87 protein-coding genes and 3 pseudogenes (2 of these 90 only partly in view) are annotated in these 115,343 nt (G+C 67.0%); 40 read left to right on the forward strand and 50 right to left on the reverse strand.

Annotated elements, in window-relative coordinates:
• A protein-coding gene (locus HD841_RS14545; protein WP_179509599.1) for a TonB-dependent receptor crosses the window boundary here: on the reverse strand, window positions 1-2,089 show its 5' portion. It extends 575 nt beyond the left edge of the window; only the first 2,089 of its 2,664 coding nucleotides appear in the window; its start codon is at window positions 2,087-2,089; its stop codon lies beyond the left edge, outside the window.
• Between the two features lie 355 nt (window positions 2,090-2,444).
• Between HD841_RS14545 and HD841_RS14550 the strand changes: the two genes are divergently transcribed.
• On the forward strand, window positions 2,445-2,936 hold the full coding sequence (locus tag HD841_RS14550) for a DUF2939 domain-containing protein (protein ID WP_373563044.1): 492 nt from the start codon (window positions 2,445-2,447) through the stop codon (window positions 2,934-2,936).
• A 216-nt stretch (window positions 2,937-3,152) separates the two neighbouring features.
• Window positions 3,153-5,705: a glycoside hydrolase family 9 protein gene (locus tag HD841_RS14555; protein ID WP_218845570.1), complete on the forward strand. Its 2,553-nt coding sequence runs from the start codon at window positions 3,153-3,155 to the stop codon at window positions 5,703-5,705.
• 63 nt (window positions 5,706-5,768) lie between these two features.
• Here HD841_RS14555 and HD841_RS14560 read toward each other — a convergent pair whose 3' ends face one another.
• Both HD841_RS14560 and HD841_RS14565 read right to left on the reverse strand, forming a co-directional pair.
• A complete protein-coding gene (locus HD841_RS14560; RefSeq protein WP_179509601.1) occupies window positions 5,769-6,032 on the reverse strand; it encodes a hypothetical protein in 264 nt (87 codons plus the stop codon).
• Window positions 6,029-6,496: an SAM-dependent methyltransferase gene (locus HD841_RS14565; RefSeq protein ID WP_179509602.1), complete on the reverse strand. Its 468-nt coding sequence runs from the start codon at window positions 6,494-6,496 to the stop codon at window positions 6,029-6,031. The genes HD841_RS14560 and HD841_RS14565 overlap by 4 nt, the downstream gene beginning before the upstream one ends.
• Before the next feature lie 553 nt (window positions 6,497-7,049).
• On the opposite strand from HD841_RS14565, the gene HD841_RS14570 reads away from it, so the two are divergent.
• The 3 genes from HD841_RS14570 (at window position 7,050) to HD841_RS14580 (ending at window position 10,215) form a co-directional block, all read left to right on the forward strand.
• A complete protein-coding gene (locus HD841_RS14570) occupies window positions 7,050-7,289 on the forward strand; it encodes a hypothetical protein (RefSeq protein ID WP_179509603.1) in 240 nt (79 codons plus the stop codon).
• 340 nt (window positions 7,290-7,629) lie between these two features.
• A complete protein-coding gene (locus HD841_RS14575) occupies window positions 7,630-7,800 on the forward strand; it encodes a hypothetical protein (protein ID WP_179509604.1) in 171 nt (56 codons plus the stop codon).
• An 84-nt stretch (window positions 7,801-7,884) separates the two neighbouring features.
• Window positions 7,885-10,215 carry a TonB-dependent receptor gene (locus HD841_RS14580; RefSeq protein ID WP_179509605.1) on the forward strand — a complete coding sequence of 777 codons (2,331 nt, stop codon included), beginning with the start codon at window positions 7,885-7,887 and terminating at the stop codon, window positions 10,213-10,215.
• 37 nt (window positions 10,216-10,252) lie between these two features.
• Here the strand turns inward: HD841_RS14580 and HD841_RS14585 are convergent, their stop codons facing one another.
• The 8 genes from HD841_RS14585 to HD841_RS14620 form a co-directional block, all read right to left on the reverse strand.
• Window positions 10,253-11,716 carry an amidase family protein gene (locus tag HD841_RS14585; protein WP_179509606.1) on the reverse strand — a complete coding sequence of 488 codons (1,464 nt, stop codon included), beginning with the start codon at window positions 11,714-11,716 and terminating at the stop codon, window positions 10,253-10,255.
• 81 nt (window positions 11,717-11,797) lie between these two features.
• Window positions 11,798-12,259 (reverse strand): DUF2147 domain-containing protein, encoded by a 462-nt coding sequence (locus tag HD841_RS14590; RefSeq protein ID WP_179509607.1) that lies wholly within the window; start codon window positions 12,257-12,259, stop codon window positions 11,798-11,800.
• On the reverse strand, window positions 12,256-13,083 hold the full coding sequence (locus HD841_RS14595) for a sterol desaturase family protein (protein ID WP_179509608.1): 828 nt from the start codon (window positions 13,081-13,083) through the stop codon (window positions 12,256-12,258). Before HD841_RS14595 ends, HD841_RS14590 begins: the two co-directional genes overlap by 4 nt.
• Before the next feature lie 4 nt (window positions 13,084-13,087).
• Entirely contained in the window at window positions 13,088-14,221 is a 1,134-nt protein-coding gene (locus HD841_RS14600; RefSeq protein WP_179509609.1) for a helix-turn-helix domain-containing protein, read from the reverse strand.
• A gap of 10 nt (window positions 14,222-14,231) precedes the next feature.
• A complete protein-coding gene (locus HD841_RS14605) occupies window positions 14,232-16,517 on the reverse strand; it encodes a GH92 family glycosyl hydrolase (RefSeq protein ID WP_179509610.1) in 2,286 nt (761 codons plus the stop codon).
• A 29-nt stretch (window positions 16,518-16,546) separates the two neighbouring features.
• On the reverse strand, window positions 16,547-17,848 hold the full coding sequence (locus HD841_RS14610) for a phosphatidylinositol-specific phospholipase C1-like protein (protein ID WP_218845571.1): 1,302 nt from the start codon (window positions 17,846-17,848) through the stop codon (window positions 16,547-16,549).
• Between the two features lie 130 nt (window positions 17,849-17,978).
• The gene (locus HD841_RS14615) at window positions 17,979-18,635 is read right to left on the reverse strand and encodes a TetR/AcrR family transcriptional regulator (RefSeq protein ID WP_179509611.1); all 657 of its coding nucleotides are present in this window, start codon (window positions 18,633-18,635) and stop codon (window positions 17,979-17,981) included.
• Between the two features lie 204 nt (window positions 18,636-18,839).
• Complete coding sequence (locus HD841_RS14620; RefSeq protein WP_179509612.1) at window positions 18,840-21,392, reverse strand: TonB-dependent receptor; 2,553 nt, start codon at window positions 21,390-21,392, stop codon at window positions 18,840-18,842.
• Window positions 21,393-21,606: 214 nt separating this feature from the next.
• Between HD841_RS14620 and HD841_RS14625 the strand changes: the two genes are divergently transcribed.
• Window positions 21,607-22,041, forward strand: a complete 435-nt coding sequence (locus HD841_RS14625) for an antitoxin Xre/MbcA/ParS toxin-binding domain-containing protein (RefSeq protein WP_179509613.1) — start codon at window positions 21,607-21,609, stop codon at window positions 22,039-22,041.
• Entirely contained in the window at window positions 22,038-22,517 is a 480-nt protein-coding gene (locus tag HD841_RS14630; RefSeq protein ID WP_179509614.1) for an RES family NAD+ phosphorylase, read from the forward strand. Before HD841_RS14625 ends, HD841_RS14630 begins: the two co-directional genes overlap by 4 nt.
• 53 nt (window positions 22,518-22,570) lie before the next feature.
• Here HD841_RS14630 and HD841_RS14635 read toward each other — a convergent pair whose 3' ends face one another.
• From HD841_RS14635 to HD841_RS14650, 4 genes are all read right to left on the reverse strand, one after another.
• Window positions 22,571-23,308, reverse strand: a complete 738-nt coding sequence (locus HD841_RS14635; RefSeq protein ID WP_179509615.1) for a LuxR C-terminal-related transcriptional regulator — start codon at window positions 23,306-23,308, stop codon at window positions 22,571-22,573.
• Between the two features lie 134 nt (window positions 23,309-23,442).
• Entirely contained in the window at window positions 23,443-25,548 is a 2,106-nt protein-coding gene (locus tag HD841_RS14640) for a TonB-dependent siderophore receptor (RefSeq protein WP_257015596.1), read from the reverse strand.
• A gap of 273 nt (window positions 25,549-25,821) precedes the next feature.
• Window positions 25,822-27,075: an aspartyl/asparaginyl beta-hydroxylase domain-containing protein gene (locus HD841_RS14645; protein WP_179509617.1), complete on the reverse strand. Its 1,254-nt coding sequence runs from the start codon at window positions 27,073-27,075 to the stop codon at window positions 25,822-25,824.
• Between the two features lie 90 nt (window positions 27,076-27,165).
• Window positions 27,166-30,180 carry a TonB-dependent receptor plug domain-containing protein gene (locus tag HD841_RS14650; protein ID WP_179509618.1) on the reverse strand — a complete coding sequence of 1,005 codons (3,015 nt, stop codon included), beginning with the start codon at window positions 30,178-30,180 and terminating at the stop codon, window positions 27,166-27,168.
• Window positions 30,181-30,435: 255 nt separating this feature from the next.
• On the opposite strand from HD841_RS14650, the gene HD841_RS14655 reads away from it, so the two are divergent.
• Window positions 30,436-30,903: a hypothetical protein gene (locus HD841_RS14655; RefSeq protein WP_179509619.1), complete on the forward strand. Its 468-nt coding sequence runs from the start codon at window positions 30,436-30,438 to the stop codon at window positions 30,901-30,903.
• A gap of 68 nt (window positions 30,904-30,971) precedes the next feature.
• The gene (locus HD841_RS14660; protein WP_179509620.1) at window positions 30,972-32,612 is read left to right on the forward strand and encodes a M28 family peptidase; all 1,641 of its coding nucleotides are present in this window, start codon (window positions 30,972-30,974) and stop codon (window positions 32,610-32,612) included.
• A gap of 19 nt (window positions 32,613-32,631) precedes the next feature.
• On the opposite strand, the gene HD841_RS14665 is transcribed toward HD841_RS14660, so the two are convergent.
• On the reverse strand, window positions 32,632-34,458 hold the full coding sequence (locus tag HD841_RS14665) for a DUF885 domain-containing protein (protein ID WP_179509621.1): 1,827 nt from the start codon (window positions 34,456-34,458) through the stop codon (window positions 32,632-32,634).
• A gap of 555 nt (window positions 34,459-35,013) precedes the next feature.
• Between HD841_RS14665 and HD841_RS14670 the strand changes: the two genes are divergently transcribed.
• Together HD841_RS14670 and HD841_RS14675 are read left to right on the forward strand one after the other, a co-directional pair.
• Window positions 35,014-35,898 carry a replication initiator protein A gene (locus tag HD841_RS14670; RefSeq protein WP_218845572.1) on the forward strand — a complete coding sequence of 295 codons (885 nt, stop codon included), beginning with the start codon at window positions 35,014-35,016 and terminating at the stop codon, window positions 35,896-35,898.
• A 647-nt stretch (window positions 35,899-36,545) separates the two neighbouring features.
• Complete coding sequence (locus HD841_RS14675) at window positions 36,546-37,328, forward strand: helix-turn-helix domain-containing protein (RefSeq protein ID WP_179509622.1); 783 nt, start codon at window positions 36,546-36,548, stop codon at window positions 37,326-37,328.
• A 505-nt stretch (window positions 37,329-37,833) separates the two neighbouring features.
• Here the strand turns inward: HD841_RS14675 and HD841_RS14680 are convergent.
• The 3 genes from HD841_RS14680 to HD841_RS14690 form a co-directional block, all read right to left on the reverse strand.
• Window positions 37,834-38,892, reverse strand: coding sequence for a substrate-binding domain-containing protein (locus HD841_RS14680; protein WP_179509623.1), 1,059 nt, complete (start codon window positions 38,890-38,892; stop codon window positions 37,834-37,836).
• A gap of 61 nt (window positions 38,893-38,953) precedes the next feature.
• On the reverse strand, window positions 38,954-39,280 hold the full coding sequence (locus HD841_RS14685; protein ID WP_179509624.1) for a SapC family protein: 327 nt from the start codon (window positions 39,278-39,280) through the stop codon (window positions 38,954-38,956).
• A 17-nt stretch (window positions 39,281-39,297) separates the two neighbouring features.
• On the reverse strand, window positions 39,298-42,498 hold the full coding sequence (locus HD841_RS14690) for a TonB-dependent receptor (protein ID WP_179509625.1): 3,201 nt from the start codon (window positions 42,496-42,498) through the stop codon (window positions 39,298-39,300).
• Window positions 42,499-43,724: 1,226 nt separating this feature from the next.
• Between HD841_RS14690 and HD841_RS14695 the strand changes: the two genes are divergently transcribed.
• The 3 genes and pseudogenes from HD841_RS14695 to HD841_RS14705 all read left to right on the forward strand — a co-directional run.
• Entirely contained in the window at window positions 43,725-44,975 is a 1,251-nt protein-coding gene (locus tag HD841_RS14695) for a GTP-binding protein (protein WP_179509626.1), read from the forward strand.
• Window positions 44,972-45,550 (forward strand): DUF1826 domain-containing protein, encoded by a 579-nt coding sequence (locus HD841_RS14700; RefSeq protein WP_179509627.1) that lies wholly within the window; start codon window positions 44,972-44,974, stop codon window positions 45,548-45,550. Before HD841_RS14695 ends, HD841_RS14700 begins: the two co-directional genes overlap by 4 nt.
• Window positions 45,551-45,634: 84 nt before the next feature.
• Window positions 45,635-46,087, forward strand: a pseudogene (locus HD841_RS14705) (IS5/IS1182 family transposase); the annotation flags it as partial.
• A 42-nt stretch (window positions 46,088-46,129) separates the two neighbouring features.
• Here HD841_RS14705 and HD841_RS14710 read toward each other — a convergent pair.
• The 5 genes from HD841_RS14710 to HD841_RS14730 all read right to left on the reverse strand — a co-directional run bounded on the left by HD841_RS14710 (window position 46,130) and on the right by HD841_RS14730 (window position 49,757).
• A complete protein-coding gene (locus tag HD841_RS14710; protein ID WP_218845573.1) occupies window positions 46,130-47,296 on the reverse strand; it encodes an MFS transporter in 1,167 nt (388 codons plus the stop codon).
• A gap of 5 nt (window positions 47,297-47,301) precedes the next feature.
• Entirely contained in the window at window positions 47,302-48,165 is an 864-nt protein-coding gene (locus HD841_RS14715) for an NAD(P)-dependent oxidoreductase (RefSeq protein ID WP_179509628.1), read from the reverse strand.
• Between the two features lie 59 nt (window positions 48,166-48,224).
• Window positions 48,225-48,533, reverse strand: coding sequence for a TetR family transcriptional regulator C-terminal domain-containing protein (locus HD841_RS14720; RefSeq protein ID WP_179509629.1), 309 nt, complete (start codon window positions 48,531-48,533; stop codon window positions 48,225-48,227).
• Between the two features lie 126 nt (window positions 48,534-48,659).
• Entirely contained in the window at window positions 48,660-48,794 is a 135-nt protein-coding gene (locus HD841_RS14725; RefSeq protein ID WP_179509630.1) for a TetR family transcriptional regulator, read from the reverse strand.
• Window positions 48,795-48,851: 57 nt separating this feature from the next.
• Entirely contained in the window at window positions 48,852-49,757 is a 906-nt protein-coding gene (locus tag HD841_RS14730; protein ID WP_179509631.1) for a LysR family transcriptional regulator, read from the reverse strand.
• Window positions 49,758-49,848: 91 nt separating this feature from the next.
• On the opposite strand from HD841_RS14730, the gene HD841_RS14735 reads away from it, so the two are divergent.
• The 3 genes from HD841_RS14735 to HD841_RS14745 all read left to right on the forward strand — a co-directional run bounded on the left by HD841_RS14735 (window position 49,849) and on the right by HD841_RS14745 (window position 53,247).
• A complete protein-coding gene (locus HD841_RS14735; protein WP_179509632.1) occupies window positions 49,849-51,039 on the forward strand; it encodes an MFS transporter in 1,191 nt (396 codons plus the stop codon).
• A complete protein-coding gene (locus HD841_RS14740) occupies window positions 51,011-52,201 on the forward strand; it encodes a serine hydrolase domain-containing protein (RefSeq protein WP_218845574.1) in 1,191 nt (396 codons plus the stop codon). The genes HD841_RS14735 and HD841_RS14740 overlap by 29 nt, the downstream gene beginning before the upstream one ends.
• A 179-nt stretch (window positions 52,202-52,380) precedes the next feature.
• The gene (locus HD841_RS14745) at window positions 52,381-53,247 is read left to right on the forward strand and encodes an SDR family NAD(P)-dependent oxidoreductase (protein WP_179509633.1); all 867 of its coding nucleotides are present in this window, start codon (window positions 52,381-52,383) and stop codon (window positions 53,245-53,247) included.
• A 6-nt stretch (window positions 53,248-53,253) separates the two neighbouring features.
• Here HD841_RS14745 and HD841_RS14750 read toward each other — a convergent pair whose 3' ends face one another.
• Window positions 53,254-53,952: a FadR/GntR family transcriptional regulator gene (locus HD841_RS14750; RefSeq protein ID WP_179509634.1), complete on the reverse strand. Its 699-nt coding sequence runs from the start codon at window positions 53,950-53,952 to the stop codon at window positions 53,254-53,256.
• Window positions 53,953-54,063: 111 nt separating this feature from the next.
• On the opposite strand from HD841_RS14750, the gene HD841_RS14755 reads away from it, so the two are divergent.
• The 6 genes from HD841_RS14755 (at window position 54,064) to HD841_RS14780 (ending at window position 62,694) form a co-directional block, all read left to right on the forward strand.
• Complete coding sequence (locus tag HD841_RS14755) at window positions 54,064-56,037, forward strand: FUSC family protein (protein ID WP_179509635.1); 1,974 nt, start codon at window positions 54,064-54,066, stop codon at window positions 56,035-56,037.
• Window positions 56,031-56,225 carry a DUF1656 domain-containing protein gene (locus HD841_RS14760; RefSeq protein WP_179509636.1) on the forward strand — a complete coding sequence of 65 codons (195 nt, stop codon included), beginning with the start codon at window positions 56,031-56,033 and terminating at the stop codon, window positions 56,223-56,225. The genes HD841_RS14755 and HD841_RS14760 overlap by 7 nt, the downstream gene beginning before the upstream one ends.
• 9 nt (window positions 56,226-56,234) lie before the next feature.
• The gene (locus tag HD841_RS14765; protein ID WP_179509637.1) at window positions 56,235-57,152 is read left to right on the forward strand and encodes an efflux RND transporter periplasmic adaptor subunit; all 918 of its coding nucleotides are present in this window, start codon (window positions 56,235-56,237) and stop codon (window positions 57,150-57,152) included.
• Window positions 57,152-58,573, forward strand: coding sequence for an efflux transporter outer membrane subunit (locus tag HD841_RS14770; RefSeq protein ID WP_179509638.1), 1,422 nt, complete (start codon window positions 57,152-57,154; stop codon window positions 58,571-58,573). The genes HD841_RS14765 and HD841_RS14770 overlap by 1 nt, the downstream gene beginning before the upstream one ends.
• A 3,060-nt stretch (window positions 58,574-61,633) precedes the next feature.
• Window positions 61,634-62,323, forward strand: coding sequence for a ParA family protein (locus tag HD841_RS14775; RefSeq protein ID WP_179509639.1), 690 nt, complete (start codon window positions 61,634-61,636; stop codon window positions 62,321-62,323).
• On the forward strand, window positions 62,323-62,694 hold the full coding sequence (locus HD841_RS14780; protein ID WP_179509640.1) for a stability/partitioning determinant: 372 nt from the start codon (window positions 62,323-62,325) through the stop codon (window positions 62,692-62,694). Before HD841_RS14775 ends, HD841_RS14780 begins: the two co-directional genes overlap by 1 nt.
• Window positions 62,695-64,050: 1,356 nt before the next feature.
• On the opposite strand, the gene HD841_RS14785 is transcribed toward HD841_RS14780, so the two are convergent.
• Window positions 64,051-65,148 (reverse strand): hypothetical protein, encoded by a 1,098-nt coding sequence (locus HD841_RS14785; RefSeq protein WP_179509641.1) that lies wholly within the window; start codon window positions 65,146-65,148, stop codon window positions 64,051-64,053.
• A gap of 166 nt (window positions 65,149-65,314) precedes the next feature.
• On the opposite strand from HD841_RS14785, the gene HD841_RS14790 reads away from it, so the two are divergent.
• Window positions 65,315-66,550, forward strand: a complete 1,236-nt coding sequence (locus tag HD841_RS14790) for an integrase (protein ID WP_179509642.1) — start codon at window positions 65,315-65,317, stop codon at window positions 66,548-66,550.
• Window positions 66,551-66,722: 172 nt separating this feature from the next.
• Here the strand turns inward: HD841_RS14790 and HD841_RS14795 are convergent.
• Window positions 66,723-67,037 (reverse strand): annotated as a pseudogene (locus HD841_RS14795) (IS5 family transposase); the annotation flags it as partial.
• 139 nt (window positions 67,038-67,176) lie between these two features.
• Between HD841_RS14795 and HD841_RS14800 the strand changes: the two are divergent.
• Both HD841_RS14800 and HD841_RS14805 read left to right on the forward strand, forming a co-directional pair.
• Window positions 67,177-68,172 (forward strand): acyltransferase family protein, encoded by a 996-nt coding sequence (locus tag HD841_RS14800; protein WP_179509643.1) that lies wholly within the window; start codon window positions 67,177-67,179, stop codon window positions 68,170-68,172.
• Entirely contained in the window at window positions 68,169-69,551 is a 1,383-nt protein-coding gene (locus HD841_RS14805; RefSeq protein ID WP_179509644.1) for an alpha/beta hydrolase, read from the forward strand. The genes HD841_RS14800 and HD841_RS14805 overlap by 4 nt, the downstream gene beginning before the upstream one ends.
• Window positions 69,552-69,609: 58 nt before the next feature.
• Here HD841_RS14805 and HD841_RS14810 read toward each other — a convergent pair whose 3' ends face one another.
• Window positions 69,610-70,638, reverse strand: a complete 1,029-nt coding sequence (locus HD841_RS14810) for a LacI family DNA-binding transcriptional regulator (RefSeq protein ID WP_179509645.1) — start codon at window positions 70,636-70,638, stop codon at window positions 69,610-69,612.
• A gap of 159 nt (window positions 70,639-70,797) precedes the next feature.
• Here HD841_RS14810 and HD841_RS14815 point away from each other — a divergent pair, with 159 nt between their 5' ends.
• From HD841_RS14815 to HD841_RS14825, 3 genes are all read left to right on the forward strand, one after another.
• Window positions 70,798-71,760 carry a dihydrodipicolinate synthase family protein gene (locus HD841_RS14815; RefSeq protein WP_179509646.1) on the forward strand — a complete coding sequence of 321 codons (963 nt, stop codon included), beginning with the start codon at window positions 70,798-70,800 and terminating at the stop codon, window positions 71,758-71,760.
• Window positions 71,761-71,871: 111 nt separating this feature from the next.
• The gene (locus HD841_RS14820; RefSeq protein WP_218845575.1) at window positions 71,872-73,287 is read left to right on the forward strand and encodes an MFS transporter; all 1,416 of its coding nucleotides are present in this window, start codon (window positions 71,872-71,874) and stop codon (window positions 73,285-73,287) included.
• A gap of 97 nt (window positions 73,288-73,384) precedes the next feature.
• Window positions 73,385-74,848 (forward strand): carbohydrate porin, encoded by a 1,464-nt coding sequence (locus HD841_RS14825; protein ID WP_179509647.1) that lies wholly within the window; start codon window positions 73,385-73,387, stop codon window positions 74,846-74,848.
• Here the strand turns inward: HD841_RS14825 and HD841_RS14830 are convergent.
• A pseudogene (locus HD841_RS14830) lies at window positions 74,845-75,690 on the reverse strand (integrase core domain-containing protein). The gene HD841_RS14825 and the pseudogene HD841_RS14830 overlap by 4 nt on opposite strands.
• Window positions 75,691-76,230: 540 nt before the next feature.
• Between HD841_RS14830 and HD841_RS14835 the strand changes: the two are divergent.
• Window positions 76,231-78,267: a glycoside hydrolase domain-containing protein gene (locus HD841_RS14835; RefSeq protein ID WP_179509751.1), complete on the forward strand. Its 2,037-nt coding sequence runs from the start codon at window positions 76,231-76,233 to the stop codon at window positions 78,265-78,267.
• A gap of 51 nt (window positions 78,268-78,318) precedes the next feature.
• Here the strand turns inward: HD841_RS14835 and HD841_RS14840 are convergent, their stop codons facing one another.
• The 6 genes from HD841_RS14840 to HD841_RS14865 form a co-directional block, all read right to left on the reverse strand.
• Window positions 78,319-79,818: a tryptophan halogenase family protein gene (locus HD841_RS14840; RefSeq protein ID WP_179509648.1), complete on the reverse strand. Its 1,500-nt coding sequence runs from the start codon at window positions 79,816-79,818 to the stop codon at window positions 78,319-78,321.
• The gene (locus HD841_RS14845; RefSeq protein ID WP_179509649.1) at window positions 79,815-80,864 is read right to left on the reverse strand and encodes a cupin-like domain-containing protein; all 1,050 of its coding nucleotides are present in this window, start codon (window positions 80,862-80,864) and stop codon (window positions 79,815-79,817) included. The genes HD841_RS14840 and HD841_RS14845 overlap by 4 nt, the downstream gene beginning before the upstream one ends.
• Window positions 80,861-81,583, reverse strand: coding sequence for a SapC family protein (locus HD841_RS14850; protein ID WP_179509650.1), 723 nt, complete (start codon window positions 81,581-81,583; stop codon window positions 80,861-80,863). The genes HD841_RS14845 and HD841_RS14850 overlap by 4 nt, the downstream gene beginning before the upstream one ends.
• Before the next feature lie 145 nt (window positions 81,584-81,728).
• On the reverse strand, window positions 81,729-84,944 hold the full coding sequence (locus tag HD841_RS14855) for a TonB-dependent receptor (protein WP_179509651.1): 3,216 nt from the start codon (window positions 84,942-84,944) through the stop codon (window positions 81,729-81,731).
• A 207-nt stretch (window positions 84,945-85,151) separates the two neighbouring features.
• Complete coding sequence (locus HD841_RS14860; RefSeq protein ID WP_257015628.1) at window positions 85,152-85,853, reverse strand: DUF6445 family protein; 702 nt, start codon at window positions 85,851-85,853, stop codon at window positions 85,152-85,154.
• A gap of 105 nt (window positions 85,854-85,958) precedes the next feature.
• Window positions 85,959-87,377: a GH1 family beta-glucosidase gene (locus HD841_RS14865; protein ID WP_179509653.1), complete on the reverse strand. Its 1,419-nt coding sequence runs from the start codon at window positions 87,375-87,377 to the stop codon at window positions 85,959-85,961.
• A 147-nt stretch (window positions 87,378-87,524) separates the two neighbouring features.
• On the opposite strand from HD841_RS14865, the gene HD841_RS14870 reads away from it, so the two are divergent.
• Window positions 87,525-88,547, forward strand: coding sequence for a LacI family DNA-binding transcriptional regulator (locus HD841_RS14870; RefSeq protein WP_179509654.1), 1,023 nt, complete (start codon window positions 87,525-87,527; stop codon window positions 88,545-88,547).
• A gap of 25 nt (window positions 88,548-88,572) precedes the next feature.
• Here HD841_RS14870 and HD841_RS14875 read toward each other — a convergent pair whose 3' ends face one another.
• The 4 genes from HD841_RS14875 to HD841_RS14890 form a co-directional block, all read right to left on the reverse strand.
• Window positions 88,573-89,739: an AMP-binding protein gene (locus tag HD841_RS14875; RefSeq protein WP_179509655.1), complete on the reverse strand. Its 1,167-nt coding sequence runs from the start codon at window positions 89,737-89,739 to the stop codon at window positions 88,573-88,575.
• Complete coding sequence (locus HD841_RS14880; protein ID WP_179509656.1) at window positions 89,736-91,025, reverse strand: sensor domain-containing diguanylate cyclase; 1,290 nt, start codon at window positions 91,023-91,025, stop codon at window positions 89,736-89,738. Before HD841_RS14880 ends, HD841_RS14875 begins: the two co-directional genes overlap by 4 nt.
• 10 nt (window positions 91,026-91,035) lie before the next feature.
• A complete protein-coding gene (locus HD841_RS14885) occupies window positions 91,036-91,404 on the reverse strand; it encodes a phosphonate transporter (RefSeq protein WP_373563034.1) in 369 nt (122 codons plus the stop codon).
• A 180-nt stretch (window positions 91,405-91,584) separates the two neighbouring features.
• Complete coding sequence (locus HD841_RS14890; protein ID WP_179509657.1) at window positions 91,585-92,088, reverse strand: YciE/YciF ferroxidase family protein; 504 nt, start codon at window positions 92,086-92,088, stop codon at window positions 91,585-91,587.
• A 322-nt stretch (window positions 92,089-92,410) separates the two neighbouring features.
• On the opposite strand from HD841_RS14890, the gene HD841_RS14895 reads away from it, so the two are divergent.
• A complete protein-coding gene (locus tag HD841_RS14895; protein WP_179509658.1) occupies window positions 92,411-92,572 on the forward strand; it encodes a hypothetical protein in 162 nt (53 codons plus the stop codon).
• Window positions 92,569-94,410, forward strand: coding sequence for a M61 family metallopeptidase (locus HD841_RS14900; protein ID WP_179509659.1), 1,842 nt, complete (start codon window positions 92,569-92,571; stop codon window positions 94,408-94,410). Before HD841_RS14895 ends, HD841_RS14900 begins: the two co-directional genes overlap by 4 nt.
• Before the next feature lie 35 nt (window positions 94,411-94,445).
• Here HD841_RS14900 and HD841_RS14905 read toward each other — a convergent pair whose 3' ends face one another.
• Entirely contained in the window at window positions 94,446-95,306 is an 861-nt protein-coding gene (locus HD841_RS14905; protein ID WP_179509660.1) for an aldo/keto reductase family oxidoreductase, read from the reverse strand.
• A 91-nt stretch (window positions 95,307-95,397) separates the two neighbouring features.
• Here HD841_RS14905 and HD841_RS14910 point away from each other — a divergent pair, with 91 nt between their 5' ends.
• Complete coding sequence (locus HD841_RS14910) at window positions 95,398-96,294, forward strand: LysR family transcriptional regulator (RefSeq protein WP_179509661.1); 897 nt, start codon at window positions 95,398-95,400, stop codon at window positions 96,292-96,294.
• On the opposite strand, the gene HD841_RS14915 is transcribed toward HD841_RS14910, so the two are convergent.
• On the reverse strand, window positions 96,291-97,187 hold the full coding sequence (locus tag HD841_RS14915) for an AraC family transcriptional regulator (protein ID WP_179509662.1): 897 nt from the start codon (window positions 97,185-97,187) through the stop codon (window positions 96,291-96,293). The genes HD841_RS14910 and HD841_RS14915 overlap by 4 nt on opposite strands.
• 150 nt (window positions 97,188-97,337) lie before the next feature.
• On the opposite strand from HD841_RS14915, the gene HD841_RS14920 reads away from it, so the two are divergent.
• A complete protein-coding gene (locus HD841_RS14920; protein WP_179509663.1) occupies window positions 97,338-98,063 on the forward strand; it encodes an SDR family oxidoreductase in 726 nt (241 codons plus the stop codon).
• 23 nt (window positions 98,064-98,086) lie between these two features.
• Here HD841_RS14920 and HD841_RS14925 read toward each other — a convergent pair whose 3' ends face one another.
• On the reverse strand, window positions 98,087-98,455 hold the full coding sequence (locus tag HD841_RS14925; RefSeq protein ID WP_179509664.1) for a response regulator: 369 nt from the start codon (window positions 98,453-98,455) through the stop codon (window positions 98,087-98,089).
• Window positions 98,456-98,601: 146 nt separating this feature from the next.
• Here HD841_RS14925 and HD841_RS14930 point away from each other — a divergent pair, with 146 nt between their 5' ends.
• Window positions 98,602-101,112 carry a hybrid sensor histidine kinase/response regulator gene (locus tag HD841_RS14930; RefSeq protein WP_179509665.1) on the forward strand — a complete coding sequence of 837 codons (2,511 nt, stop codon included), beginning with the start codon at window positions 98,602-98,604 and terminating at the stop codon, window positions 101,110-101,112.
• 166 nt (window positions 101,113-101,278) lie between these two features.
• Window positions 101,279-102,226 carry a sensor histidine kinase gene (locus HD841_RS14935; RefSeq protein ID WP_373563045.1) on the forward strand — a complete coding sequence of 316 codons (948 nt, stop codon included), beginning with the start codon at window positions 101,279-101,281 and terminating at the stop codon, window positions 102,224-102,226.
• Window positions 102,227-102,312: 86 nt separating this feature from the next.
• On the opposite strand, the gene HD841_RS14940 is transcribed toward HD841_RS14935, so the two are convergent.
• Window positions 102,313-103,653 carry a PQQ-dependent sugar dehydrogenase gene (locus HD841_RS14940; RefSeq protein WP_373563035.1) on the reverse strand — a complete coding sequence of 447 codons (1,341 nt, stop codon included), beginning with the start codon at window positions 103,651-103,653 and terminating at the stop codon, window positions 102,313-102,315.
• The gene (locus HD841_RS14945) at window positions 103,650-104,132 is read right to left on the reverse strand and encodes a DUF2231 domain-containing protein (protein ID WP_179509667.1); all 483 of its coding nucleotides are present in this window, start codon (window positions 104,130-104,132) and stop codon (window positions 103,650-103,652) included. Before HD841_RS14945 ends, HD841_RS14940 begins: the two co-directional genes overlap by 4 nt.
• Window positions 104,133-104,298: 166 nt before the next feature.
• Between HD841_RS14945 and HD841_RS14950 the strand changes: the two genes are divergently transcribed.
• Both HD841_RS14950 and HD841_RS14955 read left to right on the forward strand, forming a co-directional pair.
• Window positions 104,299-105,186, forward strand: coding sequence for a hypothetical protein (locus HD841_RS14950; RefSeq protein ID WP_179509668.1), 888 nt, complete (start codon window positions 104,299-104,301; stop codon window positions 105,184-105,186).
• 265 nt (window positions 105,187-105,451) lie between these two features.
• Window positions 105,452-107,005 (forward strand): alpha-N-arabinofuranosidase, encoded by a 1,554-nt coding sequence (locus HD841_RS14955; protein WP_179509669.1) that lies wholly within the window; start codon window positions 105,452-105,454, stop codon window positions 107,003-107,005.
• An 86-nt stretch (window positions 107,006-107,091) separates the two neighbouring features.
• On the opposite strand, the gene HD841_RS14960 is transcribed toward HD841_RS14955, so the two are convergent.
• On the reverse strand, window positions 107,092-107,550 hold the full coding sequence (locus HD841_RS14960) for an Rrf2 family transcriptional regulator (RefSeq protein ID WP_179509670.1): 459 nt from the start codon (window positions 107,548-107,550) through the stop codon (window positions 107,092-107,094).
• A 109-nt stretch (window positions 107,551-107,659) separates the two neighbouring features.
• Here HD841_RS14960 and HD841_RS14965 point away from each other — a divergent pair, with 109 nt between their 5' ends.
• Window positions 107,660-108,559 (forward strand): NAD(P)/FAD-dependent oxidoreductase, encoded by a 900-nt coding sequence (locus HD841_RS14965; protein ID WP_179509671.1) that lies wholly within the window; start codon window positions 107,660-107,662, stop codon window positions 108,557-108,559.
• A gap of 33 nt (window positions 108,560-108,592) precedes the next feature.
• On the opposite strand, the gene HD841_RS14970 is transcribed toward HD841_RS14965, so the two are convergent.
• The 5 genes from HD841_RS14970 to HD841_RS14990 all read right to left on the reverse strand — a co-directional run.
• Window positions 108,593-109,666, reverse strand: coding sequence for a LacI family DNA-binding transcriptional regulator (locus HD841_RS14970; RefSeq protein WP_179509672.1), 1,074 nt, complete (start codon window positions 109,664-109,666; stop codon window positions 108,593-108,595).
• Complete coding sequence (locus tag HD841_RS14975) at window positions 109,666-111,153, reverse strand: tryptophan halogenase family protein (protein WP_179509673.1); 1,488 nt, start codon at window positions 111,151-111,153, stop codon at window positions 109,666-109,668. Before HD841_RS14975 ends, HD841_RS14970 begins: the two co-directional genes overlap by 1 nt.
• Window positions 111,150-112,160, reverse strand: coding sequence for a cupin-like domain-containing protein (locus HD841_RS14980; protein WP_179509674.1), 1,011 nt, complete (start codon window positions 112,158-112,160; stop codon window positions 111,150-111,152). The genes HD841_RS14975 and HD841_RS14980 overlap by 4 nt, the downstream gene beginning before the upstream one ends.
• Entirely contained in the window at window positions 112,153-112,854 is a 702-nt protein-coding gene (locus tag HD841_RS14985) for a SapC family protein (protein WP_179509675.1), read from the reverse strand. The genes HD841_RS14980 and HD841_RS14985 overlap by 8 nt, the downstream gene beginning before the upstream one ends.
• A gap of 134 nt (window positions 112,855-112,988) precedes the next feature.
• On the reverse strand, window positions 112,989-115,343 hold the 3' portion of the coding sequence (locus HD841_RS14990; protein WP_179509676.1) for a TonB-dependent receptor. 669 nt of this gene lie beyond the right edge of the window; the window shows 2,355 of its 3,024 coding nt (coding positions 670-3,024); the start codon falls outside the window, past its right edge; it ends in the stop codon at window positions 112,989-112,991.

Here is a 115,343-nt window from a genome sequence, read left to right on the forward strand (position 1 = left end):
CGAAGCGGCTGGCGAACAGCGTCGCGTCGAGCGACACGCCGCGACCCCGCCACAATAGTCCGAGTTCACCCTGCTCGACGCGCAGCGTCCGGCTCTCGCCGTCGCCGCCCAGCCTGAAGACCCCGGGATCGGGTAGCCGCACCGCGCGCGTGGCCCGTGTGAACAGACTGACCCGGGCGCCAGCCTGCCATTGCAGCGCCAGCGTCGCCGCGATACCGCTGCGCTCAAGACGGCGCGTGAGCCTATCTCCCGAGGGCATCGCCAGTGCATCGTCGGCGAGCGTCGTACGGTCGCCGCCATCGACGATCGCGGCGCGTTCGATACGTCCGTCGAGTGCGCCACGTTCGTGTCGCACGCCCCAATCCACCCGCCAGCGCGGCGCGAGGGCCCATTCATCGGACAGGTAGAGCGCGGTCATCCTCTGGTCGGCCGCGACATGTTCGAACGTCGACCCGCGGCTGAGGAAACCGGCATCGGTCAGCAGGCCGGTCGCCGCGCCACTCCCGTCACGGCCGACGAGATCGAGCAAGGGTGCGCCGCCCCGCGCCTCGGCCAGCACCCGCGCGACCGCCCGGCGGAAATCCCAGTGGTAGCGAGTGGCGTAGCTCCCCAGCGTCACGTCATGCCGCCCGGCCAGATCCAGGTGCAGGGCATAACGCATTTCGGCAATCGTCTCGCGCAGCCGCGTGTCCGCGGCGACCGGATTCAGCGTCTCGACCCACGTCTCATTGCCAACGACGGCGGCGTCGTCGACATGACGTAATGCCGCTGACACGGTCGTCGGGAAGGCGCGCGTCAGCAGCGGCAACGCATTGACGATCGCGTCGCGTGCCGTGACCGGCGGCCCCGAGGATGAGACCGCATAGCGCGCGGTTATCGACCGACGGTGCCGCGCCCGCACGGTTAGCAAGCCGTCGCCGAGCGGCAGCGTCAGCGTACCCGTTCCAGCGGCGAGACGATTGCGGTTGTTGCGCGCGAGCGGTCGCGTGCCCGCGGCGGCAAATCGCACCGAAGCGAGCCCCGGCCCGAACCAGCTGTCGCGACGTGGATCGAACCCCGGCAGCGCCGTCAGCCGCCCGCGTCCCGCCAGCATCGGAAAGGACGAGACGTTGAGCGTATCGTCGTCGAGCAGCCGTATCCCGATCATCAGCCGGCCACGCGCGCCGATGTCACGCGCCGCGTGCAGCCGCGCCTGCCAGCCACCGAGCGTTGCGGCGATACGGCGGACGCTCGGGTCGCGCACCACCATGCCGCTGCCGAGCAGCCGCCATCCGTCACCGACCGGGCCACCGGCATAGGCCTCGATCCGGGCGAGCCCGCGCTCGTCCGTCGTTGCACGGGCGCCGCCTGCAAATCGATCGCCAGCGCTACGCGTACGCAGGTTGAGGATACCGCCGGGCGCGTTGCTGGCGAAGATCGCCGATGGACCGCCACGTACGTAGTCGACCGACTCCAGCGCCAAATCGGGGCGCACGAACTGGTCGACGTCGGTCCAAGGCAGGGTGTCGTGCTGTACCGGCAGACCGTCCTCCTCGATCGCGACCGCTTGATATCCGTCGAGCGGGATGCCGCGCACCCGGACCGTGTTGGCGGCGATGCCCGCCGACCGGTCCGCCCAGACACCCGGCATCGTCGCGAGCAGGTCCGCCAGTGCAGCAGGATGCTGCCGCGCCAGCTCGGGCCCAGCAATGTGAGAGGCGGAATAGCTGCGTTCGAGCTCGCCACGCGTCATCCCGTCGCCGCGCCCGGTGACGATGATGTCGGCCGGTGCAGGGGTGGAGAGACGCGGAAGCGTGGCGGGCACCCGGCGTTGCATCGGGGACGGCTTCACCACGATACCGCCCGCAACCAGCCGACAGGACAACCGGACCGGCGCGCACCATGCCGCGAGTGCCTGCGACAGGCGCATCCGCCCCTTTATAGCACCGCGCCGCGGCCGGGCGAGATCTTCGGGATGTGCGACGAGCGCCCTGTCCGCCTGCCGCGCCAGCCGGTCGAGCCCGGCGCCGATGCTGGGCCCGCGCAGGTCAACCACCACGATGGGATCGCTGGACGAAAGCGCAGCGCCGAGCAGCGCCGCCAAGACCATCAGAGACGCCGCGGGGCGCGAAGGCCCCACGGTTCTGTCGCACTCACCCCCGCGGCCCCCGTTCCACCCGCTAAAATACTATCGTCAGAGGCATAAGGCGGGAATGTTGCAACCACGTGGCGAGGACCGGCCTGCCGATCATGGATCGCCCTCGACCGCCGTTCGCAAGATATAGGAAGAGCGGCAGACCTGCGCCGGCGCAAACACGTAAGATCAAGTAGACTCTGACGCTCGGAGGCGAGAGTTCTGGCCTCATCCGCACAGACTCGGTTGTATTACGCCGATGACAGGATCTACCTAGACATGGCGGTGATCACGGGGGCGGAGAAGCTCGATAAAACGAGGCACATGGCTCATCGTCGGTTCGCCGTTCCGGGCAGCGCGCCAGTTCAAGCAGGCAGCGCTTAGTGCCGACGTCGATCGTATTGAGAAAGCGGTGGATTTCCCTGCGGTGCGCGAGAGCCTCAAGGCCCAGCTGACCCCTGCGTTGACGCAAACGATGCAGTCCGATCCCGACCTGCGCACGAACCCCTTCACCGGACTAGGCTTGATGATGATGCCGGCGATCATCGGCAAGATGGTCGACGCCGTCGTGACGCCGGAAGCAATGTCGGCGATGATGAAGAGCGGCAGGATCGTCAGACGGCAGGCGAAAGCGTCGGCCCATGCCAAAGTCGACTATACGTACGGCTATCGAGACCTCGACCACTTCGCCGTCACGGCACTGGCTGCAGATACCAAAGCGGATGACGCACCGACACTCGTCTTCGAGCGGCGAGGCCTGCTGGCGTGGAAGCTGGTCCGAATTGAGGTTCCCGCCGCGGCGCTGACGCGGTGGCGCAAATAGTCGCTTACGAGGTTCTGCCCGCTCCGCATTGTCAGCGGTCTGAGGACCCACAGCGATGGTGGTATCCGCCATGTGGTCCGTCCACCCCAAGCCGCAACTATCGAAATGATCTAATACTTTCAGCTACTTGACGGGTCGCGCAAGTCACCGCAGGCTGGCTTGCGACGTGGCGGTGACCGGCGCGCATGGGAGGTGGGGATGCCTGGATTGTCGCGCTTGCTGAGGCGCTCAGCCTTCTCCTTGCCGCTGTTGCTCCTGACCGGCGCCGCGGCGGACGATGCCAAGCTGACGCTCAGCCCGAAAGGCTATCTGACCGAGCCGGGGCTCGACGTCATCGTCTTCGATGACATCTATCCCGACGGCCATCAGACCGGCGTCACGATCATCCAGCACGGGACGCGGGTCGCCGCCAATGGCGATCTCCGGCTTGAACCCGAGCCGGGCCAATGGTCGCCGATGCCGACCTCGGCCGGCAAGCGCGTGATCGATGCGGCGACGGGCACCATCACGCAGGCGCTGACCTACCCCGATCCCGCGAAGAACGGGCGCGGATTCAATCCGATCTTCTATCCCGACCTGAAGCTCGATTACCGCGTCCGCGTCACGCCGGCGGGCGGCAACAGCTTCCGCATCTCCGTCGATCTCGATCAGCCGATCCCGCGCGACCGAGTCGGACGGATCGGCTTCAACCTGGAATTGTTCCCCACCCAGCTGTTCGGCAAGGCCTGGACGCTGGACGACCAGGCCGGCATCTTCCCGCGCCAGCCGAACGGCCCGATCGACCCGGCGGCCGACACCCGCCTCCCAGTGCCGCGCAATGCCCAGCCAAACGGTCCGGTACAGTCTCCGAACGGGCAGCCGCTTGCCCGCGCGCTCGCCCGCGGCCGTACGCTTATCGTGGCGCCGGAAGAGGATAGCCAGCGCATCCGGATCGAGAGCAGGAACGGTGAGCTGGAGTTGCGGGATGGGCGGTCGGTGCACAACAACGGTTGGTTTATCGTGCGGCAGGCCGTTGCGGCCGGTGCGACACGCGGCGCGGTCGAGTGGATCGTCACCCCAAACGTGATGTCCCATTGGCGATCGAAACCGGTGATCCAGGTGTCGCAGATCGGCTATGCGCCGGCCCAGCCCAAGCGCGCGGTGATCGAGCTCGATCCCGCCGACCCGACCGACGCCCCGGCGCAGCTGTTCCGCCTCACGCCGGACGGCCGGCGCGAGGTGCTGCGGGCGACTCCGCAGGGCTGGGGCGACTTCCTGCGCTACCGCTACCTGCAATTCGATTTCAGCCGCATCACCCAGCCCGGCATGTACCAGATCGGCTATCGCGGCCAGGTATCGCATCCGTTCCGCATCGACGCCGATGTCTATGCCCGCTACGCTTGGCAGCCCACGCTGGAATATTTCCTGCCGATCCAGATGTGTCACATGTTGGTGCGGGAGAAATACCGCGTCTGGCACGGGCGCGATCATCTCGATGACGCACGGATGGCGCCGATCAACCTCAATCACTTCGATGGTTACGCGCAGGGCCCGTCGACACTGACTACATTCAAGCCCGGCGAGTCCGTGCCGCGGCTGGATGCGGGCGGCTGGCATGATGCGGGCGACGACGACCTGCGCGTCGAATCCCAGATCGGCGAGGTCTGGATCCTGTCCAAGATGGTCGAGGAATTCGGCCTGAACTATGATGCGACGCGCATCGATCAGGCGCGAAAGCTGGTCGAGATTCGCGATCCCGATGGCAAGAACGATGCGCTCCAGCAGATCGAACACGGCCTGCTGACCGTTCTGGGCGGCTATCGCGCGATGGGGCGGCTGTATCGCGGCGTGATCACCCCGTCGCTGCGGCAATATGCCATGCTCGGCGATACCGTGAACGTCACCGACAACGTGCCCGGCAGCGGGGGCAGCGACCTCGGCGTCGATGCGAATGGCGCGCCGGTCGCCGCCGACGATCGCTGGGTCTTCACCGAGGACAATCCCGATCGCGAACTCGATACCGCCGCGGGGCTGGCCGCGTCGGCGCGCGTGCTCCGCGCCAGCAATCCCGCGCTCGCCGCCGAAGCGCTGGCCGCCGCGCGCGACCTGACCGCCAAAGCGGGCGCGAGGGCGAAGCTCGTCCCGCGCGTGTTCGCGCTTGCCGAACTGCTGCAAGCGACCGGCGAGCAGGGCTATGCCGCGCAACTCGCCGCGCTGGAGCCGCAGATCCTCCAGGATATCGGGCGGACCGGCTGGATGCTCCACGCCGTCCAGCGGCGCTTGCCCGGCGGCTTCCGCGAGCGGCTGACCAAGGCGGTCGCGGCCTATCAGGCGAAGGTGGCGGCCGATGCCCGCACCGACTCGCCGTATGGCGTACCCTATAAACCGGAAATCTGGGGCGCCGGCTGGCAGATCCAGGAGCGCGGGGTGCGCCAGTATTTCTTCCACAAGGGCTGGCCGCTGGTGACCAGCACGGACAGTTACGTGAACGCGCTCAACTTCGTGCTCGGCGTCCATCCCGGCGAGAATACCGCGAGCTTCGTGTCGGGCGTCGGCGCGCAATCGGCCACCACCGCCTATGGTCTCAATCGCGCCGACTGGAGCTACGTTCCTGGCGGCGTGATCTCGGCCACCAATCTGATCCGGCCAGACCTGCCCGAACTCAAGGTGTGGCCGTATTTCTGGCAGCAGACGGAATATGTGATGGGCGGTGGCGCGACCAACTACATGTTCCTCGCGCTGGCGGCGGACCAGCTCTACCGCGGCGGTGCCAAACAGGCGGCCTTTTGAGTTGCTCCGGCACTGCGTGTTCCGCCTTTGCGGCCTCACCCGAACCCGGCCGCTGATGTCCGGTCAGAGGGGCGGTTCATCCGATCGCGAGCGATGGCGGCGGCGACGGCGGGCGTGGATCACCTCGGCGGTGTGGACATGACCGCGGCGTTCGGCGCGCAGCACGGTCGCGACCCGCTTGCCGTTGACCAGCAGCGCCAGCCCGAGCAGCGCGGCGGGGAAGAGGACGACCATCAGCGGCGATCCGTCCAGCGCCAGCGAGGCGGCGCACGCACCGCTGCTGATCAGCGCGCCGGCCGCTCGCCAGGCCGCGTCGCGGCGCGTCATGCCGCGCGCCGGAGATGCGGCACGGGGGGCTGCGCGATCAACACGGCGGCCGCGCGCCACAGGGCGCGTTCGGTTGGGCCGTCGCAGGGCCCGCGCCACAGGACGATGTCGGCCGGCATCTCCGCCTCCTCGCGCAGCGAAAGGATGAGGTCCGCCGAGGTGAAGTCCAGCCCGATCGCGGGATCGATCGTGCGCGATGCCGCGGCCCGTGCACGGCCGATCAGTGCGGGCGAACCATCGATGCCCCGCGCCTCGATCGCGGTGAACCCCAGCGTGCGGGCATGCTGCACCGCGCGCAGCAGCAGCGATCCCGCGCCGCAATCGGCGTCGACGATGCGCACGGCATGACGCCGCCGCGCCCGCAGCCGTGCCAAGGCCGCGCAGAGCCTGGGCCAGCGCGGATCGTCCCGCGCCGTCCGCAGGCGCGGCAGCGACGATGCCAGAGACGGCGATGGCGACAGCATGGTGGTCGATCCTCATCAACACGGACCCATAATGATCCGCAGCAGGGACCTACGCAGCGGCGCATAGGGTTTCGAGAGCGAAGCCGGACGACGGCATAGTGCCAGCATAAGGATGGCGCAGCGGTGTTTCCCCGGACGGGTCGGCGGTGTGACGCGGACGGGACCGGCCATGCCAAGCGGTTCCCGCACCCAGGGGGATCGATATTCAAGCTTTGGAGACAGCGCGTGCTCCGGTAGAGCGGTGCTATCGTGTGGACGTTCGCTTGAGTCCGCCGCCTACCAATCCCACCCCGTCACCCCGGACGTGTTCCGGGGTCCACTCTGCGGCGAGGAGAAAGGCTTGATGGGACACCGTTCCCTCGCGGCCCGGTGGACCTCGGAACAAGTCCGGGGTGACGGGTAAGGTTGGCAGGCGACCGGCTCGAACGAACGTTGATATGCGGCAGCCCTGCCCTGGCGGTGACGGAATGGGCTGATGTCGACCCGGCCTCGGCTATTGATCGGGATCACCTTTGCCTGCCAAGGGCCGCATCCGTTTACGAAAAGGGGTACAATGCAGAAGATCGTCCAAGTCGTTTGCGTCGTCGTCATCGCGGCCGCGGTGATGTTCGGCGGCCGCTGGTACATGTACGTGGCGCGTGCGGAGAGTCCGTATGACGAGGTCGGCATCGCGCTGAACGGCTATGCGCCGGCGCCGATGCGTCGCTGGGGCTGTCACACCATGCAGCAGCGCTTCCCCGACAAGCTGCCGCCTTATGGCTGCGCCGCACCCGACGGCCGCAGCTGGATCTGAATACGGGGTCTCGGCGTCGTCGCGGTGCGCGGCGCTCGACCCGATAGCGGCGATCGCTCCTGTCGGCCCGACCGGGCACCACGACGGTGGCCGGTCGGGGAACGTGCGTTGCGTTCGGGGCACCATGGCCGCCGTCTTTGCCGCCGCGGCGGGGCTGACCGGCGCAACGCCGGTCGCCGCAGTCCCGGCGGTCGCAGGAATGGCCCGATACGGCGGCGCCGGCAGCGCCGGACGACGGCGAGGACATCGTCGTGCAGGCGACGCGCACCGGCCGGCGGGTGCAGGACGAACCGATCCGCGTCGAGGTGCTCGACCGTGAGGAGATCGAGGAGAAATCCTCATGACCCCCCCCGGCAACATTGCGATGCTGGTCAACGAGACGTTGGGAGTGCGGGTGCAGGGGCTCAAGGGCCGCTACACGCAGATCCTGGCGCATGGCGTGCCACAATGGCCGCCGCTCGACGGCCGCACGATCATTGACGGAGTGCGCGTCCGCTTCGGTGCGCGCTGATCGACCGTCTTATCCGCGTCATCGAAATGTCGCTTGGTCTTCATGCAGATACCCCATCGCCTGCCGCACAAACGGGGGATCATCATGACAAAGCGCGTTTCGCTCGCCGCCATTCTACTTGCCACGACCACCCTCTCCGCCGCGCCGGCGCTCGCTCAGGTGTCGGTTCAGGACGCGACATCGCCCGCCGCGGAGCAGGACGCGACCGCCGGCGACATCCTCGTCACCGCGCAGAAGATCGAGCAGCGCGCGGTCGACGTGCCGATCACCATTTCGGCGGTCACCGGCGAGCGGATCACCCAGCTGGGCGTCGGCGATCTGGACGAGCTGTCGAGCTATATCCCCGGCCTCAACGTGCAGGAGCAGAGCGCCAACAATCCCGGCATCGTCATCCGCGGCATCACGTCGGATTCCGGCTCGGCTCAGCAGGGGCCGCGCGTCACGCTTTACTATAACGGCGTCGATATCTCGCGCTCGCGCGGCTCGTATCAGGCGATCTACGACCTCGAACGCGTCGAGGTGATCAAGGGGCCGCAGGCGACACTGTTCGGCACCGCATCGGCGGTCGGCGCGATCAGCATGACCTCGGCGCGCCCGCGCAAGGGCTTCTCGGCCGCGCTGACCGGCGGCTACGGCAATTACGACGCGACGATCCTGTCCGGCTTCGTCAATGCCGGCAGCGACACGCTCGCCGGCCGTATCGCCTTCGAATGGAAGACGCGCGACGGCTATGTCGAGAATCTCGCACCGAGCCAGAAGAAGGACCTCTACGCACAGGATCAGCTGGGCGTGCGTACCTCGCTGCGCTGGACGCCGACAGACGCGCTCACCGTCGACCTGATCGGCACGTACGACCGGCAGCGCAACGGCGGCACGCCGTTCATCTCGCGGGCGTTGCCGACCGCGGACGGGCCGGGCAATCCCTTCGGCCGCGCCAATCTGGGCGGATCGCCGTTGTCGCGCGAGGTGTTCGGCAAGGACCAGCTCGGGCTCGACCGCGACGTGTATGACGTCAATCTCACCGCCGCCTATGCGATCACGCCCGATCTTACCTTCACCACCGTCAACGGCTATCGCGAGTTCGACAGCCTCGAGGTGTTCGACGCCGACGGCTCGGCGGCCTGGTACCTCGAGTTCGCCGAACATGCGAAGGGTTGGCAGGCGAGCCACGAGGGCCGGTTCAGCTATGCCGATCCGCATTGGCGCGCCGCATTCGGGTGGAACGCCTTCTTCGAACGCAATCGCCAGACCGTCCCCTTCTCAACCGAGGAGGGCACGTTCATCCAGTGCGCGCGGCGCGTCGTGCCCGGCCTGCCCTGTATCGATGCCGCCGGCGTCGTCCAGGCGGCGCAGGCGACCGCGCTGCTGACGCGCGGCGCCCGGACGCAGATCCCCTACCAGTCCGTATTCGAGAATCAGGGCCGCAACGACAGCTATTCGGTCTTCGCCGACACCACCTGGATCCCCGTGCCCGCGCTGGAACTGACCGCCGGCGTGCGGGCACTGATCGAGCAGCGCCGGTCCGGCTATGTCGCGACGGTGCCGCGCCCGCTGCTCATCCCGACCGCACTCTCGCTCATACCCGGCCAGGTCGACACCGGCGGACGGACGTTCGAGGCGGTGCGCAGCTTCGCCGCAGTGCTGCCCCGCTTCAATGCGCTGTTGCGCCTGTCCGATCGGATCAACGCCTTCGCGACGATCTCCAAGGGCCGGCGCTCGCCGGTCGTCCAGCTGTCCGCGGCGCAGGCCGGCGGTGTCGCGGTGCCGAACCTGCAGCTCGTTCCCGAAGAGCGGGTCTGGAACTATGAAGCAGGGCTCAAGGCCGCGCAGGGCGTGGTGTCCGGGTCGGTCGGCGTCTATTACCAGAAGTACACTGGCTTCCAGGTCAGCGTGGTGGGCGCGGACGGCGTCGCCCGCACGCAGAGCGCGGGCAGCGCGAGCAACCTCGGTTTCGAGGGCGAGCTCAACATCCGGCCGGCGCGCTGGATCAACCTGTTCGGCAACGTCGGCTATATCGATGGCGGCATCGATCGCGACAACAGCTTCGCTCCGGCCTTCTCGGGCGCGCGCTTCCGCCTGCAACCGGAATGGCAGGCGGCGGCGGGCCTGACGCTGGACGTGCCGCTGGGTGGCGGGGTCCGCGCCTTCGCGACGCCGAGCATCACCTACCGCAGCCGCATCTTCTTCGAACTGCCGAACAGCCCCGAAATCTCGCAGGACGCGGTGACGCTGGTCAACGCCCGCGCCGGCGTCAGCGTCGCGGACGGCAGGTACGAGCTTGCCGGCTTCATCCGCAACGCCTTCAACCGCCGCTACCTGCTCGACGCCGGCAACACCGGCGGCGGCTTCGGCATCCCGACCTTCATCCCGGCGGAGCCCCGCTTCTATGGCATTCAGGTCACCGGGCGATTCTGATCGAGGGAGTGGACGCCGCCATCGGCAGGACGGTCGATCACGCCACCCAGACGCCCGGGTGGCGGCTCGCCCAAGGCTGAGCCTCTTCCAGGGCAAAGGCGAGTTCCAGCAGCGTGCGCTCGCCGCCGAGCGGCCCAGCGAACTGCATGCCGACCGGCATCCCGTCAGCGGTCCAGTGCAAAGGCAAGCTGATCGCCGGGCCGCCGGTGGCGTTCTGGATCATGGTGTAATCGGCATAGGCTTTCAGCTTATCCGACAGCGCGAGAATGGGCAGCGCGCCGGTGATCGATCCGATCGGCACCGGTGGCGTCAGCAGAACGGGTGACAGCAGCACGTCGAAATGATCGAACCAGCCGAAATAGCTGCGTGACACGGCGGCCACCCGTGCCATCGCCGCCTCGGTGACCACCGCCGGCACCATCTCTCCTGCGGACGCGATCGCCAGCGATGCCGGTTCGACCAACTCGGGAACGCGGCGGGGATCGACGCCAAGATCGGCGATCAGCCGCTTCTTGATCGCCGCCGCTTCCGCTGCGTAGAGCAAGGAAAAATCATCGAGGAACGCCGGGCCATCGAACGGCCATCGGCTGGGCTCGACGGTGTGGCCCATCGCCTCGAGCCGCGTTGCGCTCGCCGCCAGTCCCGCCGCAACCTCGGGCGAGGGCGACGTGCCGCTCAGGCCCGAGGCGACGAGGCCGATGCGGAGACACCGGTTGCTGGACTGCGTCACGCGCCCCACTGGCGGCAGAACGGCATGCGCTCCACGCCGTTCGGCGATCGCCAGGTAATTGGCCGTGTCGCGCACCGTCCGGGTCAGACACAGCGGCTCGACCAGGTCGAACGCCACTGCCGGTGCATCCTTGACCACCCGTCCCCGCGACGGCTTGAGTCCAACCAGCCCGCAGTTGCTCGCAGGGATGCGGATGGAGCCGGCACCATCGACGGCATGGGCCAAAGGCAAGATGCCCGCCGCGACCGCCGCCGCCGCTCCACCCGACGATCCGCCCGGCGTATGACCGAGGGACCAGGGGTTGCGCGTGGCCCCGTAAGCCATGGTCTCGGTCGTCGGCAGCGCGCCGAATTCGCTCATCGTCGTGCGGGCCACCACATTGAAGCCGGCCCGCTTCACCAGCGCCGCCACTGGCCCGTCGCGATCGGCCACAGGCATCACCCGATCAAGCCGCGATCCGAAGTGGAACCGGTGACCCGCGAGCGGCTCCTCGTCCTTCATCACGATCGGCACGCCCGCGAACGGCGCAGACCGATCGAGCCGCCGCAGCGCCGTGCGCGCTTCGTCCACCATCACTTCGCTGAAACAGTTGAGCTGCGCACCCGCCGCCCGCATCCGGGCAGCAGCGGCGTCAAGCGCCTCGGCGGCACTCAATTTGCCTTGCCGGATCGCCGCCGCGATGCCGGTCGCGTCGAGGTTCGACAGCGCATCGGTCGCGCGCGCCGGCGCGGCGGCGGCCAGCACGGCCGTTGCTGCGGCGCCCTTCAGCACCGCGCGGCGTCCGTATCGGACCGGCTGGTTCTCGCAATTCAGCATCGATAGTTCCTTGCCCACAGAATGTGACGCGATCAGTCATCGCTGGCGATGCCAGCGCTGCACGGTACAGAGGATCGCAGCGAGGCAGGCTTTCACCTCGAGCGTCCCGTCAGCGCGCGGAGTCAGCGTTGCCGCAGGTGCGCTGCGCCCGCTCAACGGATCATAGACAGGACCGGCACGCCACACGCCGCGTTCACTGCGGATGTGGTCCAGCACCACCAATCCCTCGACCCGGCGTTCCCGCAGCACCGGGTCAGCATTATGGGTGTCGCGTTGGTCAGGGTTGGCGCTCAGCCGCCCCCCACCGACGACGCGTCCGCACAGCTCGCGGCCGCAGCGATCGATAGTCACCACCCCGTCGTCCCGGTCGGTCTGCCATCGGCCGGCGACATCCGTCGGACGGTCCGCCTGTGCCATCGCCGGTCCGCAGCACAGTGTCAGCACGACACCCCATGCGAGCGCGATACTCCGCCTCGCCTGAAGATCGACGCGGCTCATATAGGCTCTGCTCGCTGTCGCGTGACGCCAGCATTGGTCGCAAAGCATCGATGATAGTCACGATGCTCGGTGCCCATCCACCGGTCCCACCATGTGAAATACAGGCCGTAGTTACAGGTCACCTTTTGGTGATGCAGATCGTGATGCGTTGCCGTCGTCATCCAGTCGATCAACGGCCGGCCGTCACGACGCGCCGGCGAGATTTCATAGCCGGCATGGCCGATGACGTTGCGGGCGATCTGGTGAAGCATGAATATGCCGATGACTGTCCACGGGGTCGGGACCAGCACCATCCACAGGGGTACGAACGCGGCCATGAGCACCGCCTCGGCGATGTCGAAACTATAGGCGGTGAACGGCGTCGGATTGCGACTGCGATGATGCCGCATATGGCATTTCCGGAACAGGCGCCGGTGGTGGATCAGCCGGTGCACCCAGTAGAAATAGGCGTCGTGCACCAGAATGATGAGCAACAGGCTCGCGGCGAACCAGAATGGTCCCCAACGCGCCGCGATCTGCGGACCGGGGACGTACCCCGCCTTCTCCGCCGCCTCCAGCGCCGCGTAAATTACGGAGAAGACGAACACGGACCGGATGGAGACCAGGATTTCGGTGCGGATCTGCGCCGCGGCGACATCCTTCGCCTGGATCTTCCGTGACTGCATACGCTGCTTCAGCAGTGCGAAGAACAGCCAGACCCCGCAGGAAAAGGCTGCGTAGCGCAGGAATATGGACGTGAAGACATGGAACCAGCGTGCCTCGATTTGGTGGATCAGCACGGCGCGCCCCGCTAGGCCCGCGGTCATTGCCATCGGCGTAAACATCACATCAGATTCCGTCGATTAAACCGGGCGCTCGGCTAGGTCCGGTGCTGGCGGGCGTCTCGCCGGATTTCGAAATCGCCGAGGGTTGGGACAATCGGCCAGTGTTTTCGCGGGCGCAGATGGCGGCATTTGCGTTCGAGCGGCGCCATTGCGTCGGCGTGACGCCGGTCGCCGTCTTGAAGGCGCGGTTGAACGGTCCCAGCGAGCCAAATCCCAGATCGTAGGCGACTGCAGATATCGGCATGCGCTCATGGTCGGGATCGACAAGGATGGCTTTCGCTGCGGCGATCCGTCGCTCGTTGATGAAGGCGGTGAAATTGCGAAACCCCAGTACGCCGTTGACGATCTGGCGCAGACGATGCTCCGGCATACCGGCGGCCTGGGCGAGTGCGCCGATGGTCAGCCCTTCGCGGCGCCAGATTTGATCGACATCCATCAGGTGCAGGACGCGCGCGAGGTGCGCCTCCTCGCCCTCCGCCGATGCGGGCGTGAGGGAGGCGGCCGGCTGACCACGGCCGAAGATGTCGGGTCGCGCATCGAGGAAGATGACGCAGCCGGCGACACCGACGATCGCCAGAGTCGCACCCGCGATCAGCCGCAATCCGCCACCGCCACTGGCGACCCCGCCGACGAGCGCGAGCAGGCACAGGAGCAAGATGTACAATGCGACGGCGGAGAGAAACGGCCCGCGCAGGTTGCGCCGTGTCTCGACCATATCCTCACGCCAGCCGCTCACGACGACGCCAAGCGCATGGCCGGTCAGTCCCGTTTCCAAGAGCGCGCGAACAGGAACCAGCGCCGGCATGTCCTGCGCCGCGATGCCGAGGGAGGTCAGGGTGGCGTAGGGCAGGAAGCGCAACCAGGAGAGGCGGCGGTCATCAAACAGGACCACGGCGAACAGCCAGAACAGGCCGGGCGCCCCCAGACCGAGCAGACGCAATGCGGGTCCAAACGGCCCGAATGCCGCGAGCAGCATCGGCGCCGCCGCGATCGTATAGGCCGCTGCGCTCACCACGAAGAGCAAGGCGGCGTAGCGCGCGGACGCCAGGCCGTCCGCCTTCCACGCCCCGGCGCCGAGCGCGCATAAGGCGCCGACCGCGATGCCGCGCGCCAGCACCTCGAGCAGCAGCGCGTGCATAGCGGCGGGCCTAGCGTGCGACCGCAGCTGGCGCGCAGGTGGCGAGCTGCGGGGACGACGGATCGGACTGGGACGGCGGCGGCGTGTCGCGTCCCCAGTCGGTCGGCGCGGATGCCATGGTGAGCGCGAGCACCCCGCCCGCCGCGATGTCGCGATGGCGGAACCAGGCGCGGGTCAGCGGCCGTCCATTCAGCGTCGCGGCAACGACATAGCGGTTGAGGCCTTGCGGGTCGAAGTTGGGGGCCACGATCTGCAGGCTGCGGCCACCCCCGAGCATCAGGGTCGCTTCGGCGAAACCCGGGGTGCCGATCAGATACACGTCCTGCCCGGCGACCGGAAAGATGCCGAGCGCCTGGAACGCGAACCAGCTCGACATCGCACCTGAATCGTCCGGCCCCGGCAGCCCGGCGCGGCCGTCGCCAAAGCGGCTTTCCAGCAGTTCCGCGATACGATCGGCGGACCGGTCCGGCCGCCCCGCCCAATGGTACAGCATCGGGATCAGGAAACCCGGTTCGTTGCTCATATCGAAATGACCGCGATCGAACAGGGTGTCGAGTCGGCGGACGAACGCCGCCGCGCCCCCCGCCAGCGCCACCAGGCCACGTCCATCATGCGGCACGTAGAGCGAATAGGTCCAGGTATCCGCCTCGTAGAGGAACGACGACCACTCCCCGCCGCGCGCGAAGTCGGCCGCCGCCCAGCTGCCGTCCGGATTACGCGGCCTCAGGAACCCGTGGACGCCCTGTACGGCGAGATCCCGATCCCACAAATTGCGCCAGTTGCCGGCGCGGCTCGCCGCTGCGCGCGCGGCGTCGATCTGGCCAAGACCGCAGGCGAGACCGGCGATAGCATAATCGTCATAGGCGTATTCTACCGTCCGCGATCCCGACCGCGGATAGGCGAGGCTGACATACCCCTTTTCGAGATAGTCGGGCAGGCCGCCGCGCCCCTCCTTCTCATCGTCCGCCGGTGCGACCTCGGCATCCTTTCGCATCGCCGCGAGGGCCGTGCGATAGTCGATGCCCTTCAAACCTTTGACAAAGGCGTCGGTGATCAGGACGTCGGCGTTGCTGCCCCCCTGCGTACGCCCGTTGCTGTTGCCGCTCCGCCCGTCGGGTAGATACCCCGTGTGGCGGTAGATATCGATCAGGGCCCGCAGCATGTCACGCTGACGCTCCGGCGCGATCAGCGTAAGCAGCGGGCCGCTGGTACGGAACGTGTCCCAGATCGTGTAGAAATCGTCGTAATAGGGCTCGTCGGACTGCCAGTCGGGATTTTCTCCGGTGCGGTCAGACGGCATCAGCATGGTGTGGTACAGCGCCGTATAGAATTGCCGCCGTCTGGATGCTCCGCCACCGGCGACGCGGACGCGATCGAGCATCCTATGCCAGGCCGCCCGCGCCTGAGCACGCACCCCGTCGAAATGCCAGCCCGGCGTTTCCTGATCGATCGTCCGCCGGGCCTGGTCGGCGCCGATGAAGGACACGCCCAGTTTCGCCTGCAGCACCCCCTTCGGGAGCGCCGCGAAGTCGAGCGCCACGCCGAATGGCATGTCGTGATCGACCGTAGCGGCGGACACGGCCTGCATCTCCTGCCCGCGCCACATGCGCGTCGCAGCCGCCGGAACGTCCGTGACGAGCGCAAAATAGACCCGATATTCCCCGCCGTTGTTCCACCCGCCGGCATATCGGCCATAGCCACGCCATTCGGATCGCGACACCCGCGTGATCTCGCCGCCCAGGAAGCGCTGCCGCTCGTCGCCGACCCCCTTGGTCAGGATATGGTCGAGCCGGAGCGTCAGATGTGCGGGCGCGCCGGCCGGAAAGCGATACCGGTGGAAGCCGACCCGACGCGAGGACGTCAGTTCGGCGTGCACGCCATACCGGGTCAGCGTTGCGGCGTAATAGCCGGGGCTGTTCACCTCCTGCTCGCGGGGCGAGCGGATCGCGTCCGGCCGTACCACCCCCGCCACCGGCATCATCAGCAGATTGCCGTATTTCCCCGCTGCGCCGCTGAGATGCAGATGACTGAAGCCGAGGATGTTGCCCGACGTCCGGTAGCCGGCCTTGTAAGGCACCGTCGCATCGAACGGCATGACGTCCGGCCCCAGCCGCACCACCGCGAACGGGCGAGCGGCGCCGACGAAGACTTGCCCGCCACCATCCGTCCCGATGAACGGGTCGACCGCCTCGACCGGATCATGCATCGCCGGGCGGCCGACGCCGGTCGCCGGACCGCCGGCCAGCGCCACCGCCAGCAGCGTCGACACGCGCCATCGAATGGGATGGAGAACCATCGGACCTACTTCTTGGCCAAGGCAGCCGCTCAGGGCCGCGTGCCGCTGTTCGCTTCGGCCTGGAGTTGCGGCACATCGGCCAAGGTCCGACGCACCGTCGCCGGATCGACGTGCTGGGACCGGAGCGGCGGGCTGTGCAGCGCCTCGCCATCGGCGGCGCCGGCGTCGATCGCGGCGACCGTCTCGATCGGCACGCCGCCGCATTTCGTCGCCGCGCGGACCGGGTTGCACCGCGCCGCGTCATGATCGGGCAGACGCACCTGATACCCACCGGTGAACCGCGCATCCGGCCACAGATAATCGGTCGACACCCATTGGGCGCCCGAACGCAACGCGACATCGCGGCGTGCGACATCGTTGGCGCGCGCTTCCAGCGTGTCCGAATCCGCCCGCGTCCGTACGATCAGGCCGGCCCGTACATCGGCGGCGATCTGTGCCGCCTCACCGACCGGATCGTTGCGCGTTACATAGGCCGCGGACGGCAATGTCACGTCGCTCGTGTTGGTGAACATCACCCGCTGCTCCAGCGATTCATGCCCGCCGCGATACAGCGCGGTCTTCGCCGGCGTCTCATCGAGCGCGACGAGGAACTTCCCTCGTACCTGCCCCAGGCGCGGCCAGCCGTCGTGCAGGACCGCGTCGCGTAACGTCGCGCGGGTGCCGCGCACATCGTCGGGCACGATGAGACGCGTACCCAGCCCTTCGCGCAATGCGGCGTCGAGATCGTCATACGCCGATCGCGTGAAGGGCAGCAGCCGGGTGCCACCCGGAACGCTCCAGCCATCCTTGGCATTGATCAGGATCAGAATGGGCACATGGTCGGGATGCCGTTCCGACCAGGCGGTGATTTCCCCCAGACAGGCTTTGAGCGTGAAACAGCTCGACCAGAAGTCGGCATCGGCGACGTGCAACACCTTGAAGCCGGGCTGCGCCATCGTTTCCGCCCAACCGGCGGGCATCGCCGTCGCACTGAACTTCAGCACCAGCGGATGGGCGAAGACGCCGCCGCGTGGGTCATAGACCACGTCGAGTTCGAGCTGCCGTGCGCCTGCGTTGAGTTGTGCGGTCAGGGATTTGTGCGCGAAATCCAGCGCCGGCACGAGGTTCGGGATCTGCGAGGCGATCAACGTATAATCCGGCTCGGGAATAGCCTGTTTATAGCTGTTGTGCGTACCGACCGTCAGCAGATCATTGAGGCGCAGATTCTCGTCCATCCACGCCCGCGCGCAGTCCGTGCCGGCGGCAGCAGCGTCCGCCGCCCGAAGGTTGCACGCGCCCTTGGCGTTCGCCGCCGTCACGCCGCATACCGACACCAGCCCCGCCAGGGCCACCCCGCCATCACCCGCCGCGCGGCATTGCGCATCCCGAGACCCATCTTCGATACCCCGTCACTATCCTCGTCGGAGCACCGCTTTAAGATAGTTATTGCTATCCTTTTATGACAACTATGGAGGGACTGCGCTATCGCTGCGCGGGATCGGGGGCCGGCCCGGCCGAATATTGAGAATATTCAGGGAAATAGAGCATCGACTTGAGAATGAAGTGAACGTCGTCGACGATCTGTTCGGGCGCGATATTTTCTTCCTGGATCATTTCCTCGATCGAATAGGTGATCTCCACCGCCAGCCGCACGCGGCGACGGATCAGCTCGCGCTCGGTGTCCGGCGCGTGGCGGTGGAACATCATGGTTAATATCTCCGCCGCATAGTTATGGGCAGCGAGGCGGAGCGGCGCCATGGACGGGATCGCGCGCAGCGCGCGCTGGATCCACATCGCCCCTGGCTGTTCGCTGATGATGTGGATGAGGGTGCGCAGCAGATTGCCGATATCTGCAAAGATCGTTTCCGTGTCGGACAGCGCGTGCCGGGTCACCCATTCGTGCAGCGCCGCCTGCTGCCGCTCGGTCATTCGCTCGGCAAGCGCGCGAATGACGGCGTATTTGTCGTCGAAGTAGCGGTAGATCGTCGGCGGCGTGACCTTCGCCCGCTCGCAGATCAGATTGGTGGAGATCCGTTCGATCCCGACCTCGCCCAGCAAGATACCGGCAGCGTCCAGCAAGGCTTCATAGGTGCGTATGCTGCGCGCTTGCTTGGGCTTGCGGTAGGCCGATTGGGTCATTCCGCGGGCACCCGGTCGACGGGCCGGCTGCCGCCACTGCCTCGAGGCGGCGTCACCCGCTTGGCGACCGGACCCGCCCGCCGATTACCTGTAAGATGAACAGCCATTATCCATCAGATATGCACGTGACCACCGCGCCGGGCAACACGCCGCCGCCCATCGTGATACGATCGACGGCGGCGCGCTGCACGGGTGGCAATTGGATCAATAGCGATAGGTAAGCGCCAGACGGGCGCTGCGACGATACATGGGCGCACCGATCATCAGGCTCTGCCCGGCCTCGATATTCTGAAGACGGCCCGCGCGCGGGTTGCCGGACACCATGCGTCGCACATTCGTCAGGTTGTCGACGATCAGGTTGAAGTCCAGTTTGTCGGTCGGCGAATAGAGCATGTTCAGGCTCGCCGTGGTCATACCGCTGATCCTGATCTGGTTCGCCGCGTCATAGTAAAACGGCCCAGTGTACCGGATGTCGCTCTGGATGCGTAACCGGTCATCCAGCAGATTGAGACCGGGCGTGATCATGACGATATCCGCCTTCATATCGTCGAGCTTATGACCGGAATAGTCGATCTTTTTGCCGGACGCATCGCCGATCTGCAAATCGCTGAAATGCGCATCCTGGTGCGTCCATTGCCCGCGCAGATCGAACCAATCGACCGGCCGCCATTTTGCCTCCAGCTCCAGGCCGATCGTATAGGTATTGGCGAACACACGGAACGGAGTCGGCCATCCCTTGACGAGCCGGAAATCCTTCACCTCGTAATTGTTGTATACGGTACGGAACCCCGTGAGGTTGATATCGATCTTCGGCCGGAAATATTTGATCCCCGCCTCCGTCAAATTCAGCGTTCTGGTGACTGGGTCGGCGCCAGCCTGGTCGATATAGTCACTGATGTTCGGCAGCCTGATTGCCTTGGTGTACCGGATGTAGCTGCCGAAGTGCGGCTGGAACTGGTAATTCGCGGCGGTTGTCCACGCGACCTTGGCGAAGTGATGCGATCCGGAACAGTCGTCGCAATCCGCGACGGCGGTGGGATTATGGATGGCAATCCCTTCCCAACGCAGGCCTCCTTCGAACCGCAGCTTGTCCGTGAAATGCCACTCGTCGCTCACGTACACCGCGCGCGTCGCCGAATCCCCCTCGTCATGCTCCAGCGACGGATAGGGAAACCGCAACACACCTTGATCATTAGTCATCGCTGACCCTGGCATAAATTCTCCGGTGCTCTTCTTGCGAACCTTGAAGAGCAAGACCGAGGCATTGTTCTTATAGTCGGTCAGCAGACCGGCGTTGATGCGATCGTAGATCTCGTTGACGCGCGCAAAGTAGAAACCGATCGCGACGTCATGACGGCCATGAAGCGAGAAGCTGCCGTTGAGCCGCGTATCGGAAAGGAATTCGTTGAGCGGCAGGGTATAGGATCGGGCGAGATCCAGCAGGACGACGCCGTTGCCGTTCTGATTGCGCGGCGCAAAGGGAATGCCGGTGTCGCGATAGAGCAGCACCGGCTCGGTCTCCTCGGTCGTCTCACCCTTCAGGTAATCGTTGGCCGAGTAAGCATGGTACGGCCAGATCCCGTTGCGGCTGACGATGCTGTCGCGATAACGCGCCCGTTCCGTGATCGACCAGTCCCTGCCGAAATCGTACCGGCCCTCTGCGCTGACCTGGGTCAGCTTGACGTTCGTGCCACGTCCGGCATCGAAGTGGAACACGCCGTCGTCGGTCGGTAGGTCGAACCGGCGACTCTCCGGGCCGGCGACGGTATCGCGCAACGAGTCGAAGCCGGGCAGATCGACCGGGTTGCCATGGGCGTCGTTGGTGAAGACGACCTGTCGCGGATCGCTGATCTTCTCGTCGATCCGCTTGATCCCGAACGCCAGCGCGCCCTTGGCGAACGCGCGCGACACATTGGCCCTGAACTGACCGCCACGATCGACATTATAGCCGGCATAGCGCTGCGCATCCGATGTCCGCCAATAGCCGCCGGCGAAGTAGCGCCAGCCCCCCTTGCCGAGCGGTCCGCTGATCCAGCTATCCACCCGATGCATGTTATAGTCGCCATATTCGTAGCGCAGCTGCGATTTGAAGGTCTCGGTGCCCGGTCGCGTGATGAAGTTGATCGCGGCGCCCGGCGCGTTGGAATAGAGGATCGTCGACGGACCGCCGCGCACCACCTCGATCCGGCCGACGGTCTGATCGATCCGCAACGATTCGTCGCCGTTCAGCCAGCCGAGCCCCGGATCGGCCTGCATCGGTAGTCCATCTTCAAGCAGCGCGACGGTGCCATAGCCGGCTCCGCCGATCGGCGGGATGCCCCGCACTTGAACGCCGCCGCTCGCCTCGCCGCTGCTGCCCGCGTCGAACCCGGGGATCTGCTGCAGCGCCGCCGCCACGCCGATCGGTGCCCGCATCTGCAGGTCCTTGCTGGTGATCGTGGACATAGCGTAGCTCGTCTGCGCCAGCGTGCGGGCCTGCAAACTGGCCCTGCCGGTCACGACGATATCGTTGCTGTCATCCTCCCTGCGTACCTCCTGCGACGCCGCCCGGGCACGGGCGACAAGCCAATCGGGCGGTGTGATGCCCTGCTGGCGCAGCTTCGCCAGCACGGCCTGCGCCTCTTTCGGCGACAGCGCGTCTGGCCGGCCGAGCATGTCGAGGACGCTCGTCGACCCCGCCGGTGGCGTCGGAGCCGTTTGAGCCCAGGCCGCCGCGCTGCCTGCTCCCCCCATCATCATCATGGACGCTGCCATCATCCGCGTAATCCGAACTCGTGACATAATAACCCCCGCTAGAATGCGGGGCCCGGATACTAGCGATCAGTAGCATTTTTGTGACATCGTTTGCGAAACGGTGGCGCGGCGGCGGTCGCGCGATCGACGGGCGGCGGAGTGGCGATCGAACCGGCTGGATCGCTTGCCTCTTCCTCACATGGCGCCTACATCGGCCTCACCTGATCTGGAGTGAGTCATGGCAACGCAGCCCGCATCGATAGAGACATTGCTCGGCGTGAACGCCGGCAGGCAGGCGTCGCGGCTCGCGCTGGCCGACTCGATCGAGAGCGGCCTGCCGGTGTCGGCACTCGATCGGCTCGCCGATGTCGTCGCGCCCGATGATGTCCGGTTCAAATACCGGCTGATCTCGAAGGCGACGCTGGAGCGGCGACGGAAGTCGCCGACCAAGCGGCTGACCAGCGAGGAAGGCGACCGCCTTGCCCGTCTCGCCAAGGTGTTCAGCTTCGCGCTGCAGATCTACAAGGCGCCGGAGACCGCGCGCGATTTCCTCAGCCGGCCGCATCCGATGCTCGACGGCAAGGCTCCGCTCGATGTCGCGCTCGCCACGGGTCCGGGTGCCGATCTGGTGATCAACCTGCTCGGGCGGGCGGCCTATGGTGGCGGGGCGTGAGGGGCAGCAGGACCGATCGCGTCCTCACGGCCTTCCGCATCGGTGATCCCGACGGCGCGCATCCGATCTACGACAGCGAAGGCGCGCGCCTGTACCCGGGCCGATGGAACACCGCCTCCAGTCCGGTCATCTATACGTCCGAACATTATTCGACCGCGGTGCTCGAAAAGCTGGTCCATGCGAACAGCGTGCTGCCGCCGAACCAGCATTTCATCCGCATCACCATCCCCAGCGGCACAAGCTACGAAGTGTTCCAGACCGCCGCGCATCCCGGCTGGGACGGCAAGGACGAAGGCATCTGCAAGGCGTTCGGCGAAGCCTGGTTCGAGGAGAAGCGGACCGCGCTGCTGCTCGTACCATCGATCCCTGCGCGCCTGGAGCGCAACGTGATCATCCATCCCCTGCACGAGGACGCGGCGCGCATCACCTATGACCTGCCCAAGCCGATCTGGTGGGATGAGCGACTCTACGGATGAGCCGGCGTGCGTGAGGGCAGATACCTTTGCGCAGGCTATTGCCACCATGGTTGCTATCGGCTGCGGGCCGGTGCTCGGCCCGTCTGGAAAAACAGGCCGAACGGAAGCGCCGGCACACCGGCGCGATCCGTGAAATTCATATACGGCGGACTGTTGAACCACAGTTCGTACCGACGGCCGAGCTGCACCTCGCATCGCAACGTGAAGGTCCGCCCATCGGCAGACTGCACCGGCTGGTTCGATCCGCAGTCCGGAAAGGTCTGCGCACTTTTTTGGACGAAGGAATAGCTCCCAGGCCGCATCGGCCGGTCGAAGGTGACGCTCAGCGTCAGCGGCCCCGGCGCGACGGTCGCGCCCTGCGCAGGGACAGTCCTGACGACCTTCGGAGCGACGGACTGAGGCATGTCGCCGACGGTGCTACGAACCCCCGCGATCATCGCGGCGGCTGCCAATATGGTTATCATCGTTGCAAGTCCCCATTGGCTCGGCAAACGGGAGCCGTCCGTGGCCCCAGGCCGGGGCGGGCATGACTGCTCCGATGCCGCAGCGCCTCCGCCTACCCGCATTTCCTTGGGTACAAATTCCTGGGGCCCTTCCCGATCGGCTAAAAGGCGTGCCGCGCCTCTGCTGCTGCTCGCCCCCGTCTTGGCGCGTGCTGCCCGCAGGCGCTCGTTCACCGTATGCACCGACACGTTCAGTGCGGCGGCAGCGCTCTTTGCGTCATGTCCTCGTGCCAGCAGGCGCAGCACCTCCCGCTCCCTGTCGCTCAGGCCGAACGGCGCGTCTGACATGTCGATCCCCTCGGTCGCCGGATTGGATAGTGATCAAGCTACTGTGCCGCACCGTCGCCTGCCAGTGTCCGATGGGCAGCGCCCGTGTGCCGGCGCGATCTCTGCGTCTTGAGCCGACCAGCGCGTGCCGGCGCTCAGAAGCGCATCGACGCGGTAATCCGGGCGTTGCGCGGCGCGCCGGGTGTCGTCCAGACCGAGGCGTAGGAACTGGCGATGTAATAACGGTCGAACAGGTTATCGACGTCGGCGCGGACGCCGATATGATCGTTGACGGCATAGCCGATGCTGGCACGCGCGATCGTATAGGCCGGCAGCTGATACCCGCTGCCGAACGGGTCGCCGGCGCGGCGCCCGACGTGCGTTATCCCGCCACCAAGCTCCGCCCGCCCGACGCGTTTCTGGACGAACAGGCTGCCCATATGCTGCGGCACGTTGCTGAGCGGCTGGCCGATCAGCGCGGTGTTGACGTCATTCTCCACCGTCGCATCGAGATAGGTGTAGACGCCCGTGGCAAGAATAGTGCCGGGCAGCGCCAGCGTCGCTTCCGCTTCGGCGCCACGCGACCGCTGCCGGCCGATCTGGGTGCGGGAGAACGGATCGGTCGCGTTCGGATTCAGCACGTTGCGCTTCACCATGTCGAAGACCGCGGCCTGTCCGGTGAGGCGGCCGGACAGCAGGGAGAGCTTGACGCCGATCTCGGACGAGCGGCTGCGTTCGGCGTCGAACGTCGTGATCCCGTCGGACGGGTTGAGCCGCAGCGCCTCCCCGTGACTCGCGTAGACAGCCAGCTGAGGCATGGCCTGCCACGTCAGCGCGACGCGTGGCGTGACTCCGGTGTTGCGCGTCTCCAGCCGTCGATTGCCGGACAACCGGTTGACCACGGTCTCTGCGAAGCGGTTCCAACGCGCGCCGAGCAGCAGGGTGACGGCACCGCAGCGCAGCACGTCCTGCGCGTAGACGCTGCTGCTGCGGAAGTGCGAGCGGCGGCTGGCGAACGGCGTCGGAACGGGCAGCGGCTGACGGCCATAGACAGGATCGAACAGGTCGATCGGCAGCAACGGACGGGTCGCCGACCCGCGGATGCGGTCGAGCGCGAAATCCAGTCCATGGCGGACCCGGTCGGCGCCGATGCGCAGGTCATGCTCGATGCCGAGCCATTGCGCCTTGGCGGTCACCTCGCCGCGGAGCGTGAGGTCGTTCCAGTCAAAATCGTGGAAGCGGCGATCCCGCCCGGCGGTCCGGCCGTCCGCCTGCAGCCCGCGCGGTCCGAAATCGACCATCGTCGCATAGCCGCGCAACGACCCGTCGCGCTGACTGGCGCCGAGTTCGAGGGCGACGCCTTCGGCGAGTTGCGCGAAGACGCTCGCCTGCTGCCAAAGGCTGTTCTGGGTGATCGGGCCGTCGCCGGGGTTGCCGACGAAGGTGGTACGCGGCATCGCGCGGGCGTCGCCGCCGATCGCGACGATGCCGCGATCGAGCACCGACGTGTTACGCATATATTCGCCCTGATACAGCAGCCGCAGCCCCGCGGCCGGCGCCCAGGCGATCGAGGGCGCGATCAATCGCCGCGTGCCGTCGACATGATCGCGGAAGCTGCCGCGATCCTCGGCGACGCCGATCAGCCGGACCGACAGCCGCGACGCGAGCGGACCGGTAACGTCGGCGACGGCGCGCCATGTGTCCCAACTGCCATAACCCGCCTGCCCGCTTGCCGCGACATGGTCGCGCGGCGCCTTGGTGACGAGGTTGATCGCACCGCCCGGCTCGCCCCGCCCCGCCAGAGCGGCGGTCGCCCCTTTCAGGACCTCGACCCTCTCAAGCGTGGCGACGTCATAGGGTGCGTTGAAGCCATAGTTGCTGCTGAACCGGTTGACCTGGATATCCGGCCCGGCGTTCTCGTCGCCGGCGAAACCGCGGATCGAGTATTTGTCCCACAGCCCGCCGAAGTCGTTCTGCCGCGCGACGCCCCCGGCGAGATCGAGCAGGTCGCCGAGCCGGGTGGGGTTGAGGGCATCGATCGTGGTGCGATCCAGTATGCGCACCGATTGCGGGTAGACGTGCAACGGCACGTCGCTGCCGATGATGCTCGCGTTCGCAGCGCGGACGGCGACGATGATATCGTCATTCGCGTTATCGGTCGCCGTCGTCGTGTCCGGCTGGACACGATCCTGCGCGACCGCGGCGCCCGCCATCGCGATGGCAACGGCTGCGCCGGCGATGCCCGCGCATCGTGCGATCATGGTCATGTCGTTTGCCCCCCGGCCGATGAATGTCGATCCGCCTGCGACAGCAAAGCGCCGAACCGGACCAATTTGCGCCGCCTGTATCGCTAATGATTATCGAGCGCAAACGGCGGAGGGTAATCGCCTCGGGTTTTGACGGGCGTCGACTGAGACGGCTGTAGACCTGCGTCAGAACGCCGAGTTTTGGCGGCTATGTCTTCTGCATTCTCCTTTCCGATGATGTCTGAATCGGCAATTGCAGCCCCGCTGACCGCCAGCTCTGCCGCCGAGTTACGGTGCCACGCCGCCCTGACCGGTGATGTCGAACACCTGCCGCAGCATCGCCTGCTCCTGCGCGGTCAGATGAGGATTCCACACGTCGAAGATCAGCACGATCCGTGCTTCATCGCTGTCGTTCCATGCCTCGTGCTCGATCGTGTCGTCGAAAGCGAATGCCTCGCCCTCCTGCCACGTCCGTGTCTCACCGCCGACGCGAAAGCGGCAGCGGTCGGGGACGACGAGCGGCAAGTGCATGATCGCGCGGGCGTTGGTGACGCCGGTATGTGGGGGGATGTGGGTTTGGGGGCGGAGGAGGGAGAAAAACGCGGTGGGCGCTTTGCCGGGAATGTCGCTTTGCGGCACTGCGGCGAGCGCTGCGGCGGTCTCCGGACAGCGGGCGCAGACCGCATCGTTGCGCACGCCATATTCCCACAGGAAACAGGCGCTCCAATCGGCATTGCCGTCGAGCCCCGACCAGCGGTTCGCCGGCGTGCCCGCCTCCTGCCGTACATAAGGACGGATCGCGTCGCTGCCGTCGCGGACCATCGCCAGCGCCTCGCGCCGGATCGCCTCGGTCCGGGCTTCCAGCTCGGCGAGCCAGGGGAAGAGCGCGCGCGGGAAGAATTCGTCGGCGGGCAGGAACGGGACATGCACGCCCGCGCATTGGTTCGCGTAGATCGCGCGGCGGCCGAGCATATGGTCGACGCACGCCGCCATCCGCCGCGACCCATGGCCGCCGAGCGCGCCGTCGATCGCACGACCGAGCCGGTCATTATGGTCGGCCAGGAAGGCCTGGCCGCGCGCCAGCGCGTCGGCGATCGCCGGCGGGCGATCCGGCATCGCCGCCGCCATCTGCACGATTCCCGCCCAGCCCTGCGCGGCCAGCACCTCGCGGCCGCAGCGTTGATGCAATTCGGTGATCCGCAATTGCGCGGTAAAGTTGAGTCGGTCGATCGCCAGCGCCGCTTCCAGCGCACGCCGTTCGTCCTCGTCCCGCCCCATCATCCGATAGACGGTCGCCTGGTTGATGCGCAGCACCGGCTCGCCCGGGTCACGCGCCGCCGCGCCGGCAAAGCGGTCCAGCGCCTGCCGCAGATCGCCGTCGGCCATCGCCCGCATCCCGCGGGCGTTGAGCAATTGCGGATGGTCGGGCGCGAGACGGAGCGCCTGATCGAGCAGGCTGCGCTCGGCGGCGGCGTCGCCGCGCTGGCGTGCGGTCATCGCCTCCGCCGCCAGCATCCGTGCACGTTGAGGAAGGTCGGTCATCGAAGCGCACTCGCTGCTTTGCGGGGGTGGTGAGACAAAAAAGGGGCCGCCCGCAGGCCGCCCCTTTCCTTGTCCGATGGCCGGCGGCGCTTAGAAGCGCAGCTTGCCCGACACGGTGAACAGGCGGCCCAGCACGTCGTAGGTCGACGGATAGGTGTTGCCGCTGTTGTAGGCGGTCGAACCGGCGGCCGAACCGACGAGCGGCGGCTTCTTGTCCAACAGGTTACGCACGCCCGCCGTGAAGGTCAGGTGGTCGTTGACCTCGACCTGAGCGGTCAGATCGAAATAGTTGTACGCCTTGATTTCGTTGAAGTTGTAGGTGCCTCCCGCGAGCGGCGACGGGCCGGTGACCACGCCGTTGAACAGCGGGGTGGTGACCTGACGCTGCACCGCGTCGGGCGCCAGCGCCTCGTAGCGAACCTTGCCGATGTGGCGCCACAGCAGCGACAGCGTCGCCGGCCCGAAGGTCAGGCTGGTACGCTGGTTCCACTGGAACTCCGGCTGGATCGACGAACAGCTGGTGCTGAAATAGCCGACGCAGTCACGGTCATAGGCGGTCGGCGAGGCGCGGAAGTAATTGTGCGCCGTCCAGGTACCCTGGAAGCCGAGGTTCAACCCGATGTCACCGAAGTCACGCGCATAATTGGCGTTGAGATCGATGCCGTCGGTCCGCAGGCGGCCGCGGTTGGTGAGCGGCTGCGGCAGGCCAGCCACCGTGGCGCTCGAGCCACTGAGGCTGCCGTCGGTGGCGCTGCGGCGGATACCCGTGCACGCGGCCGATGACGCCTGTGCCGCGGTGATCGCCGACGGCGTGGTGCCGAAACATTGCGACAGAATATCCGCCGCCGTGGCGAAGGTGATCGCGTTCCGCACCTTGATGTTGAAATAGTCGACGGCGATGCTCAGCCCCGGCACGACCCCGCGCGGCTGTACCACGACGCCGAGCGTATAGGTGTCCGCCTTTTCGGGAAGGATGTTGGGGTTGCCGCCACCGGTGACGTTCGGCTGACCTGCCGAAGGCTCGGGGATGGTGCCGATCGCCGACACCGGCGCGCCCTGCGCGACGCAGGCGGCCGCGAGGTTGGCGCTGGCGAGCGGACGCGCACCGACGCAGGGGTCGAGGCCCGGCGACAGGTTGTCGAGCCCGGTGGCCACCGGCGAGAACAGCTCGCTGATGTTCGGCGCGCGTACCGCGCGCTGGTAGACGCCGCGGAACTTGATTTCCTTGACCGGCTCGAAGCTGCCGCCCGCCTTGTAGGTGGTGGCGGTGAAGCTCGGGTTGTTCGCCGCCTGCACCTTATAGTCGGAATAGCGGACACCCGCTTCCAGCGTCAGCGAGTGGAAGAACGGCTTGTCGGCGACGAGCGGCGCGATCAGCTCGCCGAAGACTTCGCGCACGTCATAGCTGCCGGAGAACGGCAGCACCGCGCCACCCGAACCACCCAGTTCGCCCGGCGACAGCGCGTAACTGTCCGGCTGGCGCCGGTAGCTGTACTTGCGGTATTCCGCGCCCGCGGCGAAAGCGATCGGCTCGTTGGCGAACGGCGAGGTCGTGCCGAAGTCGCCGTTGAACACGGCCTTGGCCTGCGACAAGGCGGTGTGGATCTGGATGGTGCTCTGCCCGTTCAGGAAGTTCGCCTGATCGGACGTGATCGACCCCTGCGGACCGAAGAGGTTGAGCGGCACGCAGCTGTTGGTGGTGACCAGGCAGGACGTCGTGTTGTTGGCGTTCAGCGCCTGCTGGACGCGGCTGCGCAGGACGTAACCGGACTGCGTCTGGTTGATGTCGCTCTCGCCATAGGCGCCGAACACGTCGAGCTTCATATGGTCGGAGAAGCGCAGGCGCAGGCCGGCCTTATAGTCGAACATCGTCGTCGTGTAGGTCGAGCTGCGCGGACCCAGCTCGGTCGAGCGACGGTATACCGCGGGCAGCGCGAGGGCGGCGTTGGTGTTGCAGGCGGCGCCGAGCGCGACATTGTTGGCGAGGCACAGCTGGTCGCGCAGGGCCGCTGGCAGATACGGGTTGTTCCCCGGCACCGTCAGCGCTTCGCCGAACACGCCAGACGGCGCGATGATCGACTGCACCGTATTCTTCGAGAACAGGCCACGGGTGTAAACTTCGAGATTGTCGTTAATCTCGTAATTTGCCTGGGCGAACATGTTGTAACGCTTAAACGGCGTCGCGAAGATGTTGTACGGGCTGAAGTTGAATCCGCTGTAGAACGGCACCAGCGCGGTACCGGCAGGATTGACCTGGACGGTGCCGGTCGACAGGCCGGCGCGGGCGGCCTGCGCATTGGTGAAGCTGATCGTGGTCGGAACGCTGGTGCGCGACGATCCGGCAGCGACGCCGCTGCCCGAGTCGATGCTGTACACGCCGATGTCGCGCGCGCCCTGATAGAGAGGGTCGGCCTCCTGATAGCCCAGGCTCAACACCGCATTGCCGCGGCCGTCGTCGAAATTCGCACCGACGGTCAGATCGGCACGGAAATAGTTGGAATCCCCGCGCTCGGTGATCTGCTGGCTGGCCGAAGCCTCCATGCCGGCGAAGTTCTTCTTGGTGATGAAGTTGATCACGCCGGCGACCGCGTCGGCGCCATAGGTCGTCGATGCACCACCGGTCAGCACGTCGAGGCGCTGCACGAGTGCGGTCGGGATGTTGTTGAGGTCGACCGCGCCACCTTCGGCGGCCGGAACGATCCGGTCGCCGTCAAGCAGCACCAGATTGCGCTGCGACCCGAGGTTGCGGACGTTGGCGGTGAAGAAGCCACCCGTGCCATTGTTGACCGACGAACCGATCGACGGCGTCAGGCCGGGCAGTTCGCGCAGGATCTGTTCGACGTTGTTGACGTTGCGCAGCGTCAGTTCGTTCTCGGACACCGTATTTACCGGCGTCGACGATACGAGGTTCGGGTTGCTGATCAGCGTACCCGTGACGACGATGTCCTGCCCTTCCGCGGCGGGCGGCGGTGCGTTGGGATCGTCGGACGTCTGCTGGGTTTCCTGCGTCAAAGGCGCGGTCTGCGCCAACGCCGGCGTGCCGATCAATGCGGCACCGACGATCAGGGTCGTGTTCAGAAGATGAGAACGAAGGCTTAGCGTCATGAGAACCCCTTATTGTCGCCGCCCTGCCGGGAGGCGGACCAGCGCGCCGGCATTTTTTGCCTAGTCGCGGGCAAATTTGTTGCAGTGCGATGACATGCAGACAATGCCGAATCTCAGCCGCTATATGATTGTAAAATCGTAGTGATATTTCCGTCACAATCGGTGCGGCAGTGGTACTGCCGCGTTTTCCGGCGCTGAGCGGAAACACTATTACCGCGATTATAGTGAAAGAGGTACGTCATGCTGTCCTATCTATTGCTGGCGAGCGCGCTGGCCGCCCCGGCCGGTCCAGATGTGTTGCAAACATTCACGCAATGCCGGTCGATCGCCGACAATGATGCGCGTCTTGCCTGCTATGATCGCGCCGCCCGGACGATGGACGATGCGCGGCGCAACAAAGACATCGTCGTGCTCGATCGGCAGGAGGTCCAGAAAGCGAAGCGGTCGATGTTCGGTTTCTCGCTGCCGTCGATCAAATTGTTCGGTGATGGCGATGATGACGCGCAACTGAAACAATTGGTGGGGACGCTGCGCTCTTCGACCGGACTGCCCGGCGGGCTGATGCGGTTCACGCTGGACGACGGCGGCATGTGGGAAACCACGGAGCAGGCGATGGTGCGGCTGCGCGAGGGCGATGTGGTGACCATCAAGGCGGGGCCGCTGGGCAGCTACATCGCCAATGCGCCCGGGCGGCGCGCGGTCCGGGTGCGGCGGCTGCGCTGACGACGACGCTGGCACTGCTCGACTCCGGCTGCCATACCATCCGCAACCCACTTCAGGATCGGCCTTTCATGACCCGTCGCACCCTCGCTGTCGCTTTCGCCTCCCTGCCGCTGCTCGCCGCGACGTCGGCGCCGGTGCAGATTCCGGCCGAGCGCCTGTCGGCGGACGTGAAGGTCCTCGCGTCCGACGCGTTCGAGGGGCGCGCACCGGGTACGCCGGGGGAAGCCAAAACGGTCGCGTGGCTGATCGCGCAGTTCAAGGCGGCCGGGCTGGAGCCGGGTGGACCGGCGGGCAGCTGGACCCAGCCGGTGCCGCTGATCCGGACGCAGCTGGGGAACGGCGCGGTCACCGCGAACGGCACCGCCTGGACGATGGGACGCGACGTCTATCTGTCGACTGTCCGTCCCGACGCGCGCGCCGTGGTCAGCAAGGCGCCGCTGGTCTTCGTCGGCTATGGCGTGGCCGCACCCGAACGGCGGTGGGACGATTTCAAGGGCGTCGATCTCAAGGGCAAGGTCGCGGTCTTCCTGATCAACGATCCCGATTTCGAAGCCGCCGCCGGCGACGATGCCGCCGGACGCTTCGGCGACCGCCGGATGACCTATTACGGCCGCTGGACCTACAAGTTCGAAGAGGCGGCACGGCGCGGTGCGGTGGCTGCGCTGATCGTCCATGACACGCCGGGCGCCGGCTATGGCTGGGCGACCGTCACCGCGCCCGGTGGCGAGAATTACGATGTCGCCGCGCCGGCGATGCCCCGCGTCGGCCTGCAGGGCTGGATCGAGGGCGGCGCGGCGACGCGGCTGTTCGCGCAGGCCGACCTCGATCTCGGCGCGTTGCGCAAGGCGGCGCGGCGCTCCGATTTCCGTCCGGTCGCGCTGAAGGGCGCGGGCCTGTCGGTCGATCTGCCGGTCGCCGTCACCCGCGCGGAAAGCCGTAACGTCCTCGCCAAGCGGACCGGGGCCAGCCGGCCCGACGAGACGATCCTCTATGGCGCGCATTGGGACGCTTATGGTCTCGGCACGCCCGACGCCGCGGGCCGGCGCGTCCGGCCCGGCGCCAACGACGATGCGCTGGGCACCGCCGGCGTGCTCGCCATCGCCCGCGCGGCCGCCACCGCGCCTCGCGCGGCGCGGACGCAGGTGTTCGCGCTGTGGACCGGCGAGGAGCGCGGGCTGCTCGGGTCGGAAACCTATGCCGCGCATCCCGTCTACCCCGTTGCCAAGACGGTCGCCAACCTGACGCTCGACATCCTCCAGACCGCGGGCCCGGCGCGCGACGTGCTGCTCGTCGGCGAGGGACAGAATGCACTGGAGGACCAACTGGCCGCCGCGGCACGCGCGCAGGGGCGCAGCGTCACGCCCGAGGCGCTGCCGGAGCGCGGCCTGTTCTACCGCGCCGACCATTTCTCGCTGGCGCGGCGGGGCGTGCCGACGCTGCTGCTGATGGCGATCAGCGGTGCGCCCGACCTGGTCGAAGGCGGGCGTGCCGCGGGTCAGCGATGGCTCGATGGCTATATGCGCTGCTACCACCAGACCTGCGATGCCTGGTCGCCCGACTGGCGGCTCGAGGGTGCCGCCGCCGACGTCGACCTGCTGCGTCGCATCGGCTTCGACCTCGCCAACGGCAGCGCCTGGCCGGCCTGGCGCGCGGGATCGGAGTTCAAGGCGATCCGCGACGACAGCGCGGCGCAACGCGGGGGCCGCTGAGCCCCCGCCGCGCACGCGATCAGACCGCCCGCGCGCGCTCCTCGACGATCCGCTCCAGCATCGACAGCGGCATCGCGCCGGCCTCCAGCACGTCGTGGAAATGCTTGAGGTCGAAGCGGTCGCCCGCGATCTTCCGTGCGGTGTCCCGCGCGCGCAGCCAGGCGGCATGGCCGATCTTGTAGCTGCACGCCTGGCCGGGCGAGACGCAATAGCGCTCGACCTCGCGCTGCGAGCGGCCCGGCGCGAACCCGACCGTGTCGACGAGGTAGCGCGTCGCCTGATCGTGGGTCCAGCGCTTGGTGTGGATCCCGGTGTCGACCACCAGCCGCGCCGCGCGGAACAGGAAGGATTGCAGATAGCCCGCCCGCTCGACCGGCGAGGCATAGCCGCCCAGTTCGTCGGCCAGCTGCTCGGCATAGAGCGCCCAGCCTTCCAGATAGGCGTTGAAGAAGGCGATCTTGCGCAGCGTGTGGGTCGGCGCGCGCTGCGCCGTCGAGATCTGCAGATGGTGGCCGGGAACGCCCTCGTGATAGGTCAGGCTGGGCAGCGTGTATTTCGGCCAGTCCTGCACAGACTTGAGATTGATCCAGTAGATCGCCGCGCGCGAACCATCGAGCGGCGCGCGGAAATAATAGCCGTTCGGCGCGCCGTCCTGGATCTCGGGTGCGACGCGGCGGATCTCCAGCGGCGCGTTCGGCGGATTGCTGAACGCCTGCGGCAGCCGGGCCTGCATGCCGCGGACCCCGGCGTTGAGGCTGGCGAGCAGGGCGGCGCGGCCGGCGTCGGTGTTGGCGAACAGCTGCTCGGGCTGGTGATTGAGCTGGTCGAGGCGCACGCCGACGCTGCCCTGGGTCAGGCCCTGCCCGCGCAGGATCGTGTCGAGCTGCGCGGTGAGCTCCGCCACCTGTTGCAGGCCCATGCGGTGCACCTCGGCGGGCGACAGCGTCGTCGTCGTCGCCTGTGCCAGCGCCGCGGCATAGATCGCCTCGCCCTCCGGGATCGCCCAGATGCCCGCGGCGTCGCGCGCCGAGGGGCGCAGCCGGCGCATCAGCGCCATCTGGCGATCGAGCGCCGGATAGACCTGCGTCTCGACGATCCGCGTCGCACGCACCTGCCAGTCGCCGGCGATCCCGGCGGCGGTCGCGCGCCGCACCAGCGACTGGACGAGCTGGCTGTCCGCCGCGGCGGGCGCGCGCAGCTTGGCCATCTGACCGAGCGCGAGATCGAGCGAGAAGTCGGGGGCCAGCCGCCCCTTGGCCGCCTCGCGACGCTGCACCTCGCTCTCGTTGTCGAGCTGCCGGCCCATCAGCGCGAGCCGGTCCAGATAGGCCTGCGCATCGTCCGCGGTCTTCACGGGATGGGTAGAATCGAGGAAGTCGGGCAGCGAGAAGTACACGCCGTCCTGCTGCGAGATCGGATAGGGCCCCTGCGGCGAGAACAGGCCGAAGCGCTGCGGTCCGACCATGTTCGAATCGATGTTGTAGAGCACCACCTCGCGATCGATCCGCGCCTGCGCGGACAAGGAGGCGGGATCGACCGCGGCCACCAGCGCGCGGGCGCGGCGATTGCGAGCCAGGTCGTCGGCGATCGCTCGATAGCTGTTGTCACCGAGCTGATGGCGCAACGCGGCATTGGCGCCGGTGTCGAGGCCGAGCGAGGTGGCGAATTCGGGCGCCGCGCGGACCGTCTCGGCCAGCACCTGGTCGAACGCCGCGGTGAGGCGCGCATCGCCCGCCGCCGCGGGAGCGGGCGCCGGGGACGCGACCTGCGCGAAGACCGATCGTCCGGGCACGAGACCCAGCCCGGCGGCCGCGACAGTGGATGTGAGAAAAACGCGACGATCCATGCCGATAGCCCTTAAAACCGGAGAAGTGGCCGAGGCTAGGCGACGATCGCGCCGCGACGCAAGCGTGCGTTCCGATGCCCGCCGGTGCCGTCCGTCAAAGCGGAGGTGGTCGGCGGTCGGCCCGCGATCTTGAGAATCCGCGACACCCGGCGATCGGCACGACGTCGGCGCTGGTCCGCCTCGCGCGGCGGCGTGGCCGAGGTTTACCGTGCGTAAGTACGGTCGCCGGCCGAACCGGCGGCAGCACGCGATGCCCCCTCCCCGCCCGCCTCGCACGGCGGAGTTTTCCGTGTCAAAGCACGAATGGCGGGAGCCTCGCCGGGATGCCCGCCCACCGGCAGGGGCGGTTTTCCGCGTAAAAGTCAGTGCCTCCCGGCACCACGGACCCGCGAGCCATCGGTGTCAGCGGCTTTTGCCCGCCAAAGCGGCAACCCGCCGCCGGACCCCCGTCAAATGCTCGTGCTTTGACGCGGAAAACCCGGCTTGCCGGGGCCGGCCGGTGGACATCGCAACCCGCTGCAACCATGATCGGCGCGATCAAGGAAAAGCTGGGTCATGGGCGAAATATCACTGAAGCAAGGCGACCTGTTTCAACTGGATAGTCCGCTGTACGGCGACGTCCAGGGTGAGCGGACCGTCGCCGAATTCCCCTTCTTCGCTTTGTCGAAGAAGGCGCACATGACGCCGATGATCTTCGAGAACGGCGACGCGCGGATCGAGATCAACCCCAGCAAGACCGGCGTCGCGACGATCTATGACAAGGAAATCCTGCTCTATATCGCCAGCCTGATGGCCGAGCGCATGGAACAGGGCGAAACCGTCGACCGCGTGATGAGCTTCACCGCCAACGACCTTTTCCGCGTGACGAGCACCAACGCTTCGGCACGCTCCTATACTTCGCTCAAGGCGTCGCTGAACCGCCTGCAAGGCACGCAGATCATCACCAATATCGAAACCGGCGGCGAGGGATCGGACAGCGCCTTCTCCTGGCTGCTGAAGGCCGACATCAAATATTCGAAGCTGCCGACCGGCGAGCGTCGCGTGAAGCGGATCGAGGTGATGGTCTGCGACTGGCTGCATCGCGCAATCCTCACCGACCGGCGAATCGCCGCCTATCACCTCGACTTCTTCAAACTGGGGCCGATCGAGCGGCGCCTGTACGAACTGGCCAAGTTCAACTGCATCGGCGAGGAGGGTTTCGAGGTCGACATGGAGGCGCTGGCGGCGCGCGTCGGCTGCGCCTCCGACAAGCGCGGGCTCGAATATTTCAAGAAGCAGCTGCGCGAAGTGGCCGAACAACAATCGTTGCCCGAATATGCCGTCACGCTGACCGAGCAGAAGCAACCTTCGCCGCGCGGCGGCCGGCCGCGGATCAAGACGCTGGTCGGCTTCCGCGTGCGCCAGACCGCCCGGGTCGCGCTGCCGCCGTCCGACGAATAAGACGAGGAAAACGGCAGGCGTGATCATGCCGCGCCCGGCTGAACTCCCGCTTCCGTAATTTACGATCCGATCGGCCACGCGCGCGCGGGCTGGGCCGCTGCACCGTGCGGCGCGCCCGGTGCAGCGGCGCATATCCAACCATCGCTCGCCCCAGGCGCAACGCAGCGGCCGGGAGGCACAGGTTTGCCTGATACGGGCAAACGGCAGGATTCAGCTATCGGACCTGCACCCCCAAGGCGCTTCTCGCTGGTCCGCGCGCCATTCTCCGCGTGAAAGCACGAATCTTCGGCCGGTTTGCCGCGTGAAAGCACGATTCGGCCGCCTTGGGTCGGGATGGGGCAGCGGCGATGGTGATGTGCGCGATTCTCTTGCTGCCCGAATCATCGAATCGGGCGCGAGCGGGATCCGTGGTCGACCGGCGATGCCGACGATCGAACGGAACAAGGGGATCACCATGAGCGGATAAAGGAAACCCGGCACGAAGGCCGGGCATCCAGTTAGGTTCTCATCTGGCACACGCCGGCAAGCGTGCACGATCGGTCAGAACGGTCTGCCAGATAGTCGATCTCGACATCGACCGCAAGGATGCGCGTTTCGCGCCACGCCTTTCCTTTGCCTGCGCATGGCCCCGCTCAGGGGAATGTACGATGGCGACGATGACGGTTGGAGCGGCCTCGCTCCAGGCGATAGGAGGCTTTTGCCTGCGCCGGCCAAGGCGATCGGGTATGTCGGCCGCAACCGGTCCTGCGATGCTGCGCGACAGCGTCGAGGCAGGGACGTTCGAGGCGGCGTTCTTCGCGGCCCCGGCGAAGGGCGAGACCGACCGCATCCTGCGCGCCGCGCGCAAAGCCTTCGACGCCGGCCGGCGGCTGCGCCGCGATGCGCGGGCCGACGGGCGCCAGCTGACGCGCACCGAAGCGGCCTTGGCGTCGCTGACCCATGGCGCCGTGCGCGTGCTGGAAGAGCTGCTGACCCTGGCGCGCCTGAACCAGGGCCGCGTCTATCCGACCTATGACTATCTCGCCGAGGCGACGAGCCTGGGGCGGGTGACCGTGGCACGGGCGCTGCATATCCTGGAACGCGTCGGCTTCATCGTCCGCCAGCGCCGCTTCAAGCGGGTGGCGGGGAGCGGCCCCGGCCCACGCTATGCGCAGACATCGAACGTTTACCGTGCTTTGCTGCCCAAGGCGGTGCTCGCCTATCTGCCCCGCTGGATGCGGCCGGCCCCCCTTCCCGTCGATGATGTGCAGCGTCGCACCGAGGATCGCGCCGATCATGCCGCGATGCTATCCCAACTCGACTGCCGTGAGCTGGGCTTTGCGTCCGTACTCGACGGCGCTCTCGCGAAGGTTCTGGCCAAGCTCGGCGGCGCGATCGATGCGCGCGAGCGTGAGTTTCAACATGGTCCGCAATCGTTCCTAGAATCTTAACGAACAGGCGGAGCGGAATCAGCAATGGATGTAGATAGACAGAGCTGGAGAGACACGAACAACCGTAGCCGCAAACCCAGCGTGCGGGAGTGCCGGCTACGCCGTCACCATGCTGCCTGGAGGGAGCAAGCGGCCACCGGTGCGGCTCCCAAAGTCGGTCCAGTCGCAAGACGATGTGTAGGACTATCACACGCAAATATCTGACTTTGCTGGACGCGATCTCGGCTACCGCTTAAAGAGTCGCCCACTCTCGGTCGACCGGGTTTTCCGCGCGAAAGCACGAGTCGGAGATCGAGCATCGGGCTTGGCCCACCACATCTATCGCGCCTCACAGCGGGCAGCTCGAGGATGGCTCCGCCGACATGGTCAATCCCGTCGTCCTAAAGCCTTGGATCGTCGCTCAGGCGCAAGTGTCAAAATAACGCACGGGAAACCGTCAATGCCGGGTGAATGGATTGCGCCGCTTGTAGAAAGTTCGCGGCGGGGACGAAGACGGCTCGCATTGTCATGGCATAGTGCAGTGATTGAACAGACGCGGCGCGGCATCGGACTGGCGACGGACAATGCGGTAATGCAGCGCGGTCTGGGCCGATGGGATGCCTGCTGTCCCGCGACGCGCACGTCGCACCAGCAGCGAGACCGTCTGGCGCGTCAATTCCGCGACTGGCGGGCATGACGTCGTCAATCGCGGCCATATCGCCCGCGCGATCGCGGAGTCGCCGAACCCGCAGACCGTGAGATCGGCAGGAACGTCGAGCCCGCGGCCATGAGCGGTTGCGACGACCGCAGCGGCGATCTCGTCGCTGCTGGCGAAGATGGCGGTTGGCGGTGTTGGCCGCGCAAGCAACTCTGCCGCCGCGTCCAGACCGGTGCGGTAATCGCCATGGCCCATCAGCACAGACGCCGCGGCGCTCAATCCCGCCGAGGCCATTGCCGCGCGATAACCGGCAAGGCAGCTATGGCTGGCAGCCTCTGCCAGATCGCCGCCGATGAAGGCGATGCGGCGATGGCCGAGGCGCAGGAGATGCTCGGTCATCGCGCGCGCCGCGGCCTGGTTGTCGACCGTGAGATCGCCGGTGCCGCGGCCGGGCGCGAGCGCGGCGCAGGGCAGAGCCGTAGCGGCGATCACGTCGCGTACCGCCGGCACGTCGCAAAACGGCCAGCAGAGCAGCACCGCATCGACACCGCTCGTCGTCATCCGTGCTGCCGCCAGTGCGGCATCCTCGTCGTCATCGAAATCGATAACAACGAGCTGCACGCCGCTCTCGCTGCTCTGCTTCAGCGCGGCGGCGAGGATCTCGCCGAGATAGGGCGTCCGTGCCGTGCTATGGCACAATGCGACACGGCGGCGCCGTGCGGTGGCAAGCGCGCGCGCCTCGGTATTGGGTACGTAGTTGAGCCGCCGGATCGCCTCGCCGACCCGTTCGCGCGTTGCGCGACGGACGTTCGGACAGTCATTGGCTACCCGGGACACGGTCATCATCGATACGCCGGCCAGCCGCGCGACATCGGCCAGCGTCGGGCCACGCGACAGCGTTCCGGTCTCGGCAGGATGCGCGGCCATGGCCCAGTTCACCGCGGCAGCAGCTTGCTGCCGGTGATGCGGACAATTGAGCGTACCGGCATCAACAGCCCCGGCGCCTCGCCGCCCTGCGGCAGGAACGGCGACGGGCCATCGGCGGCGCCGACGCGCGGATCATCGAGCGCGATACGATCTTTGGAACGTCGTGGTCCCCCGCCTCGTCGCCGCGGTCGAACCCGAGCAGCGCGACCGCTCCCCATCCCGTCTCGCCATCGTGGCGGAAGAGAATGGGATGATCACGCTGTGCGTCGAGAGACGCGGTCGGCACCAGCAGCATCTGGTTGACAGCATCCCCGAACGCCGCACCCTGCCCGATCGCGACGCGCAAACCGCCGTGATCGACATTGTTGAGCAGCGCCGTTCGGGTCATGCTCATCATGGCCGCGCCTAGAACCGGGTCCGTACGCCGATCAGGAAGCGGCGGTCGAGTTCCTGGGCATAAGCAAGGTTCGTCTTCGAGCGGTTGTAGGTCCGGACGCTTTCCTCGGTGAGGTTTATCGCCTCGAACGAGACCGACCATTTGGGCGAAAGGTCATAGCTGACGTTCATATCGAGCTGGCCGAACGGGGCGACGAACAGCGGGTTGCGGTCGCCGCCCTGGTTGGTCGCCTGCAGGAAACGATCGCGCCAATTGTACGCGAGCCGCGCCGAAATGCCGTGCTTGTCATAGATCAGCGTCGCATTGGCGGTGTCGCTGAGCCCCAGCAGCGCGAACTGGTCGACGCTCGGATCGGCGCCGACATCGACGCCGACGTCGCCGCGGACATAGGTATAGGCCGCGGCAATACCGATACCACTATCACCGAAGAAATGCTGGAAGGCCGCCTCGATCCCGTGGATCTTGCCTTCGCGGTTGTTGATCGGGCGCGTGACCGAGAATTGATACAGCGGATCGCTGCCATTGGCGATGATGTCCACTGCCTGCAACGTCTTGTCGATGAACGCCTGGGTCAGCGCGCCATTGACGCGATTGGCCTGGAACTGCTGGACGGCGGCGTTGATATTGCCGGTCTGCTGGAGCAGCGCGGTCATCGTGAACAGATTGACGTCGCTGATATCGGCACCGATGCCCTGCAACGCCGTCTTGGCCGTGCCGGAGCGCGTGCCCGCCGCGCCGCTCGCCGGATCGCGCAGTCCGAAGAGGTTCTGGCTGGTTTGGCCGGTACCCACGAAATTCTGGACGCGCTTGTCGAAGATCCCGAACGAGACGAAGCTCGACGGCTTGTAATACCATTCCAGCGAGGCATCGATATTGTCGGAGATCAGCGGCGACAGATTGGCATTGCCTGTCGATCCGGGCGCGAAGCCACCGACCGCGGTCGCGCGGCCCGGGATGCCGACCGAGCTGGCCGAGAACAGATTGCCGAAATCCGGGCGCGCGATCGTGCGGCTGAACGACAGGCGACCGATCAGATTCCGCGCCACCTCGACCTGGAAATCCATCGACGGCAGCAGGTTTTCATAAGAGCCCGTCTGCGTGACCAGTTGCTGCTGGTTGGACACGGTCAGCGTGAAGTCGTTGTCCGCAGTCCACAGGATCGCCGCGGGCACCGCGACGACCGACGAGGAGAATACCGTCGTCTTCTCGTAGCGCAGGCCGGCGACGAGCGTCGCCGGGCGATTGGCGATATCCGCCTTCCATGTGACCTGACCATAAGCGGCGGCGATCTTCTCGCGGACGCGGTTGTTCTGCTGGCCGGTCGAGAAGATCGGATTGCCCGCCGCGGCATAGACCGGCGACATCGCATTGATCAGCGCGGTTGCCGGCGCACGGAAGGCGACCAGCGACGCGCCCGTCGCGCCGGCATCGAAATGGCGGAACTGGCAGGTCAGGCAGAATTGCTGGAGCAGCCCCGGCGCGGTGTTCTGGATATCGCCGGGATTGCCGACGCCCCAGTCGCCCAGCACCTGCTGGCTGAAGTCGGCGAGCTGCGTCACCTTCTGGTTGCGCAGGTCGCCGCCGAAGTCGAGCCGGCTGCCGGCATCGTCGATCTGCCAGCCGAGATCGGCGCGGATCTCCTTCAGCGACTGGGTCTGTGACGAGCGGATGAAGCGCGACATCTGCGTGCCGACGTCGCCCAGATCGAGCACGCCATTGTTGTTGCCGCGCAGCGCGTCGTTGAGCGTGATGCTCTGTACGGGAATATAGCCGCCGTAATTGGCGGTCTGTGCCGCCACCACCGGCGCGGCGATCGTCGTGATGTTGGAACTGTTGCCGTTGGGATTGTCGGGCAGGCTTTCCGCCTTGCCGTAATGGCCGTCGACCGACAGCGTCACCCGGTCCGTCAGCTCCCATTTCAGATTGCCGCCGTAATCCTGCAACCGGTTCTTGAGCGCGCGATCCTGCTGGGCGAAGCCTGCGTCCTTCACGCCGGAGATGGTTTCCTGGAGGAACTCGGTGCTCGCGACGACCGGATTCCCGTCGAACGTCACCTGCGCGAACGGGCGGTTGAACCAATTGCCCTGGTTCGTCCGGACATCGCGCTGCCGGTTCTGCGCGAACATCGCGTCGGCGGTGAGCGTCACATTGTCCATCGGCTTGAACTGAAGCGTGGCCGCGGCATTGATCCGCTCGCGCTTGCCTTCCGAATAGAAATAGCTGCTGTCGTTGGGAACCGCGACGAGCTGGCTGCCGCTCGCCGGCGGATTGGTGATCGTCGTCTGCGGGTTGATGAAGCCGTTGCCAGGATCGCGGAACTGGTCGAAACTGCGGATGTTCCAATAGGCGACGGTGGCGCCGCGGGTGGTGAAATTGCGCTTCTGATAGCTGCCGAACAGCGAGACGCCGACGGTGCGATCCTCGTTCGACCAGCTGGTCAGGCCCGACACCTCGGGGGTGACGTGCGCGGCCTTGTCGAGCCGCAGATCGGCACTGGTATCATACAGCGCCTTGGCGCCGATCGTGCCGCTGAAGCCGGTTTCGCGGCTGTCGAGCGGACGGCGGGTGATGACGTTGATCGCCGCGCCGATACCGCCCGACGGCACCGCCGCACGCCCGGTTTTGTAGACTTCGAGCGTGTTGACGCCCTCCGAAGCGAGATTGGAGAAGTCGAACGAACGCGACGTGCCCGTCGCGAAATCGGCACCGTCGCCCGCACCGATCGCGCCGACGCTCGCCGACGGCAGGGTGCGGCCGTTGAGCGTGACGAGGTTGAAGCCGGGGCCGAAGCCACGCACCGTCACCTGCGACCCTTCGCCGTTGACGCGGTCGATCGACACACCGGTGACGCGCTGCAACGATTCGGCGAGATTGGTGTCGGGGAATTTGCCGATATCCTCGGCAGAGATCGCATCCACCACACCCGTCGAGTTGCGCTTGATGCTGATCGCGCGATCGAGGCTGGCGCGCACGCCGGTGACGACGATGTCCTGCCCGGGGTCCGGCGCGGCATCAGCCGCGGCCTGCGCCGGCGTGGCAACGGCCGGTTGCGCATTGTCCGCCTGCGCCGCTCCGGCCGACGTGCTGTCGACCTGCCCGGTCGCCTGTTCCGTCGCAACGGTCTGTGCCGCCGCCGTACCGATCCCCATGGCGGCAACCGCCAATAGCGACGTCGAGCAGCCGAATGCCAATCCTACGCGCGTACGCATCTTGATCCCCCCCCATAGCGAACGACTGTTTCGCCGTTATCTCGTTACCGGTAACACATGTGAGTAGATGAGGCAAGGCGATTGCGCAGATCAAGCCTCAGGCGCAACATATTGAGCCGAGGCGGTCTCCGGGCGATATCGCCGCGATGAAGGGCAGTTCACGCAGGTAAAGGAGCAGTCGTACGCGATAGCGGAGAATCGCCACTGTCAACCATGTCACGAGCGCCGCGGACACCTAAAGAATGACGTCTATCCTGAGGTGTTAGCGCGCCGTGGAGCGTCAAGGGCGACGCCCGCGAGCGGGTGCTGCGGACCATCGGCGATCTGCACCATGTGCCAAGTTGCGCGGCGCGGATGTTGTTGGGCGCATACAAGCTCCGTTTCACCTGCTCCACAATGTGCGATGCAGCTCCTACACCATCGACGTCCTGATGAGTGCGCTCGACCAGGCTTCGCTGGCGAGTCGGAGCGCCGAGATACTGCGGGTAGATGGCATGCTGCAGATCGGCATATGGGGGCTCGGCATCGACAGACGCCCGAGGCCCCTGCCCGCCGCATGACGAACTTCCGCTTGCCGAGATCGCCCGCTCGAAAGCGGATAAGTTGCTTTCCACCTCTTTCAGGCGTTCAAGAGCGCGAGGCTGACGTTGAAAGCGGCCGGGCCGCTCACGCCCAGAGCCAGACATCGCGGGGCCAATCTGATACCCCGGATATCAGCCATCGCTGGGGCCGTAGCGCTGGGGCAACCCGCCGGCGTGCGTGCGTGCCCGCACCTCCTGATCAAAAGCCACCGGCACGTCATCACACGGCGATGTGACTCAGGCCGGATCGACATTCACGCTGCGGGGAAAACGCCTCCCCTCTAGGGGGAGGACTATCGCCTATGGCTCCGGTGATGAGGTTCGTGTCGGCGTCCTCCTTGCATCCGTCACCCCGGACTCGTTCCTGGGTCCACCGGGCCACAAGAGAACGGTGTCCCATCAAGCCTTTCTCCTCGCCGCAGAGTGGACTCCGGAACACGTCCGGGGTGACGGGGTGGGATCGGGAGGCGGTGGACCCAAGCGAACGTCCACACGATAGCCTTGCCCTCCCGGGGCCGGCGTTATCTCCAAAGCTTGAATGTCGATCCCGCCTAGAACGAGTGGTCGCCGTAGCCGAAGGCGACTGGACATCGGTTCATGTCGTCGCATAATGATATGTTGTATCATACCTAAAGGACGACGATCATGACGATACCATCGCACACCGGTCCACACCGTCCGGACCACCGCCTGCCCGTCACCGTTCTTTCCGGCTTCCTCGGCGCGGGCAAGACGACATTGCTCAACCATATCCTCGCCAACCGCGAGGGCCGCCGCGTTGCGGTGATCGTCAACGATATGTCGGAGGTGAATATCGACGCCGACCTCGTCCGCGGCGGCGAGGCGGCCCTGTCGCGATCGGAGGAGGCGCTGGTCGAAATGACCAACGGCTGCATCTGCTGCACGCTGCGCGACGACCTGCTCGCCGAGGTGCGTGCGCTCGCCGAAGCCGGGCGGTTCGACTATCTGGTGATCGAGAGCACCGGCATCTCCGAGCCCCTGCCCGTCGCCACCACCTTCTCGTTCCGCGACGAGGACGGCGTCTCGCTGGGCGACGTCGCGCGGCTCGACACGATGGTGACGGTGGTCGACGCACTCAACCTGCTCGCCGATTATTCCAGCCAGGATTTCCTCGCCGATCGCGGTGAGACATTGGGAGAGGACGACAGGCGCAGCCTGGTCGGCCTGCTCGTCGAGCAGATCGAATTCGCCGATGTGGTCGTGGTCAACAAGGCATCGTCCGTGTCGGCCGAACAGCTTGCCACGGTCAAGAAGCTCGTCGCCAGCCTCAACGCCGATGCGGTGATCGTGCCGTGCGACCATGGCCGCGTCGATCTCGATCTGGTGCTCGCCACCGGGCTGTTCGACGAGGAGAAAGCGGCACGTCATCCGCTCTGGGCGAAGGAGCTGTACGGCTATGCGCATCACCAGCCCGAGACGGAGGAATATGGCATCGAAAGCTTCGTCTATCGCGCGCGTGCGCCGTTCGATCCGGCAAAATTCCATGCCTTTCTAACGGGTGGCGGGCTCGACCATGTCGTGCGCGCGAAGGGCCATTTCTGGCTGGCGACCCGGCCCGACTGGGTCGGCGAACTGGCGGTGGCGGGCAGCCAGACGATGACCTCGCGCATGGGCCGCTGGTGGGCGTCGATCCCCAAGTCGCAATGGCCCGATGATGGCCGGTTCGAGCAGTTCGTCGCGCGGCATTGGGATCCGGTATGGGGCGACCGGCGGCAGGAGCTGGTGTTCATCGGGATCGACATGGACGAGGCCAGTATCCGTCGGGCGCTCGATGCCTGCCTGATATCGGCGAGCGCCTTCACGCCCGGGCTGTGGCGCGACCTGCGCGACCCCTTCCCCGCCTGGGGCGAGCGGCAGCTCGAAGCGGCCGAATGAGCGTCGCCACGATCGACCGCGGGGTGACGGTCGCCACCACGGCGGATGGCCTGGCGGGGATAGCGGATCCCGCGACGGCGCTGGCGATCTGGGATCGCCCGCTTCCGCCTCTGTTGCGCGACGCGCTGGCCGGGCTCGATTGCGACAGGGTCGACGATATCGCGCTGGATGCGGTCGACGCCCCGCTCGACGCCGTCCTGCGCGCCGCGGGGTATCCCGAGGCGATCGTCACACCGCTGGCTGCCGATATCGGCCTTTTGCTCGATCGCCACGCCGAGTTGACCAACAGCAACCGACCGGCATTGCGGCTGGAGGTGGTGGAGACCGACGCCTGCCGCCGCTTCCATGCCGATTATGTGACGCTGCGGCTGCTCTGCGCCTATGTCGGCCCCGGCACCCAATGGCACCGTATCGCAACGCCCGACGCGATCGAGCAGGTGCCAACGGGCGCTGTCGCACTGTTCAAGGGACGGCTGCTGCTCGATCCGCCGCTGCTGCTCCACCGCTCGCCGCCGATCGAGGCGACGGGCCGCCGCCGGCTGATGCTCGTCATCGACACTGGGCATGATCCCTGATGCGATAGGCGCGATCCGACGCAGGCGCCGTGAGGAGACCGTAGATGAGCAACCTGTCATCCGCGACGGACCGCGCGCTGCGCATACGGTCCGTACAAGACGCTATACAACCGGTGAAAGCGGTGGGGCGAACGAGGTATTATCCTGCGGATGATGGAGGGGCTAGGGCGGCAGATCGGCCGTACCAAGGGCTGCATGAGCACCAAATTGTACGCCGTCAGCGATGCAGACGGGCGGCCTTGCGCTTCTTCATAACCGCCGGGCGGGTCAGCGGCTACACCAGTGCGGCAGCCTTGCTTGGCGATCTGCCGAGGGCACAATGGCTGATCGGCAGCCGCGGCTAGGATGCCAGCTGGTTCAGGGTTGCCGTGGAAGCCAAGGATATCTAGCCCTGCATCTCGGGCGCAGGTCGCGCAACGCGTCGGTCAGATACGACAAGCGCCGCTACCGGCGCCGCGCCGCCACGCGCTACGAGCGATGCCCTACGTCTGCCTCTCAGCCATCGCCCTCGCGGCCACCGTCATCTTCCTGCTATGATCAATCAATCCTGAGCCTAGCACCATCCTGCCGGCCCATTCGTCATTGCTCATGCCCTTTTCTCCACTGTCGGATCGTTCGAGCGGCCGCCAGGGCGGCGACCGCGAGCACCAGGACCGCCCATGGCAACCAAAGCGGTTGGCCATGATCGACCAGCAGCCCGCCGACGATCCCGCCCGCCGCGACCGCCAGGTTGAACACCGTGACCAGAATGGATTGCGCGACGTCGGCGTGCTCGCCCGCCGCCTCGGCCAGCGCCGTCTGGAGCAAGGTCGGCGCGCCGCCAAAGGTCAGCCCCCATGCGACCACGCCCGCGAGAACCAGCAGCGATGACGGTGCCGCCACCGCCAGTATCAGCGCCGACGCGGCGAAGCCGGTCAGGCTGACGAGCAGCGTCACGCGCAGCTGGCGGTCGACCAGCAGCCCGACGCCCCAGATGCCCCCGCACGCCGCCAGCCCGAACAGCAGCAGCACCACATCGACCCGCACGTTTGGCGCGGCAATCGCAAGAAAAGGCGCGATATAGGTGTAGAGGATGTTGTGTCCGGTGATCCACAGCAACAGCACGATCAGCACCGGCGCGATCCCCGGCAGGGCGGCGACGCGCGTTACCGGCAGCCGCGCCGCCCGGCCCTGCCCCGGATGATCGGGAATGCCGAAGCGGATCCACGCGAGCAACAGCAACGCCACCGCCGACATGATCCAGAACACCGCGCGCCAGTCGAACAATGCCCCCAGCCACGCCCCGAGCGGCACGCCCAGCGCCAGCGCGATCGGCTGGCCGATCCCGGCGATCGCCAGCGCGCGCCCCTGCAGATGCGCCGGCGCCAGCCGCCGCGCATAGCCGGCGAGCAACCCCCAGACGACGCCCGCCGCCATCCCTGCGACGAAGCGCGCGGCGAGCGTCACCGCGACCTGCGTGGACAATGCCGTGACGCTGTTGAAGACGAACAGCCCGCCGATCGCCAGCAACAGCAGCAGCCGGCGATTCCAGCTCCGCGTCGCGGCGATCACCGGGATCGCCGCGACGACCGAACCGATCGCATAGAGCGTCAACATCTGCCCGGCGAGCGCCTCGCCGATCCCCAGCCCATGGCCGATCTGCGGCAGCAGCCCCGCCGGCATCGTCTCGGTCATGATCGCGAGGAAGCCGGCGGTCGTGAAGGCGAGCAAGCGGCCGACCGGCAGCGCTTGGGCGCGCGTCGCCACGCGCGTCACGCCAGGAAGGAGGCGGCGATATCCGCGTCGCCATGCCCGGCCGCGATTACCCGACGGAAGCGTTCGAGCCCCGCTGCGGCGAGATCGACCTGTACCCCGGCCGCCGTCGCCGCATCGACGACGAGCTGCGCATCCTTGGCGCCATTCTCGACCGAGAAGCTCGGCGTAAAATCGCCCGCGAGCATCGCCTTGCCCTTGGCGTGGAGATAACCGCAGTCGAGCGGTCCGCCCGCCACCGCCTCGAACAGCAAGGCCGGGTCGACGCCGAGTGCCCGCACCAGTGACAGGCTTTCCGCCGCGCCGTGCGTCAGCAGCAGCACCCAGGCGTTAAGCGCCAGCTTGAGCCGACTGCTCGCGCCGGCCCGGTCGGCGGTCCAGATCGTCTTCCTGCCGATCGCGTCGAAGATCGGCTGTACGACGCCGCGCTGGTCGATCGGCCCGGCCCCGAGGATGACCAGCTGTCCCTGTTCGGCCGGCTGTCGCGTACCGAGCACCGGCGCGTCGTAGAAGACCAGCCCCGCCTGTTCCGCATAGCCCGCCAGGGAGTCGATCGCCCCGACCCCGACGGTGCTGAGCTGGAGCCAGATCGCACCTGGCGCGATCTCAGGCGCGGCGGCGTCGATCGCGTCCTGAACCGCCGGTCCGTCCTTGAGGATCGTGACGATCACGCCCGCGCCGCGCACTGCCTCGGCGGGGCTCGCCGCGACCGTCACGCCATCGGCCGCCAGCGCGTCCGCCTTGGCCGCGGTGCGGTTCCACACGCGCACGGTGTAGCCGGCACGGGCAAGGTTGCGCGAGACCGGCGCGCCGATGATCCCGGCACCGAATACCGCGATCGTGGGAAGATGGTCGTTCGTCATGCACCTATCCTTTGCTTCTGGTATGTTTGTTCCATAATCGGGTTAAAGCCGGGTCCGGATCAGGTCAGTAACGTCAGCGCCTGATGGACGACCTTGTGCAGGTCGGACCGCGCGGCGGGGGGCGTCGTCCGCCCGAGGACGCGCAGCCCCTGCATCGTCGTCAGAACGCCCAGCGCCAGCGTCTCGGCCTCGCTGTCGTCCCGGATTTCGCCCAGCGTCTGCCCGCGGGTGATCGCGGCCGCGATCCCGGCGGTCAGGATCCGGAAGCTCTCCGCGACCAGCGCCGCCACTTGCGAGTCGCGATGCGCCATCTCGATCGCGCTGTTGGTGGCGAAGCAGCCATGATCGTCGGCATCGACGATCCGCACCAGCAGGTCCCGCAGGCCCGCCAGCGGCGACGCGAAGCCCGCCAGCCGCTCGACATTCGCCCGTGATCGTTGCCAGTAGCGGCGCAGCGCCTGCGCGAAGAGCCCGTCCTTGTTGACATAGGCGGCTTAGAGGCTGCCGCGGCCAAGCCCAGTCGCATCGACAAGATGCTGCGCCGAAGTGCCGTCAAAGCCGCGCTGCCAGAACGTCTCCATCACCGCGTCGAGCACGCGATCCTCGTTGAACTGCCGGGGACGTCCCATCGCCTGTCGCCACATTGTTGAACGATCGTACCAAAACGCCGTCAGGCCAACGGTCAATCAGCCCCGTTCAGGGATGGTCTCACGCAGCAGATTGTCGGCCATGAAGGACACGAATGCTGCCACCTTCGGCGACGGATGGCGGCTCGCGGGCCAGAGGATGTGGAATGCACCGATCGCGCGCAGATGGTCCTCCAGCACGCTGACCAACGTACCGCGGCGCAACTGTCCCTGCACCGCGAAGGACGGCACGCACACCAGCCCGAAGCCCTTCTCCGCCAGGCAGATCTGCGGCTCCAGCGTGCTCGCGACCGACGCGACCGGCAGGTCAAAATCGCAGTCCTTGCCGTCCTGCACCAGCGGCCAGCGTTCAAGCCGCCCGCTCGAGGGATAGCGGTGATGGTGGCAGGCATGGCCGAGCAGATCCCCGGGCCGCTGCGGTGTTCCCCGGGTGGCGAGATAGGCGGGCGACGCGACGATCCGGTGCGCGAAGCCGCCGGCGCGGCGCATCATCAGCCGCGAATCGTGCGCCTCGCCGGTACGGATGACCGCATCGAACCCCTCGTCGATCACGTCGACCAGTCGGTCGGTGAAATCGAGGTCGAGCACGATCTCGGGATAGGCGCGCATGAATGCCATCACCGGCGGCATCATCAGCATCGCAATCAGCGGCATGCTGACGCGCAGCCGCCCGCGCGGCGCCTGCCGCGTCTGCGACAATTCGAGTTCCGCCGCCTCAATCTCGCAGAAGATGCGGCGGCAGCGGTCCAGGAACAGCGCGCCCTCGGCGGTCGGGGTCAGCGACCGGGTCGAGCGATGGAACAGTCGCACCGCCAGCCGCGCCTCAAGCCGCGCCACCGCCTTGCCGACCGCCGATGGCGACACGCCCAGCTTGGCGGCGGCACCGGCAAAGCTGCCGGCATCAGCGGTCTGGACGAAGGCGTTAAGCGCGCCGAGATGTTCCATGAGACCGGCTCCGATTATGGACACAAGCGTCCGGGAAGACCGGAACTGTAGCGACCTTCTTCCGCAGCGGCGAGCCGGATAGGATCGGGGCATGACTGCGAAGCCCCCCCTGCCGCCCTCCGCCGCCCGCCTGCCGCTCTCCGGATTGCTCGCGCTGGCGATGGCGGGGTTCGTCACCATCCTGACCGAAGCGCTGCCCGCCGGGGTGCTGCCGCAGATCGGTCGCGGGCTCGGCGTGTCCGATGCGCTCGCCGGCCAGACCGTCACCATCTATGCGATCGGCTCGCTGCTTGCCGCGATGCCACTGACCACGGCGACGCAAGGGATGCGGCGGCGGCCGCTGCTGCTCGCGGCGATCGCCGGCTTCGCGATCGCCAATGGCATGACAGCCGTTTCCCCTGTCTACTGGCTGACGATCGCCGCGCGGTTCGGCGCTGGCGTGTCGGCAGGACTGCTCTGGGCGCTGCTCGCTGGCTATGCCGCAAGGATGGTGCCCGCAGCGCTGAAGGGCCGCGCGATTGCGGTGGCGATGGTCGGTACGCCGCTGGCCCTGTCGCTGGGCATTCCGGCGGGGACGTTCCTTGGCTCCATCATCGGCTGGCGCTGGTGCTTCGGGTTGATGTCGCTGCTCACGCTGGTGCTCATCATCTGGATAGTGGCGCGGGTGCCAGATTTCGCCGGACAGGCGCTGGGCCGGCGCCACACGCTGCGCGCGGTCCTGCTGCGCCCGGGTGTGCGACCGGTGCTGCTCGTCACGCTCGGCTTCGTGCTCCCGCACAATATCCTCTACACCTATGTGGCGCCGTTGCTCGTCGCAGCCGGCATGACCGCGCAGACCGGGCTGGTGCTGCTGGTCTTCGGCGGCACTGCCCTTGCCGGCATCTGGATCGTCGGCGTGCTCATCGACCGCCATCTGCGCAGTCTGACGCTCGTCAGTATCGCGCTATTCGGCGCGGCGGCGCTGCTGCTCACGATCGCGGGCGAGACGCCCGCCATCGTCTGGGTCGCGGTGGCGATCTGGGGCTTCTCCTTCGGCGGCGTTGCGACCCTGTTTCAGACCGCGCTCTCCGACGCAGCAGGCGACGCCGCCGACATGGCGCAATCGATGCTCGTCACCGCCTGGAACCTGGCCATTGCCGGCGGCGGTATCGTCGGCGGCGTGATCCTGCAGGAGGGTGGCGTCGGTGGTTTTGCGCCGGCGGTGCTCGCCTTGCTCGTCCCCACCTTCGCGTTGGCGGTCGCCGCCCGCCGCCATGGCTTTCCTCCTGCTTTCCACGACTGACATCCAGGATCCGATCATGCCGCTATCCCTCGCCGCCCGCATCGACGCCGTGATCGACGGCGCCATAGCCGCCGAACGCATCGTCGGTGCGATCGTACTCGTCGCGCTGGATGGCGAGATGATCCATAGCCGCGCCGCTGGGCTCGCTGACCGCGAAACCGGCATGGCGATGCAGACCGGCTCGATCTTCCGGCTCGCCTCCGTCTCGAAGCTGTTCACTGCCGCGGCGGCAATGGTGCTGGTCGCGGATGGGCAGTTGGGGCTCGACCGGCCGATTACCGACTGGCTGCCCGACTTCACGCCCACCTTCGCGGGTGAGCCGGTGACGATCACTCTACGTCAGTTGCTCAGCCATAGCGCAGGGCTTGGCTATGGTTTCACCGAAGCCGAAGACGGTCCGTTGCACCGCATGGGCGTTTCGGATGGCATGGATCGGTCGGGGTTGACTCTGGCCGAAAATATCCGACGGCTTGCCGGCGTCCCGCTGAGCTTCGCGCCGGGACAGGGTTTCCGGTATTCGCTGGCAAGCGACGTGGTCGGTGCTGCAATCGCGGCGGCAACGGGACTACCCCTGCCGGAGGCGATACGCGCGCTCGTCATCAATCCGCTTTGTCTGCACGACACCGGCTTTACGGTCGTCGATCGCGCCCGGCTCACTGCCGCCTATGCCGACGACACGCCCCGGCCGCGCCGGATGCGCGAACCCGACGCGCTACCGTTCCTGCCCGGGCTGGCGAGCGTGGTGATGGACCCGGCGCGGGCGCTTGACGATACCGCCTTTCCCTCCGGCGGCGCGGGCATGGTCGGTACGGCGGGCGAAGTACTGCGTCTCCTGGAAACGTTGCGGCGCGGCGGGAACCCGCTGATCCCAAGGGACCTGGCAGCGGAAATGGGTCGAGACCAGATCGCGGCGATCGATATCGAAGGCATGCCCGGCTGGGGCTATGGTCTTGGCTTCTCGATCCTGCGCGATGCCGGGGTTGCCGGTGTGACGGAGACAGCCGGCACTTGGCGGTGGGGTGGCGCATATGGTCATAGCTGGTTCGTCGACCCCAGCCGCACGCTCAGCGTCGTGGCGATGACCAACACGGCTCTTGAGGGGATGTCGAACGGCGGCCGCTTCTCCACCGATATCAGCCGCGCCATCTATGCGGCATTGTAGGAAATGGACTCCATCGCGCCGCATGCCCGTTCGGGTAGGATGATTGCCGCACTTCGCAAGGCACACCTATCGCCGCAGCGCGACAGACGCGCTCGGCCGCCGCGGGCCGGCTCGGAGCGGCGCAGCGGACCGCAGGACGGGGATAATCCCTGCCATCGTCGCGATTACAGGATTGTAGCATGATCAACTTCTACGGTCGGGTCATTCTCATCACCGGTGCGGCGCGAGGACTCGGTTTCGCCTATGCGCGCTGCCTTGCCGAAGCGGGGGCGACCGTGCTGCTACAGGACGTCGGTGCCGATCGGGACGGACGCGGCGAAGATCCCCGGATCGTCGCGGAGGCGGCACGTACACTGCGCAACGACGGATTTGATGCGGAAGCGCTTTGCGGCGGGATCGCATCGCGTGATGCCTGTCGGGCGCTGGTCGACGCGGCGCTGGCGGTCCGTGGCCGACTCGACGGCGTGATCCACAATGCCGGGTGGGTTGCCTATGAAACGATCATGAATGTCCGCGAGGACTCGTTCGACCGGATGATAGGAGTCGCGGTCAAGGCGCCACTCTGGCTGGCTCAGGCGGCGTGGCCGGTGATGCAGGCGGCGCGCTATGGCCGGATCGTGCTGACCACCTCCGACCGCGCCCTGTATCCCGAATATGTCCAGACAGGGCTGGCGAGCTATGCGGCGGCCAAACTGGCGGCGGTCGGACTGGTCAACGTGTTGGCAAAGGAAGGCGCGCCAGACGGGATCGTCGTGAATGCGATCTCGCCGGTCGCGCGCACACGGATGTGGGGCGAAACGGGCGAGCCGGATGATTTGCGTCCGCGCGACGTGGCGCCGGGTGCCGCCTTCCTCGTATCGGACGCCTGCACACAAGGCGGCTGGGTGCTGCGTGCTGGCAACGGGCAGTTTCATGCGACGCGATCCTGCGAGGCCGCAGGGGTCGACTATCCGCGCGATCTGCACGGCGTCGCCGCCGCGACTGTCGCGGAGGTCGCGGCGCAATGGCCGAGGATTGCGGTGCCTGCGGTCGAGCCCCGCGCCTGAGCGCCGTTACGCACCGTCGATGGGCCCGAGCGTGGCGATCACCGGCCCGACGAGCGCGTGGGCGGCCTGTGCCGCCGCCTCACCGTCGCCGGCGCGGATCGCATCGAGCACGCGGCGGTGTGCGATGAAGCCGGGTTCGGGCAGGTCGATATTGCCGAACACCGCCGCGATGTTCTGGCGCACCGACACCGCAAAGAAGCGATAGAGTTCGGCGAGCGCGACATTGTGCGTCGCCTGTGCGATCGCGAGGTGGAAGGCGGCATCGCGCTCGACGAACCCGCCGACGTCGCCATCCACCGGCACGTCGCCGCGCCGGTCGAGCAGGTCGGCAAGGCGGATGATATCCTCGTCGGTGCGACGCAGGGCCGCCATCCGTGCCGCCTCGGTCTCGAGCATCGCGCGAAGCTCGAAATGGTCGCGCAACCCGGCATGCGTTACGCGCCGCATGACCTCGGCCGGATCGACGCTCAGCCGGACATAGGTGCCGTCACCCTGCCGCACGTCGAGCACGCGCGCATGGGACAGGACGCGCACCGCCTCGCGCACCGTGTTGCGGCCGACCTTCAGCATCTCGGCAAGCTCGGCTTCCTTGGGGATGCGCTCGCCGACCTGCCAGCGGCCCTCTTCAATCTGCGTGCGCATCAGCTCGATGGTCGTGTCGACCAGCGAACGACGGGGTGCGGAGGGAAGCGACGAGGAAGGCATGGCACCGTCCTTAGCAAGGGAAAGCCATTCATCCCATCTTTGTTGAGACCAGACTTGACCGACCATTTAATACATAGGATGATACGACCTATAGCAGCAAGGTCGATCGCTATGTCTCAGACTGCCTACGCCCGCACGCTCGCGCCGCTCTGGCGAAACCTCGCAGCCCTCGACATCACCACAACACGCTGGCAGTTCATCGCCCGGTCGGCACTTGCCACCGGCCTCGCCCTCAGCATCGCCTTTGCTCTGCAGGTCGAAGCCCCCTTCTCCACCGCCTCGACCGTGCTGCTGGTGACCAACCCCAATCAGGGTGCGGTGCTGGCCAAGGGCGGCTGGCGGCTGATGGGGACGCTGATCGGCGGAGTCGCCGCGACGATGCTGATGGCGGTCTTCATCCAGACGCCGGCGCTGTTCCTGCTCGGCTTCGGCCTGTGGCTGGGCGTGTGCGCGGGGGCAGCGACGGTGCTGCGTCACTTCCGCGCCTCGGGCGCGGCGGTGGCGGGCTATACGGTCGGTCTTGCCACCTATGGCGCGCTCGAACGACCCGAGCGCGCGCTCGACGCCGTACTCGGGCGCACCGCCACGGTGGCGCTGGGCGTGGTATGCCTCGGCGTCGTCACCGCGCTGCTGAGCGGACGCGCGACGCGCGCGAAGCTGGAGGCAGCCTTGGCTGCGCAGATCGCAAAGGTCGGCCGATTGCTGGCGAGCGCCGTCGCGGGCGACCAGTCAGCGGCTGGTGCGGCGCCCGATCTCGCCGCCGGTATGTTCGCGATCGACGATCTGCTCGAACTGAGCCGCACCGAATCGCCTGACGTCGCGATCCGGGCCGGAGCAGTGCGTGAGGGGCTGGCGGCGCTGTTCGGCGCGTTGCTCGGCGCGGCGGAGTGGTCAGCGCGGCAGGCGGACGATCCGGCACTGGCGCCGGCCTGCGCCGATATTGCCCGGAGGCTACCGGTCGTCATCACGGCGGTCGAGTGCGGCGCGCTGGAGGTGGCGCGCGTGGAACTGGCAGCGCTGCGCCACGGCTTGCGCACCACGACAAACGCCGCCGAAGCGGATCACGGCCCCGCCACGCTGATCGCCTTCGACCGCCTGCTGGAAGCGATCGAGGATTTCGAGGCCGCGTTGCTCGGATTGATGCGGCTGCACGCCCGGACCGTGCATCACGGCCGCCCCTTCCGTTATCATCGCGACTGGGGCGGCGCATGGCGCAACGGATTGCGTGCGCTGCTTGCCATCCTGGCGGGCGGCGCGATCGGTACCGCCACCGGCTGGAGCGAATGGTCACTGCTCCCTTTGATCCTCGCGCCGTACGTGGTGCTGCTGGCGATGACCGGCAATCCCGAGGCGGGCGCGATCGCCTTCGTCAAAGGCACGGTGCTGGCGGTGCCGGCGGCGTGGCTGTGCGGCTTCGTGCTGCTGCCGACGGTGACCGGCCTGCCGCTGCTGCTCGCGTCGATCGCGCCGTTCTGGATCGCGGGCCTCTATACGCTCACCGTCCCGAAGCTGGCGCCGGCGGGGCTCGCCTATCTCGTCGCATTCAACACGTTAGTCGGCGCCACCAACCCGATGACGTGGAACGCGGCGGCATTTCTCAACCAGGCGTTCGGCTGGGTCTTCGCGGTGCTGATGACGTGGATCGTCTTCCGGGTGATCCCGCATCAGCCGCACCGGCAGGCGCAGCGGATCGCCGAAACGCTGTGGCGGGATGTGGGCGCCGCGATCCGTGCGGAGGTGCGGACGGGCCGCAGCACGTGGGAGCATCTTCAGCACCACCGGCTGGTGCGGATCGCGCAGAGCCTTGCGGGTGACCCGGCGACACGGAGGCGGGTGCTGGCGCAGGGGCTCGACGACGTCCATCTCGGCCGGGCGGCGCTGCGGCTGCACGCGGCGCTTGGCGGTTCGCAGACGGACGAGAGCATCCACACGGCACTGGTCATGGCGGCAACCATGCCGGACAGCGCCGCCCCTGCCCTGCGCGACGCCGCGCAAGCCGGTGGCCTGCCCCACCGTATCGCCGCCGAACTCACCGACATCGCCGATCTGCTCGACCGGCGCAGCGCGAGGGCGGCGTCATGCTGAGTGAAGTGTCGATCGCCGGCATCTACCTGCCGCCGTTGCTGCTCTACCTCGCCGCCGCGCTGCCGCTCTTCGCGGCCACGCGTGCGCTGCTCGCCCGCGCCGGCGTGCTGCGCTTCGTCTGGCATCCGGCGCTGTTCGAGTTCGCCCTCCTGCTCGCGCTCGTCGCGCTCCTCCTCCTCTTCGCCTGAGGACCATCCATGCCGATACCACCCAAGATCCGCGCCGTGCTCCGCCCTGCCCTCACGCTCGCGGTGACGAGTGGGACGATCCTGCTGATCGTCGCGGTATGGCGCGCCTATATGCTCGCACCCTGGACGCGCGACGGGCGGGTCGGCGCGGATGTCGTGCAGGTCATGCCCGACGTCTCCGGCCGCGTGGCCGAGGTGCACGTCGTCGACAACCAGCGCGTCCGCCGCGGCGACATCCTCTACGTCATCGACCCTGCCCGCTTCCGGCTGGCGGTCGCCGCTGCCGAGGCCGAGCTGCGTGCGCGCCGCGCCGACCTCGCGCTGAAGACCGCGACCGCGCGTCGCCGCGACCGGCTCGGCGCGGAGATCGTCGCGGCGGAGACGATCGATCATGCCGACGGCGAGGCGCGGATGGCGCAGGCCGCCTATGACGCTGCGGCGGTCGCGCTCGCCACCGCACGGCTCAACCTCGCCCGTGCGACGGTGACCGCGCCGGTCGACGGCTATGCGACCAACCTGCGGCTTCGCCCCGGCGACTATGCGACCGCCGGCGCGACGCGGGTGGCGATCGTCGACGCGCACCGCCTCTGGGTCACCGGCTATTTCGAGGAGACCAAGCTTGCGCGGATCGCCCCCGGCGCGCGCGTCGAGGTGAAGCTGATGGGCTATGACACCCCCCTCCCCGGTCACGTCGAGAGCATCGGCCGCGGTATCGCCGACCCCAATGACAGCCCCGACGGACGCGGCCTGCCGAGCGTCGACCCGGTCTTCACCTGGGTGCGGCTGGCGCAGCGCATCCCGGTGCGCGTCCGGATCGACCGGATGCCACCGGGGGTGACGCTCGCCGCGGGAATGACGTGCAGCGTCGCGATTGGCAACGGCATCGCGCACGGCCGGCTGCTCGCCGCGACCCGGGCGCTGCTGTGATGCGGGTCCGGTCACCGACGCTGTTCGCGCTGCTGCTGGCCGGCTGTGCGACGCCGCACATAGTGCCTTATACCAAGCCCGCGCCGGTGCTGCCGCCGCACTGGACCGAGCCGCATCCTGCCGCGACCGCAGGGTCCGTCGACCTGCGCCGCTGGTGGACCGGTTTTCATGATCCCGCGCTCGATCGATTGGTCGAGTGCGCGATCGCCGGCAATCTCGACCTGCGCATCGCCGCACAGCGCCTGCTCGCCGCCCGCGCCGAACGCGACGCGGTGGCGGCGGCTCGCCATCCGCTGATCGGCGCCAGCGGCGGCGCCTCGGTGCAGCGATCGAGCACGCGGCTTGACTATCCGCCGGGGATCGGCCGTTCGGACACGCTGTCGGCGGGGCTCGAGGCGAGCTGGGAGCCCGATCTGTTCGGCCGGCTCAGCCAATCGGTCGAGGCTGCCGAGGCGGAGGCCGGCATCGTCGAGGAAGACCGCCGTGCGATCCTCGTCAGCCTGATCGCTGAAATAGCGCTCGATTATATCGACCTGCGCTCGGCCCAGGAACGCCACGCCATCGCCACGCGCGACATCGACCGGTTGAAGACGACGCTCGACGCCACCGAACGTCTCCACCGTGCCGGTCTCGCCACGGGTGCCAGCGTTGCCGAAGCGCGCGCCGAATGGCGGCTGGCGCAGGCGCGCCTCCCCGGCTTTGCCGAACGGATCGCACGCGATCGTCACGCCATCGCGACTCTGACCGGCGGCTTTCCGGGCGACATGCTCACGGATCTCGGCGACACCGCCCCGCTTCCCGCCGTACCAGAGCTGCCGCCATCCGTGCCGTCGCAACTGCTCCGCGACCGGCCCGACATCCGCGCCGCCGAGCGCCGCCTCGCCGCCGCCACCGCCCGCGCCAATGTCGCGGCCGCCGATCTCCTGCCGCGCTTCCGCATCCCGCTGACGCTCGGCATCGCGGCGAGCGGTGTCGCCGGCCTGCTGTCGCCCGGTGCGATCGTCTGGAGCCTTGCCGCCAGCGGCTCGCAGACGCTCTATGACAAGGGGCAGCGCGCCGCCCGGCTGCGTGCCGCACAGGCGCTGACCGAAGCGCAGCGGCTTGACTATGAGCGCAGCATCCGCGCCGCGATGCGCGATGTCGAGGATGTGCTTGCCAGCCGCCACGAGGAAGCGATCCGTTACGAGGCCCTGACCGCGGCGCTGGCGGCGAGCCGTACCGCCGTCTCCCGCGCTACCCGCGAACGCCGCGCCGGCACGATCGGCACGCTCGACCTGCTGACCACCCAGCGCTCGCTTTATGCGATCGAGGACGGGCTCGCCGTCAGCCGCGCCGACCGGCTGCGCCAGATCGTGACGCTCGCCAAGACGCTTGGTGGAGGCTGGCAAGACGACTTTCCAGAAGCTCATCCAACAGGCTGATGCTCCCGCGGACGAAGGGTGGAGCGGTGAAGTCAGAACCTGCCCGCCTCTCCACGCACGCTTGTCGTCGCGCCAGGGTCATGTCCGGCTCCCCCTGGTTGCAATGGTGGTCGGTTCGTTCGTGCGCGCTGCCGCCTCGCAACGTCCGTCCGATATCGACGCCACTTGCGGTATCGGCGTCTCCCCTGCCGGTGTCTTTCCGCACCGACTGAATGTCCACCGATCTGCTCGCGCGATCCGATCGCACGTCGCGACCTTCGGGGGCACCTCATGGTCCATGATAATGCGTCGGCGATGCTCCCGACGGCTACCTTCGTACTGCTACTGTGCCGCTACACCATCGCTTTCGTAGTACTCGGCGCGATCGCCGTCAGTAGAGGCAGGTTTTGCCCGTGGGCGGACGCGGCGGCGCAGGGCGCTGACCGAGCTGTTGATTTCCAGATGCTATACCGTCTTCTATTCGCTCGCGCTGCACAATTACGTGACGCACGGAGCCCTGACGGCGCTGCTCGGCATCCAGCCATCCCCGCGTCGTTCCTGGTCGAACGGTGCTTGACCGCGGTCCGGTCGACCCCACCGGCCCGGGCGCTCACCGGGTTGAGGGAGGCGTTGCCGAAGGGCTCGTCGCGATGTGTTTCGCCGTCGCGGGATTCGCTTGTGCCGGCTTTGCGCCCCTCGGGTTTCGGCCGGCGCGATGCTGCGGAAGCGGGAGATACAGACCCCCTTAGGTCTCGCTACAACTGTAACATGCGGTCGCACAGGCTGTCACCGGCGCGGCGGCTTGGTTTGAGGCAGTCCTCGGGTCGTGGGAGGTGGGCTTCGTGCTGGTGGTGCTGCAAATCGCGCCGTGCGGTCTCGATCGGTGCGACCTCCCTCATCTTCCGGCTGATGGGACGCGGTAATCCCATGGACGCGACCAGCCTGTTCTATCGCGCTCCAGACGTCGCGCGGCGTTGACCTTCGCGATCGGCCATTGCATGCAGGCACCGTTGCCGGGCGGTCTTGCGCTGGCCGTCGCTGCGGTATTGTTTTTGCGCGATGACGTGACGGGGCGCGCACGACCCCCGGTCGCTGGACCGGCGCATGATACCCTATCGCTCCCTTTGTGTGACGAGTGGCAGGATCGCGCCCAGCGGTTCCGCCTTTTCCACCGCAGCGTCGGTGCATTCATGGCGTCCGCGCAGATCAATCGGGTGGAGATGGGACAACGGTGCATCCAAGCGCGCTGGTAGTCGCATTATCCGGACGCGACCGGCCGGTCGTTGCTAGTCCGATGGAACGGCGGAGTGCCGCCCTGCCCCCGCCTCACGTTGGTGCGTTTCCAGTGGAGCGGATGTAATTATCGGCGCTTAGTCCAGACCACGTCTCGCACCGGCCGAAATTGCGGTTGCCCGAGGGTGGACGTCAGCGAGGATCAACAGGGCCGGGCCACGGCTACGTAGCTGGTAGCTATGAGGTAGCGTCTTCGCACACTGGCATTCATTCCGTCCGTCTTAATGCTTTTTTTGATAGGTCTTTAGCGGTTAGCTATCGGAGAGCGGGTGTTAGATCAGTTGCTCATTCTGGTAGGCGCGGCTTACCGCCCCTCGATGCGAGGTAGCTACTGACCGTCGGATAGCTATCAGCTTTTAGATTGGTAGCGCATGACGGTCGCGAGCGGCCCTGGCCGTCGATGAGAGGCGGTAGTAGGAAGCTTTGAGGAATGGGATAGCTATCAACTACTCCTGCCACGGTGGTTGGGCACGCTTTCGTGTGCGGCCTTGGCCACGCGGCGGGTGCCTGCCCCCGGCTAACCTACCGCGAAAGTTGGGTTCCTAAGCCGAGCCCGGCCCGATCGGACGACGTCGGATGCTCACCCGAGATCGCTGGTCGCCAATTCCCTGAACGAGTATCATCTAGCTAGCAGGTGCCAGGAAGCTATCGGCTAGGCCCGTGCAACGCAATTCGGAAGTTAGGTCGAGTAGCTACGAGCTATACAATGCGGCGAGTAGCTACTAGGTACGTAGCCCTCAAATCATTACCCAAGGGTGCCAGGCTTGCAAAATGCAGAACAGGATACAGCATCCTGATGATGTACGGCCTTGACCGGACAGGTATCAGTGGCAGGCCGGACTATGCCCTCCGCCATATGTTTCCATGTGCATATACATGACAGCGTCCTGGGCGCACGGCATGCAGGTAGCGGACGATAGCCAACCGTAACCAGATAGCTACTAGTTGCATGCTGACGGTGTTTTCCGATCGTTCTCGCCTGACAGCCTTGAGTGGAAAGCGCGCACGAAACACGGGTGGAAATGTGCGAGATAGCTATCGGGTAGGAGGGTGGTAGCCGATAGCTATCCCTAAGACCCGGCGTTCTAGTAGCTACTAGATATTGACGCAGCAGCACGTTGGAAACAACGTTTAACCGCCATAGCATATAAGTTTGATGCTTACGGGAGGGGGTGCCCCATCGCCTTACGGACGTACTTGGCTGTGACTGCAAGACTGGTCGCGGCGGGTGCGATCATATCTGTACAAGCATCAAGATACACAGGGCGAATTGACAGCGACAGTGAACAGTCACCCTACGCCAGCAATCGGTTGCCTCCCGAAGCTACCTAGTAGCTATCCTTGTATAGCAGCTTGCGAGGCTGCTCTGTTCGAAGTGGCGATCAGGGCGCAGGCGTAGGATCTCTGAGTATTTCGGCCACGTGCCTATCAGCCTTAGGGTGGGGGCAATTACGGTGCGAACCGTTGCACTTCGACCAGCGCCGGCGCGCTCGCGCGTACTTTTAGCCCAAGGTATCTACGACGGTCTGGTGGGCTGGTCTGCCCCGGGGATCACGTTGCTACGACCGAAAGAGGGTGATGATCGATGCCGATGGGGATGCCACCGCGCAACGGGCACGTCTCGCGTTTCAGCCGCCGTGCACAGAGCACACCAACCTGCGTAAAGCCACGATAGCTACCCGGTAGCACAACCTACCGCCTAGCTTTCAGCTATCTTATATCTCCTAGCTATCCGATACGCGGCATGCTATCAGCCGCCAGATAGCTAGTGGATATCGTGAGGCCCCAATGCCGACCATTGTTCTCGTCAGTCCAAAGGGCGGCGTCGGAAAGACGACCGCGGCGATGATCCTCGCCAACCAGTTGAGCCAGGGCGCGCCGGTGACCGTAATCGATGCCGATCCGAACCGGCCCTTCCAGTCCTGGGCGGCGGGCGGTAACGTCCCGGATAACCTCAAGATCGTGACGGACGCGGACGAGGAAAACATCATCGACAAGATCGAGGAGGCTGCCGCGGCGACCCCGTTCGTCATCGTCGATCTGGAAGGCACCGCCGCGAAGATCGTCGTCCTGGCCGTCAGTCAGGCGGATCTCGTGATCGTTCCGACACAGGGGTCGCAGCTCGACGCCGAACAGGCGGGGAGGGCGCTCCGCGTGATCCGGCAGCAGGAGAAGATGACGCGGCGGCCTGTCGAATATGGGGTGCTGTTGACCAGAACCAGCCCCGCCATCCGCACCCGGACCACGACCCACATCATGCAAGGCCTCGCCGAGGCCGGCATCAACGTCTTCGATACGCACATCAACGAGCGAGAGGCCTTCCGTGCGATGTTCTCGTTCCGTCAAACGCTTGAGGGGCTGAGGAACGAGGAGGTCAACAATCTGGACAAGGCGATCAACAACGCCAACGCGTTCACCAAAGAGGTGGTCGATCGTCTGCGTGCGATCCAGTACGCGCAGCAGGAGGAGGTCGCCTGATGTCCGCGCGCGTATCGCCATTCGGCGACCTTGATGATTTCCAGCCGCGTTCGCCCGCGAGCCGAACCGACGACGGCATCATCGACAAGATCGCCGAGGCCAGCAACTTCCCGAGCCGCGCGCCGCGCGCCGAACGTGTCGAGGTCGTGCCCGAGCAGGGGCCGGCTGAAGTTCCTGCCGCATCTTCTATCCGCTCGCAGCGGCGATATCGGACCGGACGCAATCAACAGCTGAACATCAAGGCGTCGAAGGAAACGGTCGACCAATTCTACGCCTTGGCAGATGCATTCGGTGAACCATTGGGCGTGGTGTTTGAGCGAGCCGTGAAGGCGCTCCGTGATGAGCGTCGCGACGAGGCGAAGCCTCGCTGAACCAGCCCGGGGCGGGTGAGGGGGGGCTGCCTTGCTGCCCCGCCCCGCTGCGAATGGGACGTGTGCTGATGTGCCCAGTGCGAGTCGAAAGTGGCGTCTACGTCCGCCGCTGTCGCTTTTCGGCTCGGGCAATCTTCGGGTTTCATGTTCGTAGCGACCTTCAGCTGCCTTGCTCGATGACAGCAGAGGGTGACCATTGGTGGGGCTGAGGGTGGCGACTGGGGTTAACCGCGACGGGCAGCACAACGATCTACCCGGAATGTAGTTGGGGCAGGAAGCGCTCTCTTGCCGTCGGTTGGCCTGGATCGGCATGTTTGCAGGTAGGCGCTCGCGATCGGACGAAACGAGCTTAGCAGCCGCGCCCGCGATGACGTAAGCGTCGGCCAGCAGTGGTTGTCGGCGGATACGCTGCGCGTCCCCAGGGGCGGATGCTCCGTCACACCACCTTTAAAGCGACTCACTGGTCTTGACGGGTGTTATCGTGCGCAGCCTTCCTGACGGTCGGCAAGGTGAAAGCCCTTCGTAGTCCTTCCCATATTCTGGATGTGCCGAGGGCCAAACCCGGAAAGCAATAATCTTCAAATCTGTCCGGCAAACTCTTGCAGGTGGGGCGGCAATGATGGGCGCCGTGCAGGCGGGTCTTGGGCGAAGCATTGGTCGGTGCATGATGCTAGGCGGGATCGACATTCAGTGTCGTAGCGAAGTTCCTCCCCCCGCTTGGGGACGAATCTTGTCCAAACTCCGATGTCAAATCCTCCGTTGCCAGGGGAGGTGGCATGCCGAAGGCATGACGGAGGGGGAGGGCACGCCACCGAAGACATCGCTTACCCCCCTCCGTCACGGCTGCGCCGCGCCACCTCCCCCTGGCGGGGGAGGAATTCTCTCGAAGTCCGAATGTCGATCGGCGCTAATACACACTCGCGTGTGATTACCGAGGGTGCCTGTGCCTGCGTACACAGAGGTCTGGCGTCGGGTAAAGCGCCGGCCGGTTGTTCGCTGGAACATTGGTGACACGCTTGTCTGCGCCGGATGCCGGACCCGTCCTCGCTCACATGCAAGACGTTTTGCAGACGAGTCAAAGGGGCGGGCGATCTCCGAACGACGGAAGCGATCTGACTTGGGTCCTCCATTAGCCCTCGGTGTTCATCGCAGCCTGAACCGCCACCCGACCGTAGGAATCCCCATGCCAACTCCTTCGTGCAAGGATGAAGCGGGTGCCGATAGCTACCGGATAGCCACCGCAAACTATGTGGCCAGTCTGGCAATGGCGTGGATGACGGTACCTCGACCTCGCGCTAGACCTCCATAGCTCCGTTCGCCACGTCTGGCGGCTCGGCTAGGGCGGACCGTCTGCCGTCACCGGACTGGCGCCGCCGCGGTGCGGGCCAGCAGACGATCGATCGCGGCGAGGCTCGCGTCGACGTCGGCGCGCGCCTGCCCGAGCGGCCCGTCGTCGAGCGCGTCCGCCACCGGCATCGGCCGATGCGGGGCAGGCTGGATGCGACCGCCCGGCACAAGGCTGACCAGTCCGGCCTCGGCAAGGGCATGCGCCTGGATATCGGCGCCGGCGCGCGACAGACGCAGGGCGCGCGCTACGTGAATGCGGCGCACGGTACCGAGGCCGACGATCAACCCCCAGGCGTCGCGCGCGCGCGCATTGCGCGAGCGGCCGGCAAGCGCCGCCAGCCCGCGCGCGTAACGGCGATCGATCCGATGCAGGCGCTCGAGGGATGCCTGTGCCGTGCGCGTCCAATGGGCGACGAGCGCGCTCGCGCGTTCCTCGGTCGTTACATCCAGCCGAAATGCAGCGCGAGGAACGCAGCCGGGCAACAGCGGCGCGCTGCCGCCAGGGCCACAGAGCATGGCGAGGTTGAGCGCCCAGCATCCCGATGGTGCTGCGGCGACATAGTGGGGGAGGGGGCCGCCCGGCAGATCGAGCAGCGCGTCGTGGCCAAGGGCTTCGGCAAAGGCAGGATCGGCGAGCAGCGCGTCGATGGCGCCGATGACGGGCCGCGTCATCCGTAGCGGGTGCTCCACAGGCATCGTGTCCAGCTCCAGCACGAAGGCGAGCGCCCCGGGGCCGGGGGGGCGCGCCAGCGCTGCCTGCGCCGCGTCGAGCAAGGCCAGCGCATCGGGTGCGAAGGGCCGCCTTGCGTCGACCATTTTGGCCAGCGTCGCCGCGGCTGCGGCGATCGCCGGGGATGCATGGTCGGCGAGCCACAGCAGCACGGCGTCACGGCGGGGGTCGTGGGTGAGCAGCACCGCGTCATCATCGAACGTAGCGGCATGTGCCACGCCGGTCTCCCCTGCGCCGGCGTCGCGCCGATACGCGCGCCACGCTTCGGCAACGATGGCCAGCGCGTCGATCGCGCGATGTTCCGGATCGGAGAAGCGCATTGCGCTGTCGCACTGTCCGAGCGCGTAGGCGAGGGAGAGAAGATCAAGCGCAGCCATGGTTTACGCCATTGGCCTACAAATACTAAAATTACGAGGCAGCAGATTCAGCGCTGGAATACCACTTTGCATAATCACACATTATGGTAACGATAATGCACTATTGAGAGGGTATGATGACGACAATCAGGCCGACTGCGGCTGGCGGGGCCCGGGTGCCGCGTGCATGAGTGAGATCATCCTCCACCGTACCGAGGGTGCCAGCCTGCCGACGCGTGCCGCGCGGCGCACGCCGGAGCCGGCCGAGGTCCGGCTGACGCGCATCATCACCGCCTTGCTGCCGCGGGGCGCGGTGCCGATCAGCGAACTCGGCTTCACCACGCAACTCGCCGCGATGGCGGAGGCGAGCAAGGCGGCGCTGGCGGCCGATCTCGCCTGCTATGCCGCCTGGTGCGCCGACGAGCGGCGCCAACCGTTGCCCGCGGACCCCGAGACGATCGTCTTTTACCTCGCGATGCTCGAAGCGCGTGGCGCCAAGCCCGCAACGCTGGCGCGCCGGGTCGCGAGCCTCGCCGGCGTCCATCACCTCTGCGGCCTGACGGAGGGCGCCCAGCCGCCGACCAGCCATGCGATGGTCCGCTCCGCGCTGAAGGCGGTGCGCCGGCGTCGAGGGGCGGCGCAGTCCCAGGCCGCTCCGTTGCGCTTCGGCGCGGCGCTCGACCCCCATAGCAAGGGCTTCACGCTGAGCGCGCTGCTGGCCGCCTGTGGTGGCGACCTCCAGGGACTGCGCGACGCGGCCTTGCTATCGCTCGGCTATGACGCGGGCCTGCGCGTCAGCGAGCTTGTCGGCGTTGAGGAGGCGCAGATCGAGCCGCAGGGGGACGGATCCGCGCTGCTGTTCATCCCGACGTCCAAGACCGATCAGGAAGGGCAGGGGGCCTGGGCGTGGCTGTCGCCGGATACCATGCGCCGGGTCGGTGCCTGGCTGGAGGCGAGCGCGATCCAGTCCGGGCCGATCTTCCGAAGGGTCGGGATCGACCGGCGCCGCGCGCGGGCGGCCGTGCCGCCGATGGCCTATGACGCTATTCCCGGCAATACGCGCCACTGGCAGGCGCGCCTGCGCGGCACGCCGGCGCAGGCCGCGCGCACTGTCTATACGGTGGGTACCACGGCGCTGACCCGGCAGGGGGTCAATACGATCTACCGGCGGCTGGCGCTGAGCGCCTATGATCAGGGGCTCGTCGCCATGCCGGCAGCCGAAGTCGGGGCGGCGGTACGGGCGATATCGACGCATTCGCTGCGCGTGGGCCTGACGCAGGATCTGTTTGCCGCCGGGGAGGATGGTGTCGGCATCGCGCAGGCGCTGCGCTGGTCGTCGCCGTCCACCGCGCTCCGCTACGGCCGCAAACTCGCCGCGCACAGCAACGTGGCGGCGCGCGTGCTGTCGCGCGTGCGGGGGTGAGATCCTCGTCGCCGTCGCTTCTCGATCGCGCATGAGCTGGGCCACTGGCAGCATCATTGCGGCCGGTCGTCGGTCTGCCGGGCGAGTGAGATCGGGAGCTTCAGCCAAAGCGGTGTCGGCATTGGACGGCAAGCCGATAATTGTGCCCCCGAACGTCGCATGCAAGGATCGGCAGATCCCCCTTTTTGCCCGCAGCCCCATGCTGGTGGACGCGGACGCAGGAACTGTCGATCATCACGATGCCGCCGTCATAGGCGCGGTTCACGGCCTCCAGCAGCCGGTCCCAGACACCAGCGGCGCGCCAGCGCGTGAAGCGATTGTACAGCGTGGTGCGCGGGCCGTAGCGCTCGGGGACATCCCGCCAGGACGAGCCGGTCCGGAACCGCCAGAGGATGCCGTTGATCACCCGGCGGTCGTCCACGCGCTGCACGCCGCAGCTGTTGCGCGGCAACAGCGGCTCGATCACCGACCATTTGTGATCCGTCAGTCGTCGAGCGGCAGCAGCGTGTGACGGCAAACTGGTCGGCTCGACGCCAATGACGCGCAAACCCAATCGTGCGAATTTGTCATTAACCTCCATATCTTATGCCCAACTGGCAAGAAGCCAGGGGGCAGTGATAATGCGGATGCGCGGGGAAGTGCCGGCCGGCCGGCGGAACCAGGCAATCGACAGTCTGCGTGGTTTGCTCGTGCTGGCCGTCATCGCCGGCCATTATTACGAGCTGAGCGACCGATATGGGTTCCTGGCATGGCTCGGCGCCGGCGTCCGGATGCCGCTGTTCATCGGTCTTGCCGGCTATCTGTTCAATCTCGAGAGTGCCCGCACCCGGCCGCTGGCGATCACGCTGCGCAAATACGGGCAGCGGCTGATCATCCCCTGGGCGGTCGCGTGCGCGGTGTATCTGACCAGCGCAACGCAGCTCACGCCGCTGTCGCTGCTGACCGTACCGTTGCGGCCGCCGTTCCACTTCTGGTTCGTGCCGGTGATGATGACCTTCATCCTCATAGCCGCGCTGAGCCGGCGCTCGCCGCTCTCCATGCTCGGCGTCGCGATCCCGGTCAGTATCGCCGCCATGTACCTGCTCGGTGTCCAGCACGTCATCCAGCAGGGCTATGCAGCCTGGCTGCCCGATCGCCGCTTCTTCATCTATCCCATCTATTTCTTCTACGGCCTGTGGGTCGCCCAGCGCCGGCTCGATCGCACGAAGCTGTATGCGGCGCTGGCGTTGGCGCCGATCGGCCTGTTGTGGTGGTGCACGCTGTACGTCCACCCCTCGATCCCCGGTGAAGTGGCTGCCAGCCTCATCACCTCTTTGTCGCTGATCTGCCTGCTGCCCGGCATCCGCAGTGCGTCGCTGGTCCTTCCTCTGATCGGCGGCATCGGACGGCAAAGCCTGTTCTTCTATCTGTGGCACCCGATGGTTTTCGCGCTCTGGTCGAGTTCGGGCGTGATCGGCATGCCGATGCTGCTGCTCTCGATCGCGACCTTGTTCGCCGGCTGCGCCTTGCTCGCGCGCAGCGACGCCGCCACCCGCGTCTTCGGCATCACCCGCCGCCCGCCCCGGCCCTCGTCCGAGGTCATCGCGGTGGACCCAATGCCCTTGCGGGAACGCAGCGCATGACATCAGCAAAGGTCCTGGCGCGCACCGGCGTGCTCACCCTAGCCTGGCTCGCGGTCCTGCCGATCTTCACGATGCTGCTCGGCGCGATGGTGCCGATCGTGCCATGGTTGCGCGTCTTCGCCAGCGATATCGTGCCCAATTGGGTGTCCTGGTTCCTGTTGGGGGCGCTGATCATCGGTGCGCTGGGCGTCCTGGCGCATCGTGCGCACGCGACGCGGGTCACGCTCGGGCTGATCGCAGCCGCGGCCGGAACGGCGCTGGCGGCTGGGATCGTCATGCTCCATCTGCTGCAAGTGGCCTGGGCCAATGGCGCCCGGATAGACCTGCTCAGCACCCTGTCGGTGCGCCAATTCAGCGAGGCCGCCAGTCCCGACCGGAGCCTCGTCTATGCGCGACGGCAAGGCGAGGCGCTGTGGCTCGACGTCTATCAGCCGGCCGACGTGCAGGCCGGCCCGCATCGTCCTGTCCTGGTCGTCGTTCATGGCGGTGGTTTCATCGAAGGCAGCCGGCGGGTCGGCGCCGCCAACATGCGCCGCTACGCCGATAGCGGCTGGATCGTGGTGAGCATCGACTATCGCTTGGCGCGACCCGACCGGCCGACCTGGAACCTCGCCACGCACGACGTCCGTTGCGCCCTGCGTTGGGTCGCTGCGCATTCGCGCAGGCTCCATGCCGATGCCGACCGGGTTACGCTGTTCGGCGTATCGGCGGGCGGCAATCTGGCGATGGCCGCCGCCTATACGAATGACGATGGTGCGGACGACGCGCGCTGCGGGTCGCGCACGCCATCGATCGCCGCGGTCATCGTCAAGGCGCCGCTGATTTCGCCGCTGGCCTCCTGGCAGCGGAAAGGCGAGTTGCAGGGGCAGCAGCGCCTGTACATGAGCCGCTATATCGGTGGTCCCCCCGAGCGCTACCCCGAACGTTACGCCGCGCTGGACCTGCGGCGGCTCAGCACGCCCGGCAATCCGCCGACGTTGATCCTCGCTGGGAAAAACGATCCGCTGCTGCCGGCAGCCAGCGTCGAGGATTTTGTGCGCCGGTCGCTGGCGGCAGGCAACGCCGTGGATCTGGTCATGCTTCCCTATTCGGGCCACAATTTCAATACGACCTTCAACAGCATCACCAACCAGCTGTCGATCGCGACGATTACGTGGTTTATGAACCGCTATTCGAAGAAGCCTCCGGAGTCTCAATCCACCAAGGCCACGCCGCCCGTGCGCAGCCTGGCGGCTAGCGCCTCGCTGGTTCGGGGGCGCACGACGGTATCATCCGTGCCGTACAGCAGGAACGCAGGCGGATCACCGGCGCCGGCCCACGTCACCGGCGGCGTTTCCACGGGATCGCACACCTGGCCGAAGGCGGCGAGGCCGGCATAGGCGATCCTGCCTGCCCCAACCGGTAACGATGCGGGGCGTCGGGTCGGCATCGGAAATCTCAACCCGCGTCCATCGGCGCGCGCGCTGTTGATCGTCGCGGGATCAGCGTTGGCGCGACCTGTCGTACGCCGGTTGCCTGCGTTTTCCGTCCCGCGATCAACATCTCCAGCGCGATCGTCGCGATCTGGTCGAACGGCACGCGGACGCTGGTAAGCGGTGTCGGCAGGCGCCCGACGATCGGGATGTCGTTGTAGCCGACCAGGGACACGTCCTCGGGCACGCGCAGGCCGAGGTTGACCAGTGCCGACATCGCGCCGATCGCGGTGTTGTCGTTGACCGCGAAAATCGCGGTGGGGCGGGGATCGAGCCGCATCAGGCGCAGTGCGGCGTCGGTGCCGGCGTCGATGCTGAAACTCGATTCGACGATATGATCGTCGCTCGGGGCAAGGCCTTGCTCCGCCATCGCCTGTCGATAGCCGGCCAATCGTCCGCTCGCGCTCGATGCGTAGGACGGCCCCGCGATGATCCCGATCCGCCGATGGCCCAGGTCGATCAGGTGCCGCGTCGCGAGATAGCCGCCGAGCTGATCGTCGCCGATCGCCGAGGAGCTTTCGCCATCGGTGCGCAGCGCGAGCACATAGGCGATGCCGCGCTCGGCGAGCGCGCGGGGCAGTTCGTCGCCGTCGCGCGCGGTCGCCAGGATCAGCCCGTCGACGCCGCGTTGCAATAGCAGCTCGGCAGCGCGCGCTTCCTCCTCGACGCGGTCGCCGGTCGTCGCCACCAGCGCCATCCGGCCGGTGCGCGCGCAGGCGGCGGCGATCGCCTCGTACAGCATCGCCATCACCGTGTCGGTCAGCCGCGGCACGATGACCCCGATCGTCATCGTCTGGCCGCGGCGCAGGCTTGCTGCCGCACTGTCACGAACATAGCCCAGCTCCGCCGCGACCTGACGCACGCGCCGCGCCGTCTCGTTGTCCGCCACCGGCAGCCGCTCGTCGAGGATCCGCGAGACGGTCGACTTGGAGACGCCGGCGGCGGCGGCGACGCTGTGCAACGTCACCCGCGCGGTCCGGATGCCACTTTCCATACTCTTAGCTCCTGCCATCCCCGGTCGTGCGGGCGACAGCCTGCCCGTTTGTCCCGACGAAATGCCCGAAAGCAGCAATTGACACCAGCATCTTTCAGATCGATAACGGGAACGTTCCCGCAAACGATCCAACGTTGCGGTAGAAGCAGGAGAGCGACGATGAGCCTTCACGATCCCGAAACCCGCCCGACGACCCGCCCCGCGCCCGAGAAGGTCATGGACCTGCGCGGCCTCAACCCGGCGCCGGTGACCGTCTTCACCAAGGACGGCCAGGTCGACTACGAACAGAATGCGAAGCTCGCCAAATGGCTGGTCTCGGTCGAAGGCGTGAAGAGCCTCGTCATTCTCGGCCATGCCGGCGAAGGCACGTTCCTGACCCAGGACGAGCAGGTGAAGCTGATCGAATGTCTGGTCGCTGCGGTCGACGTGCCGATCATCGCCGGCATCACCGGCGAGGGCACCGAGGTTGCGGCGCGCGAGGCGCAGCGCGCGGCCGACGCCGGCGCGACCGGCGCGCTCGTCTATCCGAGCCATGGCTGGCTGCGCTTCGGCTATCAGTTCGGCGCGCCGCAGGATCGCTACAAGGCGATCTACGAAGCCTCCGGCCTGCAATGCATCCTGTTCCAATATCCGGACGTCACCAAGGCGACCTACAACCTCCAGACGCAGCTCGAGATCGCGGCGCAGCCCGGCGTGGTCGCGACCAAGAACGGCGTGCGCAACATGAAGCGTTGGGACACCGAAATCCCGGTGCTGCGCAACGCATTCCCCGAGCTGCAGATCCTGACCTGCCACGACGAATATCTGCTGCACACGATGTTCGACGTCGACGGTGCGCTGGTCGGTTATGGCAATGTCGCGCCCGAACTGCTCGTCGAGCTGATCGCGGCGGGCAAGGCCAAGGATTATGCCAAGGCGAGGGCGCTGCACGACCAGCTGCTGCCGGTGACGAAAAACATCTATCATCGCGGCAGCCATATGGAGGGCACCGTCGCGCTGAAGATCGCGCTGCGCGCGCGCGGCATCATCGACAATGCGATCGTCCGATCGCCGCTGCTCGACCTGACGCCCGAGGCCGAGCGCGAGATCGAAGCCGCACTGAAGGAGGCCGCGATCATCTGATCGGCGCTTTTGCCCAGCAACGCTGCCGGACCCGCGGGTCCGGCAGCGTCTTCCCGATAGACAGACGCGTAGCCGATCCACTCGGACATACGCGCAAATGGGAGAGGATTCATGAACGCCACTCTTGTGTCCGGCGCCCGTCTCGCCAAAGGTCACGCCATGGCGAGCGGCAGAGCCGACAGCGCGGAACTGATCGCGCGTCTCGAACGACTGCCGATCACGCGGCCGGTGCTATGGGCGCGCGGCTGCGTCGGCATGGCGACCTTCTTTGACGGTTATACCACGATCGCGCTCGCCTATGCGCTGCCGATCCTGTCACGCGACTGGGGGCTGACGCCGTCCACCGTCGCGGCGATCATCTCGGCGGGCTATCTCGGCCAATTGTTCGGCGCGATCTTCTTCGGCTGGCTGGCCGAGCGGATCGGGCGCCTGCCGGTGCTGGCGATCTGCATCGGCATCTTCGCGGTGATGAGCGCCGCCTGCATCTTCTCGTGGAGCGCGGCATCGCTGATGCTCTTCCGCTTCGTCCAGGGGATCGGCACCGGCGGTGAGGTTCCCGTCGCCAGCGCCTATGTCAACGAACTGTCGGGCGCGAAGAAACGCGGACGGTTCTTCCTGCTCTACGAACTGCTGTTCCTCGTCGGGCTGACCGCAGCGGGCGGGATCGGCTATTTCCTCGTGCCTTCGCTCGGCTGGCAGGCGATGTTCATCGTCGGCATGGTCCCCGTGCTGCTCGTGCTGCCGCTGCGCCTCTTCCTTTCGGAAAGCCCGCGCTGGCTGATCAATCGCGGACGGCTCGATGCGGCGGACACCGTCATCGCGAAACTCGAGGCGAGCGCGCGCAAGCACGGCCAGCCGCTGCCCGAGCCGACCCCGGTGGCGATCGAGGCGGCGACCAAGCCCCAGCCGGCGGGAAGCTGGGGCGAATTGTTCAGCCCGCTCTACGGCCCGCGCACGATCCTGCTGTGGGTCATGTGGTTCGGCGCGTACATGATCAACAACGGGCTGCTCACCTGGCTGCCGACGCTGTACCGCACGGTGTTCGACATGCCGCTCGAACAGGCGATCGGCTATGGTTTCGCGATGACCGGGGTGGCGCTGGTCGCATCCTTCGTCTGCGCGCTCACCATCGACCGGGTCGGACGGCGCAGCTGGTACACCGGTGCGCTGGTCTTCGCGGCGGTGCCGCTGTTCGCGCTCTGGCTGCTCGGCGCATCGAGCCCGTTCATGGTGTTCGCGCTCGCCACGCCCGCCTTTGCCGCGCTGCAGACGGTGACCTATTCGCTCTACCTCTATTCGGGCGAACTCTACCCGACGCGGCTGCGCTCGCTCGGCGCCGGCCTCGGCTCGGCCTGGCTGCGCGCCGGGTCGATCACCGGTCCCTGGGTGATCGGCCTCATCATGAGTGGCGGGTCGGTCGCACCGGTCTTCCTGACCTTCGCGATCGTCGCGGCGGTGACCGGTCTGGTCGTCTTCCGCTGGGCACCCGAGACGAGCGGCCGCGCGCTCGAGGAACTGTCTCCCTGACCCGCGCGACGGGGGCGGCTGCGGCCGCCCCCGTCATTCGCCCTCGCGACCGACGGACCGCCGCCCAAGACGGTGTGCCGACATGGAGAGCAACGTAATGCGTATGACGTTCAGCGGTCCGCCGGTGTGGCTGGGCCTCTTCCTCGCCGCGCCGGTGGCGGCGCAGACCATTCCGCCCGACCGCAGCGCCGCGCCGCCGCGAAGCGGGCCGCAACGCCCGGCGCAGGATGTGCCCGCCAGACCGGCCGGCAATTATCCCAAGCCGCAGGTCCAGGATGTGTTTGCCGCCTCTGCCAGGGCGCAGGGGCCGTTGGTCGGGGTGGGACGGACGCTCGCCGATCGCGGCATCTACCTCCGCCTGCTCGCCGTCGACGAATTCGCCGGCAACGTCACGGGCGGGCAGGGGCGCGGGGTGGGCAATTCCTATGCGCTGCCGTTCGGCTTCGATCTCGATCTCGACCGGCTGGTCGGCTGGAAGGGGGCGGCGATCCACTATAGCATGAACGTCTCGCGCGGTTCGTCGCTCGCGGCGGATCATACCGGCAATGCGATCAGCTTCCAGACGCGGTACAAGGCGTTCCAGAACCTGCGCCTTGCGGCGCTCGCGCTCGAACAGAATCTGTTCGACGGCAAGGTGAACGTCTCGGGCGGGCGGGTCGCGCCGCTCACCTATTTCAACGCATCGACGCTCTATTGCACCTTCCAGAGCAATTCGGTCTGTTTCAATCCCGCGGTGGTGCCGATCCAGGATCGCGCCCTCGGCTTCTTTCCCTACAACACCTGGGGCGCCCGCATCAAAGTCGCACCGACCAAAAGCTTCTACGCGCAGGTCGGCATCTTCGAGGCGAACACCTCGTTGCTCTCGACCAATGGTTTCGACTGGTCGACCAAGGGGGCGACCGGCCACCAGACCGCGGTGGAGATCGGACTGCAATCGGGTTCGCCGCGCGCGGCGCATCCCTACCACCTGCGGATCGGCGCCTATGGCAACACCTCGGACGTCACGGATCCGATCCTCAATACGCGCGGTCTGCCGCGGATCGGCCCGGGCGGCGCCGGCGGCGCGCCGCTCGTTCATAAGGGCCAGTCAGGCTGGTATGTCATGGGCGATGTGGTGCCGACGACGATAAGCGGCGACCGCAAGCGCCCGGTGACGGTGTTCGGCGGCGTGATCGGTTCGACCGCCGATTACGTGCCCTTCAAGGGGCAGGCGATCGCCGGCGTGATCGTCACAGGACCGTTCGCGGCCCGACCGCAAGATACTCTGGGGCTGGTCGGCAGCTATATCCGCCTTGGCAGCCGCCAGCGCGCTTTGCTCCAGGCGTCCCGCGCGCTGGCCGGTGGCACCGACCGGGTGTTTCCCGACGAAGGCGTGTTCGAGCTGAACTACGGCATCGCGGCTGCGCGCGGCGTGCGGATCAGTCCCAACGTCCAATATATCGTCAGCCCCGACAATTTCACTCAGCCGCGTGCCGTCCGCCGCTCGGGGGATATTCTGGCGTTCGGACTGCGCCTTTCAGTCGACGGCGCCGCGTTGCTTGGTCTGCCCGCGCAGCGTTAGCTGTTTAGTTTCGGCATCTGGCGGATCGGATTGACGATGAACCGATCTGGCTCTGACGTTCAGATTTTGGCGATGTATTCGTAGGGGGTGAGGCCGCTGAGCGTCTTGAGGCGGCGGGCAAAGTTGTAGGCGGCCATGAAGTCGGCGAGAGGCGTCCAAAGCTGGTCGTGGCTTTCGTAGTGGAAGCGTTTGACGGTCGCCTCCCTGATGGTGCGGTTCATCCGCTCGACCTGGCCGTTCGTTCAGGGATGGTTCGGTTTGGTGAGCCGGTGTTCGATGGCGTTCGCCTCGCAGATCATGTCGAAGCGCATATGGCGCGACAAGGCGGTGTTCCGGTTGCGGGGCTGTTCCAACCGGGTGACCGCGAACTTGCTGGTGCGGTCGATGCCAACGAACAGGTACAGCTTGCCCTGGGCGGTCTGCACTTGGCGATGTCCATATAGAAAAGTGATGGGGTAGCGCTTGAAGCGCTGCCGCTTCGGCTTGTCGCCCTCGATATCTGGTAGCCGTGAGATGCCGTGCCGCTGGAGGCATCGGTGCAGCGCTGAGCGCGTCAAGTGCGGGATCGACGGCTGCAGGGCGTAGAGGCGGTCGTCGGGCGGCAGCAGCGTGTGCCGCCGAACGCCACAACCATCGCCTCTTCGGCCTTGGACCAGGTCGTTGAATGAGGAGACTTTGGCCGGTCTTCCAATCCTTGACTGCGCCCGTTTCCGCCACTTCGCGACTGTCTTCGACTTGATCCCCAGCTCCCGGCTCAGCGCCGCGAGCGAAGCTTGCGATCGCTGTATTGCTGCTCGGATAGCGTGCGTGGTCGTGGCGCCCCCGTGACGTACTGGTCCCATACGGCTTTCTTCCATTCAAACGAAAGAATCGCGCCATCAGACCGTGGGATGAAACACCTAAGTTTCAATCGCGCTGATCGAACGCTTACCCGGTGTACGGCTCATGATCGACGAGCGCGAACCTGGTCTACTTCCCTTCACCGCGCCCCGCTACGGCCGCAAACTTGCCGCGCACAGCAACGTTGCGGCGCGGGTGCTGTCGCGCATGCGTGGGTGAACGCGGGGAATTAGCTCGGGCAGAGGCGCGTGCTCCGCGGAGCAACGTCGGCGTATCGAGTGGCTGGTCGGCGTGACCGGCCGATCGGAAATCACGCGACGCAGCAGGCCAATTATGTCTCGCCTGCCGACGCATGTGATTGTACCGGGGCCGCGACGATCACGACCTGGGCAGCATCGACGCCGAAGCGGGAGCGGGCCGCTCCTCCGTCTACGATGTCGGTGACGCCCGTCACCCGCATGGGGAAATGCGATGCATTGCGAAGGAACGGCCTTCTACCGCTGCGTGACAGCGGCCGGCGATCGGATGGGGATGACCGCGTGATGCGGCGCTGCCTGTTCGCGATACTGGCCGCGTTGTCGGTGCCGGCCTCCGCCTGGGCGCGATCGCCCGCGGAGGTGGTGGAACCGTTCATGGGCACCGCCGGTGATCGCGGTCAGCTGTCGCCCGCCGCGGCCGCGCCGTTCGGCATGATCCAGCTCGCGCCCGATACCGATCCGGCCAATCACATCGGCTATGAGCGGGGCGCCGGAGCGCTGAAAGGCTTTTCGCAGACGCGGGCGCAGGGCGTCGGCTGCGGCGGGGGTGGGGGCGATCTGCTGACCAGCGTGACCTATCAGGGCGAGGGCGGCGGGGCGCCGATCGACCGGAGCAGCGAACGCGCCGGCGCCGGCTGGTATCACGTCCGCTACGGCCGCACGCCGATCGTCGCCGATCTGGCGGCGGGGCAGTCGGTGTCGATCAGCCGCTTCACCGCGTCGCGCGCGGGCATTGTGGCGGTCGCGCTGGACCCGACGCACAGCTACGCAGGACACATCGGGCATGACTGGCGGTCGCGCGACGCGGGCGACCTGCGGCTCACGCTGGCGAACGCGACGGTGTGCGGGAAGGGTGTGTATCACCTGTCGGTGGCGGCCCGTTTGCTGGTCGGCGGCCGGCCGGTGTCGTCGCCGGGCGTGCTCGCGCCCGACGGCGTGCTGCGGTTCGCCGTGCCGGTGCGCGCCGGCGACCGCGTCGAGCTGCGGCTGGCGCTGTCCACCGTCGATCCGGAGTCAGCGGCGGCGACGCTGCGTCGCGAGTTGGGGACGCGCAGCCTGACGCAGTTGATCGGGCAGACGCGGCGCGACTGGAACCGCCTGCTGGCGCGGATCGACTTCGATGCGGCGCCCGACCGGCGCGGATTGTTCTACACCGCGCTGTTCCGGGTGCTGCAGATGCCCGCGCGCGTCGATGACAGCACCGGCCGGTTCCGTGGCGCCGACGGTCAGGTCCGGCAGGCTCCCGTAGGGCACCATCGCTATTCGGGCTGGTCGCTCTGGGACAATTACCGCACCCAGGTGCCGCTGGTCGCGCTGGTCGCCCCCGACGTGGCGGCTGACATCGCCGATTCGCTGGTCGGACTGTTCGGCGCGGGCAAGGCGCAATGGGCGAGTGCGACCGAACCCTTTCTGAGCGTGCGGACCGAACATGCCGGCGTCGCCTTGCTCGATCTGTATCGCAAGGGATTGGGGACGATCGATCCTGCGCTCGCCCTGGCGGCGATGGCGGAGGAAACCGACCATCTGCCGCACGCGACGCCGGACGAGCGGCTGGAACAGGCCTATGATCAATGGGCGGTGGCCGAACTGGCGGCGGATCGGGGACGCACGGACCTCGCCCGCGATTTCCGTGCGCGCGCGTTGCGCTATCGTCCGATGTGGCTGGAGGTGTTCCGCGATCTGGGCGCGGATGCCGACGTCGTGAAGGCTCGTGGCCTGTATCAGGGCACGTTGTGGCAATATCGCTGGGCGCCGGTGTTCGACCTGCCGTGGCTGCGGCAACAGGCGCTCGGCCCGGCGCGCTTCGATGCGGAACTGTCGGCGTTCTTCGACCGCGGCCTGTTCAACATGACCAACGAACCGGACATCCACGCGCCGTTCCTGTTCGCGCGCACCGACCATCCCGGCCGGGCGGATGCGCTGGTGGCCCGGCTGCGCGACCAGCCGATCGATCACTGGTACGAGAACCAGCGCAAATATCCCACGCCGATCCATCAGCCGAGCTTCTCGCCGCAGGGGTTCGCGGAGGGAATGGACGATGATGGCGGTGCGATGTCCGCCTGGTATGTCTGGGCGTCGATCGGCCTCTATCCGCTGGTGCCCGGTCAGCCGGATTACGTGCTGACCCGGCCCGCGTCGCCGCGCGTCGTCCTGCACCTCGCGTCCGGACGCCGCCTGACGATAGCGGCACGGGGCGCAGCCGGCGACGGGTGCACCTTCACGCACAACGGACGTCCGGTGGCGGCGCGCACGGTGCGCCATCGCGACCTGCTTGACGGCGGAGTCCTGACCTATGGAGCGCCGTGCCGCGAAGTGGACTGACCGCTGTTCGACTGGGGCAACGTGCACAGGTCCGGCCCGGCATCGTCGCGGCTATGCCGGCTGACTGACCCGCTCGCGGCAGTAATCGTCCAGGAAGGTCTGATGATCCGGCAGGTGGCGGACGGCTGCGGCGATATTGTCGCGCATGGTCTTGAGGGCCGTCCCCAGTTGCTCCGGCGGCATCAGTTGCACCAGCGGGTGGTGGCTCGCCGGCTGGAGCCGCTGACCAAGCATCACCTGCAGCCATGACGCGACGCGGAACAGTTCGTGACTCTCCTGATAGGCATTGGCGCTGTCGCGGAACAGCGCGATCCGCTCCGCGAGGCTGTCGGGGATGCTCATGGCGCGCCGGTCGCGCCAGAACGGTTCGTCGCGTTCGTTCAGATGATAGTGGAGGATGATGAAGTCGCGCACGCCCTCGATCTCGCGCGCTGCCTGTTCGTTGAAGCGGGCGATCGCGGCGGCGCTGGGGCGCCCCGAGGGTACAAGCTGGAGGAAGCGAGTCAGCGCGATCATGATGAGGTGGATGCTCGTCGATTCCAGCGGCTCGACGAACCCGCTGGCGAGGCTGAGCGCGATGCAGTTGCGGTGCCAGGCCGCGTGTCGCCGACCGGTCCTGAATCGGATGAGCCGCGGCTCGATCAGATGCTCGCCCTCGACGGCGGCGAGCAGCCGTTCGCGCGCCGCGTCGTCGTCGAGATAGTCGGAACAATAGACCAGGCCGTTGCCGACCCGGTGCTGCAACGGGATCTTCCAGCGCCACCCTGCATCGTGCGCGATCGCGCGGGTGTAGGGCACGGCCGGCTCGGTCGCGCTGGTCTGCATCGCGAGCGCCCGGTTGGTCGGCAGCCAATGACCCCAATCCTCGAACCCGATGCCGAGCGTCTCGCCGATGAGCAGGGCGCGAAAGCCGGTGCAATCGAAGAACAGATCGCCCTCGACGCGCATACCGTCGGCCAGGACCAGCGCAGCGATGTCGCCGCTCTCGGCATCCTGCTCGACACGTTCGATCCGGCCCTCGATGCGGCGCAGGCCGATCGCCTCGCACTTCTGCCGGAGATAGCGGGCGTAGCGGCCGGCATCGAAATGGTAGGCGTAGTTCAGCGCCGGACTGCCACCCGCAGCGAAGCGTCCGGCCGCCGCGGCCTCATGTTCCAGGCCGTAGGCGCCGAACGGCTCGGCGAGACCCTTGGCGCGCGCCTCCAGCCAGAAATGCTGGAACTCGCTCATCCATGTCGACTTGCCGACGTCACCAAAGGAGTGGATGTAGCGGTCGCCGTCGCGCGCCCAATTCTCGAAGGAAATCGCGAGCTTGAAGCTGGCGCCGGTCGCCCGCATGAACTCCTGCTCGTCGATGCCGATCAGCGCGTGGAAGGCGCGGACGGTCGGGATCGTCGATTCGCCCACGCCGACCGTGCCGATCTCCTCCGATTCGACGAGCGTCACGTCGGCGAGGGCGCCGAGCTGTCGGGTCAGGATCGCGGCGGCCAGCCAGCCGGCGGTCCCGCCGCCCGCGATCACGATACGCTTGAAGCCAGCCGGTTGGGTCATCGGTTGATCCGTTGCAGGAGCTTGGCACGCAGCTGGCGTGCCGACCTGGCGTCGAGCGGTGCGAGCAGGCCGCGCGCCGCCTCCGGCAGATGCGCAGCGGGGCGAACGGCCGCGCCGAAGACGTAATAATCGAACAGCGCGGCCCAGGCGGCCTTTTCCGCCGCCGGCCGGTCGCGCAGGCTCAGCAAACCGTGCAGCACTGTGTCCATCGGCGAATCCATGAAGGCGGGCGCCTCGTTCCACCAGAAGTTGATCATCATGTTGAAGTCGGACAGCGCCTCGACATGATGCCACCAGAGCGCGGGGTAGATCACCGCGTCGCCGGGGCCGAGTTCGGCGACGCGCGCCGCGGCGCGCGCTTCGGCGAAGGCCGGAAAGCGATCGAGGTCGGGCGCCCGGAAGTCGACCAGCGACACCACCTGTCCGCCCGGCGTCGGTTCCAGCGGCCCCGGATAGAGGTTGGCGATCTGCTCCGGCGGAAAGAGCGTGAACCGGCGCTCGCCGACCGCGACACAGGCGATGTTGTTCGACATGTCGTGATGCGCGGACGCGGTCGTCCGGTTGCCGATCCAGATGCTGCGCAGCAGGTTGGCGAATACGGGACCGTCGAGCGGGAGGTCGTTGCCCGCCGCGGCCAGCCCGGGGAAATATTGGTCGAGGTCGGTCGAGCCGACATAGAAGGACGGCGCGTCGGGGTCGCCGAGATGGGCGAGCATCTCGCCGATATAGGCGTCCAGCCCGACACGCCGCGCCTCGAAGTTCAGGCGCGTCAGGCTCTCGTCGTAGAAATAGCGGCCGCCCGCCTCCGCCGGTGCGGTGTACCCGACGCCGGGGCGGCCATTGTAGAAGGAGAGGAGGTAATCGGCGGCGGCCTGCGCGCCGTCACGCCCGGCCGCCACCAGCGGCCAATCGCGCGCCAGCCCGCGCACGACGACGGGCTCGCCGGCGAGCACCAGCGCGCGGGGATCGATCGGCGTCCCGTGCGCGGCATCGATCTCCGCCACGCGGGTGGTGGTGATCGGTGGGGCGGCCACGCCGATGGTCATACCGCCGCCTGCTGGCGGGTCTTCAGCTCGATCAGCCGCTGGATATTGCCGAGCGAGGCGGCGGCGAGGATCGCCCCCTCGAGCAGGCCAACACGGTGCAGCCGCTCCAGCGTCTCTCCCGACAAAGCGGCGAGCGCCTGCCGATCGACGGTGAACAGGCCGGGAAGGTCGTAGGTCAGGTCGTCGCGCAGGCTGATCTGCAGCGTGATCGGCTGGAGCAGGCCCGCGTCCCGCCACGCGGCGTAGATCGCGGGCGCGGTTTCCAGCCCCTCGTAGATCGTGCGCAGGATATCGGTCATGTGGTTGAGCAGCGGTGCGTTGCCGCCATGCTCCTTGAACACGGGCAGGCCATCCGGCGCGCCGACGCGGGGGTCATCGAGGTCGACGTGCACCATCGGCTCGGTCGGCTCGTCCTGATCGGGTTTGGCGCGAGTGAGGGCGATGGAGAAGGGGCCGCGCCGCTGGAAGGCCGGCACGTAGCCGCTGGTCCAGCGTTCGCCGTCGAGGAACAGATTCTCGTCGCGGTCGAGACCCAGCAGCACATAGGCCTGGAAGCCATCGCCTTCGGGCCGGAACACGATCGGGAAGGACCGCTGCGCCTCCTCGAATTCGGCGGGGAAGATCGGCAGCTGGTTGACGCTGTCGCCGAACGCCGCACCCGCGCGGATGGCGACGCGCAGATCGGCATGATCGACATTGTTGAGCAGGACTCGGTTCATCGACGGGGCATCTCTTTGCTCAAAGCGCAACAGGCGGGATGCTGCACGATTTTTTACGGGTCGGCTAGCGAAGGGCGCGGCTTCCCCGGAGAAAAAAAGGCCGCTCCGAAGAGCGGCCTCAGAGGGGAGGGGACGGATCGAAGGATCAGAAGCGGTAGCGTGCGCCGAGCAGCAGCCGCGGCTTGTTCTCTTGGGCGAAGAAGGTCTGGTTCTTCGACCGGCCGTAGCTTCGCACCGACTCGCTGGTGAGGTTGATGCCTTCCAGCGACACCGCGATTTGCTTGCTGATGTCCCAGCTGACGTTCAGGTCGACCGTGCTGTACGGCGCGAAGAACACCGGGTTGCGATCGGTCGTGCCGCCGCGGCCAATCTCCGACAAGAACTTGTCACGCCAATTGTAGGTCAGGCGTGCAGAAATGCCGTTCTTGTCGTAGATGAGCGAAGCATTCGCGGTGTCGGACAGGCCAAGCAGCGCGAACTGATCTACCGTTGGCGCCGCAAGAACATCGATGCCGACGTTGCCGCGGACCAGGGTGTAAGACGCCGCCACGCCGATTCCGGTTTGGCCGAAAAAGTACTGGCCGGCGAACTCGGCGCCGTAGATTTCCGCGTCGCGGTTGTTGATCGGCGATGCGATCGAGAAGATCGCCAGCGGATCGTTGGCGTCCGGCGTGATGTCGACCGACCGCGACAGGGTGTCGAAATAGCCCTGGTTGACCGAGGTGCCCGAGCTGTTCGCGCGGATGTCGGCATCGGTCTGCCCGACGTTGCCGCCGTTCTGGATCAGCCGCGCCGTGTAGCTGAACAGGTTGATGTCCGAGCGATCGAGGCCGAGCCGGCTCAGCGCCGCCGCCGCGGTGCCCGAGCGCGATCCGGCAGCGCCGGTGGTCGCGTCGCGCAGCCCGAACAGATTGCCGTTCGACAGGCCGGTGCCGACGAAGTTGCGGACCCGCTTGTCGAAGAAGCCGGCGGACAGGTAGCTGGACGACTTGAAGTACCATTCGGCCGACACGTCGAAATTGTCCGAGATCAGCGGTCGCAGGTTCGGATTGCCCGTCGTGCCGTTTGGCTGACCGCCGAACAGCGTGGCGCGGCTGCCCGCCCCCGCCGTCGAGCTGACGAACTGGTCGCCGTAGGACGGCCGCGCGATCGTCCGGCTGAACGACACGCGCGTGATCACGTTGTCGAACGGCGAGATCTGGAAGTCGATCGCGGGCAGCAGGTTGTCGTAGCTGCCGCGGCCGGACAGCGGCGTCGCGGTCGCCGACCCCGGCACGTTGAAGTCGTTGTCCGACGTCCAGACGATCGCCGACGGTCCGTTGACCCGCGAGAAGGCGCGCACCTTGGTAACCTCGTAGCGGGCGCCGACGACCAGCGTCGCATCGGCGCCGGCGATCTGCCCCTTCCAAGTCAGCTGGCCGTAGACCGAGGCGATCTTCTCACGGATGCTGTCGTCATTCGCGGAACCGGCGCTGACCGCGTTGCCGCGATCGGCATAGATCTGCGAGAACAGATTGGTGAGCGCGACGGCATTGCCGCGGAAGGCGTTGAGACCGGGGCCGGTCACCCCCGGCTTGAAATGGTCGAACTTGCAGGTCAGGCAGAAGGTCTTGATCAGATCGGCGGCCTGCGCCTCGACCTCACCGGGGTTGCTGATGCTCCAGTCGCCCAGCGTCTGCGTCGTCTGCGTGCGGGTCGACCGCAGCTTCGAGTCGATGTAGCTGCCGCCGAATTCGGCCTTGCTGCCCTCGCCCAGATCCCAGCCGAGACCGAGCTGCGCCTGGTTGATGGTCTGGATCTGCCGGGCGGTGTTGGTCCGCGCGACCTGGGTGCCGAGATCGCCGACGTCGAGCTGGTTGTTGCAATTGCCGATCACGCGGCCCGGGCCGCTGCTCGTCGGCAGGGCACGGCAATCGTTGATCGTCTCGTTGATCTGCGGGAAGCCGCGCGACCAGTCGATCGTCTGGCCGTTCACCACGTTCGCACCCATCGAGAACAAGGTGGAGCTGGCGCCGTTCGACGCATCCGGCAGCGCCTGCGACTTGGAATGCTGGATGTCGGCGACCAGCTTGAACTTGTCGGTGACGTCCCAGGCGGCGTTCAGGCCATATTCCTCGAGCTTGTCGCGGGTGGCGCGGAACTGCTGCTCGTAGCCGGTGTCTTTCGGGTCCGGCACGGCCTGCGAGATGACGGTCGCGGTCGGCACCGGGCTGTCGTCGAACGTGACGCTGCCGAAGGGGCGGTTGAGCCAGTTGGTCTGGTCCTGCCGCGCCTCGCTCTGCTTGTTCTGCGCCCACAGCACGTCGGCGGTCAGCAGCAGGCTTTCGACCGGGCGATATTGCAGCACGCCCGAGGCGTTGATGCGCTCACGCGTCGATTCGGAGAAATGGTAGCGCGCGTCGTTCGGGAAGGCGATCAGGCTGCCGCTTGGCGGACGGTTCGTGACGACCGTGTTGGCGCCGATGATATCGCCGGGATTGTCGATGGTGCGGATGTTCCACGCGTTCGACGTGGAGCTGGCCGCCGCCGAATTGCGTTTCTGGTAGCTACCAAATAGCGCGACGCCGAAGGTATCGCTATCATTTTTCCAGTTGATGAGGCCGGAGACTTCGGGCGTGATCTTCGCCAGGCCGTCCTCGTCCTTCTCGATGCTGGTGTCGTAGACCGCCTTGGCGCCGACCGAGCCCGAGAAGCCCGCCTGGCGCGAGTCGAGCGGCTTGCGGGTGATGACGTTGATCGTCGCACCGATGCCGCCGGTCGGGATCGCCGCGCGGCCGGTCTTGTAGACCTCCAGCGTGCTGACGCCTTCCGAGGCGAGGTTGCCGAAGTCGAACGAGCGGCCGGTGGCGGTGGCGAAGTCGACGCTCTGGTCGCCGCCGACGCCCTGCAGGTTGGTCGCGGGCAGCTGACGGCCGTTCAGCGTCACGAGGTTGAAGCCGCCGCCGAAGCCGCGCGCCGTCACTTCGGAGCCTTCGCCGTTCACCCGGTTGATCGACACGCCGCTGACGCGTTGCAGCGACTCGGCCAGGTTGGTGTCGGGAAACTTGCCGATGTCTTCGGCCGAGATGGCATCGACGATGCCGTTCGAATTGCGCTTGATGTCGATCGCGCGGTTGAGCGATGCGCGGATACCGGTGACGACGATATCCTCGCCCGTGCCTTCGGTCGCGGCGCCGGTCGTCGCGCCATCCTGCGCGGCGCGCGATGCGTCCTCCGATCCCGGCTGGGCGTTGGTTGCGGGCGCATTCGTATCGTCGCCGCCGCCGACCACCTGCGCGGCCGCGGGCACGGCGATGCACATCGCGATCGCACCGATCGACGTCGTGCGGACGAGCGCACCTATAAGCTTAGGACCCCTCATATTTCCTCCCCATACGGCTAGATTGCCGTTTTTATCGCGGGCGGCCTGTGGCTCGCCCGACGCCGCGAAACTAGCTGCGTGTCCTACGTTGTCAATGGCAATGAAAGTATACAAAACGAGTGTGTTAGCTGTGTCACGCCATAGGTTGGAAAATGCCGTGACGGGCCCGGGAATGACGCCTTTCCGCCGGTCGCGGCGCTGCGTGGTTCAGGCCGGCGTGAGCGTCAGGAAGACGTTGGCGGTCAGTCGGCCCGTGCGCGGGTCGGCGCTGAGCAGGGCGGGCGACGCGACAATCCCCGAATGCAGGACACAGCTGCGATACACGATGATCCGGTTCATCGCGGCCGGCACCCGCGCGGTTTGCTCGAACCAGGGCGCGCCGTCGTCGACATAGCCGTCGGGCGTGCCTTCCGTGGCGCGCCGGGCGGTGTAGGCGGGCAGGCGGCGGTCGTCCAAGACCTCGAAGCCGGTCGCGCGATGGCGATAGAATGCCGTGCCGCCCGCCGCGCCGTCGCAGAGGTAATGCAGGATCGCGAACTGCAACGGTTCGACCGAGTCGACGTGCGGCACGCGTTGCGGTGGCGCCAGTGCGTCGGGCGACAAGGTGACGAGCGAAAAGGCCCCCTGTGCGCTCGCCGGCCGCACCGGCCCGAGCCCGAACGCCTGCGACAGCGGCCCGACGAGCACGTTCACGACGGCCTGGATATAGGCGTTGGGCAGCGCGGCGCGCAGGCCGGGGTAGCCCCCTTCGGGTCCGAAGGCCGGCCGGAAGGCGCTTGCGGCAGCGAGGTCCACCAACCCCGCGGGATCGGCGAGGAACCCGTCCGCGGCCAGCAGCGGTTCCTGCTCCGCGCCAATCAGCGATGCGTTCAGCCGCGCGCCCCGCGCCAGGTCAAAGGATGCCGTCATCGTCACTCGCCTCCCGTCGAGGCGCACCGGCGGCGCGCGCCGGCTGCGCTGTTCCGGCCATGCGGATGATCGGTCGACGGGTGCGGCACGCTGACGTGAGCCCGCTCAGACGATCCGGTTGCGCCGGATGACTTCCTTGTACCAGGCGGCACTCAGCTTCGGCGTCCGCTGCTGCGTCTTGAAGTCGACATAATGGATGCCGAACCGCTTGCCGTAGCCGTCGGCCCATTCGAAATTGTCCATCAGGCTCCACAGGAAATAGCCCTTGAGCGGATAGCCTTCGGCGACGGCGCGGCGGAACTGGCCGACATAGTTGCGCAGGTACATGATCCGGTCCGCGTCATCGATGCGCCCGGCGGTGACGGGATCGTCCGCCGATGCGCCGTTTTCGGAGATGAACAGCGCCTTCGGTCGCCATAGCTCGCTGACCATGCGCACGCCCCAATAGGCGACCTCCGGGCCCACCACGAGCCAGGGCGACGCCATCCGCGGCGACGATGCGATATGCGGGATGACGGCATAGCCCTTCGCTCCGGCATCGGCGCGCACCCATTCGGGCGCGTAGATGTTGAGCGCGACGAAATCGAGCGGACTGCCGATCGCGGCCATGTCGCCATCGCGCACCTTGGGCGCGGCCGCGCCCTGCTCCTCCAGATAGCTGTCGAGATACCGCCCCTCCATGATCGCGGTCAGGAACATCGCGTTCTTCTCGCGCGTCGCGGTCTTCGCCGCGGCGATGTGCTCGGGCGTCTCGATCACCGGGATGTGGAAGCTGGTATTGTCGGCGATGCCGACGCGCGTGCCGGCCCGGCCCGCCGCGCGGATCGCCTGCACGCCCAAGCCATGCGCCAGCACGCCATGATGGCGGACCTGGTTCACACCCGCGGCGGCGAGCGTCAGCCCGGGCGCGTGGATGCCGCGCAGATGGCCGAGGTCGGTGAAGCAGGCGAGTTCGTTGACCGTCATGAAGTCGTGCACGCGATCCGACAGCTTGCCGGCCATGAACCCCGCATAATCGGCGAAGGCGTGCGCGGTGTCCCGGTTCTGCCAGCCGCCGGGCAGCGCCTGCGGCAGGTCCCAGTGGAACATCGTGACATAGGGGCGAATACCGGCGGCGAGCAGCGCGTCGATGACGCGGTTGTAATAGTCCAAGCCCTTGGCATTGGGCTTGCCGCGCCCGTCGGGGAATATCCGCGACCAGGCGATTGACATCCGGTAGCTGTTGACGCCGAGCGCCTGCAACAGGCCGATGTCCTCTTTGTAGCGATGATAGCTGTCGCAGGCGACATCGCCGGTGTCGTTGTTGGCGACCTTGCCCGGCGTATGCGAGAACACGTCCCAGTTGGTCTGGCCGCGGCCGTCCTCCCGCACCGCGCCCTCGATCTGATAGGCGGCGGTCGCGCAGCCCCAGCGGAAATCGGCGGGGAAAGACAGGTCGATCGGATCGGCGCCGGCCCGCTGCGTCGCCGCGGCCAGCCCGGCACCCGCGACGAGTCCATTGCGTAGCATCTCGCGGCGGTTCATCGGCTCTCCCTCATCGTCATCGTGCGTGGCGTCGGTGCCATATCGCGCCGATGTGTCTCACGTTGTCAATCGAGCAGTTCGGCTATTTTTCGTATCCGATCGGGTCGCCGGAGTGGACCGAAAGCGCGTTAGTCCGTACGTCGCGCTATGGTCCAGGATCAGCGCCGCACTACGATCGTCGATGTCGCCCGCCACGCCGGGGTCTCGATCAAGACGGTCTCGCGCGTCTTCAACGGCCAGCCGCACGTCACGCCGGAGGTCACCCGGCGCGTCCGGGAGGCCGCGCTGGCGGTCAATTATCATCCCAACATGCTCGCCCGCGCGCTGGTGCAGCGCCGTTCGCACCTGATCGGGCTCGTCTACGAGAATCCGTCACCCAGCTACGTGGTCGACCTGCAGAAGGGGGTGCTCGAACGCCTGCGCGACGAGCATTACCGGCTCGTCGTGATCCCGATCGCGTCGATCTCGGAGCATGAAGCCGATGTCGTGGGACTGTTGCGCTCGGCGGCGCTCGACGGCGTCGTGCTCGCGCCGCCGGCGTCGGACAGCCCCCGCATCATGGCGGACCTGACCGCGGCCAGCATCCGCTTCGCCCGGATCGCACCGACGCGGCTGATCGAGGCAGGGCCGAGCAACCTGCTCGACGACGTCACCGCGGCGCGCGAGATCGCGGCGCATGTCTTCGCGCTCGGCCATCGCGACGTCGCCATCATCACCGGCGATCCCACCCACGCCTCCGCCGATGCGCGGATGGCGGGCTATCGGGAGGCGTTCGCGGCGGCGGGCGTGGCGATCCGCGCCGATCGCGTGGCGGCGGGGCTGTACACCTACGACAGCGGCTATGCTGCGGCGCGCGCGTTGCTGGACCGGCCGGACCGACCCACCGCGATCCTCGCGCAGAACGACGATATGGCGGTCGGCGCGCTGATCGCCGCGCTCGAGGCGGGGCTGACGGTGCCGGGCGACCTGTCGATCACGGGCTTCGACGATTCCGAAGTCGCGCGCATCGCCTGGCCGGCGATCACGACGGTGCGTCAGCCGGTGTTCGACATGGCGGTCGCGGCCGCCGACATGGTCGTCGCCCAGCTCAACGACACCGCGCCCGAGATGTGCCGCCATCATCGCCACGAGCTGATCATCCGTCAGTCGACGGGGCCGGCGCCGCGCTGACCGCTGCGGCGGCCCGGCAGCGGCATCACGCCCAGTCCTGCAGCTTGCCCATCATGTTGCGAGGCAGGGCGGTGCCGAAGCGCAGGCTCCTGGGCCGTTCGGGCGCGGACAGGCGATCGGCCGCGGCGCGTTCGATGCGGGCGGCGAGCGCGGCGGGATCGCCGCTGCCGTCGGGCACGATGAACGCCTTCAGCCGGCCGTCCGGGCCGAGCCGCACCGCTGCCTCGGCGACGCCCTCGACGGCCTGCAGGAGGTCGGCCACCCGCGCGGGCCAGACCTTGTGGCCGCCGACCTGTACGGCACCGTCGCGCCGGCCGATCGGGCGGAGGCTGCGCGCGCCGATGCGCTCGACATGATCGGGCAGATCCCGGCATGCGCCATGCGCGTCGCCGAGCTGCCAGTCCGACTCGCCATGCGGCACCAGATGCCATCGTGGCAGCAGCTCGTAATGGGTCGCGGGGCAGGTGCGAATGGCGATCCCGCTCGTCTCCGACGATCCGTAGATGTCGAGCAGCCGCGACAGGCCGGACGCCAGCAAATCCGCAACGAGGGCGTCGTCCAGCGGGCCGGCCGAGCTGATCCCGATCACGTCCGGCGGCATGATGCGGGTAAGCCGGCGCAGGGCCGCCCATTGCTCGGGCACGGCGACGACCAGATCGCCGGCGGTGAGATCGAGCGGCCTGCCGATCGTGCGCGCGACGACGGCTATGTCGAGCACCGCCGGCAGCAGCGCCGTCCAGATGATGCCGTAGAGATGATGCGCCGGCACCAAAGCGACGACGCGGCGGCGTCCGGGCACGTGCGTGGCGAGCACCTGCGCCTCCGCCATGAGCTCTGCCGACCCATGGCTGCAGGGCAGCGGGCGTCCCGTCGAGCCGGAGGTCATCACGGTGAGGGTGCCACCCTCCGATCCGTGCCGGTGCATGATCCAGTCGATCCAGTCGCCGACCGACTGCGGCGATTCCTCGGGCAGTGCGGCGTCGTCGAGCCCGAACGTCTCCGCCAGCGCGCCCAGTGCACCGAGCTGTTCGAGCGAATCCAGCCCCAGTCCCTGCTCGCCGATCGGCAGGGCATCCGGCCAGTCGTCAGTCCGCGGCGCCGGCTGACCGGACGCGCGCAAGCGGCGCACCTCCGCCGCCACGATGGCGCATGCGATCCGATGCACCGCGGTCCGCGGCAGGGGCGGGGTCATGCGGCGTGGGATTGCGGGTGGTAGACCTGGTTCCGGCCACCGCGCTTTGCCGCGTAGAGGCGCTCGTCGGCCAAAGCGATCAGCGCGTCGATCGACCCGCCCGCTTCGTCCAGCGTGGCGCAGCCGAGGCTGGCCGTCGCGCGCAGCGGACCGCGCGGGGTTTCGATGCTAAGGCCGGCGATCACCGCCCGCATCTCCTCGGCGAGGCGGAAGGCCTGCTGGTAATCGTAGCGCGGCAGCAGGACGCCGAATTCCTCGCCGCCGAGCCGCGCGAAGATGCCGCGCGGGGGCAGCAGCGCCGCACAGGCCTCCGACACGCGGCGCAGCAGGACGTCGCCGGTCGGATGACCATGCGTGTCGTTGACCGCCTTGAAATGATCGAGGTCGAGGACGATCAGCGACAGCGCATGGCGCAGCTCCAGCCAGTGCGCCTGCTCGCGTTCCATGACCTGGCTGAAATGCCGCCGGTTCGATGCGCCGGTCAGGTGATCGCAGGTCAGCAGGCGGCGCAAATCCTCCGCCGCGGCGTCGCGGCGCGGCACATCGCGCAGCACGACCGAGAAGCCCGACGGCGGCGGCGTGTCGCCCTCCGACCGCGCGACGACGAGACGCTGGCACCAATAGCGGGTCCCATCCGCGCGCCGCTGCCAGCCCTCCTGGAGATGCCATCCATCCCGGCCGGCGATCTCGACCTGTTCGTCCAGCCGCAGGTCGCCGCCCGAGGCGTCGGTGTCGAGCACCTCCGCAAGGTTCTGGCCCAGCACGACGGCATGATCATAGCCGGTCTGGCGGGTGAAGCAGCCATTGACGGAGGTGACCACGCCATCCGCGGTGATGCCGAGCGCCGCATATTCGGTGGCGCCGTCGAGCAGGGTCGCGAACCACGCATCGGCTTGGCGGAGGCGATCCTCCTGCACGACCTGCTGGCTGATGTCGGACAGCGTCACCATCAGGCGGTCGGCGCCCAGCTTGACCATCGTGCAGGCGAGGACCTTGGGCGCCTGGGTGCGGCGCCCCGGACCCAGATCGACGAAGATGCGGTGGCCGTCGCAGATCCGCCCGGTGGCGGGCGCATAGGCCGCGGCGAGGCTGCGCAGCTCGGGGGCATGCTGTTCCAGCGCCGAAAACAGATTGCCGGCATCGCGGGTCCCGGCGAGCGGCAGCAGGTGCTGCATCGCATGCGGGTTCATCAGCGCGATCTCGCCGACCAGATCGCATTCGATCAGCCCCACCGGGCAGGCGTAGAGGAATTCGAGGAGCTGCTCCTCGCTCGACTTCGCGCTCACCGCCGCGCGCTCAGCGTTCGATGAGGATATAGCGGCGGAGCGCGTCCGGCTCCGCCAGCAGCCGCAGCCGCACCTTGGTGGGCCGCATCCGCAGGGTCAGGACATAGGGCACGATGTCGTCGATCTGCGCCTCGTCCTCGAAGCGCTGCGCGACCAGGAAGTTGTTCATGCATTGCGCGACGGCATCGAAGAAGGGCACCCCCACCACCGTCGAGGGATCGAGCCCCGACAGACGCGCCTCGGTCGCATTGTAGGTCTGCACGATCGTGTCGTGCCCCAGGCCGACGACGCCGAAGGGCAGGGCATCTCGCTGTTCGACACGCATCGCCTCGAGCTCGCGCAAGGCGACCGTTTCGAAGCTGGGTTGTTCAATCGACACGATCAGTCACTCCGGTTTGCCGCCGGTATCGCCGATTAGCCTTAAGCATCTGCTAAGGCTGAAATTGTTTGGTGGCCGGGGTCAGCTGTTTTGCGCTCCCGCATAGCCGGCGGGTCGAGAGCGGGGGCCGCGCTCCGCCTGCGCGCCGGTCGGCGGCACAAGCGGAGCGCGGCCGGGAGGTCAGGCGTCCTCGGCCTGCAGGTTGACCGTGCTTTCGGCGAGCTTGGTCATATATTCGTCGCCGCCGTAGATCTCCTTCGTGGCGTCGCGGAGCTTCTTATTGTCGTCCTTGAGGCCGAGCGCCTTGGCATAGGCCGCGGCGGTACCGAAGCCAGCGATGCCGTAATGCGTCATCCGCTGATATTGCGCGATGATGATGACGTCGAGCACGGGCCCCTTCTCAGGACCTTCCTCCAGCACGTGCTTGGTCGCTTCCGCGACGAGCCCTTCCATGCCCTTGCAATGCTCCTTCGAGACCTTCTCGTCCTGTCCGGCGATCAGCTCCTTCAGCACGGCGGTATGCGCCGTGATGCCCTCGTGCGACTTGGACAGCATCTCCTTGAGCTGCGGGTCCGACGCCTTGGTCGTGATCTTCTTGAGCACCTTGAGCATCTGGTCGTTCGCGGACCACAGGTCCTTCAGCTCGTCGACATAGACGTCGTTCAGATCTTCCGGGGTCGACATGGGGAGGCTCCTCGCTGCCCGAGCCTGGCGCTCGCGCTTCGGGGGCTCAGCGTGCGGGATGTCCTGGGGTTCCCCGGCTAAGATGTTGATCAAGCTTCTACAATCCTTGCGCCCGCGCCGACTGATGCCCCCTGGCCGATTGCGTCGAGGCGGCCGATCGGCTCTCGGCGGTACGGGCGCCTGCCGGCAAACATGCTGATCATCATCAATCCGCGGAACTCGCAATCCGCACGGCGATTGATCGTGTATGTGCTTGTACTCGTTAGACTTTATTGATCGTTCGGGACGGCGGCTGCAGCGTCGGGATGTGGAGGCGCCCAATGTGTCCTTCGCGCTCGCGATGGCGAATCGGGAACTGCATAGCCTGCTGCGCAGCGCGGATCGGCGGACGGTCGATTTGAAGGGCCGCGTCGATCTGATGGACGAAGGCGGTGCGCCTGTCGCGCGCATCTACTGCGCCGACGCCCTGATCGCGATGTCGTGAGCCACCTGCCGCCGCAACCCTTGCCCGAGCCGGCGGGCATCCCCGAACCTGCGGACACGCCGTATGACGGCACGCTGCGGCTGCGCGTCGATGCCACCGACGTTCGCCGCGGCATCTTTCGCGTTCGTGAGACCATCCCGGTCGCCGGGCCGGGCGAACTCATCCTGCTCTATCCGAAGTGGCTGCCGGGCTTCCACGCGCCGCAGGCGCCGATCGAGCTGTTCGCGGGGCTGCGCGTTCATGTCGGCGACCTGGACCTGACCTGGCGACGCCATCCATCGACGATCAACGCATTCTACATCGACGTGCCCGATGGCACCGACGCCGTCGAGGCGGAATTCCAGTTCCTGTCGCCGACCGACGCCACGCAGGGGCGTGTCCTGTGCACGCCCGAGATGCTCTGTCTGCCGTGGAACACGGTGTTGCTCTATCCAGCCGGCCACTTCGCCCGACAGATCCCGGTAGCAGCAAGCATCGTACTGCCCGACGGCTGGCAGCAGGCCTGCGCGCTGGCCACGGTGGGTAGCGCGGAGGGCGTCATCCACTTCGAACAGACGACGGTCGACGTGCTGGTCGATTCCCCTCTCCTCGCCGGGCGGCACTTTCATCGCGAGGCGCTCGACGATCACGTCCACCTCACGATGGCCGCCGATCAGCCACATCAACTCGGCGCGACTCCGGCGCAGATCGCGGTCCACCGCCGCGTCGTCGAACAGGCGAGCCGGCTGTTCCGCTCGCGCCCCTATGATCGGTTCGAGATGCTGCTCGCGCTCAGCGACACGATGACGAGTGCGGGAATCGAGCATCATCGCTCGTTCGAGGCGGTCAGCATCGCTGACTATTTCAGTGACTGGGACGCGACCTTCGCGCGCCGCGACACCGTGCCGCATGAGTTCGTCCATAGCTGGAACGGCAAGCACCGCCGCGGCGCCGATTCGTGGCAACCGTGTTTCGAACGGCCGATCCGCAACAGCTTGATGTGGGTGTACGAAGGTCAGACCCAATATTGGAGTCAGGTGCTCAGCGCGCGATCAGGGATGTGGACCGCAGATCAGGCGCTCGGTGCGCTGGCGCAGACCGCGGCACGCTACGACATCAGGCCCGGCAGCCGCTGGCGGCCGATGATCGACACGACGCGCGACCCGATCATCGCTGCGCGTGCGCCGCTGCCCTGGACCAGTTGGCAACGCAGCGAGGATTATTACGCCGAGGGATCGCTGATGTGGCTGGATGTCGATACGCGGCTGCGCGAGCTGACCGGCGAGGCGCGCTCGCTCGATGATTTCGCCCGCGCTTTCTTTGCGGCGGACGACGGCGACTGGACGACGCGGACCTACGATCATGACGAGGTCATCGCGACGTTGCAGGGCGTTGCCGCGTTCGACTGGGAGGGATATTTTTCGGATCAGCTGACGCAGACGCATGACCGCGCGCCGCTCGCGGGTATCGAGCGCGGCGGCTACCGCCTCGTCTTCCGCGACGAACCCAGCGACTTCCAGCGCTCCTACGAGGCGGTCTTTGGCCAGATCGACCTGACCCACACGCTCGGTCTGACCGTGACGCCGGCAGGGAAGGTCACCGACGTGCTGTGGGACGGGCCTGCCTTCATGGCCGAGATGACGATCGGCACCGAAATCCGCGCCGTCAACGGCCGCAGGTTTTCGCCCGAGACGCTCCGACGGGCGGTGCGAGCAGGCGGCGCGGTGTCGTTGCTCACGGCCAAGGCACAGGCGATGCGCACCGTCGAGGTCATGGCCCCCGGGGGCCTGCGCTTTCCGCATCTCGCCCCGATCAAGGGCGAGATGCGACGCCTCGACGCTATCTTGGCTGCGCTCTAGGCTGCGAGGGGCGGCGACGGACGCCGCCCGCCGCGTCATCCGGCAATGGCGTCGAGCGTTGCGACGGCGTCGTCCGGCAGCGTCAGCGATGCTGCGGCGAGGTTCTCGTGCAGATGTGCCACAGACGACGTCCCCGGGATCAGCAGGATGTTGGGCGAACGCTGCAACAGCCAGGCGAGCGCGACCTGTAACGGCGTCGCGCCAAGTCGCGCCGCCACCGCCGACAAGGCGGATGATTGCAGCGGGCTGAACCCGCCGAGCGGGAAGAAGGGGGTATAGGCGACCCCGGCCACGGCAAGCGCATCGATGAAGGCATCGTCGCCGCGGTGCGCAAGATTGTACTGGTTCTGGACGCAGACGATCTCGGCGATGCCGCGCGCCTCCTCGAACTGGGTGGGCGTCACGTTGCTGAGCCCGATGTGCCGGACCTTCCCTTGTCGCTGGAGGTCGGCCAGCGCGTGCAGCGGCGCAGCCAGCGATCCTTCCGCCGGCCCGTGGATGTCGAACATCAGGCGCAGGTTGACGACGTCGAGCACGTCCAGCCCGAGGTTGCGCAGATTGTTCTCGACAGCGCGCGTGAGTTCCGCGGGCGCGAGGGCCGGCAGCCAGGATGCGTCCTCACCGCGCCGCGCACCGATCTTGGTCACGATCAGAAGATCGTCGGGATAGGGGGACAGCGCCTCGCGGATCAGGCGGTTGGTGATATGCGGGCCGTAGAAATCGCTGGTGTCGATATGGTTCACGCCGGCGTCCACGGCCGCACGCAGCACCGCGAGCGCCTCCTGATGGTCGCGCGGCGGCCCGAAGACGCCGGGGCCGGCAAGCTGCATCGCGCCATAGCCCAGCCGCCTGACATTGCGGCCGCCGAGGGGGTAGGTTCCTGCCGTGTCGATCATGTCCGTCTCCTGTGTTCGACATGCAGATATGGCTTGCGGATCATCGCGATAAGCCGGAGATATCGGGACGGGCTGTGCGGAATTCCGAACGATGAAGGCTGACCTTTCCGACCTCAACGCCTTCCTTGCGGTCGCCTCGGCGCGCGGGTTTCGCGATGCCGCCCGCACGATGGGATCCAGCGCCTCGACGCTGAGCGAGGCCGTGCGGCGGCTGGAGGCACAATTGGGCGTGCGGCTGCTCCATCGCACCACGCGCAGCGTCACGCCGACCGAGGCGGGCCTGCGGCTGATCGAGCGTCTCGCCCCGGCGCTCGGCGAGGTGGAGGCCGCGCTCGACGTCGTGAACGTCTTCCGCGACCGGCCGGCGGGCACCTTGCGGCTCAACGTGCCGGTCAGCGCGGCCAGGCTGGTGCTGCCCGCGATCCTGCCCGGCTTCCTGGCGGCCTATCCCGACATTCAGGTCGAGATCGTCGCCGAGGACGGCTTCGTCGACATGGTCGCAAGCGGCTGCGATGCGGGCATCCGCTACGACGAGCGGCTGGAGCAGGATATGATCGCGGTGCCGATCGGTCCGCGCGTCCAGCGCTTCGCCGCGAGCGCGAGCCGCGGCTATCTCGACGTCCACGGTCGCCCGAGCCACCCGCGCGACCTGCTGCACCATGCCTGCCTGCGCGGGCGCTTTACCAGCGGGGCGCTGGTGAGCCCGTGGGAGTTCGAGCGCGATGGCGAGACCGTGCGGATCGAGCCGCAGGGACCGCTGATCGCCAGCGTCGCGGGCGCGGCCGACCTGCTGGTCGACCTCGGCCTTGCGGGCAGCGGCATCCTCTACCTGTTCGAGGATTGGCTGCGGCCGTGGCTGGACAGCGGGGCACTGGAACCGGTGCTGCCGGACTGGTGGCCCTCGTTCTCGGGCCCCTTCCTCTATTATTCGGGTCGCCGCCTCGTGCCGCGGCCGTTGCGCGCGTTTCTCGACTTCATCAGCGCCTAAAGCGCGACGCCGGCAGCGGGCACGGCGTGCAGCCGCTCGATGTCCTGCCGCGGCGGCGCGCCGAACAGGCGGCGATATTCGCGGCTGAACTGCGACGGGCTGTCATAGCCGACGGCAAAGCCCGCCGCGCTGGCGTTGACACCGCCGACCAGCATCAGGCGACGCGCCTCCTGCAAGCGCAATTGCTTCTGATACGCCAGCGGCGTCATGCGGGTGATCGCCTTGAAATGCGCGTGGAGCGAGGATGCGCTCATGCCCGCCTCCGCAGCGACCTCCTCGATCCGGATGCGGGCATCGAAGCGGCGGCGTATCGCGGCGATGGCGCGGCTCACCTGGTTGAGGTGGCTGCCGACAGTGGCGACGTGGCGCAGCGTCGGGCCGTGTGGACCGGTCAGCAGCCGATACAGGATCTCGCGCTCGATCAAGGGCGCGAGCGCGGCGATCGCTTCGGGCCGGTCGAGCAGCCGGACCAGCCGGCAGGTGGCGTCGATCAGATCCGGATCGCTGGGGTAGACGCCCAGGATGGGCAGGTCGGTGCGCGGCGGCGGACCGCCCTCGGCCACCATCAGATCGGCGAGCATCTCCGGATCGAGATCGATCTTGCAGCAGAGATACGGCCGGTCCGGGCTCGCGTCGATGACGTGGCCGACCAGCGGCAGGTCGACCGAGACGAGCAGGTAATGCGCGGCGTCGTAGACGACGCTGTGGTCGCCGATCGACACCCGCTTTGATCCCTGGGCGATCAGGCAAAGCGAGGCTTCATAGACCGCCGGCGTGGGCGTGCTTGGCTGGTCGGCGCGGATCAGCGACAGTCGCGGCATCACCGTGGCGCAAAGGCCCGGTTCGTCGACGTGCCGGTCGATGATGGCCGCAAGTTCGGCGATCTTGTCCATGGACGCGCTGATCGGCCCGTCCGCGCGATCCGGCAAGCCGCAACCCGCTGTTCTGGAGGATCGTGCAAGGCGTTCGGGCGATCGCTCTACCGCTAGCCCCCCCCGTCGCGCCATCTGGACCGCGTCACATTGCAACGGAAAGGACGCATCATGACGCGGAACATCGACAAGGTCGTGCTGATTACCGGAGCCTCGAGCGGCATCGGCGAAGCGACCACGCGCGAACTGGCGGCAGCGGGTGCCCGGCTGTTCATCGGCGCGCGGCGCAGCGACCGGCTGGCGGCGCTTGCGGACGAACTGGGCGAGGCGGTCGCCTGGCGCACACTCGACGTCACCGACGGCGCCGATTTCGACGCGTTCGTCGACGCTGCGGAGGCGCGGTTCGGGCGGGTCGACGTGCTGGTGAACAATGCCGGCGTCATGCCGCTGTCGCCGCTCGCCGCGGGCAAGCGCGACGAGTGGAAGCGGATGATCGACGTGAACATCCATGGCGTGCTCAACGGCATCGCCGCGGTGCTGCCGCGCTTCGTCGCACAGCGGAACGGCCATGTCGTCAACGTCGCCTCGGTGGCGGCGCATATCGTGCTGCCGTCCGCCGCCGTCTATTGCGGCACCAAGCATGCGGTGCGCGCGATCACGGAAGGCCTGCGCCAGGAACATGACGAGATCCGCTCGACGTTGATCTCGCCCGGCGTCGTCGCCACCGAACTGGGCAACGACATCACCGACCCGGCGATCGCCGCGGCGCTGACCGACTGGCGGCGCAAGTCCCTGACGCCGGACGCGATCGCCCGTGCCGTCCGCTACGCGCTCGAACAGCCGGACGGCGTCGACATCAACGAGGTCATCGTCCGCCCGACCGCCGCGGACATGTAATCGCCGCGGGCGCCGGCTGCGGCCTATTTCTTGGCGAGAAGCTGTTCGACCCGGAAGACGAGCTCGTCGGGGTCGAACGGCTTCTTCATATAATCGTTGGCGCCGGCGAAGCGTGCCAGTTCCTCGTCGCGCTGACCCTGGCGGCCGGTCAGCATCATGACCGGCAGGTCGGCGAAGGCAGGACTCTTGCGCAATTCCTGCACCAACAGCACGCCGGCGAGGCCCGGCATGTTGCAGTCCAGGATCACCAGATCGGGTCGCCGTGCCTTGATGATCTTCAGCGCCTCGCCGCCGTCGAGGACCAGCCCGGCGCCATGGCCCGCGGAAATGAGCGCGTCGCGGGCGATTTCGCCGACGATCTCGTCGTCGTCTGCGATGATGATCCGGGCCATAAACAGTCTCGCCTTGCGGGTTCGGTAACGGGTACGCGGCGACGGCTTGTCGCCTCCGGGCCGCTTGGCTGCGTCTAATTATAATGGTTCAACAAGGTCTTAACCACTGTGCCGGTAGGGCGCGCCGGGTGGGAGAGGCGATCGACATGGATAAGATCAGGTCACAGCTGGCGCTTGTCGCGGGGATGATCTTGTTGATCTGCTGCGCCGGATCGGGGCTGTGGCTGGTCGATCAGAAGCAGAAGGCGGATGCGTGGGTTCGCCATACGTTCAACGTCAAGGAGCATCTCTCCAGCGTGCGGGTCGATCTGTTGCGCGCGGAGGTGTATCGCCGCGCCTTCGTGCTGGGCGACCGGCAGGCCCGCGACCCGCTCGACCGTATCGCCTACGAGGTCCCGCGGCTGCTCGCGACGCTGCGCCAGTCGACCGAGGACAATCCCCGGCAGCATGCGCGGGTCGAGGCGTTCGCACAGCTCGCCGATGCCAGGCTGCGCGACATCGGCACGACGATCGCGTTGACCGAACGCGGCGATGCCGCGCAGGCCAGCGCGATCATGGCCAGCGCCGAGAGTCATCGCGCGACCGCCGCGTTGATCGACCTGATCGAGCGGATCACCGCCGAGGAGCGGCGGCTGTTGACGGTGCGGCTCAAACAGGCGGAGGATTTTCGCGAACCGACGCAGGCGGGCCTGATCGGCAGCGGTATCCTCATCCTTCTGCTCGCCTATCTCGTCTACCTGGATCGCTGGCGGCGGATGCAGGCGCTGCGCATCGCCAACGAGCATCTCGAGGCGGACATCCTGCGCCGCGAGACCGCCGAGTCCGAACTCGCGCTGCTTGCCGAGAATGCGACCGACGCGGTGCTGCGCATCGACCTGACAGGGCGCTGCATCTATGCCTCGCCGTCGATCGAACATCTGTTCGGCGTCGCGGCGAGCCAGCTCGTCGGACAGCGGCTGGGGGCGTCGGTTCACCCCGACGATCGATCCGAGATGCAGGCCTTCCACAGCTCGCTGGTGACCGGCGCGGTCGATCGCGGCGTGCGCGCCTATCGCGCCAAGCGGATCGACACGCCGGGGCACGATCTGTGGATCGAGGCGCATTCGGGCCTCGTCCGCGACACCGCGACCGGCGAACCGCGCGAGATCATCACCTCGCTGCGCGACGTCACCGAGCGCAAGCGTCTCGAAGCCGAGCTGGAGGCGGCGCGCGAGCGGGCGGAGGCGGCGGTGCGCGCCAAGTCGAGCTTCCTCGCCAACATGAGCCACGAGATCCGGACGCCGATGAACGGCGTGCTCGGCTTTGCCGACCTCCTCCTCAACAGTGACGTGTCGGCCGAGCAGCGCCATCAGGCGCAGCTGATCGTCGATTCGGCCAAGGCGATGATGCGCCTGCTGAACGACATCCTCGACCTGTCCAAGATCGAGGCCGGGCAGATGCAGATCTCGCCCGAGCCGATCGATCTGCGCCACGCCCTGCACAATTGTATCAAGCTCGTGCAGCCCGCCGCCTTCCGCAAGGATCTGTGGCTCGACGTCCAGATCGACGAGGCGTTGCCGACCTTCATCCTTCTCGACGGCCTGCGGCTGCGCCAGGTGACGCTCAACCTGCTCGCCAATGCGGTCAAGTTCACCCCGGCGGGCGGCGTGTGCCTGCGCGCGTCCGTCGTCGAGTTCGCCGGCCGCGCGATGTTCGAGGTCGCGGTGGAGGATACCGGCATCGGCATCCCCGCGCATCGCCAGACAGCGGTCTTCGAGCAATTCACCCAGGCGGAACACTCCACCGCGAAGCGCTTCGGCGGGACCGGCCTCGGGCTGGCGATCAGCAAGCAGCTTGCCGCGCTGATGAGCGGCAGCCTGGAACTCACCAGCCAGGAGGGGATCGGTACGACGTTCACGCTGCGCCTGCCGCTGCTGCCGGCGCAATCGGGCGGGGTCAGGCCCGGCTTTGCCGCCGCCGAGGCGACGGGCCAGCGCCCGCTGCGCATCCTCCTGGCCGAGGATCACGACGTCAATCAGGTCTTGATGCAGGCGATGCTGTCGCGCCTCGGCCATGACTGCGTCATCGTCGAAGACGGCGTGCAGGCCGTGCAGGCGGCGACCGCCGCCGACCAGGCGTTCGACCTGCTGCTGATGGACGTGCAGATGCCGGTCATGGACGGACTGGAGGCCGCGCGGGCGATACGCGCCGCCGGGATCGACGCCGATCGGCTGCCGATCGTGGCCCTGACGGCGAACGCCTATGCCGACGATGTCGCCGCCTGCCTCGACGCCGGGATGCAGGATCATCTCGCCAAGCCGCTCGACCTGACGATCCTCGGCCGCGCCATCCAGAAATGGACCCGCTCGGCGGGGCCCCGCGTCATCGTCGCACCGGCGTTCAAGATCAGCCCGGCGCTGCAAGCACGCTTCGACGAACGAAAGGCGGAGCTGATCGCGTTCGCCGAGCGGCTCGCGGCCGACGAGCAGGTCGGCGACGCGCAGGTGAAGCAGCTCGCTGGGCTGCTGCACAAGCTCGCCGGCTCCGCCGCCATGTTCGGACAGACGGAGCTGGGCGTCCGCGCGGCGGAGCTCGAGGAGCAGCTGGAGACGGCGGCCGTCGGCAGCGAGAAGCGGATCATACGCACGGTGGTCGATACGATGCAGGATGCGGCCTGATCGCGCGCGACGACGGATATCTCCTGCACGGGCGCGGCAGGGACGTGGATTAGGCACCGCGCCTTCGTTCCTGTATGACCGGCGCTTCCGTCATACGAGGACACGCGGCTTGCCCCCTGAAACGTCGCGTGCCTATGCCTGGCAACCCGAGCACCTGCGATTGGCCGTGACCGCGGCCGGCGTCGCCTTATGGGCCTGGAACGTCGACAACGACCAGTTCACGATGGACGAGCGCGGCTTTGAACTATGGGGCCTGCCGTGGCGCGACACGGTGACGTTCGACGCGTTGTCCGCCCATATCCACCCCGCCGATCGCGACCGCGTGCGGTCCGCCTTTGCCGCGACGCGCGCCGTGCTCGGGCCCTACGAGACCGATTTCCGCATCATGGTCGGCGACGACGTTCGCTGGATCTCGACCCGCGGGCAGGGGGCGGATGTCGGGATCGTCGGGCGGACGATGTTCGGCATCTTCCTCGACGTGACGGGTCGCAAGCTTGCCGAGGAGGGCAGCGAGCTGCTCGCCGGCGAGATGAGCCATCGCGTCAAGAACCTCCTCACGATTGCGGCGGGCCTGACCGCGATCACCTCGCAGGCGGCGGCGAGCACGCAGGAGATGGCGCACGAACTGACCGAGCGGCTGTCGGCACTGGGCCGTGCGCACGATCTGGTCCGGCCGCTGCCGAACGGGCAGGGCGACGCGGCGCTGCTCGGCGACCTGCTGTCGGTGCTCCTCGCGCCCTATGACGATATGGGGGCGTTCAAGGGGCGAATCCGCGTCGCCGTCGAACGCATGGGAGTGGGCGAGGCCGCGGCGACCGGCCTGGCGCTGGTGATCCACGAACTCGCGACCAATTCGATGAAATATGGCGCGCTGTCGGTTCCGACCGGCACGCTCGACCTGTCGAGTGCCCCCGATGGCGCCGATATTGTGCTGACATGGCTGGAACGGGGCGGGCCGCCTGTCTCACCACCGGAGAAGGGCTCGGAGGGTTTCGGCAGCAAGCTCGTCCGGCGCAGCGTGACGGGTCAGCTGGGCGGATCGATCGGGTATGACTGGTCCCAGGGCGGGCTGATCGTCACCCTGCGGATGCGCCGGGACCGGCTGGCGTCCTGACACGCTGGCGGTGCAGGCGTAGCCACCGCATGGGCTGAGGCCCGGGGTAGGATGCCGGCCTGCGCCGTCAGGTCTGCGCCGTGTGTCTAACGGGCCGCCGAGACGCGCCACACCACGTTGCCCGCGTCATCCGCTACCAGCACCGCGCCCGTGCGATCGACGGCGACACCGACCGGGCGGCCGCGCACCTTGCTGCCGTCCGGGGACAGGAAGCCGGACAGGAAGTCCTGGGTCTTGCCGCTCGGGCGCGCGTTGGTGAACGGGACGAACACGACCTTGTAGCCGTTCAGTTCGTCGCGATCCCAACTGCCATGTTCGCCGATCAGCGCGCCGCCACGGTATTTGGCCGGCAGGCTGGCGCCGGTATAGAAGGTCAGGCCGAGCGCCGCGACGTGACTGCTCAGCGCATAATCGGGCGAGATGGCGCGCGCGACGAGATCCGGACGCTGCGGCATGACGCGCGGATCGACATGCTGGCCATAATAACTGTACGGCCAACCGTAGAAGCCGCCATCGCGGACCGACGTCAGGTAATCGGGGACGAGATTGGGTCCCAGTTCGTCGCGTTCGTTGGCCACCACCCACAAGGTGTTCGTGCCCGGGTAGAAGCTCGGGCTGTTCGGGTTGCGCAGCCCTGTGGCGAATACCCGCGAACGGCCGGAAGCGCGATCGATCTCCCACACCGCGGCGCGGTTCTTTTCGGCTTCCATCCCGTTTTCGGTGATGTTGCTGTTCGATCCCACCGTCGCGTACAGCAAGGTCCCGTCGGGGCTGAGCGTCAGGCTCTTGGTCCAATGATGGTCGATCGGTCCGCCCGGCAGTTCGGTGAGGCGGACCGGTGCGGCGGTGATCCGCGTCTGACCGAGCGTATAGGGATAGCGCAGGACCGCGTCGGTTGCGGCGACGTAGAGGTAGCCGTCCGCAAACACGATCCCGAACGGCGAGTTGAGCTTGCCGACCAGCACGCTGCGCAATTCGGGGATGCCATTGCCGTCGGCGTCGCGCAGCAGGGTGATCTGGTTGGTCGGCCCCTTTGGCTTGGCACCGCTCTGCCCGGTCGCGCGCTTCTGCACCCACGAGACGATCGGGTTCTTGGGACGGGTGATCGGATCGAGGTTCGGCCCCTGCGACTCGACGACGAGGACGTCCCCATTGGGCAGCGCCAGCATGTTGCGCGGATGATTGAGGTCGCGCGCCAGGGCCTGCACGCGCAGGCCGGCCGGCGCGGTCGGGGTTTCGTTCGCTCCCCAGCCGACGACCTCCGCGACGTGGATCGGCGGCACGAGATATTGCTGCGGCTCGGGCAGGACCGGATTGGGACCGATCTGGCTGCTGCGGTCGAACTTCGCGCCGCCATCGTCGCAGCCGGCCAGCGTCAGCACGAGCGCCGAGACGGCGAGGGTCAGTCCCGTGCGCGCGCCGCTCACGATCGCACTCCGACGCGATGCTTGTAGACGAGCGATCCACCCAGCCAGGCGCTGACGCCGAGCAGCAGCACCGAGATCACCGACAGGGTCAGCCCCGTCGGCACGACGCTGGTCCAGCCGTCGCGGCTGTGCACGAAGGCGTTGACGATCTCGATGACGAAGACGCTGATGTTGATGATCATGTGCGCGGTGGCCGGACGCGCGGCGCGGACGCGACGGTCGCCGGCATAATCGATCATCCCGGTCACGGCAGCCAATCCGCCCATCACCAGCCCGGCGGTGATCAGCCAGATCGAGAAATTGCTCCATTGCACGTTCGCCGAGCCGAGATAGGCCAGGTCGGTCACCAGGGCGCCGACGAAACAGACGATCGGGAACGGCACCAGCATCGGATGAAGCGGGTGACCGAACAGTTTCGCTGTCGATCGGGGGTTGCCCTCGTCGCGCTCGCCGCGACCTGACTGTGTTTCAGCGTTCATGACGCTAGAGCGTGATTTGGCGCGATCCGTTCCGCGCATAGCAAATATTTGCGCGCATCCAGTCGAGGAATAGATGTCGATCAATATTTTCGGGCGCCCGACAGGAATGGCCGGATTTATTTGAGGCGCAAGCAACCGACCATGGTCCGGCTGGTTACGAGCGCGCATGATAAAGATCGTTCGCACCTTACAGCGCAATGCATTGACCCTCGGCGCCGCTCTGCTCGGCACCGGAGCGGCCGCGCAAACGGCGCCGACGATCGACACGGAAGATGCCACGCTGGGAAGCGCGACGGTGGGGGAGGGGTGGATCCACCCGATGCTTGCGTTCGACGCGCGCAATGGGGATTTCGCGCGGGGCAATTACGACGATGATCGTGCCGATCTCGGCCGACTGCCGGTGCATGCGCAGGTCGGGGCGGCGATCGACCTGTTCCGCGCGCCGGACGGCAAGGCGATGGGCTGGCTCGTGTTGCGCTCGTCCAACGGTTTTCACACCCCCCATGCGCAAGAAAGGGCAGCGCCGCGCGCCTGGTACGAGAGCAACAACCTCGCCGCGCTGGTCGTCACGCCGCTGAAGGGGCTGCGCACCGCCGCGGTCTACACGATCAAGACGAGCCCTAACGGCGTATCGGCGACGACGCATGAGGCGAGTCTGTCGCTGGCCTATGCCGGGGACGATGGCCTGGGCAAGCTGTCGCCGACGTTCGTCGTCACGACACGGACCAAGGGCGATCAGGGCGTCTACACGCAAGCCGCGATCGAGCCGGGGTTCGATCTGGGCAACGGCGAGCGGGCGCCCAAATTGAGCCTGCCGATCGCGGTCGGCACGGGTTGGCGGGGCTTCTACGCCGCGGACAGCGGCAACCGTGTGTTCGCCAGCGCGGGCGCGGCGTTGGAGAAGCCGTTCCTGCTCGGGGCGACGCACGGCACGATGCGGTGGGAGGCCGTAGCGCTGATCCGAGACGGCCGTCTCGCCGCCCTCAGCGGCCCGGACGGCGAAACCGCGACGGTCGTGCCGCTGGTCACATGGTCGGTGTCCATCGCCTATTGATGCGCGGCCACCCGACGGGAACGGGTCTGGGAAAGCGTCGTCGCGCATGTATCACGATGCGGCTTCATCGAGGATCATGCCTTCCGGCAGCTCATTGGCGGTGGCCGCGGTCGGGTCGATGAAGGTGCGGCGGCCAGTCCGGCATCCAGCCATTCGGCACCGCCTGCCAACCGCACCGTCCGGCAACCCCGGTCGCGCGAGCTTTGCCCGATTGTCTTGCGACGCGCCTTGGCGCATGCCTCGCGGTGATGAGCCGGACGAAGGAATGCCCGTGAAGCGCTTGTTTTTATTCGTTGTATCGATGATCGCGGGCGCGTTGCCCGTTCCCCTTGCGGCACAGGCGCAAGTCGAGGCGACGGTCAGCATCGACACCGCGACGCCGGGCGCCAAGATCGACCGCAATATCTATGGGCAGTTCGCCGAACATCTCGGACGCGGCATCTATGAAGGCATCTGGGTCGGACCGGGCAGTTCCATTCCCAACATCAAGGGCTATCGCACCGACGTGCTCGAAGCGCTCAGGCATATCCATGTGCCGGTGGTGCGCTGGCCGGGCGGCTGTTTCAGCGAGGTCTATGACTGGCGGGACGGCATCGGCCCGGCGGCCAGGCGCCCGGTGCGCACGCGGATGAACTGGGATGACGTGACCGACAGCAACCAGTTCGGCACGCATGAATTCCTCGACTTCGCCGAATTGCTGGGGGCGGCGCCCTATGTCTCGGGGAATGTCGGCTCGATGAGCCCGCGCGACATGCAATTGTGGCTTGAATATATGACCGCCGACAACGACTCTGCGCTGGCGCAGGAGCGTCGTCGCAACGGCCGGGCGAAGCCGTGGACGATCCGCTACTTCGGCATCGGCAATGAAACCTGGGGCTGCGGCGGCAACATGCGGCCGGACTATGCCGCCGACGTCAACGCGCGCTACTCCGCCTTCGTGAAGGCACCCAAGGCCATGAACATGGTGCGGGTCGCGAGCGGCGCCAGCGTGCAGGGCGGCGGCGACTATGAAGCCTTCACCGAAGCGATGATGAAGCATCGCGGCGAGACCGAGGCGCTCAGCTTCCACTATTATGCCATGCCGATGGGCCGGCCCAAGAGCGAGGCGGTCGGCTTTGCCGAGGCAGACTGGGCGGACGTGCTCGATCTGGCCCGCAGGATGGATCCGCTGCTGACGCGGATCGCGCAGATCATGGACCGCTACGACCCCGACAAGACCGTGCCGCTGTATGTCGACGAATGGGGGACCTGGTACAAGCTCGACGCCGCCGCGAAGCGCGGCGAGCACCATTTCCAGCAGAACAGCCTGCGCGACGGAATGGTCGCCGCGTTGACGCTCAACATCTTCCACCGGCACACCGATCGCGTGAAGATGGCCAATATCGCGCAGATGGTGAACGTGCTGCAGGCGATGATCCTGACCGATGGCGCCAAGATGGCGCTGACCCCGACCTATCACGTGTTCGACATGTATCAGCCGTTCATGGATGCCACGCCCTATCATCTGAGCGTCGCCACCGGCGAATATCGCGTCGGCGCGATCGCCATGCCGCAGGTCGATGCGTCGGCGGCACGCGGCACGGACGGCAAGCTTCACCTGGCGCTGGTCAACGTCGACCCGCACCGGCCGGCCCGCGTATCGACGAGCCTGACGGGCACGGCACACGGGCAGGTGCTCACCGCGGCGACAATGGATGCACACAATGCGCCGGGTCAGCCGCAGGCGGTGCGGCCTGCGCCGATCGAGGGGCGATCGGTCGCAGGCAAGCTGACGTTCGACCTGCCGGCCAAATCGGTCGCCGTCTTCACGATCGACTAGCCGGGGATGGTCGGGCGATCGTGACGGGTGTCGCCGGCTGCCGTCATGGCAGTCCGGCGCGGACGGGTACGCGACCGGCGCCGGCGTCAGTCAGCCGCGACGTGCGCACCGGTCTGCCCGGTGGCGGCGCAGCGGGCGTCGAAGTCGCCGGCGATCTGCGCGAGGGTCACCTCCGCGAGCCGCGCGGTCAGCATCGCCTCGGCATCGCGCAGCGCCGCTGTCATCGACGCATTGACCGCTTGCTCGACCAGGCATCGCGGGTTCGGGTCGGCCAGACCGATCGCGAAGATCCGCGGCTCGCCCACCGCGCGATAGATGTCGAACATGGTGATCTCGGCCAGCTTGCGCGTCAGCGTCCATCCGCCGCCGTGTCCCTTGACCGACTGGACGTACCCCGCGTCGCGTAGCCCGGCCATCGTACGCCGCACGACCACCGCATTGGTGTTCAGCATCTGCGCGGCAGCCTCCGAGGTCAGCGGGCCGCCCGCCCGATCCATATGGACCAGGATGTGCAGCATCCGCGAGAGACGTCCATCGAGTTGCATCCCATCCTCCAGCTCCGCCGCTATCATGCTACTTGAGGAGTTGCAAACCCCGCCGGCGGGCAATACGAAACGTCATGAGTTGCGTGATTCGATGTGGAGGAGGCGGAGCATGTATGACGTGATCGTGATCGGTGGCAGTTTCGGCGGCCAGTCTGCTGCGATGCAACTCGCGCGGGCGCGCCAGAGGGTCCTCCTGATCGATGCGGGAGAGCCGCGCAACCGCTTCGCCGATGCCGCCCATGGCTTCCTGGGGCAGGATGGCCGGACGCCGCACGCGATCATGCGCGAGGCGACCTGCCAGTTGCTCGCCTATCCGACGGCGGAGGTGCTGCCGGCCACCGCACGCGCGGCCGCACGCGAGGATGAGCATTTCGTCGTCACGCTCGGGACCGGCGCCGAGCGTCGCGCGCGGCGGCTGGTCCTCGCGACCGGCGTGACCGATGTCCTGCCGGACATTCCCGGCCTGGCCGAACGCTGGGGCGCGACGGTGCTCCATTGTCCCTATTGCCATGGCTATGAGGTGCGTGACCGCCAAATCGGCATCATCGCGAACCATCCGATGTCGGCGCATCAGGCCGTGCTGATCCCCGACTGGGGGCCGGCGATCTATTTCACGCAAGGGACCCATGAACCCGGCGACGACGAGGTGCTGCTGCTGCGGCGGCGCAATGTCGCGATCGAGCGGACCCCCGTAGTCGATCTCATCGGCGACGCCCCCGACCTGCGCGGCGTACGGCTGGCCGACGGGCGCACGGTCTCGGTCGGCGCGATCTTCACCGCGCCGAAGACCCGTCCGACCAGCCCAATCGCCGCGATGCTGGGCTGCGCGATGCAGGACGGCCCGTCGGGACCGTTCGTCACCGTCGACAGCTGGGGGCTGACGTCGGTGCCCGGCGTGTACGTGGCCGGTGACGCGGCCTCTCCGATGCACAATGCGACGATCGCCTCGGCCTCCGGTGTGCTCGCCGGCATCGCCGCCCATCAGTCGCTGGCGCGGACACAGGCCTAGCCGGGTCGATCGCCGACGGCGACACGCGGAGCATCAAGGCGATGCATGTCTACCATGCGACCCCGGCGGGGCCGTCGAGCCACGCGCCATCAACCCGGCCGGGACGATGGTTGGCCCGTCGGGGAGCGTGCGGCCGGCTTGTTCGGCGATGATCAGCTCGACTGCGCGTGCGGTGACATCCGCGATCGGCTGGACGACGGCGGTCAACGGCGGATGGGTGAAACGGACGATCGGCGTATCGTCGAAGCTCACGATCGATACGTCGGACGGCACGGCGAGATTCCGGTCACGCAGCACGTCGAGCGTCGCCAACGCCATTTGGTCGTTGCTTGCCACGATCGCAGTCGGTGGTAGCGCCGTGTCGAGCAGGGCGGCGGCGGCGCCCTGGCCCGAGGCAAAACTGAAGTCGCCTTCGGCGAGCAGATCCTCGGTCGGCAGGCCGGCGGCGGCCATCGCGCTTCGCCAGCCGGCGACTCGCCAGCCGCTCAGCTCATATTCGGGCGGACCGGCGATGAACGCGATCCGCTCGTGACCCAGCGTGATCAGGTGCTCGGTCGCGAGCCGTGCGGCGCCTTCATCGTCCATGGTCAATGCGAAGCCGCCGCCGGGCTTCAGCGAACCAATGCGCGCGAAGCTGATGCCATGCTCCTCAAGCAAGCGGGTGATCAGCATGTTCTCCGAATGGGGCGGCGTCAGGATCACCCCATCGGGCTGCAAGGCGGCGATGGCGGCAAGCAGTTCGCGTTCGATATGGTCGCTGTGCGTGTCGACCAGCTCGACAATCATGCGGTAGCCATATTTGGCGCAGGTCAGCATCCCGCCGAGCAGCATCTGATCAACCCAGTCCGTGCCTTGACGGCTACGCCAGTCGGCGATGGTGCGCTCGCGGTCATTGAGCGCGAGGATCAGGTACGAGCGCGAGCCCCCCATGCGCTGCGCAGCGATCGACGGGACGTAGCCGAGCTTGGCGATCGAAGCCTGCACGCGCTGCATCATCTCTGGCCGGACATTGGGCTCCTTGTTGATGACACGGCTGACGGTTTGTAGCGACACTCCGGCATCCGCCGCGACGTGACGGATCGTCACAGCCTGGCGACGGCGGACCATCAGGCGGCGTCGGACGTCACGCCGCAATATCGTGCGACGTAGTCGGCATGACCGGGCAGGCCGCGGATCGTGGTCGCGACATTCTGGCGAAGGGTGGAAAGCAATCGGGACATGTCGTCGTCGCTGAGCTTCGCTGCGATAGGATGGTGGCTGCGCGGCACGATACCCTGGCCGAGCATCACTTGCACCCAGCTGTTTTCCGCAAACAGCTCCTCGTTCTTGCGGAACACGCGGCCCGTTTCGCGAAAGAGTTCGATCTTCTGCGCTAAGCTGTCCGGGATCTCCATCGCCGCGCATTGCCGCCAGAAGGGGCTGTCGCGGCGATCGGTGACCTTATAGTGGAGGATCAGGAAATCGCGGATCTGCAGCATGTCGGTATATTGCTGATCGTTGAACTCGGCGATGTCACGCGGGCTGATCTCACCGGCGGGCATCATCCGGATCAAACGCAGGATGGCGCGCTGGATAAGGTGGATGCTGGTCGATTCCAGTGGCTCCATGAACCCGCCCGACAGGCCGAGTGCGAGGCAGTTGCGGTGCCATTGCTTCCTGCGCGCGCCGGTTACGAAGCGAAGGCGATTGGGCTGGGTCGACACCCGCCCCTCGACGTTGCCGAGCAGGCGGTCGAGCGCGGCGTCGTGATCGAGATAGCGGCTGCAATAGACGATGCCGTTGCCCACGCGATGCTGCAACGGAATGCGCCACTGCCAGCCTGCGTCATGCGCCATCGCACGGGTGAAGGGCACCGCTGGCGCGACGCTCTCGGTCTGCACGGCAATCGCAGAGTCGCAAGGCAGATAGTGTGTCCAGTCATCGAAGCCGGCGTGCAGCGCCTGTTCGATCAGCAATGCGCGGAACCCCGTGCAATCGAGGAACAGGTCGCCTTCGATCCGTACACCCGATTCGAGCACCAACGCGGCGATATCGCCGCTCTCACCATCGAGCTGAACTTGTGCGATCTTGCCTTCGATCCGGCGGGCACCATCGGCTTCCGCCATTCGCCGCAGGAAACGCCCGTACAGCGTCGAATCGAGCTGATAGGCGTAGTTCATGCGATCGTCGGGGAGGTGCGCGAATTTGCCCTCGCGTGCGGCGATCAATTCCAGGCAATAGTCATCATATGGCTGCGCGTGGCCACGGGTCTGGCCATTCAGCCAATAATGCTGGAAACCCGCCGCCCAATGGTCGGTGCCGGTGAGGCCGAACGAGTGAAAGTAGCCGTCGCCTGCCTGCTTCCACCCGTCGAAAGCGATCCCCAGCTTGAAGGTTGCCTGCGTCGCTCGCATGAATTCGGCTTCGTTGACGCCGAGCAGGCGGTTGAAGGTGATCAGCGGCGGGATCGTGGACTCGCCGACGCCTATGGTGCCGATGGCATCGGATTCGACCAGCGTGACCTCTACTGCCCGGCCCATCACGCGGCTGATCGCCGCCGCGGCCATCCAGCCTGCGGTGCCGCCGCCAGCAACGACGATGCGGCGCGCCGTCATCGTCCCAGCGCCCGCAGCAGGAAGGCGCGGAGCCGGCCGGCGGTTTCCGGCGTCAGTGGCGCGAGGATGCTGCGTGCGGCAGCAGGAATATGGGCGGACACCGCCGGGTCATCGTCGAAGACGTAGTGATCGAACATGTCGCGCCAGTGCCTCTTCTGATCATCGGGAAGGTCGCGGATGGCAAGGATGGCATGGTTGAGCGCATCCTGCGGCTGCCCCAGCCACCGCGGGCTCGACCGCCACCAATAGTTCACCAGCACATTGAAGGGTGCCAATCCTTCGACATGGTGCCACCACATCGCGGGGATATAGAGCGCGTCGCCGGCATCCAGATCGGTGACCTGCGCATGGTCGAGCGCGTCACGGAAGCACGGGTGGGCACCGAAATCGGGGGCATGGAAGTCGACCATGCTTACCGCACGGCCCGCGGGGGTGTTATCGATCGGGCCGAGATACAGATTGCGGAACTGGTCGCGTGGGAAGAGCGTGAAGCGGCGCCGGCCGACCGCCACGCAGGCGAGATTGTCCGGCACGTCATTGTGGGCGGCGATGCGTGTCCGGGTTCCCATCCAGATGCTGACGAGCGGGTCACGCGCGCCTAGATCGACATGGTTGGCCTCGTGCAGGCCGCGAAAGAACTGAAGGACGTCGATCGATGCCAGATAGATGGTACGAGCATCATCATTGGCATCGATATGCGCAAAAATCTCGTCGAGCCTCGACTGGAACGTCGCGAAATTCATGCCCATCGCATCGTCGTAGAACAGGCGACCATCGCTGCCCGGGGCGCCAACCGAGACGGTGAAGGGCACGTCCCGGCGATGATCGAGGAGGTAGCGACGCGCGTCCTGTGCGGAACACCGGCCCGCTTGCACCAGCGGCCAGTCGCCGACCAGATTGCGAACGACGAACGGCTGGGTGGCGGTGCGCAGCCTGTCGTCGAGGTCGGCGGCATCGGCGACCATGACCTCCGCCACGCGCGGTAGCGCCGCAAAGATATCAGCCATGCGCCAGCGTCGCGTTCTTGCGCGCGATCAAGGCGGATAGATTGCCGTGGGAGGCAAGCGCCATAAAGATCGGCAGCAGATGGCCGTCACGATGCAGGTCGTCGAGCGCCGTTGCGGATAAGGCGCGCAGGCGATCCTCGTCGATGACGTGGAAGCCGACCAGCCGGTTCACCGATCCGTCGTCCAGCGGCACCTCGAGTGTCAGCGGCTCGAGCAGCTCGTGCCGCTCCAGCGCGGTGAAGAAGCCCGCGCTCTCGCGATAGCCGACATCGAGCGCGCCCAGCTTCTCGATCATCGCCGCGAGCCGGGGGGAGGGCTGCCCATCATCATCGAAGAGCCGGTCGCCGTCGCCGATCCGCGGGCTGGCCATGTCGATATGGACCTGGGGGCCGTGCGCGCTCGCGCCGATCAGCAGAGGCTGTATGTCCATCGCCAAGGGAATGTAGCGGGCATCCCAGCGACCGTCGGCGAGGTACAGGTTCTCGTCATTGTCGAAGCCGAACATCGCGAGCGCGACCGTCGAGCCATCGGTCAGGTTGCGACGGAACAAGATGAGGTACTCGTTCTGCACGCGCCGGAATTCGTCGGGGACGATCAGACAGCTCATCTGCGCATCGCCCATCGCGGCGCTCCGCTCGCGGCGTATCCGCGTCTCGCCGTGGGTCGCGGCGGTAAGCAGGGCGTGGTCCGGCATACTCTATCCAGCTCCGTGGGCGCCCGCCCCAGCGGGAGCGGCGCGCAAGCTTCGTCCTATCCGCCGATGCGGCCCCGGCAAGACGAAAAGAGCCACCTCTTCATAGAGATGGCTCTTCCTGCCGCAGTCCGCGGTTAGAAGTTGAACCGCACGCCGCCGGAGTAGCGCGCATCCTGCTTCACCACGAACGTCACATTGCGGTCAGAGCGGCGATGGCCGCGCCGATCCGCGCCGGTCAGGTTGATCGCTTCGGCGAAGACGGTGACGCCCGGGACGAATTCCCAACTGATCGTACCGTCGAGCTGGCCATATCCTTCGGTATAATTCGGATTGGTCCCGCCACCCGACAGGAACTCCGCGCGCCAATTGTACGATGCGCGCGCCTGGAACCCGTTCTTGTCGTAATAGAGCGTGGCATTGGCGCTGTCAGACAGGCCGTTGATCGCGAACTGCGACGTGCTGGCAGGCAGCAGGTTGTTGTAATCGCGATTGCCGTTCACGATCGTATAGTTGAGCTGCGTACCGAAACCGGTGCTCCAGAAGCTGTGCTGGATCGCGAATTCGAAGCCGTTGATCGTTGCCGACTCGTCGCTGTTGAACGGCGTCGAGATGACGAAGTTGACCGGAGCGTCGCTTGGATCGCCCAAAATCGTGCCGTTCACCACGCTGCCAGGGTAATTGGCGCCGATATAGTTGCGGATGTCGCTGAACGTCGCATTGGCACCGAGCGCGGCGATGGCAGCACGATAGCGTGGGCCATTGGCCGGGTTGGTCAGGTTGAACGCCGGCGCGTTGCGTTGGGTCGTGCCGATATAGTTCGACACCTGCTTACGGAAATAGCCGACCGACATGTAGCTTTCGGGCGTATAATACCATTCCGCCGACAGATCGATGTTCTTCGACTTGTAGGGGACCAGGTTCGGGTTGCCCTGTGCGCCGAAGCCGCCGCCGACGCGGAACAGCTGGTCGAGCGTCAGGCCGCCTTGGAGCGAACCATAATCGGCGCGGGTGATGGTGTGGCTGTACGACGCCCGCAGCTTGACGTTGCGGATCGGCTGGACATCGAAGTCGACCGAGGGCAGCCATTCGTCATAGCCGCCGGAGAAGGTCGTAAAGGCGCTGTTCCCCGAATAGACGATGTTGAACTCGTTCTGCGAATTCTGCCGCGTACCGGTCGGAACGGGCACCAATGCGGACGATTTCACCGTCGTGTTCTCATAGCGCAGACCGGCAATCAGGTGTGCGGGGTTCGAGAACAGATCGAACTTGTTGTTGATCTGCAGATAGGGCGCGACGGTCTTCTCACGGATGCGCCGATCGGTCGTGTACGGCGTCAGGCAATTGCCGTCGCCGCCGCAGATCCCATAGGTCGCGTCGAGCAGGCCAACGACCTGTTCAAAGTTATAGCCATAGAATTGCTTCGCGATGTCCGAGCTGCCGACACCGCCGATGCCGCTGAATTTGCTCGGAATGTCGATCGTCTTGAAGATGTCGTCGGGCAGGAGCGCGGCCGCCGCTGCACGCTGTGCCGCGCTGTCGCCACCGGTGCCGCCCCAAGTGTCGTTCTGGAGCACGCCATAGGCGCTGCGCACCTTGTTATCGGTGAAGGTGAAGCCGAAGTCGATCGAATCGAGGAAGCTGCCGCTGTGGTCGTAATGGCCCTTCAGCTGAACCTGGTTGATCCGGTCGCGGAAATAGGAGTTGCGGAACGCATTGCCGGTCGGCGTGATCAACGCCGCATTCAGCGGGTCGATGCCGGGCTGCATCGCATAGGAGATGACCGGCAGGTCGTTGTCGAAATTGATCGTCTGGTTGGCGACGCCGAAGACAGCGGTGCCGAGCGAGTTGCTGTTGCCGTATTTGTTCGTCGGCTTCGATTCGGCGGTCGAATGATGCGCGTCGAGGGCCACGGTGACGCCGCCGGGCGCCTCCCAGGCGAGGTTCGCGCCGAGGGACTTGTTCTCGGTCCGGTACGCCGTGAGGGCGCTCGAATACGACAGGTCCTTTGCCTCGGCTGCGGCGAAGCGTTCGGTGTAGAAGCGCGGGCCGGCGATCGGGCCATCGGTCCATGCGGACGACGTGTCGTTGTGGTTGAACCAGATGCCGACGTTCGCGTTGCGCGTCTTCACCTCGTTGCGGGAATAGGTGTAGTCGACGGTGGCGGTCAGGCTATCGGTCGGCTTCGCCTGTAGTACCAGCTGGCCGTTGATGCGCTCGCGGCTGATGTCGTTGACGTCATAGGACGCATTCTGCGGCACTTCGTAGACGCTGGTGGCGCTGGGGCGATTGGTGATGTTCGCGGCGCGGGGATCGCCGGGCTGGGCAAGCGAACCCCAGTTGTTTTCCGAACCCAGGTATCCGTCGCGCCAGCCGACATTGGCCTGGTTCACCGAAGCGCGCCGCTTCTGGTAGATACCGTTGACCAGGATGCCGATCCGGTCGTCGGCAAAGGTCGTCGAGAAGATGCCCGACACTTCGGGCGTAATGTC

It is taken from the genome of Sphingomonas melonis (genome assembly GCF_013409985.1).
GTDB lineage: Bacteria > Pseudomonadota > Alphaproteobacteria > Sphingomonadales > Sphingomonadaceae > Sphingomonas > Sphingomonas melonis_A.

Bases quoted from the DNA above. Each gene is read 5' to 3' on its own strand.
- HD841_RS14870 (WP_179509654.1), top strand. From the start codon at position 87,525: ATGGTCCAGGATCAGCGCCGCACTACGATCGTCGATGTCGCCCGCCAC.
- HD841_RS14595 (WP_179509608.1), bottom strand. From the start codon at position 13,083: ATGTTTACGCCGATGGCAATGACCGCGGGCCTAGCGGGGCGCGCCGTG.
- HD841_RS14725 (WP_179509630.1), bottom strand. From the start codon at position 48,794: ATGGGACGTCCCCGGCAGTTCAACGAGGATCGCGTGCTCGACGCGGTG.
- HD841_RS14675 (WP_179509622.1), top strand. From the start codon at position 36,546: ATGGCGACGATGACGGTTGGAGCGGCCTCGCTCCAGGCGATAGGAGGC.
- HD841_RS14640 (WP_257015596.1), bottom strand. From the start codon at position 25,548: ATGATCGCACGATGCGCGGGCATCGCCGGCGCAGCCGTTGCCATCGCG.
- HD841_RS14605 (WP_179509610.1), bottom strand. From the start codon at position 16,517: ATGGTTCTCCATCCCATTCGATGGCGCGTGTCGACGCTGCTGGCGGTG.
- HD841_RS14860 (WP_257015628.1), bottom strand. From the start codon at position 85,853: ATGACGGCATCCTTTGACCTGGCGCGGGGCGCGCGGCTGAACGCATCG.
- HD841_RS14645 (WP_179509617.1), bottom strand. From the start codon at position 27,075: ATGACCGACCTTCCTCAACGTGCACGGATGCTGGCGGCGGAGGCGATG.
- HD841_RS14910 (WP_179509661.1), top strand. From the start codon at position 95,398: ATGAAGGCTGACCTTTCCGACCTCAACGCCTTCCTTGCGGTCGCCTCG.
- HD841_RS14635 (WP_179509615.1), bottom strand. From the start codon at position 23,308: ATGTCAGACGCGCCGTTCGGCCTGAGCGACAGGGAGCGGGAGGTGCTG.
- HD841_RS14620 (WP_179509612.1), bottom strand. From the start codon at position 21,392: ATGATGGCAGCGTCCATGATGATGATGGGGGGAGCAGGCAGCGCGGCG.
- HD841_RS14965 (WP_179509671.1), top strand. From the start codon at position 107,660: ATGTATGACGTGATCGTGATCGGTGGCAGTTTCGGCGGCCAGTCTGCT.
- HD841_RS14600 (WP_179509609.1), bottom strand. From the start codon at position 14,221: ATGCACGCGCTGCTGCTCGAGGTGCTGGCGCGCGGCATCGCGGTCGGC.
- HD841_RS14650 (WP_179509618.1), bottom strand. From the start codon at position 30,180: ATGACGCTAAGCCTTCGTTCTCATCTTCTGAACACGACCCTGATCGTC.
- HD841_RS14785 (WP_179509641.1), bottom strand. From the start codon at position 65,148: ATGGCTGCGCTTGATCTTCTCTCCCTCGCCTACGCGCTCGGACAGTGC.
- HD841_RS14670 (WP_218845572.1), top strand. From the start codon at position 35,014: ATGGGCGAAATATCACTGAAGCAAGGCGACCTGTTTCAACTGGATAGT.
- HD841_RS14730 (WP_179509631.1), bottom strand. From the start codon at position 49,757: ATGGAACATCTCGGCGCGCTTAACGCCTTCGTCCAGACCGCTGATGCC.
- HD841_RS14865 (WP_179509653.1), bottom strand. From the start codon at position 87,377: ATGAACCGCCGCGAGATGCTACGCAATGGACTCGTCGCGGGTGCCGGG.
- HD841_RS14810 (WP_179509645.1), bottom strand. From the start codon at position 70,638: ATGGAAAGTGGCATCCGGACCGCGCGGGTGACGTTGCACAGCGTCGCC.
- HD841_RS14690 (WP_179509625.1), bottom strand. From the start codon at position 42,498: ATGCGTACGCGCGTAGGATTGGCATTCGGCTGCTCGACGTCGCTATTG.
- HD841_RS14790 (WP_179509642.1), top strand. From the start codon at position 65,315: ATGAGTGAGATCATCCTCCACCGTACCGAGGGTGCCAGCCTGCCGACG.
- HD841_RS14800 (WP_179509643.1), top strand. From the start codon at position 67,177: ATGCGCGGGGAAGTGCCGGCCGGCCGGCGGAACCAGGCAATCGACAGT.
- HD841_RS14560 (WP_179509601.1), bottom strand. From the start codon at position 6,032: ATGACGCGCCGCGACGCGGCCTGGCGAGCGGCCGGCGCGCTGATCAGC.
- HD841_RS14745 (WP_179509633.1), top strand. From the start codon at position 52,381: ATGATCAACTTCTACGGTCGGGTCATTCTCATCACCGGTGCGGCGCGA.
- HD841_RS14805 (WP_179509644.1), top strand. From the start codon at position 68,169: ATGACATCAGCAAAGGTCCTGGCGCGCACCGGCGTGCTCACCCTAGCC.
- HD841_RS14695 (WP_179509626.1), top strand. From the start codon at position 43,725: ATGACGATACCATCGCACACCGGTCCACACCGTCCGGACCACCGCCTG.
- HD841_RS14775 (WP_179509639.1), top strand. From the start codon at position 61,634: ATGCCGACCATTGTTCTCGTCAGTCCAAAGGGCGGCGTCGGAAAGACG.
- HD841_RS14985 (WP_179509675.1), bottom strand. From the start codon at position 112,854: ATGCCGGACCACGCCCTGCTTACCGCCGCGACCCACGGCGAGACGCGG.
- HD841_RS14845 (WP_179509649.1), bottom strand. From the start codon at position 80,864: ATGACCATCGGCGTGGCCGCCCCACCGATCACCACCACCCGCGTGGCG.
- HD841_RS14980 (WP_179509674.1), bottom strand. From the start codon at position 112,160: ATGGCTGATATCTTTGCGGCGCTACCGCGCGTGGCGGAGGTCATGGTC.
- HD841_RS14765 (WP_179509637.1), top strand. From the start codon at position 56,235: ATGCCGATACCACCCAAGATCCGCGCCGTGCTCCGCCCTGCCCTCACG.
- HD841_RS14855 (WP_179509651.1), bottom strand. From the start codon at position 84,944: ATGAGGGGTCCTAAGCTTATAGGTGCGCTCGTCCGCACGACGTCGATC.
- HD841_RS14970 (WP_179509672.1), bottom strand. From the start codon at position 109,666: ATGGTCCGCCGTCGCCAGGCTGTGACGATCCGTCACGTCGCGGCGGAT.
- HD841_RS14925 (WP_179509664.1), bottom strand. From the start codon at position 98,455: ATGGCCCGGATCATCATCGCAGACGACGACGAGATCGTCGGCGAAATC.
- HD841_RS14960 (WP_179509670.1), bottom strand. From the start codon at position 107,550: ATGCAACTCGATGGACGTCTCTCGCGGATGCTGCACATCCTGGTCCAT.
- HD841_RS14930 (WP_179509665.1), top strand. From the start codon at position 98,602: ATGGATAAGATCAGGTCACAGCTGGCGCTTGTCGCGGGGATGATCTTG.
- HD841_RS14920 (WP_179509663.1), top strand. From the start codon at position 97,338: ATGACGCGGAACATCGACAAGGTCGTGCTGATTACCGGAGCCTCGAGC.
- HD841_RS14915 (WP_179509662.1), bottom strand. From the start codon at position 97,187: ATGGACAAGATCGCCGAACTTGCGGCCATCATCGACCGGCACGTCGAC.
- HD841_RS14945 (WP_179509667.1), bottom strand. From the start codon at position 104,132: ATGAACGCTGAAACACAGTCAGGTCGCGGCGAGCGCGACGAGGGCAAC.
- HD841_RS14735 (WP_179509632.1), top strand. From the start codon at position 49,849: ATGACTGCGAAGCCCCCCCTGCCGCCCTCCGCCGCCCGCCTGCCGCTC.
- HD841_RS14660 (WP_179509620.1), top strand. From the start codon at position 30,972: ATGACCCGTCGCACCCTCGCTGTCGCTTTCGCCTCCCTGCCGCTGCTC.
- HD841_RS14590 (WP_179509607.1), bottom strand. From the start codon at position 12,259: ATGAGCCGCGTCGATCTTCAGGCGAGGCGGAGTATCGCGCTCGCATGG.
- HD841_RS14820 (WP_218845575.1), top strand. From the start codon at position 71,872: ATGAACGCCACTCTTGTGTCCGGCGCCCGTCTCGCCAAAGGTCACGCC.
- HD841_RS14680 (WP_179509623.1), bottom strand. From the start codon at position 38,892: ATGGCCGCGCATCCTGCCGAGACCGGAACGCTGTCGCGTGGCCCGACG.
- HD841_RS14875 (WP_179509655.1), bottom strand. From the start codon at position 89,739: ATGACCCCGCCCCTGCCGCGGACCGCGGTGCATCGGATCGCATGCGCC.
- HD841_RS14905 (WP_179509660.1), bottom strand. From the start codon at position 95,306: ATGATCGACACGGCAGGAACCTACCCCCTCGGCGGCCGCAATGTCAGG.
- HD841_RS14685 (WP_179509624.1), bottom strand. From the start codon at position 39,280: ATGACCCGAACGGCGCTGCTCAACAATGTCGATCACGGCGGTTTGCGC.
- HD841_RS14700 (WP_179509627.1), top strand. From the start codon at position 44,972: ATGAGCGTCGCCACGATCGACCGCGGGGTGACGGTCGCCACCACGGCG.
- HD841_RS14815 (WP_179509646.1), top strand. From the start codon at position 70,798: ATGAGCCTTCACGATCCCGAAACCCGCCCGACGACCCGCCCCGCGCCC.
- HD841_RS14615 (WP_179509611.1), bottom strand. From the start codon at position 18,635: ATGACCCAATCGGCCTACCGCAAGCCCAAGCAAGCGCGCAGCATACGC.
- HD841_RS14565 (WP_179509602.1), bottom strand. From the start codon at position 6,496: ATGCTGTCGCCATCGCCGTCTCTGGCATCGTCGCTGCCGCGCCTGCGG.
- HD841_RS14570 (WP_179509603.1), top strand. From the start codon at position 7,050: ATGCAGAAGATCGTCCAAGTCGTTTGCGTCGTCGTCATCGCGGCCGCG.
- HD841_RS14625 (WP_179509613.1), top strand. From the start codon at position 21,607: ATGGCAACGCAGCCCGCATCGATAGAGACATTGCTCGGCGTGAACGCC.
- HD841_RS14750 (WP_179509634.1), bottom strand. From the start codon at position 53,952: ATGCCTTCCTCGTCGCTTCCCTCCGCACCCCGTCGTTCGCTGGTCGAC.
- HD841_RS14770 (WP_179509638.1), top strand. From the start codon at position 57,152: ATGCGGGTCCGGTCACCGACGCTGTTCGCGCTGCTGCTGGCCGGCTGT.
- HD841_RS14850 (WP_179509650.1), bottom strand. From the start codon at position 81,583: ATGAACCGAGTCCTGCTCAACAATGTCGATCATGCCGATCTGCGCGTC.
- HD841_RS14665 (WP_179509621.1), bottom strand. From the start codon at position 34,458: ATGGATCGTCGCGTTTTTCTCACATCCACTGTCGCGGCCGCCGGGCTG.
- HD841_RS14840 (WP_179509648.1), bottom strand. From the start codon at position 79,818: ATGACCCAACCGGCTGGCTTCAAGCGTATCGTGATCGCGGGCGGCGGG.
- HD841_RS14835 (WP_179509751.1), top strand. From the start codon at position 76,231: ATGCGGCGCTGCCTGTTCGCGATACTGGCCGCGTTGTCGGTGCCGGCC.
- HD841_RS14950 (WP_179509668.1), top strand. From the start codon at position 104,299: ATGATAAAGATCGTTCGCACCTTACAGCGCAATGCATTGACCCTCGGC.
- HD841_RS14580 (WP_179509605.1), top strand. From the start codon at position 7,885: ATGACAAAGCGCGTTTCGCTCGCCGCCATTCTACTTGCCACGACCACC.
- HD841_RS14975 (WP_179509673.1), bottom strand. From the start codon at position 111,153: ATGACGGCGCGCCGCATCGTCGTTGCTGGCGGCGGCACCGCAGGCTGG.
- HD841_RS14715 (WP_179509628.1), bottom strand. From the start codon at position 48,165: ATGACGAACGACCATCTTCCCACGATCGCGGTATTCGGTGCCGGGATC.
- HD841_RS14780 (WP_179509640.1), top strand. From the start codon at position 62,323: ATGTCCGCGCGCGTATCGCCATTCGGCGACCTTGATGATTTCCAGCCG.
- HD841_RS14760 (WP_179509636.1), top strand. From the start codon at position 56,031: ATGCTGAGTGAAGTGTCGATCGCCGGCATCTACCTGCCGCCGTTGCTG.
- HD841_RS14740 (WP_218845574.1), top strand. From the start codon at position 51,011: ATGGCTTTCCTCCTGCTTTCCACGACTGACATCCAGGATCCGATCATG.
- HD841_RS14755 (WP_179509635.1), top strand. From the start codon at position 54,064: ATGTCTCAGACTGCCTACGCCCGCACGCTCGCGCCGCTCTGGCGAAAC.
- HD841_RS14890 (WP_179509657.1), bottom strand. From the start codon at position 92,088: ATGTCGACCCCGGAAGATCTGAACGACGTCTATGTCGACGAGCTGAAG.
- HD841_RS14955 (WP_179509669.1), top strand. From the start codon at position 105,452: ATGCCCGTGAAGCGCTTGTTTTTATTCGTTGTATCGATGATCGCGGGC.
- HD841_RS14575 (WP_179509604.1), top strand. From the start codon at position 7,630: ATGACCCCCCCCGGCAACATTGCGATGCTGGTCAACGAGACGTTGGGA.
- HD841_RS14825 (WP_179509647.1), top strand. From the start codon at position 73,385: ATGCGTATGACGTTCAGCGGTCCGCCGGTGTGGCTGGGCCTCTTCCTC.